This window comes from Chryseobacterium gwangjuense (genome assembly GCF_021311115.1).
GTDB lineage: Bacteria > Bacteroidota > Bacteroidia > Flavobacteriales > Weeksellaceae > Chryseobacterium > Chryseobacterium gwangjuense.
The window spans coordinates 461371-576713 of the sequence record NZ_JAJTNP010000001.1; the positions used below are offsets into that span (position 1 = coordinate 461371).

Genomic DNA, 115343 nt, shown 5'->3' on the forward strand with positions numbered 1-115343 from the left:
CCAATTTTATCTAATGCTCCTTTTACAGCCACAGATCCTAATTTTGTAGCCGGAACTGTTGATAAACTTCCCATAAAACTTCCCATAGGAGTTCTTACTGCGGAAACAATGAATACCTCTTTCATGTGTATATTTTTATTTTTTATTAATTGTTAAAACCTTTCGGTTACATTATGTTTTAATTCTTTGTATTGTCTTTAACAAATATCATCAGGAAAGTTCCTAAAAATTCTATCAGCCAGCCCCATTTTAGCTTAACGACCCCTGCAAATGTCTCTCTCCAAGATTTAAATGGTAAAAAACTAAAATATTCTTTAGTTTGAAACTTAATTGCAAATAAGGTAAAGCAAAATAACAGCAATAACAGAATTCCAAAGATTCTTCCTATTTTAATATTATTATTCACAATACCAAAAACAGCACAAGCGGATAAAATCCAGCATGCAATGGCTAAATAATGATCCAGCTTCCAATAATTCCAATTTCCAATAACAGGAACGTGAACTAAAGGTAAAAAGCTACCGATAACCACTAAAATTAACCCTACTAATTGAATATTTTTCATATTTCTTAAAGTGCCAAAATACGAAAAAAAAAACACTTAAAATAAGCGTGTTTTAAAAACAGGTTATTTGCAGACAATCAATTATTAATAATAAAATTTTTAAAATAAATTTAAATAATTCATAAAAAACAGCAAATATTATTATTAATTTAAAAATCAACACTTACAATTTCCACTCCAATTTGTAATGCATATTTCTTCTTCAGGTCCGCATTATTGTTGAATGTGGGCGTAAAATCTTTTTGAATAAATAAATTGAACCCTCCGTAACCTATTCCCAATTTTGCACCACAAACAAAACCGTTGACTCCCTGCATCACTTTTTCTCTCTCTACAATTTTTTTAGAATATTCGGTTGAATATTTATTATAAATCGTACTTCCTGCTCTCACTCCACCATAAATTCCCGTAACAAGACTTAATTGGCTCTTTCTGTTATCTAAATAGGTTCCCCTTTGATATTCTGTATATTTAGGATTCAAAACAAATCTAAATTCCAACGGAACGTAAACGTATGTATTATAGAGCCCGGTCTTTTTCAGATCCCCTTTAGTAAACTCATTTACAACAAGTTGATGATCTTCCTGATTGAATGCTTTACCGTATTTTGGCGTATAATAATCATTTCGCATTCCCAATCCTACACGATAAAAAAACGGACTTTTAAAGCCTCCTATCTGATCTTCATATCGTAAAGAAAAATTCACCGAATTATAAACCGTGTTTTTAACATCAGAATCTTTACTGTAGAACCTAAACGGTTCGTCTTTTGAAGTAAGATTTGCCCCTACGAAGCTTATAGACAATCTTACAGAATGTAAATAATCTTTAGGCGTCTTTACCTTTTTTCCAAAAAACCTCAATTTTCCATTGTAGGTATCCAGACTGATTTTATATTTGGGATCGTGGGAGTTAACCACCGTATTTTTAACCAATTCTTTGGTCGCCTCTTCCAAATTTCCCTTTTCGCCGTCTACTTTTTCATTGATAATCTGCTCATACTTTGTGGCAATTTCTGTTCTTTGTTTTTGTTTTTCTTCTGAAGATATTTTCTTTTCTTTAAAGCTTTTATCTACTTCATTCAGTTCAACATTCATTTTTGATTTTTCCGAAACTAAAATGCTGTCGATTTTATTAGAATAGATTTTCATATGAGAATCCATTGTAGGGTTTTCTTGTGAATATCCGTACATAAATGCAAAAGCAGCAACAAATGTGGTAATTTTGGTTTTCATAGGTAAGACATTATTTTACTTCCTGCTCTTTTTCAGGAACAGTATTTTAGGTTATAAAATTAAATTTGATTATTTCAGAGAATCCGAAAATATAGTAAATCCTAATATTTTCAGGGAATTTGGGCTCTTCACCTTAATTTTAGAGGCATCTAAGACTCCAAACTGTTTATGAACATTTTGGTTTTCTTCCCGGGTTTTATCAAATTCTCTTCCCAAAAGAAGTTCATCTGCATTGATGTATTTTGTTTTTTCTTTCTTTACTTCTGCAAGTACAGGAAGATTTAGAGTTTGATTTTCAATTTTTACAGGTTGAACATCTACATTTGCAAACTGTTGTGATTTATCTTCTGAAATTTGGGACTGAATTATTTTATTTTCTTTTTTCAGATGAGAAACTTCTTCAGTAGTTGTTGTATGATTTTCAGCGACAATTTTTCCTTCATTTTTATCTGCTTTTTCTTCATTTGAAACAGCATCTTGATTTTCAAACTCCGAATGCATGGGATTCATTGTTTTTTCTACATTCTTTTTAGCGACATAATCTATTTGCTGATCATCAAATCCGGTTTTATGACGGTTAAAATAATACAAGCTTCCAAAAGAGAGTAAAAGAATAATAACAGCCGCATATTTCCACCATTGAAAAACAGGTTTTAAGACCATTTCAGGTTCTTCTCCCAACTTTCCTTCCAGTTGACTCCAAAGATCGGAAGAAGGCTTTATTTCAAGCTCTTCGTAGTCAGATTTCAATTTATTTAGCATACTGTTTTTCATCTTTCTTTTGTTTTAAAAAATCTGCAATCCATTTTTTAGATTTACTGAGCTGGCTTTTGCTCGTCCCTTCTGAAATATTGAGCATTTCTGCAATTTCATGGTGTTTCTTTTCTTCAAAGACATATAAATTGAAAATCAGTCTGTATCCATCCGGCATTTTAGAAAAAATTTCATCCATATTGATCTCCTCTATTTCTTCTTCCCAGTCTTCATCAATATTTCCTATTTCATTGATTTCAACATCTGTGTAAAGTATATTTTTACTTTTCCTGATGAAGTTTATCGAATTATTAATTACGATTTTCCTCAGCCAAAACGGAAAGCTTTTCCATTCTCTACATTCATCAATTTTGGAAAAACAGATCAAAAAAGAATGCATTAAGATATCTTCTGCATCATGGAGGTTATTAACGTAGGAATTCGAAATAGCAAGCATTTTTGCCGAAAACATTTCGTAAAGCGCTTTCTGCCCTCTCCGATCTTGTTTTTTTGCTAATTTAAAATTCTCCTCTATGTTCTTCATGTATCTGTTTCTATCTATAAGACGAAAAGTTTGTCAAATGGTTGCCTGAAAGACAAAAAAAATTGCACTTTTTCTGAAAGTGCAATTTAATATATTAATGATCAACGAAATAAAATTAATGATTTACATTCGCTACATCTTTAGGATCATGCTTATGTTTAAACAAAAATGCAAAAAGAAGGGCAAGAACCAAAGCATATGCTGCAAAGGCTAACCAGATATTTGGCCAGTCTCTTAGCATTACTGCAGATGATAAAGTACCATCCGTATTTACTGCAGAATTGAATGTATTTTTAAGAATATCTAAAAAACTCTGATTATCGGGTGTTGTATCCAGATAAGACGATAATTTTGCAGCATCCGTAAATTTGTGGGTGAAGAATTTATCAATGGCCCAACCTGCAATATTACTTCCGAAATAAGCTCCGAAACCATTGGTCATCATCATGAATAATCCTTGTGCAGAAGAACGGATCTTTTTATCGGTAGTTGTTTCCACGAAAAGCGATCCCGAAATATTAAAGAAATCGAAAGCCATTCCGTAAACGATACACGATAAAATAATCAATGAAACTCCATATCCATCCGGAGTTCCGTAAGCAAAGAACCCGAATCTCAATACCCATGCAAACATCGAAATCAGCATTACTTTTTTAATTCCGTATCGTTTTAAAAAGAAAGGAATCGCCAAAATAAATAAGGTTTCAGAAACCTGAGAAATTGACATAACAATCGTCGATCTCTGAACTACAAATGAATCTGCATATTTAGGGAAATGAGAAAATTCACTCAAAAAAACATCTCCATACGCATTGGTAAGCTGCAACGCCGCTCCTAAAAGCATCGAAAACCCAAAGAACAATGCCATTTTATAGTTCCCGAATAATTTGAACGCGTTCAGTCCTAATTGTTCAACCAAAGGGGCACTTTTATCTATTAATTTCTGTGGCGGACATTTCGGCAAGGTTAAAGCATAAATTCCCAAAATAATAGCTGCCGCTCCTCCAATATAGAACTGACCTTCTGTAGCTTTATTTCCTGTAAGATTGGTCACCCACATTGCGACAATGAAACCTATAGTTCCCCAAACACGAATCGGGGGAAAATCTTTAACAACATCTAAATTGCTGTTCTTTAAGACCGTATAAGAAATAGAGTTGGCAAGGGCAATTGTCGGCATATAAAAGCACATTGCGACTAGCATTACATAATAAAAAGAATCAGGATTTTCTGTATGAGGTAAAAAGAAAAGAACCAAACCATACAAAATTTGTAAAGCTGAAAAAATTCTTTCTGCATTTACCCAACGGTCGGCAATAATTCCGGTAATAGTCGGCATAAAAATGGAAGCAATTCCCATTGTTCCGAAAACAGCTCCAAATTGCGCTCCGTCCCAATGTTTAGTACCAAACCAGAAGTTAGCCATCGTAATCAGCCAGGCTCCCCAAACGAAGAACTGCAAGAAACTGAGGATGGTCAGACGTAGTTTTAAATTCATAAGTCAGTATAAAATATCTCTTTTAATCAATTTTCTTTTTTCTCCTTTTGATTTCTTCCTGAATCTCTAAAGCGGTGTCATAATCTTCTTCTTTTACCGCTTCTTCGAGTAATTTTTGAAGTTCTTCCATAGAAACAGATCTCAAATTATCTTCTGTCTGAACCGTTTCAGAGAAGGATTGATCTTCTTTAGCTACCTCTTCCAGTTCAAGAAGAATTCCTGCTTCATTTAATACTTGTTGAGTGGTAAAAATAGGAGCATCAAATCTTACTGCCATTGCTACTGCGTCAGAAGTTCTTGCATCCAAAACCAGTTCTTCATTATCAGCTTTATTTTTAAAGTTGATATTTGAGAAGAAAACTCCGTCTACAATCTGATAAATGATTACAGAAACCAGTTCATAATTAGCAGAAACTATAAATTTTGTGAATAAATCATGTGTAAGAGGTCGCGGCGGATGAATATCTTTCTCCAGACCAAGAGAAATGGATTGTGCCTCGAAATTTCCTATAACAACAGGTAACTTTATATGTGTTTCTTCATGTTCCAATAACAATGCGTACGCTCCTGATTGGGTCTGGCTGTACGATATTCCGCGAATAATTAGCTGTTTATAATCCATAACTACAAATATAATCTAATTTTTCATAGTTGTTTTTACTTTTTAAGACAAAAATAAAAGCCCGGAAGCCGAGCTTTTATCTATGTTATGTGCATTAATGAATAGTGAATTTTATTTCATAAGTCAATTTTGCTTCGCAAGTGAATTAATTTACTAAAAAATTGACAAGCGCAGCGAATTGACCATTGACAATTCACTTTTTTATCCTTTTAATGCTTTAATTTTCTCTGTTAATGCAGGAATAATCTGGAAAGCATCTCCTACTACACCGTAATCAGCTGATTTGAAGAACGGAGCTTCAGCATCACTATTGATTACTACGATCGTTTTAGAAGAGTTAACTCCAGCCAAATGCTGAATAGCTCCAGAGATACCCACTGCGATATAAAGATTTGGAGAAATCGCTTTACCAGTCTGCCCTACGTGTTCTGTATGAGGTCTCCATCCAATGTCAGAAACAGGTTTAGAACAAGCTGTAGCAGCTCCTAAAACATTTGCCAATTCTTCGATCATTCCCCAGTTTTCAGGCCCTTTCAATCCTCTACCTGCAGAAACTACGATTTCAGCTTCTTTTAAGTCTAATTTCCCTGAACTTTGCTCGTGAGAGATTACTTTAGTATCTTCATTCGCAACAGAAAGGTTTTTAACTTCTTCTGAACCAGAAACTGCATTTTCTTTAACACCGAAAGCGTTTTGAGAAACCGTAATGATTACTCCTGCACCTTCAGATTTTGCATGCATGAAACCTTTTCCAGAGAAAGATTTTCTTTTCACCTGAAACGGAGAAAGGCTTTCCGGAGCTGCAATAGCGTTAGTGATTAAAGAATGTCCGTTCATGATCGCCAACATAGGAGCGATAGAAGAAGCATCTGTTGTATGAGGGAAAACGATGATATTTCCGTTTGCCACTTCACTTACAGCCTGAGCATAAGCTTTAGCTGAGAAGCTTTTAAGACCTTCGTCTTTGATATTGATAACATTTGATGCTCCATATTTGTATAATAAATCTGAAGAATCTGTAGGGTTTACAGAAATTGCCGTAACTGTTTCACCAGCCTGGTCTGCTACTGCTTTAGCATAAGCTACTGCTTCGAAAGCCGCTTTTTTGTAAACTCCGTTTATATTTTCTGCGTATACGAATACTGCCATTTTTTTGAATTTTAAAAATTAAAGGTTTAGGTTTAGGCTAAGATTTAGAAATTTAAACCTCAAACTCAGCCTTGAGCCTCAATATTAGATAACTTTCGCTTCTTCGTGAAGTAATCTTACCAATTCATCCAAATTATCCGGAGAAACCAATTTTACAGCAGCTCTTGGAGGAACACTGTCATAAGAAACTCCCTGAACTTTCACCTCAGAAGAAGTCGGCTCAACCACCTGTAAAGGTTTTGTTCTTGCAGACATAATTCCTCTCATGTTTGGAATAATCAAATCTTTTTCATCCACTAATCCTTTCTGACCAGCAATTACTGCAGGTAATTTTACAGAAATAGTTTCTTTTCCTCCTTCAATTTCTCTTACCGCAGTAGCTTCACTTCCGTTTACATCAAGACCTACAGATGCATTTACGAAAGGCTGATTCAACAACTGAGCTACCATTCCTGGAACAGAACCTCCATTATAATCAATTGATTCTTTACCGCAAAGGATTAAGTCATAACCACCATTTTGAGCAACAGCAGCGATTTCTTTTGCTGTAGAATAGCTGTCTTTAGGGTCTAAATTTACTCTTACTGCATCGTTTGCTCCGATTGCCAAAGCTTTTCTTACAACAGGTTCTGTAGCAGCATCACCTACGTTGATTACCGTTACAGTAGCTCCCTGAGATTCCTGAAGTTTAACTGCTTTTGTTAACGCAAACTCATCTAACGGGTTGATTACCCACTGAATTCCGTTTTTGTCGAAAGCAGATTTGTCTGCTGTGAAGTTAATTTTGGAAGTAGTATCCGGAACACTACTAATACAAACTAATATTTTCATGTGTACTATTTTATTGTTTCTCTTTTTGTATAAAAAATTAAGGAATTTTATACCGAGATTTTGTTTGAATTAATTTTTGCTAATATAATTAAAATATATATTATGCATGCATAATACTTATTATTTTACTATTCAGCGCATTAGATGTTTTTAATTGGCTGGCTTTGTTGCCCTAAACTCAATCTTACTGGGTAAAACTCTCGGATTCATTTTTAAAATATCTAAAACCAGGTTTCCCATATCTTCCGGCTGAATCTTCCAGGCATCTTTTTCCGACGGGATATTTCCGTTAAAATGAGTGGCTACAGAACCCGGCATAATGACAGTTGATTTAATATTATATTTTCTCAAATCAATCATCGCTGCTTGGGTAAAGCCCACTACTCCAAATTTTGAAGCATTGTAACCCGTTCCGTTTTCAAAGAAATTTGTTCCGGCAAGGCTTGAAACCGTGATATAATATCCTTCCGTCTTTTTTAATTCTTCCACTGAAGCTTTTAAAGTGTAAAAAACACCCGTTAAGTTGGTTTCAATCATATCATTCCATTCTTCTGCAGAAAGCTCATCTACGGGCTTAAAAATTCCTAAACCAGCATTAGCAATCACAAAATCCAATCTTCCGAACTTTTCTCTGATAGAATTTATGGCTTCATTTTCGTTTTCAAGACTCCTAACATCAGAAACAATTCCTAAAACATTCTGAGAAACTTGTTTTAAATCTTGTTCAGCTTTTTCAACATCCTCTCTTTTTCTCCCCGAAAATGCCACCGAAACACCATTTTCCAGTAAAATCTTTGCAATTCCAAAACCTATTCCTTTTGTTCCCCCTGTTATATAAGCGACTTTGTTTTCCAACATACCCGTATTATTTTAAGTTCTTAAAAATAACAAAAACGCTCCAAACGGAGCGTTTTAATATAACTAAAGATTTATTATCTTATTTTTTGACAATTTTTTCAGTTGAAACCCCATTATCTGTTTCTATATTGAGGATATATGTTCCAGCCGGAAGACTTCTAACATTAACTCTATTGCCCTCAAATTTTACATCTAATTTTCTTCCTGTAAGATCAATCACAGAAACTGCATTAATTTTAGAATCTGTTTTAATATTAACAAAATCACTTGTAGGATTAGGGAATATAGATAAAGAAGTTTTTTTACTTGCAACATCACTTACCGCTAAAGTAGATCTATCAACAGAGAAAGTATCTATACCAATCAAATCTGAATTACTTCCACTAGGTCCACCATCTGTTACATAGTATCTAAAACCAAATTTAACAGGGATGGGTGTTCCACCAATACCTGAGATAGTAAAGCTATATTTAGTCCAAGTTTTGGGATAAACAAAGCCTGCTACTAAAGTAGGATTCACAGTAACACCAACATTGGTAAAAGATCCAACATCAGCAGCTCCCGATGAAGGATTAACTGTAGTTCCCGCTACACTATATCGCAGTTCTAGACGATCAGGATAATCTGTAGTTCCATCTGTTCCTTTTCTGGTATAGAAACTGACTACATCTCCATCCTTAACACTTACAGCAGGTGTTATCAACCAATTACTAATTGTACCTGCACCTGTAGTACTGTTAAAGTTCACCAAAGCAAATGAATTATTTCCTCCTGCTTGTCCAACAGGAACTGTAGTTGTGTTTCCACTTCCAAAAATAGCACTTGACAGAGGGGTTGTATAAGTTGCTTTGCTCCATATTGATGCTCCAGCAGGGCTACTCTGATTAGTCAGTACCCAATCTACAGCAAAAGCAGTATCAAATCCATAATTATACACATTTGTTGTTTGTGCGTTAGTAAAAGCTAAGCTTAAAAACGAACCAATTAATAAAATCTTTCTCATAGTATTATTTTTTAATTAAAAATAATAATAAATATTTAAAAATCAAACATTTAAATAAAAAAGAGTGATTTTTTTTTCAAAAACAAAAAACCGCCCCAATGGAAGCGGTTTTAATATGGTAAGATTTATAATTTTTACTTCTTGATAAATTTCTCAGTAAAAATTCCATCTTTTGTTTCAATATTCATTAAATAAGTTCCAGCAGGTAATTTTTTTACATCTACTTTATCACCATCTAATTTTACATTTAATTTTCTTCCTGTAAGGTCTACAACAGAAATAGTATTGATTTTAGAATCTGTTTTGATATTTACTACATCTGATGCTGGGTTAGGATAAAGAGTAATACTATTTTTAACGCCAGCAATTGTATCTACCTCATTTGTTGATAATGTTGCAGAAGTTCCAAACTGTGCTGTAATATTATCAAATGAAACCTGATTACTAACAGTATTACCTGTTGATGTGATATTATAGAAATAATAATCTTGTGCTACCATCCCAGGTATTAAAGAGTAACTTGTACTTGTAGTAGAGGTAGAGCCGCTTCCTGTAGGATAACGCCAAGTGGAAACCCCTGTAGTTTTATTATATTCATATATTAAAGTATACCAAGTATTAGCAGTTAAAGTTAATCCTGGTGCAGCGATTAAGTTAAATGAATAAGTTGTTGGCCCTAATGGTGTTGTAGTTGTGGGAGGATTAGGAGGTACAAGGTTATTAGCTGTTGCAAGTCCCGTAAGTACTTTAGTTGCATAATTATAAGCAAAACCTCCAAGAGTTCTACTTACAGTGCCATCCATACCCCAAACTCTCATCTGAACTGTACCGGCACCCGTCGATAGCCCTGTATAAAAATCAAATTTAACCTGCAAAATATTGTTTGCTGTTGTTGCTGTTGCTGTTGTTAATTTAGCTGCAATTCTTGTATTCAGTGTTGAATTTGCTGTGGCATCATAACTGCTATAACTAGCAACTGTTAATGATTTACCATGTGTAGCATCAACAGTACCTATCTGATAATCAGAATTTGCCCCATAAAGAGTGTACCAACTATTTTGCCCAGCAGTAGCTCCAGTTACATCTGTACCAACATTTCCATTAGTTAATGTTTCAAAATTTTCAGTAAAAACTACCTGACCAAACATCATTACTGTCGAAGAAGTTAATAACAAAGAAGATAAAAATCTTTTCATAGTTTAATTTTTTATAAAAGTAAAAATATATATTTAAAAACCAAAGTCTTATGAAGAAAATCCTCAAGAAAATTTTCTTGAGGATCAAATATTTTTTTTAAAATTCAAAAATTATTTCGAATAATTCTCAAAAAACAAAGGAATACTTTCAATTCCTTTATAGAAATTGAATAGACCATAATGTTCATTTGGAGAGTGAATCGCATCAGAATCTAACCCGAATCCCATTAATACAGATTTAGCACCTAAAACCTGCTCAAACATTGCGGTAATAGGAATACTTCCTCCTCCTCTGTACGGAAGAACTTCTTTCCCGAATGAAGATTCCATTGCCTGTTTTGCAGCTAAGAATTCTTTTGTATCCGTTGGCAAAACGTAAGGCATACCTCCGTGATGTGGAGTAACTTTTACTTTCACATTATCCGGAGCGATTTTCTCAAAGTATTTTGTAAATTTTTCTGTAATTTCTTCCGGAGTCTGATAAGGAACCAAACGCATTGAAATTTTAGCAGAAGCTTTAGAAGGAATAACTGTTTTAGCACCTTCTCCTGTGTAACCGCCCCAAATTCCGTTGCAATCTAAAGTCGGACGAATAGATGTTCTTTCCAATGTAGTATACCCTTTCTCACCTTCTACTCCATTTAATCCGATAGACTTCTTAAATTCTTCAGGATTATCTTTCAATTTATTCATATCCGCTCTATCAGCATCAGAAACAGTCTCTACATTATCATAGAACCCGTCGATTGTAATATGACCATCTTCATCAATCAATTTAGCAATCATTCTTGAAAGCACGTGAATCGGGTTTGGAACCGCTCCTCCATAAAGTCCTGAATGCAGATCTCTGTTTGGGCCTTCGATTTCTACCTCTACGTAACTCAACCCTCTCAAACCTGTTGTAACAGTTGGCTGCTCGTTGCTATAAATATGGGTATCAGAAATTAAAATACAATCACAAGATAATTTTTCTTTATTTTCATTAACGAAATCTCCTAAACTCACTGATCCAACTTCTTCCTCACCTTCTAAAATAAATTTAACATTACAAGGAAGAGCATTGGTTTTCATCATCGCTTCAAAAGCTTTCAAATGCATGAAAAACTGTCCTTTATCATCTGCAGAACCTCTTGCAAAAATCGCTCCTTCCGGGTGAAGCTCAGTTTTCTCAATATAAGGCTCAAAAGGTGGTTTTGTCCACAATTCTAATGGATCTGCCGGCTGAACATCATAATGCCCATAAACCAAAACCGTTGGTAAGTTTTTATCTAAGAACTTTTCACCAAAAACGATAGGATATCCCTTTGTCTGGCAAATTTCTACATTATCTGCTCCCGCATTTTTAAGGTGTGTTGCCACTACCTCTGCACATTTTAAAACGTCATCTTTATACGCCGGGTCCGCAGAAATAGAAGGAATTCTCAATAACTCAAATAATTCATCCACGAAACGTTGCTTGTTTTCGTTGATGTAATTTAATGTCTCTTGCATTGTAAAAATATATTTCGTTAAAAGTAAAAAAATTGCCCCGCAGGAGCAAACAAAAACATATAATTTTCCTCAGGTTTATTATCAACTGATAATTACAATACTTATCCGTTTTTAATCTACAAAAAATGTCCCGCAAACTGCAGGACATTCTTTATATTGTACTTATAATTAGTGTTCAGCTTTTGGAGCTTTTTCAGCTTCAGCAGGCTTTGCAGCAGCTGTGCTATCCATTTTTGGAGCTTCAGCTTCGTGCTTTTCTGCAGTTGTCTCTTCTGTATGCGCAGCAGCAGCTTCATGACCGTGACCATGACCTCCACCTTGAGGATCATCAGAATATCTTTCAACACCTTCTTCAAGTTTTAAAGTATTCTTATTTCCTCCAGCCTGAATTTTTTTACAGCTTACAGCAACAGTTGCAAGAGCTAAACATATAACTAATTTTTTCATATGTAAAATTTATTTTTTTAAAGATCATATAAAATCGTATTATTTCAGCCGTTTATAATTGTTTTAACAGCAAACGATTTCATACTTAAATTTTTAATTGCCCAAAATTAAGAAATCCTACATTTTTCGGCAACATTTTTATACTGATTTTAGTATTATTTTTCCTTTTTTGGATTGTGTAAAAATAAGATAACTTTCTCCACCATCTTTTACACCGTATTTCTTCTTAATTTCTTCGGGTTTTAAAGGATAATTTTTTGAAATAATATTAAACTGACTTTTCTTTTTAATCTGCTTAGCATCAATCATTTCCATTTCTAGTATTCTTCCCGGAAAATCATTGAGCTTTTCACTTGAAGTATAAAGATGGGTATTCGGATACAACTTTTTCAGACCAAATTTTCCTGAAATTAAATTAAAAACTCCCGCTTTTAAAATCGAATGATTCGGAATATAGATCCATTTTTCAGGTTCACCATATTCTGTATGAGCATTTTCTTCTTCACCGAATGTAAATGTAAAGGTTGATTCCCCGCTTTCAAGGTTCACACAATTACAGATTATTTCTCCTGAACTTTTGTTAGATAAAAAGACAACAATCTCTTTTACATCATTTTTTAAAGCAATAATATCAATTCTAACAATGTTCTGTAAAACGGAAACAAGATATTTCAAATCGATTAAAGGAGATAATTTTATCACTACTTCATCAGAAATTGACAATAATTTTTCCTGAATTTCAAGAATATTTGGAGATAAATCCTCCAATAGAAAAACTTTATTTTTATTAAGGTCTCTTCGGGCAGGATCCAGATAAATTACATCAAAAGTTTCTTTGTTTTGATTGAGAAAATCTTCCAGTTTTTGATTGATAAACCGTGCTTTTCTTTCTAAAATCTTCCAGTTATTTTCAACAATTTCTAGAAGATCAGCATTCTGTTCAATTAACGTAATGTCATCAAAATTTTTAGATAAATAATAAGCATCAATCCCGAAACCACTCGTTAAATCAATAAACTTTTTACCTTTTAAAATTTCAGATTTGTAATGGGCTGTTTTCTCTGAGGACGATTGTTCTAAATTTAATTGCGGAGGAAAAATAACTCCCTCTTTCAATAAAAAAGGAAACTTTTTCTGTGCGACCTGCTTTCCTTTGATCTGCTGAACAATTTCCTGCATAGAAACTTCAGGAAACGGAGACTTTTTCAACAACAAAGAATGCAAATCTGTGTTTAGATTTGCATTGATGTATTTTTGAACGTCTTGATTTAATATCTTGTTTATCACAGATTTTATACAACTTTTTTATGATCTAAAGTATTCCATCTTAAAAAACCGATCCGTTTTTTATTTCATGAATAAAATATTATAAATCAGATTCTTTTTTAAGTAAAATTGTATCAGGAGAAAGTGGGTCTATTTTTTCTGGATTTTTCCTTTCATTATCCGCATAAAAAAGGATTTCTTTATCTTTTGTAAATTCAATAAGTCCTGACATAAATTCATTTTCAACCACCCCTGTTCCGTCATTACAAACAAAAATCACCTTTATTTTAAACGGCTTTACAGAATCGTCTACAAAATATTTTATTTGTGCAAATTTACCTTTATAGGGACCTTCAGGAATCTCGAATTTTTTCCCGTCCATTATCATATCATCGAAACTGAAAGAAATAATTCCATCAGAAAAAAAAGTAATATACCCTTTTTTACCCTGATCTATTCCCATCCATTTTCCATGAAGATCTTTTGCAGTCTGAGAAAAGCACATTCCGAAAAAGATCAAAAAAAGAAATAGTAAGTTTTTCTTCATCATAACAAAGTATTATTCAAACATTTCAGCCCAACGAACGGCTTTTATTTCATTTTGGTTATACAATTCCTCAATAGATTTTTTAACCTCTAATTTTGGATATAAATTGACTCCTATCAGTTTTATTTTCCCTTCTTCAACCCATTTTTGCTCTTCTACTGCATGATCGTAGATTTTCTTCTGAACAATACCTTGTTTCAAAAGCTCAAGATAACCTCCCGCTTCTTCAATTTCAACAAACAAAGCCCATGCTTTTTCAGCAATTTGCTGGGTAATGCCTTCTACATAATAACTTCCATTAGAAGCATCCTCAAACACATTAATGATACTTTCGTAAGCCAAAACAATCTGTTGCTTGAAAGAAATTTCTTCAGAATTTTCTGTACTTCTGTCAACCAAATAATTATTGGTAAAAACCGCATCAGCACCTCCAATCATTGCAGAAGCCAATTCCAGCGTAGAACGGATCAAATTATTTTCATTATCCAAAACTGCTTTATTTCTCAAAGAAGTTTCAGCAAAAATGTATGGAATTTCATCCAAACCATATTCTTTGGAAAGTTGATTCAAAACTATTTTAAATGCTCTCAGTTTTGCCATTTCAAAGAAATAATTTCCTCCAATCGCAATTCTGAAAATCAGTTTATTTAGTATTTCAGCACCATATACTTCCGCCAATTCTTTCGTTTTAGCCAAAGCAATCCCCAATTGCTGATAGATTGCAGCACCTGCATTTTGGTGAAGAGAAATATCTACGCAAATGTTTCTTTTAAATTCTTTTGCCAACAATTCTTTTACCAGTTGATCATTAATTGTAGCTTCTTTTTCATCAAAAACATCAATTAAAGAGAAATACTGATCTTCCTCTTTCGGACTGATGTGTCCAGCCAAGTCCACATTGTTTACGAAAATTGTTTTCTCCTCTAAGTTTTCAACATTTTGATCCAGAATAAATGCAAATACATCATCCTCTAAACTTTCATGATATTTCGCCACCAAATGGGTACTTTCCTCTATTTTTGGCAGATTTACCAATGGTTTCTGCACCGAATCATAGAATGGCTTCACCTGAATTCCTTCCAAATTTTCTTTGGTAAGAATCGGATAAATATCTTCTGTTTTAAGCTGTTTCTTTACTAAATTTTCCCAGGCTGTATTTGACATAGTTTTATTTTGAATGTGAATTGTGAATAGTCAATTCGCTTTGCTCGTCAATTTTAAAATTCACTTGCGAAGCAAAATTCACCATTTCGATTTCACTTTTAGAATTATTTTTTCGCAATATTCGCACTATCTACTACCAAAATAAAGATCTCTTCATTCGGTTTTTTCATGAAATAGTTTTCTCTTGCGTATTTTTCTTTTTCAGATTTATTGTTCATCAATTTTTTATAAAACGCATCATTTTTTTCATATTCAGTTTTATAATATTGAAGTTGGTCTTCGTATTTGCTAATTTCTCCATTCAGTTCATTAATTACCAAAAACGAAGTTTTATCAAAGAAAATCATCCATACCAGAAACAGGCAAATGGTAAGCGTATATTTATTCAAAACATATTTTTGAATCAGCTTGAACGTTTCAGACTTGGGCTGGATGTCTTTAATAAGGTTGTTTTCTTTCATTTTAATGTTTTCTCAACGAATTTTTAATAACAGTAGTTAAAAAATCAATCGCTACGGAATTCTGCTTCATATTCGGGATAATCAAATCGGCTTCGTTTTTTGAAGGCTCAATAAATTCCTGATGCATCGGTTTTAAGGTCGTTTGATAACGGTGCAGTACTTCGTTCAGATCTCTTCCTCTTTCTTGTGTATCTCTCCTGATCCTCCTGATCAATCTCTCATCAGAATCGGCATGAACGAAGACTTTTAAATCAAATTCTTTCAGCAATTCTTTGTTGGTAAGTACTAAAATTCCTTCTACGACCAATACATTTTTAGGTTCTACAGTAACATGATCTCCGGTTCTGGAATGAGTAACAAAGCTATAAATCGGCTGCTCAATCGGCTCATTATTTTTTAAAGCTTTTACATGTTTCAACATCAATTCAAAATCTATAGACTTAGGGTGATCATAGTTTAAAGCTTCTCTTTCTGTAAGCGTAAGATTTTGATTATCATGATAATAATTATCCTGAGAAAGGATATTCATTCCCTCAACATCAAGTTGCTGAAGGATCTTATCAACAACTGTAGTTTTGCCGGATCCTGTACCTCCTGCAATTCCTATTACAAGCATTCTTTTTTTGTTTCTTTATAGTTTTTACAAATATACTATTTTAGATGAATGCAAATAAAATAATTGAAGATGTAAAATTTTGAACAAAGGAAAACAAATTTTTAATTCATTAATAAGTAAATAGATACAAGAATTATATATTAACCCCGTGAATATTCTTCACCTCCGCCATCACAAAAGTGCTATGTGTACTTCCTATAGAATCTACGGAACCTAGTTTATTAAAAACAAAATCCTGATAGTGTTTCATATCTCTTACCTGAACTTTTAATAAGAAATCAAAGTCTCCGGAAATATTGTAACATTCAGCCACTTCATCAATTTTTAAAATATCTTCCACAAACTGGTTTCCTACAGAACGATCATGAATTTTTAATTTTACCTGACAAAAAACCGTAAAACCCCGGTTTAGTTTTTCTGCTTCCAGAACGGCAGCATAATGCTTGATATATCCTTCCTGTTCCAGTCTTTTCATCCGTTCAAAAACAGGTGAAGCAGAGAGATTAACTTCTTTCGCCAGTTCTTTTACCGTTAGTTTTGCATTTTTTTGGAGGATTCTTAGCAGTTGAAGATCCTTTTCATCCAGTCTTTCCACAGAATAATATTCTTTTTTCGATTTCAATTTTCAAATTTACAGAATATTAATCTTTTAAAAATAAATAAATCAAAACAATATTCTTATTTTAATCATTAAATTAAATCAATATACTTTAATTGATATATTTGAATCCTATTTTGTTCTTTAACATACTTCATCAAACGGAAAAGGTTTTACTTAAGGTAAATTAATAGGGAATCGTGTGAAAATCACGAACTGTCGCGCAACTGTAAGTAACACACAAAGGTTTTTGTCTGCGTATATCCACTGTGCAAACGGGAAGGATGACAACAACTGTTACAAGTCAGGAGACCTGCCTGTTCCGAATTGACAATGCTCTCGCGGGTTGGAGTTTTTTGGTCAGACAGATGATACTTTTGAATGTATTGGGTTTAAAATTTTAATTACTTTTAAACGCAAAGATTTTTTATGATGGCATCTTAATTTTTTAAGGAGCAAAGAATTACGATAAATCGTTGATGAAGCTAATGGATAAATGAGTGCTTCTTACAATCAATGAAATTGATTCCTCTTTGTCTCTTAAATATTTTGAAATTTAAATTAAAGCTTTGCGTTAAAAAAATACGTCCTCATTGTATCTCCTCTATTCCATTAAACTTCTTTCTACAACAGCATTACGAAGCATCCGAAGAACTTTTACAATCATTGTCTAATTTAAAAGTTGTAAGAAAATGCAAACACACATCCTTGGCTATCCGCGTATTGGTAGCAACAGAGAACTCAAAAAAGCCTGCGAGCAATATTGGACAGGCAAAATCGCCTTAAACGACCTTTTGAAAGTCGGAAAAACCATTACTCACAACAATTGGAAACTTCAGCAGAAAGCGGGAATTGATCTTATTCCCTGCAACGATTTTTCGTATTATGATCAGGTTTTAGATATGACCTTAACGGTTGGAGCCATCCCTGAACGTTATCAGGAAATTGCTTCAAAAAAGCCTGAACTGGATGTTTATTTTGCTATGGCAAGAGGCTTCCAGCAAGATGGTTTGGATATTACCGCCATGGAAATGACAAAATGGTTTGACACCAATTACCATTACATCGTTCCTGAATTTCAAAAAAACCAGGAGTTTACATTATTTTCCAATAAAATCATTGAAGAATTCATCAGTGCAAAACAAGCAGGAATCAATGCAAAACCAGTGATTATCGGTTTGCTGACGTATTTATTGTTAGGAAAAGAGAAAGAAGAAGGTTTTGACAAATTGGATTTAGCGCAAAACTTGATTCCGGTTTATATTCAGATTTTAAAGGAACTTGAAAATCATGGTGCGGAATATATTCAGTTTGATGAACCGTTTTTAGCCTTAGATTTAAATGAAAAAGCAAAAGAAGTCTATCAATTGGTTTATACCGAAATCAGAAAACAATTTCCAAAACTCAAATTCATTATTGCGACTTATTTTGAAGGATTAAAAGACAATCTTTCACTAGCCACTTCCCTACCTGTCAATATTTTACATATTGATCTAGTTCGTAGCCCTGAACAGTTGGATGATGTTTTGAATAGTATTCCTAATACTTTAAGTCTTTCACTAGGAGTTGTAGACGGTAGAAATATCTGGAAAAATGATTTCCAACATTCACTACAATTCATTACAAAAGCCACTCAGAAAATTGGATCTGAAAGAATTTTTATTGCTCCGTCTTGTTCGTTATTACACGCTCCTTTCGACCTTGATTCGGAGAAGAATGAAGAAATTTTATCTCCTGAGATCAAACAATGGTTAGCTTTTGCCAAACAAAAAGTATATGAGATTGTTAATTTAAAAAAATTAGCTTCGGAAAACCCTGATTACAATGCTTTACAGGAATTGGCTGAAAATAAGAAAGCGATTGAAAACCGTAAAACATCTCCATTAATTCACAATCAAAAAGTAAAAGATCGTATTGAGGTGACGACTGAAGACGACGCCCAAAGAAACAATTCATTTACCATCAGAAAAGAAGTACAACAGGAAGTACTACAACTCCCTTTATTCCCGACAACAACAATCGGTTCGTTTCCACAAACGAAAGAAGTGAGAAACTGGCGTGCTAAATTCAAAAAAGGGGAATTGACCGCAGAAGAATATGCCACTTTGCTAAAACAGGAAACCGAAAGAACCATCCGTTGGCAGGAAGAAATCGGAATTGATGTTTTGGTTCATGGAGAGTTCGAAAGAAATGATATGGTGGAATATTTTGGAGAACAGTTAGCAGGATTTGCCTTTACTCAAAACGGTTGGGTTCAAAGCTACGGAAGCCGTTGTGTAAAACCTCCTGTAATTTTTGGAGATGTTTACAGACCGAATCCAATGACGGTTTATTGGTCAGAATATGCGCAATCTTTAACTCAAAAATGGGTAAAAGGAATGCTGACGGGACCTGTAACGATTCTTCAATGGTCTTTTGTACGTGATGATCAGCCGCGTTCATTGACCTGCAAACAGATTGCATTAGCGATTCGTGATGAAGTAAATGATTTAGAAAAAGCGGGAATCAGAATCATCCAGATTGACGAACCTGCTATTCGTGAAGGGCTTCCATTAAGAAAAACCAATTGGCAGAATTATCTGAAATGGGCGGTTGAAGCTTTCAGAATTTCAGCAAGCGGTGTGGAAGATGCAACACAGATTCATACGCATATGTGCTACTCTGAATTTAATGATATTATCCAGAATATTGCCGATATGGATGCCGATGTTATTACGATTGAATGCTCCAGAAGCCAAATGGAATTGTTGAATGCTTTTGCAGATTTCAAATATCCAAACGAGATTGGACCGGGAGTTTATGATATTCATTCACCTAGAGTTCCTTCCAAAGAGGAAATGGTAGAATTGCTGAAAAAAGCACAAGCCGTTATTCCTGCACAGCAACTTTGGGTAAATCCTGATTGTGGGTTGAAAACCCGTCATTGGGATGAAACGGAAAAGGCACTGATTGCGATGGTGGAGGCTTCTAGGGAAGCGAGTAAGGAGTTTACTTTGCAGGCGCTTTGATTTTTTGATTTTATTTTTCAGGAGCCTTTTGGCTCCTGTTTTGTTAAAAAAACGAGATTAAATATTAGTATTTATTATTGTTTAATTATTACTTTTGTTCCATGACAAATAAAAGTAGTAAGAAAAATAAAATCGGAATTTTTTCCTTTTTTGCAGGTGCAGGTTTCCTTGATTTGGGCTTTGAGAAAGCTCAAGGATATGATGTTTTATTTGTTAATGAATTTCATAAACCTTTTATGGATATTTATAAATCATCAAGAAAAAATTTAAATATTGAAACTCCTATTTTTGGTCATGACACAGATGATATATGTTCCTTTCTAAATGATGAAAAATCTAAATCTTTAAAAATTAATATTGAATTTTCTAAAAATAATTATGATCTAATTGGTTTTATTGGGGGACCTCCATGCCCTGATTTTTCTGTAGGAGGAAAAAATAAAGGTATTAATGGCGAAAATGGAAAATTATCTGCAACTTATTTTGAATTAATCTCCCAAAATGAGCCTGATTTCTTTTTGTTTGAAAATGTCAAAGGCTTATATCGAACAAAAAAGCACAGAGAATTTTTCGAAGAAATGAAATTAAAGATGATTTCAAACGGCTATTATTTAACTGAAAAATTAATTAATTCTCTTGAATATGGTGTTCCACAAAATCGAGAAAGAATTATTTTATTAGGTTTTAAAAGAAATGCTTTAACTAAATTAGGTATGAAATTAAATGGCTCTCCTTTTTTAAAATCTTTTAATTGGAATAGTAAAACAATTTATAATATTGAAGAGATTTTTTCTAAGAAATGGCCCTCTTTAGAACCTTTCGAAGAAAACAGCATAAAACCTATGCCAAAGGAAATTTTTAAAAAATTAAGTGTTCAATATTGGTTTGAAAAAAATGATGTTAATAATCATCCGAATTCTAAACACTTTTTTAAACCTAGAACAGGATTAGTAAAATTTTTATCTATTCAAGAAGGTGATGATTTAAAAAAATCTTATAAAAGACTTCATCGTTGGAGATATTCTCCAACAGCTGCATATGGTAATAATGAAGTTCATTTACATCCTTATAGACCTAGAAGAATTTCTGTAGCAGAAGCTTTAGCTATACAATCCTTACCAAAAGAATACATTATTCCTGATGACATTTCATTATCAAATATGTTTAAAACTATTGGAAATGGTGTTCCTTATCTTGCGGCAAAAGGACTTGCAGAATCTATTTTAGAATTCATACAAAAAATTAAAACCGAAGAACTCAAATATGCGGAAATTAACAGCAAGTAATCTTGTAGCTTTTATTAATCAACTTGATAAGAATCAAACATATAACTATATTAATCCTAAAACGAAAGGACTTATCAAAATTGAAAGTGTAGAGTTTCCAGAAGGACCAATCAGAATAAAAAGATGGGATTCTTCCAAAGGACAAATAGAATCTCTACAAAAAACAGAAACTATATCTAGTGAAATGATTTGGAGAATTGCAAATGCATTTAATCCTAATCAGCCTATTAATATTGATCGAGTATTGGGAGCAAGCTATAATACTAGAAGTGTTTTTGAATCTTTATTGGCATATACCCCCGAGTTTTATTTTTGTTATCCAGGAAGAATAGAAAACAAATCAGGGATTTCAACTGTTAAACATGGACATAAACATTTAATATGGAAACCTGAAACTCCACATAAATCTGGTATATTAGCCAAAGCTGAAACGGATATTGTTATTTCAGAAATCCCTGCTTTAGATGCTTTTTACGATTCACTTGTTTTACCCAATGACTTTCCCACTCCTGAAATAAATATTGATATACAAAGGAGACATGCACAAATACAAATAGCATTATATTTTATCGGAAAACAGTTAAATTTTAGGACTTGGATTGCTCAAAATGATAAAGGAATTTTATACCAAAATAAAAGAATTGGTGAATATGAAGGTGTCATTTCATCCTTGAAAGATGAAAAACTTATGCTTGCACATGAAGAAGCTGTACAAGCTGCATTATTAATAGACTGTATTTGGTTTAAAAATGGAAGACTTATGCCTGCTGTTATGGAAATTGAGCACTCAACTGGTGTTACAAGTGGGCTAAGTAGAATGAAAAATTTTCAAGATAAATTCCCTCCATTTCCAACTAGATATGTTATTGTTGCCCCAGATGAAGATAGAGACAAAGTAATAAAAGAAGCTAATAAACCTCAGTTTCGTGATTTAAATACTAAATATTTTACATATTCAGCAGTTGAAGAATTATACGCATTATGTCAAAAAAGAAAAATAAAAGGTGTAACTGAAGAATTCTTAGATTGCTTTATGGAATCCACATTAAATTAAATTATCACAAATAAATTAATAATCAAAAACTTACATTTTTCTAAATAAATTTCCTTAATTTTGCACCCCGAAAATAAGGGATAGAAAATATGAAAAAAATTGGTGAACACAGAAAACTTTTGGGAGTTGAGCAGAATGTGACTTTAAAAGAGTTGAAGACTATTTACAGAAATGCGATGAAAGATACGCATCCTGATAAATTTGTCAATGATGAAGCCGGACAACTGGAAGCTGAAGAAAAAAGCAAATCTGTGATTGAAGCTTACCACTTTTTAGTAAGTATCAATCCGGAAACTCAGGAAAAATACAAAGAAGAATATACGGAAACGATTACTAAATCAAATATTCAAGATTTTTATTTGGAGAAATCAATTCTGACTGTTCAGCATTTGAATGGAGTTTCATACGAATATATGGGTGTTCCGAGAAACACGTACATCAAGATGATTAATTCCGATTCTCCTAGCCGTTTTGCAAGAAGACATATCTATGGAAATTTTGTTTACAGAAAAGCTGGTGAAGTGCTGCAGGACTAATTCTGAAACAACAATAGTATACAATAAATAAACCGTACCTCAATGAGATACGGTTTTTATTTATCGTTTTTTGAACATCTAAATTCCGTTCAAATAGGTTTTTATGGTTTCCAACACTCCAAATCGATCATTAGAACAGGCTTCAAACTTTGCCACTTCTTTTACTGAAGGATGAGCATTCTCCATTGCATAGGAATAATGAGCATTTTTAAGCATTTCAATATCATTCAGATAATCTCCGAAAGCCATCGTCTGCTCCGGAAGAATATTTAAGGATTTCTGTAGTTTTTCAATAGCATTTCCTTTATTGGTATGCTTATTCATAATGTCCAGCCAGTTTTTTCCGGAAACTACGAGTACCAAATCTTCATTTTCAAACTTTTTCAATGCAGGATACAAAAATTCTTCCGCACTTACCGGATGATAGACTGCTATTTTGAAAACCGAATCATCAATTTCCTGTGTAAGATCTTCCCGCTTCTGATTCTGGATATAATATTTGGAAAAATAATCTACAAATGTATGATCACCGCTTTCATAATACGAACTTTCTTTCGCACTTAAAACCGCTCTTGCTCCCTGAATTTCCCTTACCGTCCGAACAATATTAGCAATAGAGTTCTGACTGAGTTTATCTGCAAAAATCTCTTTATTTTTATATACAATATATCCTCCGTTTTCAGCGATGAAACCAATTTCGTTTTTAATTTCTCCGAAATATTTAGTAATTCCCGACATCTGTCTTCCACTCGCAGGAACAAACAGAATGTCTCGTTTTTTCAGTTCTTCATATACCTTTGGAAAGTCCGGACTTACTTCGTATTTTGAATTCAGAAAAGTACCGTCCATATCGGTTACAATCAGCTTAATATCCTTCATAAAATTCTTTTGTCTTCTTCTTATGGTTATACCTTACACAAATATAAACTTTAAAATCTGAAAAGTTGCTGTAGTCTTTATTATGAATGTGGTATTTAATTTTAATTTCTTTTAATATCCAATAAAAAAGCACATCATTTCTGATGCGCTTTTCCGGTTAATTAAAGGTTGTTATATTAATCTACGTGTTTTGGAGTAAATCCGTCTTCACTTAGTTCTCTGTGTTCATAATCAGCTTTCATTTCAGCTTCATAATCCACTTTCTCGTGTTGACCCATTCTTCTTAAAATAGAATCAAACAATGAATATACTACCGGTACGATAATCAAAGTAAGGAATAACGATGAGGTCAAACCACCGATGATTACCCAAGCTAATCCGTTGTTCATCTCAGCTCCTGCTCCTTTTGCAATCGCAATCGGAATCATACCGAAGATCATCGCAATCGTTGTCATCAAGATCGGACGAAGACGTGCATGGTTTGCCTGAATCAAAGCATCATGAGTACTGAATCCTGCTGCTTTTCTCATATTAGCAAAGTCGACAATCATAATCGCGTTCTTCGCTACCAAACCAATCAACATGATCATCCCTAACATTGTAAAGATATTCAAGGAATTTCCGGTAATGGCCAAAATTACCATTACTCCAATCAATGCCAATGGAATTGAGAATAATACCACAAATGGATATACGAAAGAGTCATACAAGGATACCATTACTAAATAAACCAATACGATAGCCGCTAATAAAGCGATTCCCAACGTACCGAAACCTTCAGTCTGGTTTTCCATATCCCCACTCCAGATATAAGTTACACCAGCAGGTTTAGTTTTTTCGTTATCCATAAACTGAGCAGCCCATTCGTTGGCAACATCTCCTACAGGACGACCTACTACTTTAGATTTTACCTTTACAGAAGGCGCTTTATCTCTACGTTCCAATAAACTTGGTCCTGAACCCATTTTCACCTCAGCAAATTGGCTTAGTCTGATTTGTTCACCATTATTGTTCGTAAACATCAAGTTTCTTACATCTTCAATAGATTGTCTGTTTGCATCACCGAAACGGATGTTGATATCATATTCATATTCTCCGGCTCTGAATTTCCCATCTGTATTTCCACTGAATGCAGTCTGCATCGTTTGTCCTACACTAGAAAGATTTAAGCCTAAAGAAGCCATTTTATCTCTGTCAATATTCACCTGAACTTCCGGGTTACCAGAGTCCGTTGATAATTCAGCATCTACTGATCCTGGAACTTTTTTAAGCAATTCAAGAATTCTGTTTGCTTCCTTGTTTGCTGTTTCGTTGTCCTGAGCAGTTACTACCATCTCAATTGGTGCATTATCTGCTCCCATTAATCCAATTGGTGCTGTTTTAAATTCAACTCCGGTAAATTTCTCTTCTAAAGCTCTTTTAATCCTTGCAGACTTGATATCTGTACTCTCATTACGTAGAGATTTATCTACCAAGATCACCTGAATTTCTGATTGATACAATGTAGCCTGCGCCCCACCAAAACCTGATGACTGCTGCCCAACTGTAGTAATCATATCTACAACATCTTTGTCTGCTCTCAGATACTTTTCAACTGCAAGAGTAACCTGGTTTGTTTTTTCTACTGAAGCATCTTTTGGTAATTCCATCTGAACAAGGAACTGACCTCTGTCCATTTTAGGGAAGAATTCACCTCCGATAAATCCGAATGCCACCAACATGAATGAAGAGATCAAAATAATAAATGTTACGATAACAGTCATTATTCTTCTCAAAGTTGTTTTCAGACACCATTCCAAAATCCCTGTAATCCAGTGTGTGAATTTTTCCAGTTGTTTTTCGAACCAAAGAATGAATTTCTCAAAAGGATTTTTACCCGAAAGATGAACTAGTTTTCCAAATCTTGATGAAAGCCAAGGAATAATGGTAAATGAAGCCAATAACGACAACATTGTCGCAATAACTACCGTTACACAGAACTGCGTCAGGATATCAGATACCAACCCGGAACTCATCGCAATCGGTAAGAATACCACCACGATTACCAAAGTAATTGCCGTTACGGTAAATCCAATCTCCGAAGCACCGTCGTATGCTGCACGAATTCTGCTTTTCCCCATCTCCATGTGACGGTAAACGTTTTCCAGAACCACAATTGCATCATCCACAAGAATACCTACCACAAGGGAAAGTCCTAATAAACTCATCAAGTTCAAAGTATAACCCATCAGATACATTCCGATTACCGTAGCAATCAAAGACATCGGAATTGAAACCATTACAATGAATGCATTTCTGATGTTATGAAGGAATAACAACATTACAATGGCTACCAAGATAATCGCCAAGAACAAGTCGAAAATTACGTGATCGGCAGCTTCAAGGGTAAAGTCTGTTGTATCATCTACAATGTTTATTTTAATCGCCTGGGTTTTGTAGTTATCCTGAACCTGAGCAATCGTTTTCTTTACTAATTCAGAAACTGTTACCGCATTGGCATCAGATTGTTTTTTAACCTGAAGTAAAATCGTTGGACTCTGATTAAATCTTGCTACTTTCTCAACATCTTTTTGAGTATCGAAAACGGTTGCAATATCAGACAAACGAACCTGAGCTCCATTTTTATTGGAAACTACAAGATTGTTCATTTCAGCAACGCTTTTATACTTTCCTGAAAGTCTGATCGTAGATCTTGAAGTTCTTGTCTTCAATGCTCCTGTCGGGAAGTCTAAGTTTGAAGAAAGAATTGCCTGCTGTACATCTCCGATCGAAAGACCGTAACCCTGCAATTTCTTTTCATCCAGATTTACCTGAATCTCTCTTTCTTGTCCACCTACAAGGTCAACCTGAGCTACTCCGTTTACACGTGAGAAGATCGGCTCTATTTTCTTATCTAAAAGATCGTAAAGTTCTTTATTATTCAACTTATCACTGGAAATACTCAACGTCATGATCGGTAGATCATCTAATGAGAATTTTTGTAGTGACGGCGGATCTGCATCATCAGGAAGGTCTGCTAAAATAGCATTTACCTTTCTTTGTGCATCATTCAAAGCATAGTTTACATCGGCACCTGTATTCAACTGAACCATGATCACCGATAAACTTTCGTAAGATGAAGATTCTACTTTTTTTACGTTTTCCAAAGAACCAACGGCATCTTCAATTTTTCTGGTTACCGATGTTTCCACCTCACTAGGTGAAGCTCCCGGATATACCGTAGAAATGGTTACCATATTGGTTTCAAACTTCGGAATCAACTCGTACCCCATCATGGAGTAACTTAGTAAACCACCCAGCGTAAGTATCGTAAATAATACGATAACCAGCGATGGCCTTTTAATGGATATTTCTGCTAACTTCATCTTCTGCTTACTTTACGATATTGATTTTTGAACCGTTATCCAGGTTGATTTGTCCGCTGGTAACAACTTGTTCACCACCATTCAATCCGCCTAGGATCTGAACTTTATCTCCGTATACTTTTCCGGTCTGAACTTTAATTAATTTAGCAGTACCGTTGCTCACTACAAACAATTGTCCTGAACTTACTCCGTTTACGAAAGCTTCTGCAGGAACCGTTAACATATTTTGAGTTTCAGCACCGTGATTAGTTTTAAATAAAGCCGTTGCATACATACCCGCTTTAAGGTTTCCTCTGTTCTGAACTTCAATTTCAACAGGGAAATTTAAAGAAGCATCACTTTTAGGAGCGATGAAAGTAATTCTACCGCTGAAAGATTCTCCCGGCAAAACATTTACATTAATAGCCACTTCCTGACCTAAAGCGATTTTTCCTACCTGGCTTTCATCTACTAAAACAGACAATTTAAGCGAATTAATGTTTACAATTTCAAACATTGCAGTTCCTACTGATACAACAGTTCCCGGTTCTACCATTTTTTTGTTGATCGTTCCACTGATTCCTGCTCGAATATTGGTATCATTTACTTTAACACTCTGAGCTCTCACTGCGGCCTGAGCATTTTTTAGCTGTAATCTTGAATTATCAAGCTGCTGTTTGGTAACACCACCTGTTTTGTATGCGTTTTCGTAACGTTGATTATCGATAATCGCATTTTGTAAATTATTTTGAGCCTGAGTAACATCTACTTCAATAGCATCTCTTTTAATGGTTGCTAAGGTTTGCCCCGCTGAAACTCTTGATCCTTCTTTCACCAAAACACTTACAATACGTCCTGAGATCTCAGAAGATTGGTTCATTTCCTGCTTAGGAATAAAAGTTCCGTTAGCAGAATAATCAGTATTAATATTTTCTCTACTTACTGTGATCACATTAACATTGATTTTATCAACCTGCTTCCCTACTTCTTTTACTTCCTGCGTTTGTTTCTCTTTGTTGCTGGCAATTTTATAAGCCCCCAAACCAACTAATACCGCTGCTACGATAATATATATTAAAGTTTTTTTCATTTTCGTTTATTATAAGTTTTGTAGTGTGTTTAATTCTCCTTTTGCTTTAATAAGCTTAATTTCTGCCTGCTTGTAGTCCAATAAAGCGTTTGCATAGTTTTGCTTAGCCTGAGTCAGTGCATTTTCCGCATCCAACAATTCTGTAAGTGTTGCTAAACCATTTTGATAGTTAGATTGAGTATTTTTTTGAACTCTTTCTGCCAATCCTACATTATCTTTCATGCTGTCGATATTAATCAACGCATTTTCCATATTCGTAATGGCATTTTTATAATCTAAACTTAAGCTCAACTGGGTATTCTGAATATCCTGATCTAAATCCTGGATATCGATCTCTGTTTGATTGATTTTGGCTTTAGTGGCTCCTCCTGTAAAAATTGGGATATTCACATTTAAACCAATCGCTGAATAATCACTCCAAAGCACTCCATTTTTAAGACCGTTTGCCAGAGGAAATTTTGCTCCATTTGCTCCCCATCCGTAATTGGCTGTTAAACTCACTGTAGGATAAAGGTAAGCCTCTGTTGCTTTTTTGTTGAAAACCAGAAGTTCTTTGTTTTTATTCAAAACTTTTAACTCCATACGTTCATCAAGATTTACAGTACTTGCAATCAGTTCAGGTTTTGGCTCGATTGTTTTTTGTTCCAATTCGATATCTGTACTGATCGGAATTCCCATGTAAAATTTCAGAGCATTTTTTGAAAGTTCTACTGAATTGATCAATTGCTGCTTGTTGGAACCGATATTTGTTAATTGTACATTGGTACGATCCAAATCAATTGATTTTGCCAAGCCATTCTTTACCAAGCTTTGTATTACATTTCTCACTTTTTCCGTATTGGCATAGCTTGCCTCAATCGTTTTAAGATTTTCTTCCTGTACAAACACCTGATAATAAGCTGTTGCCACGTTTTCAATCAACTGTTCATTAGTTAACTGAGCATTCAGAACATAGAATTCTCTTGTTGATTTTGCTGCTTTTAGACCTGTAAATACTCTTTGGTCAAAAATCGCCTGCTGAAGTTGTACAGAAGCTGTAGAATTCCACGGCTGACCGAATTGCGCTCTAATTTTCTCTCCTCCGAATTCCAGCAAAGATTCCTGGATAATAGGATTATAAGTTACACCAGCTGTCGCACTTATCTGTGGTAAAGCACCGGCTTTGGCTTCATCAATCTTATACTCGGCTTTTTTGATCTGTAAGGCAGCTTTTTTTGCCTCTGTTTTGTTCTGAAGTGCCTGTTTTATGGCCTCCTGCAGAGAAATCTGCTGTTGTGCAGATACTGATGAAAAACCGAAAATCATACATGCAGCCGCTATCCCTATTTTTAGCTTTTTTGCAGTTATACACTTTCTTTTCATAATTTTATACTCGTTTATTTTTTTAATGTAATGGTTACTTTGAATGTTTTTATTTCTAAGAGACGAATCATTTCTTAAAATACTTTAACATTTTTTTATTTTTTAAACAGCATATTCACAATGATCTCTTTTCTTACAGAGATAATCTTATCGAATTCTTCACTGCTAATCATTAAATTTTCCATTAATAGTGGTCTTATCGCACTCGGAAAGACTAATAATGAAATCATGTTTAAAACAAACTGAATAGGTTCCATTTTTTCAATAGTTCCCTTCTCCATTTCTAATTCTATATCTTTATACAGTTTGTTTAATTCATCTTCTTCGATGTCTTTTTTATGACAATTTCCTTTATTAATCTGTGATACTATATAAGTTTCTAAATAAGGGTATTGAAGACTTGTTGATAAACTTCCTTCTATAAACTGACCTATTTTTTCTTTAAAAGGCAGATCAGAATTCATTATTATTTCAGATTTTTCCTTTTCTACTTTTTGCGCTTCATCAAAAATGATCTGAATCAGATTATCCCTGGAACGGAAATAATAATTAATAAGCGTTCTATTAACACCTGCTGCATCAGCTATTTCCTGAGTAGTGGCATCAAACTTCCCTTTCACAAAGAATAAATTCTTCGTTGTCTCTTTGATCAATTCTTGTGTTTGGTCTTTTTTGGCTTGATTTGACATTTTTGTTAAACAAATTTGTGCAAATATAATTCAATCGATCGTTTTGACAAAATTGTTAAACAAAATAATTAAACAAAATTGTATGATATGCATCATATTTTGAAGAACAAATCATCGATTAATGATTTATTAACTAGTAAAAATGCACTGTTTCATTATATTTGCCGAAAATTAACAATGATGAAAAAAATTTTATTTCTTTTTTCAATAATCAGCTGTGCTTTTTTGTTTGGGCAGAACATTATTTGGGATTTCCAAACCACAAGTACAATTAATCAATCTCAGCATTATATCACTTTAAGTGATACTGATTCTCAGGGTAATATCTATTTAGCCGGGAGATATGGAAGATTAGCCTACCCTAGTGTAAATAGTATAACATTTGGTAATATAACTAAAACTACATCAGCAACAGAATTATCCAGAGCTGTTATTGCAAAACTAGATAAAAATAAAAATGTTATTTGGGTAAAAGAAATCAGCTCAAGCTATGGATCTTCTATCACTTCTTTAGTTATTGATAAGCAAGATAATGTAGTTGTTGCAGGTCATACGGATGGACAAAATTTAAAATTAGATCCAAATTCTAATACTATTTTTAATACTGGAATTCCCTCTTCAAGTTCTTTTCTAGTAAAACTTGATTCAACAGGTAATTTTGTATTTGGTAATATCTATAACTATGTAGGAAATATGACCTGCACTATCGATGAAAACAACAATATAATCTCCACAGGAAATTATGCTAATTACCAACCATTATTCATTACTGATTTTAATCCAGATCCTACAATTACTTATAACTTACCTGCTCCTGACGGAATATTTATTATGAAAAATAATCCTAATGGTTCTTTCGTTTGGGCGCGACCATTACATGCTCATAATACGCCATACATTAACACAGTCAAAACTGATAAAAACAACAATATTATTATTATAGGTAATTATGAAGCCTATTTAAAAATTGATAATATCATATTTCCTGGTAATACTCCTTCATCAAACAGAAGTTTCATTGCCAAATTTAACAATGATGGTAATTTCTTGTGGCAACAAAATCTCACTTACTACAGTAACTTAGGTTTTGCATCAAATTCAAAGATCGATATAGATGATAATAATAATATATACACAGCAAGCACATATTATGATGCGCAAACGATAACCTTCCCAAACATGACGATAAATGCTCCATTCGAAGGAAGAACAATAATTTATAAAATAAACAGCAATGGTCATTTAGTTTGGAACTCTTTAATTAAAGGTATTGATGCTTATGACTTTCTCTCTATAAAACATAATGCAGACAATACTATCAATTTCTTTGTCCGCTATATGGATAACACAATTAAAGTAGTTAATGGAAATAATAATACAGAAGAAACCATAAAAAAAATAGATCTAGGTCTCAATTACAGTTACTTAAGTCGTAATGCCGATACTTATTATTTAAAATTTAGAAATGACGGAAAGCTAATTTTTAACAAGAGTGATTTTTCATCTTTCTCATACAGCCAAAATATTGATTATGAGGGAAATATAATTCTAGCAGGATATTATGATGACTATCAAGATTTTAACCCAGATCAGGACATTAAGAATATAAAATATACAAGTGGTGATATTAGTGGATTTATACAAAAATTTGGCAAATGTTATAATGGGACTCCTGATGGAGATAAAACGCAGACTTTTTGTTCTTCAACCAGTCCTACAATTCATGATTTATATCCAAACACATCTTATACAACTTGGCATGACTCACCAATATCATTAAATCCATTGGCTCCAAATACACCTTTGCAAAATAATGTTACATATTATGCATCAGTGCAGGATGAGTCTTGTCCTTATAATCCCAAAAGACTTGCAGTAAAAGTAATTATTAATACATCCCCTCCTGCATTATCTGTTAATGACTTTTATTTTTGTGCCAATGTTAACCAGATGACGTTAAATCAATTAAACATTAATAACAATCAAAATATTCGATTTTACAATGCTACAGGAAATATTGTTAGCAACTACGCCAATATAGTGGCAGGAGCACAATATTATGTTACACAATATAATGGGGTATGTGAAAGTGTAAAGGTTCCGTTTAAAGTGTTCTCAATACAAGGTCTAATACCTACAATCAATACCCAACAAACATTCTGCAAAACCAACAATCCAAAAATCTCAGACATCCAGATTACAGGGCAAAATATAAAATGGTATGATGCAGCCGGAAATATTTTAACTTCAACTACAGCCTTAATAAATGGCCAAACTTATTATGCTACCCAAACCATCAATGGATGCGAAAGTGATAAAACATCAATTCAAGTCACCGTAAACGAAACTCCAAAACCAACAGGAAATATAGCTCAGGATTTTTGTGCTTCGGCAGGTCCTACATTAGCAAATTTAGTAGTTACAGGAACAGCGTTAAAATTCTATGATGCAGTAGGAAATGTATTACCATTGACTACTCCTCTTGTTCACGGAACCACTTATTTTATAACGCAGACATTGAATAATTGTGAATCGGATAAACTAGCAATATCTGTTACGCTTTCAAACAATAATGTTCCGGCAAATGAATATTCTGCAACTTTATGTAATAACACTACAGGGAATTCAATGGTTGTGGATCTTACTTCTTATCAAAGTAATATCATTGCCAATCCTGCAGGGTATATATTTACCTACACAGATACTTCAGGAAACGTAATTCCGAATCCGCCAAACTATACTTTATATATGGGTTTGAATGCAATTTTTGTAAAAGTTTCTACTCCAGACGGATGTTTTAAAATTGTAAGATTAAGTTTAACACTTAATCCTAAACCACAATTAGACCTTCCTGAAAAAATAGATTTCTGTAAAGGAAAAAGTATCATTTTAGATGCAGGAAGCAATTATGAATCCTACTTATGGAATACAGGAGCAACAACTCAAACCATTACAGTTTCAACTCCCGGAAATTATTCTGTAACAGTAACTAATATTTGGGGATGTCAGGATACAGACAACACATTAGTAAGCTATACAATTTTACCGGTGATTGTTTCTGTTAATATCACTAATAATACGGCAACAATCATTCTTTCGGCAACAGGAAATGTTGAATATTCATTAAACAATTCCACTTGGCAGGATTCCAATATTTTCACAAACCTGAATATAGGTGAATACATTGTGTATGTAAGAACAAAAGAAGGATGTATTATTGGTCAAAAGCCTTTTTCAATCTTCAACATTCCAAATACATTTACACCAAATGGAGACGGATATAATGACAAATGGAAAATTGCAGGATTAGAAAACTATTCAGGAACAGAAGTCAATGTTTATGACCGAACAGGACTTCCGATCTTCCAGCAAGTAATTACAAAAAAACCGTTATTATGGGATGGAAAGCTAAATGGAAACCAAATTCCTACGGGAACCTACTGGTATGTCATTAAAGTTTCTGACGGTAGAGTTTATACAGGTTGGGTACTTATTAAGAATAGAGATTAATAAAAAGCGAGCAGAAATTTCTGCTCGCTTTTTATTTTATAGTAATTTAATTTTGTCCTCTTCTATATCGATAATTTTATCTTTATACAGTCCTCCGATTGCTTTCTTAAAATTCTTTTTACTCATCTGAATTTCATCTTTAATCTCTTCTGGAGAAGATTTGTCTGACAGATAAAGTAAACCGTAATTTTCCTCCAATTTATTTAAGATTTTTTGCTTAAACTCATCAATATTCTCAAAACCTTGAGGCTGTAAAGAAACATCTATTTTTCCATCTTCTCTGATCTCTTTAATGTAACCTGATTCCTCAGATAAAGGATAAAGTTTTTTGAAAACATCAGATGCATAAATTAATCCGATATATTGTTTATTGATAACCACATTCCAACCCAACTCGCTTTCGTTCATCATGATCAGGTCTACTTTATCACCTTTTTTGAAAGGCAGATCCTGATATTGTGGATTTCTTTTAAATTTGGTTGTTCCGGTAATTAAATCTAAATCTTCATCAACATAGATATAAACCAAGTATCTTTTTCCTTCAATAATTTTGGTTTTTTGCTGCTTGTATGGAATAAATAAATCTTTAATAATTCCCCAATCCATAAAAGCGCCACTTGGAAGACTCTGAACACAACTCATCACCGCAAACTCTCCTACTTCAGCTAAAGGAATCTCTGTCGTAGCTTTCAGTTTATGATCATCCTGATAGACGAAAACTTCTATTTCATCACCAATTTCTTTTTCATCCTGTGTGAAGATTTTAGGTAAAAAAGCCTTTTCAGTATCATCCGTTAAGATCCATCCTGAATTGTTTTTATCTGAAATTTTTAAAGTCTGAGTTTTTCCGGGTTGCATTAATGTAAAATTAGCTGACAAAGGTACGGAAATTTGACTGTTTTAACCTATTTATACTCTTTTAAATCTTCTCTGAGAGTTTTAACTTCATCCAAATAATTATTATTTTCTTCAAAATTACCCGCTTTCTTTAATGTTTTTATAAGTTTCCCATTTTCATAATAACAACCGGATTCAGATAGTAATTCGGGTTGTTTGGTATAGCCATTTTCACCTAAAATCCGATATTTCTTTGCATGTACAAAAATTAACTGATCACGATCAAAAAAATATTCTGTCCAATATTGCACGGATGATACCCCAACAGTATGTTCAATTTTTTTAAGCTTACCATTTTTATAAAATCCTTTCACCTCAATTCCATTATCCGTCGTTATATTTTTATCTATAAAATATTCATTAGGGATAGTTTTAATGACATAATTTTTTGTCTGATTAATCTGTTCAACTAACTTTTTTATATTTTTCAGATTCTGGCTAAAAACCAAACCGGAAAATAATACAGCTATGAGTAAGAATATCTTTTGCATTTTTTTATTCAATATACAAAGAAAAATGAGAAACAATATACTTCCTCTCTATTTCAAGAATTCCGGGATTATTCATTAGATTTCCAAACCAGTCTGCAGGATTAAGTTTTATACTAATATTAAATTATCATTCATAGACACTGCAGATTTGCTTTAATCATTAACCCATTTTTAAAGTTAAATTTCAAAAAAATTATAGGTATAAAGAAAAATAACCCTAGTTTTATAAAAACATCAATATGACAATACCAAAATCAATTATTTCTACTCTTTTTATAGCACTCGTAGGTGTTTCTTGCTCAAAAACTCCCAAAGCCAATGATGAGTTCCGAAATACCGTAATTTCAAAAATGAATCTTCATCAGGATACTTTGCTAGTTTTCAATCAGTTTTTGGATCAGTTAGATTCGAAAAACAAGAACTTTGGGGATTATTACATCAAAACGCATCAGGAAATTCAAGATTCCTGTGACAAAGTGTTAGCTGCAAAATACGAACCTGAACATTTCGTTTATAACAATCATACTCCCGAAGATTTCGATTTTTTGCATAAAATTACCGTACAGTCGCTTGATAACTATTATAAAAAAATGGATATTGATACCAGTAAAGTTTATATGATCGAATGGGTTACCAATTCCAGTCCTGATATTAAAAAGTATTTAAATCAAAAATACAGTTTAGGTCTTTTTATTCCGGAAGATCAACCTCAGGATGCCGCAAAATAAAGTAAATCTTAGATTTATATATGATTTTTTCAAACAAAAAAAGAGAAGCTTAAAACTTCTCTTTTTTATTGATATCAATATGTTAAGATTTGGCTATAAAATCCATCAACTCCCGTTTACTGCTCTCAAAGTCAAAAGCATCATACACTAAAAAATACCGGCTTTTATCAGTACATTTAAAATACATAGATTTTGCTAAAGACAATCTATTTTTATCAAAACTCATTTCTTTTACCAAAACAGTAATCTGCTGAGAAGTAAACATTGTAGAACTCGCCTGCTGATTAATCATAGCAAGTCTGTTGTCATCGAATCTTGCATTTTTCTGAAGCATTTTAAGGAACTGATCAAAAGTGCCATTATCCATTACATTGGTATAATTTCCCGAATTATTCCAGTTATTCCCTTGATTTCCGTACGGATTATTCCAGACATCATTCCAGTTATTAAAACCATAAGATTGATTTCTAACCGGATAAGAATCCAATAGAAATAATCCTTGATCTGTAAAGAAATCCAACACCATCCTGCTATTATTACGAACATTCAACGTTGTTCTGTACAGCAAATATCCATTATCGTAAATAGAAATTGGAATTCTTCCTGAAGGCAAATCAAAAAAACGAAATTTACCTGAATTATTTGAGATCATCTGATCCCCTAATTCTATACTGAAATATCCCTGCTCCGGAATTCGAAGAAAAACCTCCGAATATCCAGAATTTTGGTTCCATTGATAATTAGGATTTTTAATTCTTGATTCTGAACTGTTTTGATTTCTGAATCCTGAATTATTGCTATTTCTTGAACCCCTTGTTTTAGAAACCGAAGTTTCTATTTCATTTTTAGAAGCTTCATTTTTTAGCAATTCACCTACTTTTCCCGCTTCTTGTGCAAATGAATGAATTCCTGTAAGAAACATCAAACCGATAAAAATATTCTTCATAAGTAATTTTTTAATTTATGATCTCCATTTTTATGCCAAAAAAAAGAGAAACCATAATTATGGTTTCTCTTTTTGTATATATGATTATTTTTCAATTACATATGAATCGGTCTCTTTGCCGTAGCATCCAATGCAGCTTCTTTAATAGCTTCTGCATACGTCGGGTGAGCGTGAGAACTTCTTGCGATATCTTCTGCACTTGCACGGAATTCCATAGCAATTACTCCTTCAGCAATAAGGTCAGCAGCTCTTGCTCCTACGATATGCATTCCTAACACTTCGTCAGTTTTTTCGTCAGCGATAATTTTAACTAATCCATCAACATCACCACTTGCACGGCTTCTTCCTAGAGCTCTCATTGGGAAAGAACCTACTTTGTAAGCTACACCTTCTTCTTTCAATTGCTCTTCAGTTTTACCAACTCCAGCAACTTCCGGCCAAGTGTAAACAACTCCTGGAATCAGATTATAATTAACGTGAGGTTTTTGTCCAGCTAGTGTTTCAGCAACAAAAACTCCTTCTTCTTCAGCTTTGTGAGCCAACATCGCTCCTTTGATAACATCTCCGATTGCGTAAATGTTAGCAACGTTAGTCTGTAAGTGATCGTTTGTTTTTACTCTTCCTCTTTCGTCAAGTTCAACACCCGCTTTCTCTAATCCAAGACCTTCTGTGTAAGGTTTTCTACCTACAGAAACTAAACAATAATCTCCTTCTACAACTACTTCTTCTCCTTTTTTATCTTTAGCAGTAATTTTTACCGTATCTCCATTTCTTTCAACAGCAGAAACAGCTGTAGAAAGCATAAACTTCATTCCTTGCTTTTTAAGAACTTTAGTTAATTCTTTACTTAAAGCTCCATCCATTGTAGGGATGATTTTATCCATAAATTCAACAACAGTTACCTGAGCTCCTAGTCTTAAATAAACAGAACCTAATTCAAGACCTATAACACCACCACCGATAACTACCAAATGCTTAGGAATTTCCTTAAGATTTAAAGCTTCCGTAGAAGTAATTACTCTTTCTTTATCTAAAGTGATGAAAGGTAAAGAAGATGGTTTAGAACCTGTTGCAATGATTGTATATTTCGATTCGATCATTTCTGTAGAACCGTCGTTTTTCGTTACTTTGATCTGAGTCGCAGATTCGAAGCTTCCAACTCCTTCAAAAACAGTGATTTTGTTTTTGTTCATCAGATAGCTGATCCCGTCTGTGTTTTGCTTGATCACCTCATTTTTACGCTCGATCATTCTTGCGATATCAGCTTGAGGCTCGTTGATAATGATTCCGTGACCTGCAAAATTGTGCTTTGCATTCTCAAAATGTTCAGAACTATCCAAAAGCGCTTTTGACGGAATACATCCCACGTTAAGACAAGTTCCTCCTAAAGTTGGATATTTTTCAATAATTGCTGTAGTGAAACCTAATTGTGCAGCACGAATTGCAGCAACATAACCACCAGGACCAGAACCGATTACGGTAACATCGAATTGACTCATGTTATTTTATGAATTTGTTTATTATTAACTTTCTTAATTCTTACAAATTTAATGATTAATTACCACGTGAGAAAGTGAGATTTGTCAATTTTTCTTTTAAAAATTTAAACTTCTAACTATAAATTAAGACTTTGAATTTCTTCTCCTGTATCTTTATTAATCCCTTTTATTTCAACAGGCTTTTCAATATTAAGATCTCCTTTTACTTTTATCAGAAGATCCTTACTCTTTGTCTCAGGATCATAAAGCCAAATTGTGTCCTTATTATATTTTGTTACTTTTATTTTTGAATTATAATTCATTAAAGTAAATATTGAATCATCTGCAACTCCCCATCTGTAAATTGATTCTTCATAAGGATAATCATTCCAGATTGTTCTTCTATTTTTAACTTTATTAAAAGATAATTTTTGAAGCTTATTCTTTTTCATAAATTTAAAGGTGAAACCGTAGTATTCTGCTCTTTCTCTTGGCCATTCATAATTCCAGTATCCAATACTATCCTGGTAAAGTATAAGATCTTCCATCTTTTCTTTAGGGCTTTTACAGCTCATTGTTAAAAGAGCGATAACTAAAGAAATAATAATTTTACTGGACATTTTTATTGGACTTAAACTCATAATCGGATTTTTTTTAATACTGAATCACCATAAAAAGAAAACGATTCTCCCTTTACAGTCTGCTTTCAACATCTCTATATCTTCTTTAAAAGTACTTTTAAAACTAAAATGATCTTCACTTATAAAAGTATAAGAAAAATAAATATTAGAGAATGAAAATAAAGTAATAATAATTTTTAGAGCAAAATAAGATTTTAACAATATTTTCCTTTTAATTAAAGCTTTTTGAATGAGAAAATCTAAATATAAAAAAAGTAATGTCAGAATTATTGAATTTAATAAAATACCTAATATATAATAATCCGTCGCCATAGAACTGGCTAAAGAGTCTGATTTATAAATAAAAGGCATCGCAGCATAATATTCAGGAAATATTTCTTTCTCAACATGACAATTGTGAACATATTTTACAATATCTAAATGCGACCAAAAGAATCCGATTGAAACAATAAAATACAATACTATTTTAGCAAAAGCTTTCATCTAAGTATTACAAATCCACCTTCAGTTTTCCTTGCCCAAACTCTCCCATACTCTCAAAATAAGAACCTCCATACACATACCATTCTAGGCTTTCCAGAAACTCTACTGCATTTTCCAGTGTTATTTGTGAACGGTCTTTTTTCGAAACGATTCCTTTGTACCATCTTCCGGATTGAGAAACACTCACAAATTCAACGAAATAATGAATCCAAATTCTTTGACACAATTTACACTGCTGAATACTTACTTCTGCATTTCTTCCATTCGTCTGATCTATACTCAATTCAGAACTTCTGTATTCTGTATAGTCCGATGTAGGTTTTTCACAAGCGCATCCTAGTTTCTGAATTTTATTCATTGATAAAAAAGTTGATTTAATAGAGGTCAAATGTAAGAAAATAAGCCTCCACAAGACAAATATGGAAATTAGAATTTCATCAAATCCAGTAAAACCTTCTCATATTTATCCAGAATAATTTCTTTAGAAAACCTTGATTTTATAGAGTTCTTAATGGAACTGCTGTCATAACTTCCATGTAAAATTTGAATAATTTTTTGGGAGAAATCTTCATGATTTTCAATATCAGAAATTTCCCCATTGATGCGATTTTGAATAATCTCGGTAATTCCTCCCGGACAATTATTCACTAAAGAGTAGGTTCCGCAAGCACCTGCTTCCAGTAAAACATTTGGGAAACCTTCATATCTTGAGGAGAGAATAAACAGATCCGCATATTTCAGAAACTGATAAGGATTATCTTGTCTTCCATGAAAAATAACCTTTTTTAAGTCTAAAAAATCCTTCATCTGATGAAGGATCTCCCGATCTTTTCCATCTCCCAAAATATGCAATAAAATATTTTCGTTCTTAAGTCTGGAAAATACTTTTAACAGATTATCAAAGCCTTTTCTTGCAGATAAGTTACCAATAGCTACAACATTTTTGTAATTGTATTTAAAGCATTCAGGTTTACTTGAAAAAGCTAGTTTTTCATTAATAAATTCAAAATCGACAGGATTATTTATTTTAATAATTTTCCTTTCTTTAACGTTGAAATTATCAATTAAATCCATTCTCATATCATCACTTTGAGCAATGATTGTCTGATAGTTATTATAAAAACTATAGAAAAATTTGATCTCTTTCCGGGTAACATGCTGAGAAACCACATTCGTTTCTCTTGCAATAAACTTCGTTCTTGGAAAAAGCTTGATAAACAGGGATAAATATGCATTAACTTCTCCAAAACCAGAGAATACAATATCAGGTTTTCTCCTGTAAATTTCCCGTAAAATAGGCTTTAATGAATGTCGAATTCGTTCCGTATCTACATCAATGATTTCAATATCTTTTCTAAGAAAATTAAGATAACCGCCTTGTTTACGTAAAAGCAATATTTTAGGTTCAAACCGATCCCGGGAAAGATGGTTCGCAATGGTGGTAATGATTCTTTCTGCACCTCCGGTTTCCAAATCCGGCAGAATAAATATGACAGAAATCTTTTTCATTCATGTAAAGTTAGTAAAAAGTTTTGGCAACCTTTTATTTCAGATTGTAATTGTTGATTTTTAACCTTAATTTGAATATGATTAAATTTTCCACATTTTGTAAGATCCTGAAAATATTCAACTTAAATGCTATCCATGTTCCATATAGCCTGTCATTCCGTAGGAATCTAGGCAAGAAAATTCTTAGCTATTTTCGAATACTATATTTAGATTCCTACGGAATGACAAATTGAGCACCAAATTTCATAAAAAAAGAAACTCTTCTGTTGAGGAGTTTCTTTTTAATTATTTTCTTCCCTGGAGAAACCAGTCTATAAATACTCCAAAAAGGAGCAAAAGCAGATAACATCCTATCAAGAAAATTATTATATATAAAAGATATTTTAAAACATCTTTCATTGTTAATTGGCAACGTCGCTAATGAATTTTATTCTCAACATTCTCACTTCTTCATCAGAAAGTTCGTCTCCAAATTCGTCCAGCAAAACTTTCATGCTATCGCTTTCAGATTCGTTCATGAACTCCATGAAACCATCTACGATATCTTCATCAAAATTGTCTTCGATATAATAATCAATATTCAATTTAGTACCTTGATAAACAATACGTTCCATCTCCTTCAACAATTCATCCATTGAAAGATTTTTGGCTCTTGCAATGTCTTCAAGGTCAATTTTTTTATCTGTACTCTGGATAATGAAAACTTTATGGCTGGATTTATTTGCCACTTGTTTCAATACCATATCCTGAGTACGTTCGATATTGTTTTCTTCTACATATTTGTTAATAAAATCAGCGAATTCTTTACCATATTTTTTGGCTTTTCCTTCACCAACTCCATAAATTTTGGCAATTTCTTCAACGGTAATTGGGTACTGAACCGTCATATCTTCCAAACTCGGATCCATAAACACAGTATAAGGTGGAATTCCGTGTTTTTTGGCAACTTTTTTCCTTAGATCCTTTAATAATGTGAATAAGTTTTGGTCTAATCCACCTCCGGATTGCTGTTGAATCTGATCACTTTCTGCTTTAGTCTGAGTTAAATCGAATTCTCTGTCTTCTGCAATCAAGAATGAATGTTCCAGTTTACCTCCTAATACCAATTTCCCTTTTTCTTCAATCTTTAAAACACCATAGGTTTCAATATCTTTCTGCAGGAAATTCTGAACAGTTGCCTGTCTTAAAATAGTTTTCCAGTGATTATCCGTTTCCTCTTTTCCAAAACCAAAATAAGAGGTTTGCTCCAGCTTATAAGACTTTGTCACCGCAGTTTCCTTTCCTGCAATGATAGAAATCAAATCTTTTGCTTTGAATTTTTCTCCGGTATCTTTGATGAGTTCCAAGACTTTCTTCAAATCGGCGGTAGCGTCCTTCAGTTTTGGCGGATTGGATGAATTATCGCACATTTTGGCTCCGTCACCATGAATCGGATCAAAGTTTTCACCAAAATAATACAAAATATATTGTCTTCTGCTCATTGAAGTTTCGGCATAACCTACCACTTCATTTAAAAGCTGCAACCCGATTTCTCTTTCAGAAACAGGTTTTTGAGCCAGAAATTTTTCTAATTTTTCAATGTCTTTAGGATCATAAAACGCTAAACAATGCCCTTCTCCACCATCTCTTCCCGCACGTCCGGTTTCCTGATAATAACTTTCCAAAGACTTTGGAATATCGTAGTGAATTACAAAGCGAACATCAGGTTTATCAATACCCATTCCGAATGCAATGGTAGCAACAATTACATCTACTTCTTCCATCAGGAATTTATCCTGATTGGCCACTCTTATCTTTTGATCAAGACCAGCATGATAAGGTAATGCATTGATACCGTTTACCTGTAAAAGCTGAGCAAATTCTTCAACCTTTCTACGGCTTAAACAGTAAACAATTCCGGATTTTCCTTTATGCTGACTAATAAATTTAACGATTTCTTTATCTACATTTACTTTAGGCTGTACTTCGTAATAAAGATTTGGTCTGTTAAAACTTTCTTTAAAAACCAAAGCATTGCTCATTCCTAAAGTTTTTTGGATATCATCCTGAACTTTAGGTGTTGCTGTTGCTGTGAGAGCAATTACAGGTACATCTGCAATTTTATCGATAATTGATTTCAAGTTCCTGTATTCAGGTCTGAAATCATGTCCCCATTCTGAAATACAGTGTGCTTCGTCAATAGCAAAGAAAGAAATTTTCACTTCTTTCAAAAATTCTAAGTAATCATCTTTAATTAAAGATTCCGGAGCTACATACAAAAGTTTGGTCTTACCACTTTTAATGTCGTCAAAAACCTGTTTGGTCTGTGTTTTATTTAAAGATGAATTTAAAACATGTGCTACTCCATCATCGGATGACAGACCATTTACTGCATCTACTTGGTTTTTCATTAACGCTATTAAAGGCGAAACTACTATGGCAGTACCTTCGGAAATAAGAGCCGGTAACTGATAACATAAGGATTTTCCTCCTCCTGTAGGCATCAAAACAAATATATCCTTTCCATCTAACAGGTTTTCTATAATGTGTTCTTGTTGACCTTTAAAAGTAGAAAACCCGAAATATTTTTTCAATTCGCCTGATAAATTGGCTTTTTTTGCGCTCATCTAATTTTCTATTGCTAAATTTGCATCTAACCCAAAGTTATAAATTTTTTGCTTAAAATAAAAGCAAACGAATTTATGAAAAATAAAATTCATATTAAATATTCTTTTTTAAATATAACGTTTTTTAAAAGATTTTTTGTAGACCTTATAAAAGTAAAATGGAAAAAGCCAATATCATTTCGATAGCAAAAAGTACTTTAGAGATAGAAATTTCAGAGCTTGAAAAACTAAAAAACAGACTTGACGAAGATTTTGTAAAAGCAGTAGAAATTATTCATTCTGCACAAGGAAAATTAATTGTAGTAGGAATTGGAAAATCTGCACACGTTGGAAACAAAATTGTTGCTACCCTGAACTCTACAGGAACTCCTTCTCAGTTTCTTCATGCTTCAGAAGCCATTCACGGAGATTTAGGCGTGATTCAGAAGCAGGATGTTGTTTTATGTATTTCACAATCCGGAAATTCACCGGAAATTGTGAATCTTGTTCCTTACCTGAAAGATTATTCTTCTGCATTAATCGGAATGACTGGAAATAAAAACAGTAAACTGGCAGAATTCTCTGAAATTATCTTAAATACTCATGTAGATCTGGAAGCTTGCCCCAATAAACTGGCCCCCACAAGTTCTACTACGTTGCAAATGGCTCTTGGAGACGCTTTAGCTGTTTCTTTAATGGAAATTAATGATTTCAAAGCGAACGATTTTGCAAAATTCCATCCGGGAGGAAGCCTTGGTAAAAACCTGATTTCAAAAGTTAACGACTTCCTATCATCACAAAAACCACAGGTTACGGAAAATGATACAATTAAAGATGTGATCATCTCCATCAGCAGTTCAAGACACGGAATCACTGTTGTAACCAACGAAAATAAAATTATAGGAGTGATTACAGACGGAGATTTGAGAAGAATGCTGATGAAAGGTGACGATATTTCTAAAGTATTGGCCAAAGATATTATGTCTGCTCATCCAAAAACGATTGAAAAAACTGCTTTGGCAAAAGATGCCATGAAAATTTTAAAAGATAATAATATCGGACAGCTTATCGTAACAGAAAACGGAAAGTATTTCGGAATTATAGATTTGCATAAATTGTTGGACGAAGGAATTAACTAAATTGGAAGTTTGAAGCTGGAGGCTGGAAAATTATTCCCGAACCGCTCTTTACTTTTTAATAAAAGATTAAAGAATGGGAAACAAAAATAACCGGAATATTTTAAACTTCCATCTCCCCTCTTCCAACTTCCCCACTTTACTGAAACTTTTTTCATAAATTTGAAGCCTTAAAAATATTATTCTGTGAGTGATGCTAATGACATGTCCTTTCTTGGACATATTGGAGAATTAAGAGGTCACCTAATCCGCTCAATTATTGCTATTATAATTGCGGCTTTTGCTGTCGGCTTTAATATCAATTGGATTATGGATCATATCTTTTTTGGTCCTACCAGAAATGATTTCCCGACTTTTGAACTTGTTAATCACTTTTCCAGAATGCTTTTGGGTGAAAACAGCATTCACCTTCCGAAAGACTTCCCTGTTCGTGCCAGTAAACTTTACCAGCAGTTTAATGTCATGATGGCGGTTTCCGTTTTTGGGGGAATTGTCGCTGCATTTCCTTATATTGTATGGGAACTTTGGAGATTTATCAGTCCGGCTTTACATCCAAAAGAAAGAAAGAATTCAATTTTCATCATCAATTCTGTTTGGATTCTCTTTATGACAGGAGTTTTATGCGGATACTTTTTAATTCTTCCTTTTGCAGTTAATTTCGGAGTTATTTTCAAAATCTCAGACATAATCGTTCCGCTCTATGATTTGAGTGATTATACAACATTATTTTTACAGGTTGTGTTGGGAATGGGTGTGATTTTCCTGTTTCCGATCCTTATTTATTTCCTTACGTCGATTGGGATTTTAACGCCTATGTTTATGAAGACCTATCGCCGTCATGCTATTGTTTTAATTATGGTGGTAGCAGCAATTATTACTCCGGCTGATGTATTAAGTATGTTAATGGCCGCTTTACCATTATTATTATTATACGAGTTCAGTATCGTGATGTGTTCTTACACTTACAAAAAAGTTCAGAAACGAGAAGGTAATCTTCCGGCAGTTCAGCAATAATTCAAAGTGTACACTTTCAAAATATATTCCCGCAGATATTCTGCGGGATTTTTTATTATTATCATCAGAATTAACGATCTACAAACTTTATAACAATTTTTAGACTCCAAAAAGTAACAAACTTTTATTTTTATCGTCTAATTAAAAGAAACCTGATAATTCATACTTTCTAAATTTAGAAACAATTAATTATTTATTTTTGATCGATTAATTTAATTTCAAATGAAAAAGCTGACATATACACTTTTATTTGCTTCAGGACTTGTTTTTGGGCAATTCTTCGAAAAAGGTAAAACTTTCACGAAACAAGATACTTTAAAAGGTTCCAACACTCAATTCCGAAACTTTTGGGATGTAAAAAAATACGACTTATCCGTAGAACCTGACTTTGCACAAAAAAGCATTAAAGGAAACAATACCATCAGTTTTGAAATCATTAAAGACGTTACCAATCCGACTTTTCAGATTGATTTACAACAGCCCATGAAAGCTGATAAAGTAACTGGAAGTTTTCCGATTTCAGAATACAAACAAGAGGGTGATTTTATCTGGGTTAAAGCTAAAAAAAGCTTTAAAAAAGGTGAAAAATATACGATTGATGTAACCTATTCGGGGAATCCTACTATTGCTAAACGTGCACCTTGGGACGGAGGCTGGGTTTTTGCGAAAGATGAAAAGGGAAATCCATGGATGAGTGTTGCTGATGAAGGAATCGGTGCTTCAATCTGGCTGCCTACAAAAGACATCTGGAGTGATGAGCCGGATAATGGTGTTGTTATGAAAATTATTACTCCGAAAGACTTAGTAGGGGTCGGAAACGGAAGACTGATTGATCAAAAGACGAGCGGAAATAAAACCACGTATACCTGGGAAATAAAAAATCCGATTAATGCCTATTCTATTATTCCGAATATTGGTAAATATGTGAATTTTAAAGATACTTATAATGGAGAAAAAGGGAAACTTGATCTTGATTACTGGGTTATAGATTATAATTTAGATAAAGCTAAAAAACAGTTCCAACAGGTAAAACCGATGCTTTCTGCTTTTGAATACTGGTTCGGAGCGTATCCTTTTTATGAAGATTCTTACAAACTGGTAGATTCTCCTTATTTAGGAATGGAACACCAAAGTAATGTAGCCTATGGAAATCAATATCTGAACGGATATTTAGGACAGGATCTTTCCGGAACGGGAGTCGGGCTCAACTGGGATTATATCATCATTCATGAAAGCGGTCACGAATGGTTTGCTAACAATATTACTGCAAAAGATCAGGCAGATATGTGGGTTCATGAAGGTTTCACGATGTATTCCGAGGTTCTTTTTACCGAAAAATATATGGATAAAAAATCAGCGGATCTATATGCTGTCGGCATACGACACGGCATAGAAAATGACATTCCGATTATCGGAAAATATGGAGTAAGAAACGAAGGTAGCGGTGATATGTATTATAAAGGAGCAAGTATGCTTCATACCATTCGCCAGGTAATTGATAACGATGAAAAATTCAGACAGATTTTAAGAGGTTTAAATAAAGACTTTTATCATAAAACAGTAACTACCGAAGAAATTGAAAACTACATTTCAAAAAAAGCAGGAATTGATTTTTCAAGTATATTTAATCAATATTTAAGAACAACTAAAATCCCAACTCTGGAATATTCCCAAAATGGAAATGTTTTGAAATTCCGCTATACGAATGTTATTAAAAACTTAAAACTTCCTATTAAAATTGAAGGAGAACAAACCATCAATCCAACAGAAGAGTGGCAGACCGTAAAACTAAAGGGTGGCGATTCTGTAAAGTTCAATGATGCGTATTATATTAACTATACAAAAATTTAATCATACTTATCTAAGAGCAAAATTTCGGTTTTGCTCTTATTCTTTTGAAAAATTTAAATTTTGTTATTGATTTTTAAGAAAACTTTAATAATTCTTTCGTAACAAAATCATTAAAAAAACAACTATTTAACTATAATGTAAACTCAATGAAAAAAATTGCACTCAGTTTAGGGATTTTATCCACTTTTTTGGTGAATGCCCAATCTATTAAGACGACCATTGATCTTGTCAATGTAAAAAATGATAAAATTGCTGTAACGATGGAATTCCCGAAAATGAAATCGGGAGATGTAAAATTCCATTTTCCTAAAACAGTTCCGGGAACCTATTCTGTGGATGATTACGGAAGATTTGTAGAGGGCATCAAGTTTTTTGATAATAAAGGAAAAGAAATAGCTTTTACGAAAGTAAATGACAACACCTATGCTCTTAAAAACGCTCAGAATTTAAGCAAAGTTACTTATCTTGTGAATGACAGTTTTGATGATGAAATGGATACTTCAAAACATAAAGCGGTATTCTCTCCTTCCGGAACAGATATTGAAGAAGGAAAAATTTACCTAATTAACACTCACGGTTTTGTTGGATACATTGATAATATGCAAGATGTACCTTATCAACTGATCGTTCAGAAACCAACAGATTTCTACGGAACAACCGCTTTGGTTGACCAGGATAAGTCTGAATCTACAGATACTTTTACACTGGCAAATTATGCGAAAGTAACCGACTCTCCATTAATGTATACCAAACCGGATTACATCACCTTCAATGCAGGAGGAATGGATCTTGTTTTGGGAGTTTACTCACCGACAGGAAAATATAAAGCGGCAGATTTTAAAGAGAATTTAGAAAAAATGGTCGTTGCTCAAAAGAAATTTTTGGGTGACATGAATACCAATAAAAAATATGCGATCATGCTTTACCTTTCCGGAGGAGACGGCCCGCAAATCAAAGGTTTTGGAGCATTGGAACATCATGAATCTACCAGTGTTGTTTTGCCGGAAATGATGCCTAAAGAAGCGATTGACAAAACGATTACCGATGTTGTGTCTCACGAGTTCTTCCATACGGTAAATCCACTAAAAACACATTCTGAAGAAATTCATTATTTTGATTATGCAGATCCTAAAATGTCTCAGCATTTATGGATGTATGAAGGAGGAACGGAGTATTTTGCCAACTTATTCCAGATTCAGGAAGGTTTGATTACTAAAAATGAATTCCTTCAAAGAATCGGTGAAAAAATCACGAATTCTAAGAGCTATAATGACACGATGCCTTTTACGGTAATGAGTAAAAACGTTCTTCTGGATGAATACAAAGATCAATACAGAAATGTTTACGAAAAAGGAGCGCTTCTTACGATGTGTCTAGATATTGAGCTAAGAAAATTATCCAACGGTGAAATGGGATATCGTGATATGATCCGCAAGCTTTCTCAAAGATTTGGTGAAAACAAACCGTTTAAAGATGATCAATTAATCGATGAATTGGTAACAGTTACAGGTTTTCCTCAAGTAAAAGATTTCTACAACAAATATATTGCAGGAAGCCAGCCTACTCCATACGAACAATACCTGAATATGGTAGGTGTAGAGATCAAAAAACAGGAAACACCTCCTATGTTCTGGATGATTAAGGACCCGAACCAAACAGGTTATAATGATAAGAACAATACATTTGTATTTGATGAAAGTTCGGCATTATCACCATTTGCAAAAAGTATAGGTTTTAAAATCACGGACGAAGTTGTCGCATTAGATGGAAAAACGATCAATATCCAGAATGTACAGGCATTTATTGATTATTCTAAAACCATCAAGGAAGGACAAAACGTTACGGTTACCATTTTAAGAAACAATAATAAAATGGATCTGAAAGGAAAAGCAATTCTTGATAAAATGACAATGGAAAGCCTCCAGTTTAAAACCAACCCAACTGCAGAAGAGCAAAAACTGCAAACTCAGTGGTTGACTGGTAAAAAATAGTAATTATTTAAAAACCCTTTACTGAATTTGGTAAAGGGTTTCTTTTTAATTTTGACATTTCTTACTTCCAGAAAAACCATTCGTTTCCGTTATAAGCACACATTAGCTTTGTACTGGGATCATAACATATCATTCCCGCTTCCGGTGATTTCACATTGTTTACAGGATCAGTGATTTTAGGAAGAATAAGGGCTTTAGAAGCTGATTCCAACACCAATACTCCTGTAGCATCTGAGGAAGTAGCTCCTATAATGACTCCTGTGGAACTAATATCTGTCCCGGAAATCAGTGTCGGGTTTGTTCCAGTTTTATCCGAAAGATCAACCCATGCACCATTGAAAAATTTTATTCTAGATGTTGTTAAATCAAAAACCAATGTTCCAGGTTGAGTGAGTGTCATATTTTCAGTGTTTAAAACACGAGGTAAAATAATACCGTTGGTAGTACCTCCCTGAAAATCCAGAATTCCACTACCATCTACCTGCCCCTTACCAATAGCAACTTGTGCGCTCAACGCTATAGGAAGAAATAATAAGATTAACTTTTTCATAATATTATTAATTACAAGTTTGTTGTATACAGTTCCAAGAAGTTCCATTATAAAGCTTAATACAGTTATCATCTGTATCATAAACGATCATTCCTTCCACAGGTTGTGTAATTGCTGTTTCAGGATCGCTGAGTCTTGTTATCACAAAACCTTTATCATTGCTTTCAAGAGCTAAAAAACCATTATTGACATCATGAGGCCAGTTATTGGAACTCCTTACGTCTCTTATTGTAATTCCTAATTTTGTGCCTGAATTTGGCGTACCTATTGCCCCTGGTTTGGAACATGGACAGATATCACTTACAACAAAATCAGAGTGGATCTCGCATCCACCCGGAGTAATAACTATAACACTATATTCTGCTGAAGTAGTATCTGTAGCAGGCAATACATATACATTATTGGTTGCAGCAGAAATAATGGTTCCGTTTTTATACCATTGATAGGTTCCTAATCCTGCGGGTACAGATAATGTTGATTGCCCTATGCAAGGTTGCTCATAAGGTGTACTCAAGCTGATTGTTACAATAGGTAAGGTTCCAAAACCTGAAAAATACCCTCCGAAGCCGGCATTGGTATCAGCACCTAATAAATCTGCCTGAATAGGAGCGGTCGAAGTTACTTTTACATTTTTTACATCGTTCACTGCATCACCTATTGCATATCTATAACTTACCCAATTTACATTTCCATCAACACTGCCTGCAGATTGAGAAGGAATAACCGGTGTTCCATTGATTGTCACAACAGGAGTAGCACCCGAAGCTGATAAAACAGAAAGCACTGTATTGGCATATCCTGTGTTTCCAATTTTATGGGCATCAGAAATAAGATTGATTTCATTTTGACCAAAACAAGATAAGGGTGCCACCAAAACAATATTATTAGTTGCACCTCCCGAGCTTCCATATATTTTATGATAAACATAGGAGGGTTTATTGGTTTTCAGATAAAGGTTTTGGTTAGCATTAAAATTTCCAGATGCATTAATAACAGTATAATCTCCTGCATTCACCAGTGTTGCAATAGGCGTAAGAGAACCATTTAAATAAACCATTGTATTGTCATCTGTAGCTACCACAATTACCCTTTCATTATTTCCACCGGCACCCTGCATTACAATGTATTCAACACCAATCTGGCTGACAGGAACAAGCTGATCCAACCCAAAGTCCCTTGCAGTTCCTGAAGCGCCCAACATCATTAATCCTCCTACAACTACACTTACATCTTTATTGGACACAATTTTTGCTCCAAGCCATCCCGTATCCTGAATGCTTACCCCATTGGTTTTTACAGGAGCATAGAGTATGAAGGTTTCTCCTTTTTGTAATGTTCTGTAGAGTGAAGTTCCTATCAACGGTGTAGGATTACTTCCATTTAGAAACTCCATCCCGGGATCAAGATCGGAAATATTAATATTGGTATCATCATCAGTCGCCATGATGGATAAAACATTTCCTACATCCGTAGAAGCTGTCGAATTTTGGATTGGCGTTCCTCCCCATCTGAACTCTTTTCCAAGAGCAGCTTTTCCCTTTGTAAGCACAGTCCCGGCATGATTAAGTTGCCTCCCTCTGTAGTTTACATAAAAATTTGATGCTGAATTAAAAACGAGCCCTGCGCTATTTCCTGAAATAATAGTTCCGGCTGCTGTAGAAGATAATGTGACGGGTGATTGACCAGGTAAAAGAATTACATCTGCAGAATTTACAAAGCTAATTCTTTTGGGTTGAGAGCTGTTTAATATGACAGAGCCATTCGTGATGATGGAAGAAGTGTTACTTGAAAGATCTAGAACCGATATTCTTGGAGATCCGTTTCCGGATGCAAAGTTTATGGTAACATTAATGTCTGAGACGGAAGGAGTGGATAAATAAACAAATTCTTGAGTGATATCCAAAGGATAATTAGTAAAAACAACAGGATTTAAGTAATGGAGATTATCCAATTGGAGATTTCCTTTATAAACAGGTTTCAGTGTATTTGGACTATTACCGTACTCCAATATCCAGTTTCCATCCTTACCTGTAATATCTGTGGAAGCTGAAACCTTGACTTTCAATTTTTTTTCAAGGTATTTGACGACCTCAATTCCTTTCTTTCCTTTTGCAAATTCACAGCCATAGATAAGAAGTTCATTCTTGTTCTTCACTTTATCTATCAGAAACCTATAAATCCCTTCTTGATCTAGCCAATGTCCATTAATATAGAGTTTTCCCGGTTTCCCATGAGACAAGAGATGAAAGGCTTTTGTATGATCTCTTGATTTTATTTTTAAATCTATTAATGCAAGGTCTAGAAAAATGGAAGCCCGCATTTTGCCCATGTACAATAACAATATGAGCAAAAAGGCAATAAAAATCCTTTTTTTCATGATAATATTTTAATGTTTGATACAATAAAATTATGAAATATTATCTATGAATATCAATATTTAAATAATAATTAATGAAAAATAAAAATATTTATAGTTATTTTTTCACTATAAATCAAAAAGGCAAAAAAAATTATAAATAAGGCTAAAGAACTTAAATAATAAAAGGGTACTAAAAATACCCTTCTTATGCTTCCGTTTTTTTAATCGCTATCCTAAAAGTAGTTCCTTTTCCTACATCTGTCTGAACGATTTTAATATCTCCGTTATGATATTCCTGAACCACTCTTTTCGCTAATGACAATCCCAATCCCCAACCTCGTTTTTTAGTAGAATAACCAGGTTTAAAAGCATTTCTCGCCTGTTGTTTCGTCATACCGCTTCCATCATCTTTTACTTCTACAAAAAGATTTTTATTCCTTTCAAAGACTGTCATGAGTAAATTACCCTGCCCTTTCATGGCATCTACTGCATTTTTCACTAAATTTTCAATCACCCAGCTCATCAGTATTTTATTATGCGGAACCAAAATGGTATAAGTAGGCTGATGTAACGTAAAATTAATTTTCTTTGAAATCCTTGTTTTCAGATAATCATAATTTTCCTGAATGGTTTCATTGAAATTTTTATCATTCAGTTCCGGAACTGAACCTATTTTAGAGAATCGTTCTGAGATTGTTCTTAAACGTTCAATATCTTTTTCAATTTCGTGTATCCCTTCAGATTCAGGATTATCAAGTTTCATGATTTCTATCCACCCGATCATAGAGGAAAGAGGCGTCCCGATCTGATGTGCTGTCTCTTTTGCCAGGCCTGCCCAAAGATACCCTTCATCCGTTTTCTTGATTGTTCTCAAAAACCAAAAAGAAAATAAGAAATATGACAACACAAATAACCCTAATAAAAAAGGAAAATACTGGAGATTATTAAGAATTCTTGAATTATCATAATAAACAAACTGATTATTTCCGTTCAAAATTTTTATTTCAATAGCCGGATATTTTTTCTCCATTCTTTTTGCCAGGGCAATAATTTCTTTCGGATCATGTATTTCCTTTGGCAAATTCTTATATTCCATAAGCTGATCATTCTTATCTAAAATAATAAGCGGAATGGTCGTATTGGAGCTGTAAATGGTTAAAAGTAATTCCTGAACCTCCAGACTGGGAGTAACTTCCTGTTGAAATTTTATAGCATTCACCAAGATATCAACCCTTTTTACCTCTTCTTTTTTTAAATAATTAACGACCAGCGTCGAAGCAATAACGATAGATACAACGACCAACGTCATGAGAGAAAAAATAAACCAGTTGTTGAATCTGGAAAATATGGATTTCTTTTTCACAGCAAGTTATTTTAAAACATTCAGGATTTTCTGAAGTTCTGTACTCCCGCTTCCCTGATAATTGTTGATGATAATCGAAAATACATATTTTTTTCCATCTTTAGCCGTATGAAAGCCGGCAAATGATTTTGTATCTCTCATCGTTCCGCTTTTCATTTTAAGACCATTATCCTGAACCGGGAAACCATCATAATAAGTATCGAACCATGATTGTTTTTTGGCATACAGCAAAGCCTGAACTTCAGCCTTTGCAGAAACATAATTTTGAGGAGAAAGTCCGCTTCCATCAGCAAAATTGATCATATTTCCATTGATGCCTTTTGACTTCCAAAATTCTTTCAGATAAGCCACTCCACTTTTAAAGCTCGAATCTCCTTTTTTCTCTTTACCTAATGTTTTAATCAAAGTTTCCCCATACATATTCACACTTTTTCTCAAAAACCAATACACAATTTTATCTAATGTTGGCGATTGATAGGTAAGAATAATATTGTTTTTAGGAGCAATCTGTATTGATTTCCCTTCAATTTCAAGCTGGGAATTGGTGATCACTTTTCCTGAAAAATCAATCCCTGATTCTTTTAACCATTGCTTTACTTCTACTCCTAACTGCAAAGGAGGATTAGGCACTGAACCCGAAACAGTGGTTGTTTTTCCTGCAGGCAAAGTTCCGTTAATTAAAGCTACATCTGAATAAGGCGCTGTAAAAACCAAACTTTGATCTGAGCTTCCTCCTGTTTTTAAATCATTCAGCCATTTTATTCCGGCTAAAGGATAGGAAAAACTTTTAAAATCCGTTCCGTTGATATTAACATCGAATTGATTTTCTCTCCAGTTCACACTCCAGACTCCGGCTCCGTAATAGTTTCCTAAATCGTCCCAAGGCCAGCCTCCGGGAATCGTTTGATGATCAAAATAGGAATCGTCAATAATCAAATCACCGGAAATTTTTGTAATTCCAGCATTTTTTATGGCTTCAACGAGCTTCTTTTTAAAGTTTTCAGGCTTATAAGATTCATATCTCCAGCTTCCTAATGTAGGATCTCCGTTTGAACTGATAAAAAGGTTTCCATTCAGATTTCCTCCTGAAATATTTCCTGAGTAACTGGATGTCGTTGTATACGTATAGTTTTTTCCTAAAGTTTCTAAAGCTGCTGCTGCTGTAAATATTTTCTGCGTAGAAGCCGTAGAAAATCCTTTATTTCCCTGATATTCATAAATAAGTTTACCTTCTTCATCCGATACATAGAATGATAAGTTGGAAGCGATCGCTCCTGAAGAATTCATCAGATCTTTTGTAACGGCATCCAGTTTTTGGGGAATATCTTGAGCAAAAATAACTTGCGTTGAAAGTATAAGAACCGCGAATGTTTTCTTCATTGACTTATTTATTTTCTTCTTGTATAAAATGCTTCGACTCCGCTCAGCATGACCTCTCTACTACTAAAAAGTCATTTTGTAACATAGGAATCGAAGCACCTTTTAATCTTTAATATGATCCTAAACCCACATTCTTTAATTCAAATATAATTAAAATAAAGTTACAGTTCAGAACCCACTTTTATCTCGTAAGGTTCTTTATCTTTTTCAAAAATTCTCGTTAATTCATTTCCTTCAACCATAATTTTATCTCCAATTCTTCTGATCCAGTTTCCTTCACGAAGTCCTACAACTTTTACGTCATTTTGCGTTAAAAATTCTTTGATTCTGGTTTCTCTGGTCTCTCCATTGTGTTTCAAATCCGGATTCGGATCTAAATAATGTGGATTTAAATTAAAAGGAACCAATCCCATACAATCAAAACTTGACGGATAAACAATCGGCATATCATTCGTTGTTTTCATGTTCAATCCTCCGATGTTACTTCCGGCGCTGCATCCTAAATAAGGCTTTCCATTTTCAACATTTTGTTTTAGAACAGACATTATCCCTTCTTCATGTAATGTTTTTACCAGCAAAAAAGTATTCCCGCCTCCTGTAAAATATCCTTTTGCGTTATGTAATGCTTCCGTCTTGTTTTCAAATTCGTGAAGACCTTTTACTTTTATATTGATGGTTTCAAAGAAAGAACGAGCTTTTGCAGTGTACTCGTCATGAGAAATTCCGCCTGGTCTTGCAAAAGGAACGAATACGATTTCATCTATCCCTTTGTATAACTGAATTAATTCTTCTCTTAAATATTCCAGATATTCTCCGCCAAAAAGCGTAGAAGTTGAAGCCAATATGATGTTCATATAAAATATATTGATTAAAAAAGTTCAAATACAAAGATAACCGAAACCGCATCGAATCAAAAATTTCAATAAAAAAACATTCAATCCTCTTAATATTTTCTAAAAAAACTTAAGGGTTCTAAAATTTAATTTTTTATGGAATTATTATTGAATTTCACTTATCACAACTCGAAAATATAAGATTATGAAAATGATTAAAATGAACACAAAAAGCTTATTCTTAGGTTTATTATTCGCAGGAGGTTTAAGTTTTGTAAGCGCTCAGACAACGCAAACTGATAAGACAAACGCTACAGCAAAAACATCTCAAACCGGTAATAACGCCACAATTGATGGTCTTAAAAAACAAATTGAGGCCAATCCAAAGGATGTGAATGTCTTAGCGCAATTGGCAACAGCTTATCAGGAAGCTTCAGATTGGACCAATGCAGTAGATACCTGGAAAAAAATATCGGTTTTGTTACCTGATTGGGCTCCGTCATATTATAGTCAGGCGTATGCTTATCAGTCTGCCAAAGACGATGTAAATGCAAAAATTGCCTATGAAAAATATGTTGCCACTGTGAAACCGGAAGAAGTAGAACAGAATAAGAAAAACTTAGCGTATGCTTATTTTTATCTTGCTTTTTCGGAACAGAAAAATGATCCCAACAAAGCAAAAGAGCATATTGCCAAATCCATACAGTATGACCCTACCAATCAGGATGCTGTAAAACTTAGCAAAGCTTTAAATTCATAGTGAAAAAGGTTCGGAAAATTTTCCGAACCTTTTTAATTTATTTTCTTACCGAAGAAATCGGTTTCACCATGTAGATGCCGAATGATTTTCTCAATATTTCTTTGAATACTTGCTTCAGTTTTAAGATTATTGATATAACGAATAAGTTCTAATCTCCTCGAGGGAATTAAACTTTCAAAATTTTCTAAAGCAACGGGACTTTCTTGTATGGCTTTATCCAGTTGAGGATGAATGGAAATTGTTCTGTCCGAATTATCATATTCAACACAGATTTCTATAGTTTCTCCAATTCTTTTGGGAGAGTCTTTTAACATGATCATATTGATATACAATCGCCATTCTCCCAAATATTTCATGAGGTTTTGGGTGTATTCTTTTCCATTCACCGTACCTTTCACAGGAATTGGGCTTTTATTTCTTCCCGATGTTTCAAAAATGTCTTTTAAAATTTCTTCAGGAATAAAAACGAAAGGATTGATTCCGATGATTTCTAATTTTGCTGTGAATTGGTTTTTCATTGGAATAAATTTAATGATTTTTTTGTATTTCATAGAGTTGTTTTTTTTAACCACCCCGTCAAAAATTTATTGAATTTTTGCCACCCCTCCGGAGGAGGGGAATTGCTTCTTGCTAATACTAACTTTATATTTGATTGTAAAAACTTTAACTTAAAACCTTGGAACACGAATCCCAAATCTCGCTTTAAATTAATTTTCCACTCACAAAGGAATGATTATCTTTGCACAAATAAATCTATACAACAAATGAAATTTTTTATTGACACAGCCAATTTAGAGCAAATTAAGGAAGCGAAAGATCTTGGAATTTTAGATGGTGTTACTACCAATCCTTCATTAATGGCAAAAGAAGGAATCCAGGGAGCTGAAGCAATCAAAAATCATTACAAAGCAATTTGCGAAATCGTAGACGGAGATATTTCTGCAGAGGTTCTTTCTACTACTTACGAAGAAATGATTAAAGAAGGGGAAGAATTGGCGGCAATCCACCCAAATATTGTGGTAAAAATCCCAATGATTAAGGATGGTATCAAAGCATTAAAATATTTTTCTGATAAAGGAATCAAAACCAACTGTACATTGATTTTCTCTCCGGGACAAGCTCTTTTAGCAGCTAAAGCAGGTGCTACTTATGTTTCTCCTTTCTTGGGAAGATTAGATGATATTACAACGGACGGATTAAATTTAATTCAGGAGATCAGATTGATTTTTGATAATTATATGTATGAAACTGAAATCTTAGCAGCTTCTATCCGTCACTCAATGCACATTATTGATTGTGCTAAGATTGGTGCAGATGTTATCACTTCTCCACTTCCTCCGATCTTGAGTTTGTTGAAACACCCATTAACAGACAGCGGATTGGCTCAGTTTATTGCAGACTCTCAGAAATTAGCTTAATAGAATCTTTCTTTTAAGTTTAAATAAACAAAAAAGGCGCGAAACTGAAAGTTTCACGCCTTTTTTTATTTGAGTAAATACAGCTCAAGAACATTATTGTTTTTTGCATTTTCTTCTTTCGCTTTCATTTCCCGTTCTCTGAATAATTTTTCAGGATCCAGAGGTTTTCCGCTTTCGTCTACGATATTTACTTTTGTATTTCCGGACATCATCTGGCGCATCCCTTTGTTTGGATTCTTTCGGTGATCAACAAACTGTTTTTTATATTGATCGGGGTCTACTTCAACCATACTTCCGACGATTTTCTTTTCTGAATCACTTTTCCATTCCCGGTCATTGGGAGTTTTTGCAATCCCCTTCAGTACAAAAGAATGAGATTGGGTTTTATCTTCTATTTTAATAATCATTCCCGGAAGACCGTGAAATTTATAGGGACCATCCTGAATAGGAAGATCAGAAACAAACCAGGCAGTCCATTGTCTCCCTGCAAAGTCTGTTTTTGCTTTCTGAGCATTAAATTCACCGATTTTTTCTTTTTCGGGAAGGATTTTCCAATCCATTTTTCTCTGGTCAGCCACCTTATAATAATCCACCTCTAATGGGTTAAAAAATAAAACTTTATACTCCGGATATGATTTTTCAACGACAAAAGATATCTTGCCATAATCTATTCCACTGAAATCTCGCATGCCTTTTGCCACTCTGTCTTCTCTTATTGAATCTGCAGCGAAGATTTTTTTGCTGTAAAACTTCGATCCTTTTTTAGCGATATCCAAATACATGATTTCCTGCTCCGCTTTTCTATCCGTAGAATCTGTCACAAACTTATATTCATAAATAAAGCGTTGGTTCTGAGCCAGCATAAAAACACTGAAAAATGAAAAAATTCCAAAAATAATTCTCTTCATATTGATTTTTTTCAAAGATAATTTTTTAAATTAAAAACTGGGTTGATTTGTAATAAAAAAAGCAGAATAAACTTAACATTTATCCTGCTTTACTAGAAAATATATATATTTTAATTTACTAAATCCGGTTCAATAGGATTATTGTTTTTAGCAAGAGATTCTTTGGTTCTTTTTTCCATTTCCCGGAACACCTGATTAGGATCTGAAATCTCTTTTCCATCAGCTGTTCTTGTTTTGAAAACCATTCTGTTATTTGAATCTCCTCCATTTTTCATCATCATTTCTCTCATGTTTTTGGTAGGATCATTTACATAGGCTTTCCAGACTTTCCTGAACTGATCTTTTGTCACTTCAATTTCTTTTCCTCCCATCCCAAATACTTTAACGTTTTCAGGTAAAGATGTCTCATTTTCTTCCGTTTTATTCTGGATCACCTTATTTCCGACCAAAGTCATACTGTGGGAACCTGTAGTATCTTCAATTTTAACAATTAATCCCGGTAATCCGTAAAATTTGTAAGGTCCATCCTGGAAAGGCAGATCACTTGCAAACCAAGCTACCCATTCTCTTCCGCCAAAATTTGTTGTCGCTTTTTGAGCATTATATTCTCCAATTTTTTGCTTATCGGAAAGTATTTTCCATTCAGGCTTTTGATCTTCTTTTATTTTATACTGATCCGTAGAAATACTTCTGAAAAGGTAGGTTTTAAAATCAGGATAATCTTTTGTTACTTTAAATGCAACCTGTCCCGGTTTTTCTCTTCTGCTAATACTGATATTTCCGGAACCCGATCTAATCTGCTTTTCCAAATCTGCCCTTTGAGTAGAATCAGCAATATATTTGTCACGGCTATAATAAGAAGACCCTGTCTTATCTATATCCAGAAACATCATTTCTGTTTTTACATCTGCTTTATCATTAGAATCAGGAATAAATTTATATTCATAAAAGAATCTGTTGATCTGAGCATTCAGCGCAATTCCCAATATAATGTAGTTTAAAACTAAAATTTTCTTCATTTCTTATGAGTTAATTCGTGATAATCTCCATCCTTTTGGCGTACGATCTGTTATTGTCGCCTGCTACACGATCTACTTTAAAAACTTTGATATTCGCTGGTAAATTGATGTCTTTCGGATCACTTTGATACGCCATAAATTCTTCTCTGCTCACTTTCTTTCCATTAACGTATAATTCAGGCACATCAACATTAATCATAAATAAAGCGGTTTTTCCTACAGGTGATTTCTTATTATCTTCAACTTGAACACCGTTTACACCACCAATTCTATTTAAAGAATTATCTATTCTAAAGATCGCAAAATTACTTTTGTTGCTTGCTTTTTGATGCAAATTCTGTATTTCTTTAGCCTGATTGAAAGCATCCTGTCTGTTCTTTGCAGCATCATTATAGAATGTTTCAAGATCTTTTTGTGCTGCTTCTCCTATTTTTCTTGCCTTTTTCTCTGCTTTTTTTGCTTCCTTTTCAGCCTGTCTTATTTTTCTCTTAAATTCAGGAGAGTTCACCATAGCTTCTGCTTTTTTCGCTGCTTTTTCTGCTTCTGCTATCTTTCTTTTAAATTCGGGAGAATTTACCATAGCTTCCGCTTCTTTTGCTTGCTTTTCTGCCTCGTCAATCTTCATTTTAAACTCAGGAGAATTATAGTATTTTTCAACGTTACTATAATGATCTTCAATAGCTTTCAGATTGTTCTTATATTTCTCTGAATTTACAATTTCATCAATCTGATCAGATAACGCTTCCATTTCGTTTTGTTTAGCTTCAAATTCCGGTGTATCCGTTTTTTTAGATTTTACCATTTTTTGAATTTCTGCACTCTTTTCACTGATTTTTTGGCTGATTTTGTTAATTCTCTCATTGTCTTCTCTCAAAGCATCGTTATAAAAATCCCCTTTTTTTAATTGTTCTTCGATAAGATCTTCTTCAGCATTTGGTCGTATCGTATCTTTTTTGATCTGAGAAACGGCTTTCTCTATTTCAAGGTTTGTTTTTGCTATTTCTTTATTCTTCGCATTGACCATATAAGCAAACGCTACTGTGAATACTACCGGTAAGGCTAAAATTCTTCGCGCATACCCGAACTTTGTTTGTGATTGTTGTAACATTGTTAATCGTTTTTTAAGATTAGAACTTAGAAACGGACTCGTCGCAGGTAACTCTACTCCGGAAAAGTGACTTGCTAAAAGCATCTGCGCAAATGCTTTGGTATCCGATTGTTTTACGGCTTTTTTATCAGCCAGATATTCGTGGATTAAATTAATTTCTTTTTTTATCAAATGATAGAACGGATTGAACCAGAATACCGAAGTGATGATCTCCAAAATGATTTTATCAAACGTGTGTTTTTGCTCGATATGAACCATTTCATGTTTTAAAATTTGCTTTCCTATTTCTGAATTCAACGTAATGGAATTCTTCCAAAACAAGTTTTTAAAATAAGAAAAAGGAGCATCAGTAAGATCGGTACGGTAAAAATTGATCCCTTCTATATTTTCTCTTTCAAACTGGCTTTTCAGTTCATGGATTTTAAAGGTTCCGTAGATGAACTTTCCTAAAAAATATACGGAAACGATTCCTAAAACTGAAAAGGCAAGTGTATAATATAAGTTTTCATGGGTATTTGTATTTTCTGCTGTGCTAAAGTTCTGTACTTTATCAATCAGCATATAGATGTTCTGATTCACCTCAATGGTAAAATCTTCAAGCTTTATCATCGGAAGCAGTAGAGAAATCAGTATCGAAAACAACAGGTAAAACCTATTGTAATGGTGAAAGGTCTTGTCCTTGAGCGAGAGATAATAGTATCCCAGTAAAACACCCGAACAAATAATCACTTTTAGGATATAGAACATTACTTCCATGATTGCTTGATATACTATAAGTCGTCTTTCTTATTTTTCATACTCTTCGTATTGATAGAAATTTCTCCGCCTGTCATTTTCCCGTCTTGTGAATTCTTTTTGATACTGATAGATTCTATCTGATCTCCTTTCAATAATTTCATATCGTCTCTTGAAGCTTCTTTTCCGTCGATAATAACTTTCACGTTCTCTTCTAAAGCATCTTTTCCATTGATATAAATTTTGGAAATCCCTATATCTCCATCTATTTTAGAAATTCCGGAAGCCGAAAAATTACTTCCATCAAGGCTTTTCATCATTGAATTTGCCGTAATTTTCATTACTCTAGGCTGAGTGTAATTAAAATTATAAGAAATAGATTTTCTGATTTTATCAGCTTCTACTCTGGCATTCTCATCTCCCCATCTTGCTTTTTCATTTTCAAATCTGGCTTTCTCCCCCTGAATTCTTGCTTTTTCACCGGCTTCTCTCGCTTTTTCAGCAAGTTTTCTAGCCTTTTTCATTTCTCTTTCAGCTTTTTTACTGTAAGCAGGATATTTCAGATCATTGCTTTTAAACACTCGTATTTGCGGAGCATCTGGAGGACTTGGAGGATTGGGAACACGTGGAACTCTTGGAGCTCTGGGTGCATTTGGCGGCGTAGGAACAATAAATACAGATCTTTCAAATTCAGGAAAATCAGACATTTCAAATTTGAAATCTTTCAGGTCTTTCATTTGATTTTTCCATTGATCCGAATTGAAAAATTCATCCATATTCATTTCTTTACCATTCACCTTTATTCTGGTTAATGATTTATGAAAATCGTCCGAATTAGTGATTTTTGCGATCTCTCCGGAAAGCTGTGCGATTTCTTCTACATTTTTATCGAACTCTTGAGTTTCAGGCTTTAATTTTTTAAGCGCTTTACTTTTTTCTTCGATTTTTTTCCCCAGTTCTGCTATTTTTTTCTCATCATTTGTTTTTCTGTAAATCCTAACCTGTTCATTTTTAGAACGATCAGGTCGTATGGTGTCTTTTTTGATCTGAGAAACTGCCTTCTCTATTTCAAGGTTTGTTTTTGCTATTTCTTTATTCTTCGCATTGACCATATAAGCAAACGCTACTGTGAATACTACCGGTAAGGCTAAAATTCTTCGCGCATACCCGAACTTTGTCTGTGATTGTTGTAACATTGTTAATCGTTTTTTAAGATTGGAACTTAGAAACGGACTCGTCGCAGGTAACTCTACTCCGGAAAAGTGACTTGCTAAAAGCATCTGCGCAAATGCTTTGGTATCCGATTGTTTTACGGCTTTTTTATCAGCCAGATATTCGTGGATTAAATTAATTTCTTTTTTTATCAAATGATAGAACGGATTGAACCAGAATACCGAGGTTATGATCTCTAAAATGATTTTATCAAACGTATGTTTTTGCTCGATATGAACCATTTCATGTTTTAAAATCTGCTTTCCTATTTCTGAATTCAACGTAATGGAATTCTTCCAGAAAAGGTTTTTAAAATAGGAAAAAGGAGCATCAGTAAGATCGGTACGGTAAAAATTGATCCCTTCTATGTTTTCTCTTTCAAACTGGCTTTTCAGTTCATGGATTTTAAAGGTTCCGTAAATAAATTTTCCTAAGAAATACATGGAAACGACTCCTAAAACTGAAAAAGCAAGTGTATAATATAAGTTTTCATGGGTATTTGTATTTTCTGCTGTGCTAAAGTTCTGCACTTTATCGATCAGCATATAGATATTCTGATTTACCTCAATGGTAAAATCTTCAAGCCTAATCATCGGAAGCAGTAGAGAAATCAGTATCGAAAACAACAGATAAAACCTATTGTAATGGTGAAAGGTCTTGTCCTTGAGCGAGAGATAGTAATATCCCAGTAAAACACCCGAACAAATAATCACTTTTATAATATAGAGTAATGCTTCCATGATTTGGATAATTGCTTTAATCAAATAATACTATTTCTGCTTCACAGCTTCCTCATGGATCGTTTTTCCCTAAAACAGAGAAAGAAACCAATCCCATAGCTGAAAAAATAATTCTAAAATAAATGCCGTCATTGTGTATGTTTTTAAGGAGGTTAAAATTCTGTACCTTTTATGTTATTTATTTTGCCTACGCTTTGTCTTTTAAAGACAACTGAACCCATCAAAATGTTACAGAGCAACCTCATTTAAATATTAGCTTTTCTTTTTAAGCTCATTTAATAACATTTCCAAATCCTCAACACTCATTTCATTCTTTTCCACTAAAAAAGAAACCGCACTTTTATAAGAGCCTTTAAAATAATTTTTCACAAGGCTTTTCATTGTCTTTCCCGAATATTGCTCTTTAGAAACCAAAGAATAATATTCGTGCTGTCTTCCGATCACATTATAATCAACAAATTCTTTCTCTTTCAATACTTTTAGTATGGTGGAAACTGTATTGGTATGAGGTTTAGGATCAGGAAATAGATCAAGAATGTCTTTTAAAAATCCTTTTTCTATTTTCCATACATATTGCATTACCTGTTCTTCAGCTTTTGTAAGAGTTTGAATTTTCATATCCCGATGTTTAATTCTGCTATACTATGAAACAGCTATTATTTCATATCACTAATAAATTAGTTATACAAATATAGAATTAAATTGTTTTCGAACAACTATTTTTTTAGTGATAAAGAGAGCGAAAATCATATTTGATTGAAAATCAATACAATAAATTTACATTCAAGTCATTATTTTTATTAATTAGAAGGATTATGATATATTTAATCTTCACAAAAAATGCTTTATTACACTAAAAATCCTTAAAACATGTTAAATTTTATTAAATAAAATTAAAATGAAGTTGTCAAAACTGAGAAAATATATTTATTTTAGTGGCTTAAAAATTTCTCATGAAAAGATATAATTTATTGATTGTACTATTACTACTTGCTTTTAATGTAGCGACTGCACAAAAAAATTCTCCTGCAGCTGACTTCAGCGCGATAGGAGAAGCTAAAACAAAAATAGAAAACACGGTTCCTTTGGTTCTGGAACATCTTAAGGCCATTGCAGACAAAGAAGGAGATAACAGCATTTATACCAACGGAAAAACTGCATTAGGAAAAGAGTATGCCATTTTACAATCTGAATTTTGGTTATATAATGGGAATATGTCTAACTGTATTCTTAACAATTCTTCAAAAAAAGCAAAGAAATGTATGCAGTACCACACTCAGTATTTAAGAAACACATTCATCAACTATAACAACTACATCAGTTTTATCACAAAGAAAAACGGATATATCGGAGTTGACAGTGATATTAAAAAAGATTTCACACCGTCTGAAATTACTAAAAAGCTAGGTGACGCTTATTATGTAGCAAGCGAGGCTTCACAAAGAATGAAAGGGGCTCAGAAAAAAGAATTCTTAGAGCAACCAAAATCTGATGATTATAAACTTAGACCTTATAGCGAGGTAGCACAATAATATAAAATCCCACTTTAAACGGTGGGATTTTTTTATGGCAAATTTTTAAAATTCGGAGGTAATAAAAAACAAAAAGAGAACTACAAATTGTAATTCTCTTTTTTTAGTAGCGGGAACCGGACTCGAACCGATGACCTTCGGGTTATGAGCCCGACGAGCTACCTACTGCTCCATCCCGCGATATTGTGATGCAAATATACAACAATATTTTTAAAATCCTAATTTTTCTTTTAAATAAAGGATTTTTATGGAAACTATTATATAATTAGTATCTTTGTTTTATGGCAAAAATACTAAGAATCTACCCTGAAAACCCACAGGAAAACCTTATTAATGAGGTCATTAAAACTTTAAATAATGGCGGGCTCATTATTTATCCTTCCGATACAATTTATGCATTGGGCTGTAATATTTTTGATGTTAAAGCCATGGAAAAACTGGCTCAACTGAAAAAGATTAAATTAGAAAAGTCCAAATTTTCTATCATTTGTAATGATCTAAGCCATCTTTCAGACTTTACAAGACCTATAGATACTTCTGTTTTCAGATATTTAAAAAGTCGCCTTCCCGGTCCGTTTACCTTTATCCTGGAAGCCAATAAAAGCTTACCTTTAGCTTACAAAGGTCATAAAACCATCGGGATTCGTGTTCCCGATCATCCTATTCCACAGCTTATTGTTGAAAAGCTGGGACACCCTATTGCATCCACCTCCATCAGAGATGATGATGAAATCATTGAATATTCTACCGATCCTGAACTGATTGCAGAAAAATATGATCATTTGGTAGATATCGTGATTGATTCCGGATATGGAGATAATGTAGCTTCTACTATTGTGGATCTTACTTCCGGTGAGCCAGAACTTATTCGTCAGGGAAAAGGAATACTGTAAACTCCGGACCCAAAGTTCAATACTTGTATTTGAACTTCAATATTAACTTAGAATTTTTATGAAAATAATTACCTCTCCTGCAAAATTAATGAATGTAGAAAACTCAACGGATCTGTTGAGAGCAACCACTCCAAAATTCATTGAAGAAGCAGCATTTATACACTCCTATTTAAAAGAAAAATCTCCGAAATATCTTTCCGAACTGATGGAAATATCACCCAAATTGGCAGATGAAAACTGGGAAAGAAACCAAAAATGGAAGGCAAAACCAACTGCAAAAGAATCTGCTCCCGCCATGTTTGCATTTACCGGTGAGGTTTACAGAGGATTAGACGCAAAAACATTAGACAAAAATGCTGTAGATTATTTACAAAAAAACTACAGGATGCTTTCGGGTTTATATGGACTTCTAAAACCTTCCGATAGAGTAATGCTTTACAGACTGGAAATGGGAAGACATTTTGAGTTTGACCAATACAAAAATCTGTATAAATTCTGGAGAGAAAAAGTAACAGAACAGCTGAATTCTGAGATGAAAAAGAACGAGGTTCTGCTTCACTTATGCAGTAACGAGTACGGAAAAGTAATCGACAGAAAGAAACTAAACCATAAAGTCATCGATTTTGATTTTTACGAATTAAAAGACGGGAAACTAAAAACTATCGTAGTATATACAAAACATGCAAGAGGATTGGTCGTAAGATTCTGTGCAGAAACCAATGCCAAAACATTGAATGATGTAAAAGCATTTAACTATGAAGGTTACAGAATTGATGAAGAAAAATCGACGGATACAAATCTGGTTTTCACAAGATAAATGACAATTTTAGAATTTAAGAGGTATTTTAAAACCCAGCTTTCCGAACTCTATACAGAGTCTGAAAGTGCTTTTTTGTGTTCCGTTTTTGTGGAAAAAGTGGTAGGTTTTGACAGTTTTCATCAAAGAAGATTTTCTAATCAGGAATTATTGATTCAGGATGAACAAGATCTTTTACAGGTCATTTCAGAATTAAAAACCAACAAACCTTATCAGCATATTTTGGGTGAAACCGAGTTCTATAGAATGAAGTTTTTCGTGAATGAACATGTATTGATTCCAAGACCTGAAACTGAAGAATTACTGGAATTGGCCATACACAAGATTCAAAATTCCGAATTGTCTCTTCAAAGTTTAAAGATTCTGGACATTGGAACCGGAAGCGGAATTATTCCTTTGGTGCTGAAAAAGTATTTTCCAGAAGCGGAAGTTACTTCTATTGATTTCTCAGAAAAAGCGTTGGAAACGGCTAAAAAGAACGCCGATTTTCATCAGCTGGACATCAATTTTATTCATGCTGATTATCTAAATTTCGATTTGAAGCAGGATTTTGATGTGATTATTTCAAATCCGCCTTATATCGGAATTGAAGAAGAATATGAAATTGCTGATTCCGTTAAAGAATTTGAACCTACAGTGGCCTTGTTCTCTCCTACTTCTGATGCTTTGATCTTTTATCGAAAAATTGCAGAAGATGCAGAAAAACATCTTAATGAAAATGGATTGCTATTTCTTGAAATTAATCAGAAACTAGGTCCTGAAACATTAGAACTTTATACTAGAAATTTTTCTGAAGCTCAATTAATAAAAGATTTATCTGATAACGATCGTTTTATTTTCGGAAAGAAATAAGATATGGAAATCAAAACTCACCAAATCAACAATACAAAAATTGCAGAAGTCATTTCTGAAGAAATCATTGTCAATTCCGCTCAGGATGGGTTGGATCTTTTAGGAAATATTTATTATCAGGATTTTGATAAAGTGGTTATCTATGAGAAAAATATTACTTCGGAGTTCTTTGATTTAAAAACAAAGATTGCGGGTGACATTCTTCAAAAGTTTTCGAATTACCGGGTAAGACTAGCAATCATAGGTGATTTTAGCAAATATGAAAGCAAAAGTTTTAAGGATTTTGTTTTCGAAAGTAATAAAACCCGGCATATTCATTTTGTAGAAAACCTGGAAGAAGCCTTAGATCAACTTTCCAATTAAAATAAAAAGTCAGCAAAATTGCTGACTTTTCTTTTATCTTACTATTTAAATTCTATCTAATTTTCTTATTGATAAAGATCTCATAACTTAAATAAATTAAAGGAAGAGCCATAATTCCAAGATATAATGAATTGGCTATTGCTGCTTGCGGTTGATTAGCAACGGCATAAAGCAGTCCGAAAAAAGCCCCTCCTAAATGCGCTGCATGTCCAATATTATCGTGTTGATTGGGGTTCAGCATCATATAAACAGAATAACTAAAATAAATAAGACCAAATATATATCCTGGAATACCTATCGGAATAAAAAACATATAAATTTCCAGATGGGGAATCATTGCGATCGATGCAAACAAAATCCCTGAAACTCCTCCACTCGCTCCGATTGCGGAGTACCATGGCTGTCTTTGATACACAAATAATGAAAATATATTTCCTAATAAAATAGACCCAAAATAAATAATTATAAAGCCTAAATTTCCAAATCCCTGAATAACAACAGGGCCAAAGAAATATAGCGTCAACATATTAAACACCAGATGCATAAGATCTGCGTGTAAAAATCCTGAGGATAATAAACGAATATATTCTTTTCGGTTCATAATAGAACCGACACTGAATTTATATTTTTCAAAATTACTGCTTCCATTAGGTGCTACAAAGCTTATAATAGCTGTAATCGCTATAACTAATATCAGAATGTTCATAATTTTTTCAGCATTTAATCTTCTGTATTCTCGTCACCACTTTGGAACAAATCTCCGATGGTACCCCCATCATCATCTCCTTCAAAACGTTCCGGCTCTTCGTACACTTCAGGTTCCTCTTCTTCCGGTTCCGGAATTGTAATATTAATCGATTTTACCTTGAATTTTGTAAACTGGTTTCCGATAGCTTTAATTCCTTTTACAGCAATAAATTCATCAATATTTATCGTTTCAGGATCACGCTCCTTACCTTTATCTTTCGCAAAAATAATTTCAGCAGTCGCATTATTCGCTACAATAATACTTTCTATAAAAGATTTCGAGTGTTCTGAAGGCATGAAAGTCTGAGGATTGGTATTATTTTCCAGCAAGAATCTTTTGATAAAATAAATTTCTTTCTCACCGTCATAATAGATACACGTCACAGCTTGTTGTGGCTTCCATTTTTCAAGGATTAAGTATTCATCATCAAAGCGGTTCCCGAGATCAAAACTCACTAATTTTGCTTCTCCGTTGGTGTTGACGGTTAATATTTTATCATCTCCTTTAAAGCTTCCTAATAATGTACCTCTTACATCTGCATTCAGTCTTCTTACCGTCTCATCAAACCAAATTCTTCTCGGAGCTAAAGTAGAAACGCCTTCTTCCTTCATATCCACTTTTTTCACCGAATATTTGGTAACCAGATTTCCTTTTGAATCTCTTCCTTTAATAGCCAATTCAGAGAAATCGATGTCCATTTTGTTCTTTCTGATTCTCGGATTGGGTTTTAAAAGCACGCTTACCGTTTCCGCTTCACCATTTGGATTGGCTGAGAAATAAAGGGTTTCTGAACCTTTTTTATCAGAAGCTAACGGATAATCCGTATTTCTAGTTACTCCGGTTACGGAAAAACGCTTCATATAATAAGGACCTTCTCTTCCCTCACGATAAATCATGTTGTAAACCGTTCTTTTATCGTTTTTCTTCCAAATTGCAACATGGAGAATGTCTTTTCCGATAAACGTTTTCGCTTCCACTTTTACCACCTTCATGCTTCCGTCTTTTCGGAAAGTGATAATATCATCGATATCTGAACAGTCGAATAAATACTGATCTTTTTTCAAGGAAGTTCCAATGAATCCTTCTTCGAAATTGGCATAGAATTTCTCGTTGGCAACCGCCACTTTTGTAGCATCAATCGTATCAAAGATTCTAAGCTCTGTTTTTCTCTGTCTGTCTTTCCCGTATTTCTTTTGAATATTTAAATAATAATCAATGGCATACTGGGTAAGATTTGCTAGATGGTATTTTACCTGCTCGATTTTACCTTCAAGAGCAGCAATATTTTCTTTAAATTTATCTAAATCGAATCTCGAAATTCTCTTAATTCTGATTTCCGTTAATTTTAAAATATCCTCTTCCGTTACGGCTCTTAAGAGGTGCTTTGTATGAGGTTTTAATCCTGCATCAATAGTTGTTAAAACTTCTTCCCAGCTTTTAACCTCTTCAATATCGTGATAGATCCTGTTTTCAATAAAGATTCTTTCTAATGAAGAGAAATGCCAGCTTTCCTGTAATTCATGAAGCTCAATTTCAAGCTCTTTATTCAGTAATTCTTTGGTGTGTTCTGTATTTCGTCTTAAGATTTCAGAAACATTAAGGAACATGGGTTTGTCCCCTACAATTACACAGGCATTCGGAGAAATCGTAACCTGACAATCTGTAAATGCGTACAATGCATCAATTGTTTTATCAGGAGACATATCGTTATGAAGATGAATCAGAATTTCTACTTTATCTGAAGTATTATCTTCAATTTTTTTAATCTTGATTTTCCCTTTTTCGTTCGCTTTTAACACAGAATCGATAAGATCGCTCGTCGTTTTTGAAAACGGAAGCTCGGTAATCATCAAAGTGTGTTTATCCACCTGATTGATTCTTGCTCTGGCTCTTACTTTTCCACCTCTGTGACCGTCATTGTATTCGGAAACATCTAGGAAACCTGCCGTAAGGAAATCAGGATACAGTTCAAACTTTTTACCTTTTAAATGAGCAACAGAAGCATTAATTAATTCATTAAAGTTATGAGGAAGAATTTTTGTAGAAAGCCCTACTCCGATTCCTTCAACTCCCTGCGCCAAAAGCAACGGGAATTTAACCGGCAAATCTATCGGTTCATTATTTCTTCCATCGTAAGATTTTGTCCATTCCGTCGTTTTAGGATTAAAAACAACTTCTAAAGCAAAAGGGGTTAATCTGGCTTCAATATATCTCGCCGCTGCTGCTGAGTCACCCGTATAGATATTTCCCCAGTTTCCCTGAGTGTCTATCAAAAGCTCTCTCTGCCCGATTCCTACCATAGCATCCGTAATAGAAGCATCACCATGAGGGTGATATTTCATGGTGTTTCCTACGATATTGGCTACTTTATTATATCGCCCGTCTTCCAGCTCACGCATGGAATGCATAATCCTTCTCTGTACAGGTTTAAAACCATCAAAAACTGAAGGAATTGCCCTGTCCAAAATTACATAAGAAGCATAATCCAGAAACCAATCTTTATAAAGTCCGGAGACTTTTTTCAGGCTCTCACCTTCATGCGAGTTTTCTTCTGTCATCATTTAGTTAACTCTTTTTTCTCGTTATTAGTTTTTACTACTTTATTTAGAGAGAATTTTAAATCTTTTATTTCTTTTTTAGACAGATATGATATTTCATATTTCAGCATCGTAGAACCCATATTCTTGCTGGATACTTTTACATACAGCCTCTTGATCAGAAATATATCTATAATTTCGTAGCTAATCAGTTTATATTTGGGAAACTCATCACTTAATGGTTTGTTGATAAAAGGAACAATATTCCTGTTTTTAAAATTCAATGCCTCTCCATCACTATCGTACTCAAAAATCTGCCTTCCAATAAGATAAAACGCTCCCAACATAATCGTTGGAATTACTATAAAAAGATAACTGAAATCACCCAAAATATTAAGTCTTTCTTCTAAAAAGAAAGCAATTATACCCCCTGCCAGAGTCAACAACAGCATCATATTAATGAAATTATACATTGAAATTTTACTGCGGTTACTTATTCTCATATTCTCTCTCCTATTTTTACTACTATTTTAATCCAAAATTTCTTTATTTTGAATATCCTGATCTTCTACTACCAGATTTTCTAGAATAAAAGTCTGTCTGTCCGGAGTATTTTTACCCATATAAAATTCTAAAAGCTGATCTATCGTCTGATCTTTTCCTAACACAACAGGTTCCAATCTTATATCCTTGCCTATAAAATGTTTAAACTCATCAGGAGAGATTTCTCCCAACCCCTTAAATCGGGTAATTTCAGGATTTTTGCCCAATTCATTCAAAGCTTTCACTCTTTCCAGTTCACTATAACAATATCTTGTTTCTTTTTTATTCCTTACCCTGAATAAAGGCGTTTGCAGAATATAAAGATGTCCGTTTTTAATAATATCCGGAAAGAACTGCAGGAAGAATGTGATCATCAGCAATCTGATGTGCATCCCGTCGACATCGGCATCGGTAGCAATAATTACCTGATTATATCTTAAATCTTCCAGACTTTCTTCAATATTTAAAGCCGCCTGAAGCAAATTGAACTCTTCGTTTTCGTAAACGACCTTTTTGGTAAGACCATAGCAGTTCAGCGGTTTCCCTTTTAACGAAAATACAGCCTGAGTTTCCACGTCTCTCGACTTTGTGATAGATCCTGATGCAGAATCTCCCTCGGTAATAAATATCTGCGTTTCAGCTTTTCTTTCTGCTTTCTGATCGTTATAATGTTGTCTGCAGTCACGAAGCTTTTTATTGTGAAGAGATACTTTTTTCGCTCTTTCTCTTGCCAGCTTCTGAATTCCTGAAAGCTCTTTTCTTTCTCTTTCTGAAATTAAGATTTTTCTTTGAATCGCTTCAGCAACCTCTGGATTTTTATGTAAAAAATTATCCAGTTTACTTTTTAAGAAATCGATGATAAAAGTTCTTACCGTCGGTCCGTTGGGTCCGATATCATTTGAACCTAATTTTGTTTTGGTTTGAGATTCGAAAACGGGTTCTTCCACATTAATGGAAACGGCAGCTACAATCGATTTTCTAACATCCGATGCATCGAAATTTTTATTAAAAAACTCACGAATTGTTTTCACATAGGCTTCACGAAAAGCATTTAAATGCGTTCCTCCCTGTGTCGTATTTTGTCCGTTTACGAATGAAAAATACGTTTCCGTCTGCGATTTATCCGTATGGGTGATCGCAACTTCTATATCGTTGTCTTTCAAATGAACAATTGGATATAATGTCTCATTTTCCAATTCTTCGTCCAATAAGTCTTTAAGACCATTTTCAGAATAAAATTTTTCTCCGTTGAAAAGAATGGTAAGTCCCGGATTCAGATAGGCATAATTGCGGAGCATTCTTTCGATATACTCTTTTCTGAATTTAAAATGTAGGAAAATTTCAGCATCCGGAATAAAAGAAATCTCAGTCCCGTTTCGGTCTGAAGTATCTTTTTCATCAAAGTTCTCGGTAATTAACCCCCTTGAAAATTCTGCCACTTTCATTTTCCCGTCTCGGAAAGATCGTACACGGAAAAAATCTGACAAAGCATTTACCGCTTTTGTACCCACCCCGTTCAAACCTACGGATTTTTTGAAGGCTTTGCTGTCGTACTTCCCTCCCGTATTCATTTTGGAAACAGCATCTACTACTTTTCCCAACGGAATACCACGGCCAAAATCACGAATGGTAACTTTACCATCGTCCAATTTTATTTCAATTCTTTTACCGGATTTCATTCTGAACTCATCGATCGAGTTATCCAGAATTTCTTTAAGTAAAATATAAATACCGTCATCAGCAGAAGATCCGTCTCCCAGTTTCCCGATGTACATTCCGGGACGTAAACGTATGTGTTCCTGCCAATCGAGGGTTCTGATATTATCTTCGGAATAGATTGGGTTTATTTCTTGTGACATATGTAATTTCAGCAAACATACAAAAATACGAAATTGGATAAAATTACACAGGCTTTAATCATTTATTTTTTCTTAATTTGAGTCTCTAAAAAATAAATTATCACCACGAAAACCAATTTTTATTCATGAATACATCAAAGAAAGAGAAGATTTCAAATAATATATATATTCTACTATTTATTCTGCTCTTTTCTCCACTTTATGTTTGCCAGATTCCTGGTTTAATCAACTATAGTGAAAATGACGGATTAAACTGTTCTTACACGTATCGTATGAACCAGGATTACAATGGTTTTATGTGGATTGGTACAGATAACGGTTTATTCCGTTTTGATGGAAAAGAGTTTAAACAATATGGAAGAAAAGAAGGGTTAAAGAACATTGATGTCATTACCTGCGCGCCTTTACCCAACGGTGAAATTTTTATAGTTCCATTCCTGAATGATTTTACGTACCTAAAAAATGGTAAAATCATGAATTCTAATCTTAATAAATATCTTGCCAACCCATTTTCCAATTATGTTCCAGTTATAACACAAAACGGCAATACCCTCTATTTACATAATCTCCGTGATCCTAAAGATATTTTTATTTATGAAAATGAACAGCTCAAAAGACATCCTATATCCATCGATTACAAAGATCGATATCTACAGGCTTTCAAATTTGATTACCAGACCAATACTTTGTATTTAAAAAGTGACCTGGAAAACTATATTGTTGCCTATAATACCATTAGTAAAAAGCAGGAAATAATACCCAACATTCAAGGTGGTCCTATTTATGATAAGAATAATATCCTGGTATTCTATGATGGAAAAAAACTTGATATTTATAAATTCCAGGACGCGAATCATTTAAAAAAGACTTTCACTTCTCCATTGACTGGAAGAATTGTCAATTCAATTATTGATAAGAATAATAAATTATGGCTTAGTATGGCCAATGGTGGTGTCTTATATTTCAACCAATCACTACTTGATGAAAGCAAGTCTTTAGCTTTAGCTCCCCCTCTCACCTTACTAAAAGACCAGGTCATACATTATGTTTTCGTTGATAAAGATGACAATGTTTGGTTCAGTTTAAGGAATAAAGGCATTTCTTTTATCAGCAAAGCTTTTTTTGCCAACTACATCAACCTGCCTTTAAAGAATAATTCAGAATACATAAAAACAATCAGTCAAAATGATAATCACATTGTTGTAGGATACGACAGAGCTGCCGGTGCTATTTATAAAAACGGAAAACTAAGAGAGATTGAGCTTGATCCATCAGATAAAACGGAGAATAGAGCTTTGTATACCAATAAAAACATATTGCTTTTCGGGCTTTCTTCTAAATTTATTCTTTACGACATCTCCAGTAACAAAAGTACTATAAGCTATATAAGTTATATAATAGGAGGAGGTCCTAAAAACATAGTTCCTTATACTCATAATTCTATACTAATATGCAATTCTGCCGGGTTGCTTATTTATAATACTGATAGTAAAAAAACAGATTATGTTTTCACAAAAAGAACCTATAATGCTCTTCCGTACACTAAGGACAGCATATTTGTCGGTGATTTTAGTAATTTGTACAAATTAAACGTAAAAACAAAGAAGAGCACCCTATTCCTAAAAGGATATTATTTCACCGATCTTAAAAAGCTTAAAGACAATCTTTATATAGGAGCCACCAATAGCAATGGAATTGTCATTTTTAACAACAAAAAAGTGTTACAAAAGATTTCCGAAAACAACGGATTATTGAGTAATCAGATAAAGAGAATAGATATTGAAACACCTACCACATTTTGGGCAAGTACCAACTATGGAATTTCAAGAATTGACCTCACTGGAAAAAAATTAAAAATCAATAATTTCACCCAAATAGATGGTCTTCCTTCCAATGTTGTAGCCGGTTCTGTGATAAAAAACGACTCTATTTTTATAGGCACTTCTAAAGGCCTAGGTATTCTTTCTATTAAAAAACTTCTTGCACAGAAAAAATTCATCAACAAAAAAGTAATCATCAATTCTGTAAAGATTGGAAACAATGAGTATTTTGATCTTACCAAAACACCGGAAGGATCTACTCCCGACGATGTGGTTTTCAACCTCAGCTTTCTTGATTATGCTTCTCAGGGGAAAATTAGTTACAGATATAAGGTAACGGGACTTAGCGATGAATGGCAAGTCAGTAATTCCCCGAAAATCATTCTGAATTCTATACCTCCCGGTAAATATGTCTTGAAAGTTTTCGGATTAGGGTATAATGGAAAACAATCTCAGACTTCCACAGATCTTGCTTTTGAAATCAAACCTCATTTTTGGCAGACATGGTGGTTTAAATTATTATTAATGCTTGTAATACTGAGCATTCTTTTTACAATTATCAATTTTTATTTCCAAAAAAAACGTAATAAAAAACTGGAAACCCTCAACTACGAAAAAAAGATTGCGGAATTGGAATTACAAGCCATTAAAGCGCAAATCAATCCCCATTTTATTTATAATTGCCTGAACTCCATTCAGTTTTTATTGTACAAAAAGGATTATCAGGAAACTGAGAATTATCTAGATATTTTCTCACAAATGATCAGAAAAACACTGCATTATTCAGAGAAAACCTTCATGCCGATACATGAGGAAATAGAGTATCTTTCTTTGTATTTAGATATGGAGAAACTCCGTTTGAAAGATCTGTTCGATTATAAAATATCCGCATCTGAGAAAGTAAACAGGAATTGGGTTATTCCATCTTTACTGATACAGCCTTTTGTGGAAAATGCTATAAAACATGGCATCTCCAATCTTAAGGATAGAAAAGGGTATATTGAAATTTATTTTGATCATTCCGATTCAGCATTAAGTATTACTATTGAAGATAATGGTGTGGGAATCGGAAACCTACCGGAATCTATGGCTAAAGCAAACTCTTTCGGAGTAAAGCTTTCCCAAAAAAGAATCGAAACATTCAAACAGCTTTTTGAAACCCATATTATTTTAGAAATCAAAGATCTTTCAGAATATCAAAAAACAGGAACACAAATAAAACTCTATCTAACACCCTATGAAAACAAAAATACAGGCTTGCATCATTGATGACGAAAAAGACGGCAGAGAATATATTGCTTTGCTGCTGGAAAATGAATTTCCCGAGATTGAAATTGATTTTCAGGCATCAAGCGTTGAGGAAGCATTCGTTTATCTTACCAAAAACTCTCCGGATATTTTATTTTTAGACATCCAGCTGAATGATGGTACCGCCTTCGATCTGCTGTCCAACTTCAAAGAACTTTCCTCACAGATCATTTTTATTACCGCTTATGAGAATTTTGCCATTCAGGCGATTAAAAACGGAGCGACGGATTACCTGTTAAAGCCTATTAAAAAGATGGATTTCATCATTGCCGTGAATAAAGCACTGGAAAACCTGAAGAAAAGTAAAGCAATTGCCAATGCTCATTCTCTTCAAAATAATAAAATCAGTTTACCTACGCTTCAGGGTTTTAAAAGATTCAACCTTTCCGATATCGTCCGTTGTGAGGCAGATTCAAGCTACACGATCTTTTACTTAACGGATAAAAGCAAAATAATGGTCTCAAAAACGCTGCATGATTTTGAAGAGACTCTTATTGAGCATAATTTTTTCAGAATCCATCATAAGCATCTTATCAATCTTGATCATCTTCAGGAATATATTAAAGGTAAAGGCGGACAGGTCGTAATGAGCGACTGCTCTGTTTTGGATGTATCTGTTCGTAAAAAGAATGATTTCTTACAAAAAATCGATACTATGGACTAAGATTTATTTTTTCTACTACAGATTTTAAGAAGTTTATGATTAGTAAACTTCTTATTTTTTCTTCAACCAGTTATTAGGAAATCTCTGACATTTACTTGCTTAACGGCTACACTTATTAGATTTGATAATTTTTTTATACCGATCCTCTTTACTTTAGTTTTATCAATAAACATTATTAACATTAACTGATATTACTATGAAAAAAATCTTATCTATGATTTTAGCCATCGCTCTTTCTCTTACTTCATGTATGTCTGATGACTCTATTCAAAATACAGAAATGAAAAATGAAATAATAGCAAAAAGTGCTATGGATCAATCATTCACCGGAGTTTCCGTATCAAGTCAAGGTTTCTTAAAATTTGAATCCGTAGAAGCGTATGAAGAAGTTCTTAATCAACTTTCAGGAATGTCTAATGAAGAACTTAATGACTGGGAAGAAAGCATAGGATTTATTTCGTCTTATTCTTATTATGAAGTCGAGAATTTTGAAAATAATATTCCTTATACAGAGGATATTAATGCCAATCCCGAAATTACAATCGAAGGATTTAAAAATTCCAGTTATGTTGATCCTTTACTACTAAGAATTATAGACCGTCATGGAATGATTCAGATAGATCATTTTGTTTTTAATTCCAGAATTGATGATGGCTATGTTTTGGAAATGAACAGCAGCTACCTTCCAACCAACTATGATGATCTGAAAAATGGAAATTTCAAATCTGACAGAATGAATATGCTTACTAATGAATGGGATCTGGATGTTGTAGGCGATATTGACATATTTGATTATTTGAAAACCGGTGTTACAGGTCTTACTTTAATGTCTGCAAAAAGTATGTTTCATAAAAAGGATGCACCGGACATGGGACCAACCCACGTAATAGATAATGCCGGAACAACTTATAGAGCAGATGCCAAAGTTTCTTATCAAAAAGCCGTATTTTTCTTCAGCCTTATTGCCAAATTGAAATATCAAAGAAAGGGAACGGGTAATCTGAGTCCTTGGGTGGCAGTCACTACACAATTATGCTTTCTTACCAACTATGATTTAAATATGGTTACTTCATGTAAATTCAAACCCAAAAAACATGACGAAGAATCTCCTGCGCCTCCTCATCAAAATTACCCGGGACTAATCACAGATAATAAAATTGACTGGCGCCCTTATGGCGGAGGACGAAAACTTGAAAAATACGAACTGAATGCTTGGTTTTCCTATGCCGATTTATATACGGTCAATAATGTAGAAATATATGCACATATTGCTTCGGGATACTAATAATAGAATTATACAATACTTTGCCCTGTTTCAGTTTTGAGACAGGGGATTTTTATATTAGCATTTATTGGGTAAACAATTTCATCCACCTTACTCCACTTCATATTGATTTTCGGTATCTGATTAACTTTTGATTGTTACAATTAACCCATCTTCCATTCCACTTATCAAAAAAAGGACAACACATACTAAATCACTTTATCGTGATAACAAATATTATAATACTTTTAATAAACATTAAAACTATTAATCCTTAAAGTTTTTGTTGGCTTTTGATCTATAAAACCAACATAGATTATGGTAAGAATATATTTTTTAGCAGTTTATATGCTATTAGGAAATTTAATGTTTAATGCACAAGCTCCGTGTAATGATTTCAATGCTCCTACAAATCCAGCAGGAAATTGGGCTCCAGCTCCGGCTCCGAATGGCAATGTGTACACCTCATTTTCCTCTTCCAATCCTATAGATGGTACTCAGTACTTAATATTAGGGGATGATTCAGGTTCTTCCTGGTACCTCAATAAAACAGACTTTAAATATATCGGAGAGCTGTATCAGGGAAAATGCCTTTCTTTTGATTTTTATCTCGAAGATGATGGCGGCTACGGCAGTCCTGTTTACCCCACCATACATCTTTCTGATGGCACCAATACGATTACCTTCGTTTCCAATGTTTCCGTTACTCCAGGAAGCGGATGGATCACTGTAAAAGCACCCATTCAGCTTGCTGCCGGATCACTTACTCCCCCAAGCAACGCCTATGGCAGCTGGCAAATGACAAGCTATAACCCGGCAGCATTTGATAATGCAATGATGAATTCTTCTATATTAAGTCTTTCACCTGATTATTACCCAAGCCCAACCGAAGTAGTATACTATGATAATATCTGTATTACTGATTGTGGGGATTGCAGTGCAGATTTCAAACTCACTACATCTTTCAGCACTTTAAACAGTTCAGCTACAGCCAATCTTTCCATTATCAATCCTTCAATGTCTTCTACTCCTGGTAACCCCGGAAGCAGCTATACAATAGACTGGGGAGACGGATCTACTACATTCCCATACATTCTGCCTTCCGTATCACATACTTACAGCAACCCGGGAAGTTATACCATTTGTGTTACTGAAATGAAAGAGAAAGAAGTCATCTGTAGAAAATGCTTCACATTCTGCTTTACCGAAACCGAAGGAAAGAAAATGATACAAAATTTCAATACCACTCTACCGGATTTGAAAAATATTGCAAAAGCTGAGCTTGAAAATAGGAATGAGCAGCAAAGAGAATACTCTCTGATACCGAATCCGGCAAAAAATAATGTGGATATACAAACTCACCTTTCAAAAAAAGGAACAGTTTCCATCAGAGTACTTGATATTTCAGGAAAAAAAGTTCTTGAGAAATCAGAAACCATTGAAAGCGGACGTCAGAATATTAAGCTTACTACTGAAAAATTAATTCAGGGAACTTATATTGTGGAAGTAACATCCAACGGGAAAACAACTTCACAAAAATTACTTATTTCTAAATAAAATCCATAAAATTTAAAAAAGCAAGGGGTTGTCTTTGTGACAACCTCTTGATTTTTTCTTATCATAAAATTACTTACTGTTTCTCACACATATCCTGTAAATAAACACATTTATTATTTAAAAAAGCGCACTTGCTAAATAAACATTCCTTTCTCCCTCAATCCTTTCTACATTCGCAGTATTAATCAAAACTTTATCATGAAAAACAAGTTAAAACTATCTGCAGCAGGAATTTTATTTCTTCTTACACTTTCCTGTAATCAGGGAGAAAATGTGAACATTGAAGAATTTTCACATCCTAAAACAGAGAGCTCTTCTATAGGCTCTAAACAATATAGTAATGTAGGTAATCCTTACGAATACGTGGGAGAAAACCATAATCTTTTTTTAGAATACTGGTCCTCTCAAAATTCTCCTGACTGTAGCGGTACAATAAATCTGGTCATGGATTTTTCGAATCAGGTCTATAGTGATGTGGATGCTTCTGATGATATGAGTTATGATGAAGTACTCAACGCTGTAAACTACTCCCTCGGTCAAACCTTTACAGATCAAATTGAGCAATCCCATAATCAGGGAAGAATATCTGATGTAGTCTACAATGAGGTAATAAAACTAGCCAATATCTATCATAATGCCAGCGAAACGGAAGGAATAGATGTTCTGATTCAGAAAATAGAAAATTTAGAAAAATCTATTCTTTTATTGAGTCTCAATGAAGATGATGAGCCCATTCTTTTATCCGTTATTTCTATTGCAAAATATAGTGCCAATTACTGGAGAGAAGTCTACTATGAACGTCCATCCCAATGGAACCATTCTGTAACCAGCTTTGCAAGTGTAATGACTGCCGGTGCTGCAGGAGCGTTGGAAGGAGCCGCTATAGGAGCTTCTACTCAAGCTTCTGCACCTAACAAAAAAAAGAAAAAAATTGTAGTTAAGGCCTCTAAAGTATCCTGGGGAGCTTCAGGATGTCGTGTAGGTAGCTTTCCCAATTAATGATAGATAATTTAGTATAAACAGAAAGATGGTTTCAAAAATTCTAGGATTTCTTGTCCGAGAATTTTTGAAACCATCATTTTTATATTTAGATTTCTGTTAGGTTCTTAAAACCCATCACCATCCAACAGATTTCCTATCCCTCCTAAAATACTTCCCTGCTCTTTATTTTTAGTCGTTCCGTACTGCAGAATTCTGCTGGCCAATCTTGAAATAGGCAAGGTCTGGATCCAGACTTTTCCGGGACCTCTTAACTGAGCAAAAAACAATCCTTCGCCTCCGAAAATGGTATTTTTAATTCCTCCCACAAACTGAATATCATAGTCTACAGTATGGGTAAAACCAACGATACATCCTGTGTCAATTTTCAGGATCTCTCCCGGCTGCAGGTCTTTTTCGATAACATGTCCTCCACTGTGTACAAACGTCATTCCGTCACCTTCCAGTTTTTGCATAATGAATCCTTCCCCACCAAAAAGTCCGGTTCCCAGTTTCTTCTGAAATTCAATTCCAACCGTAACTCCTTTCGCAGCACAAAGAAAACTGTCTTTCTGGCAGATTACTTTACCGCCCAGTTTACTTAGATCAAAAGGAATAATTTTCCCTGCATAAGGCGCTGCAAAAGTCACCTGTCTTTTATCTGAAGAAGTATTGGTAAATACCGTCATAAAAAGATTTTCTCCGGTAAGCATTCTTTTTCCGGCAGAAAACAGTTTCCCCATCAATCCTTTTTCGGTTCCGTCTCCAAACAGGGTTTCCATTTGTATTCCCTCTTTCATCATCATAAAACTTCCCGGCTCTGCAATTACGCTTTCTCTAGGATCCAGTTCGATCTCTACGCATTGCATCTCTTCTCCGTAAATTTTATAATCAATTTCATGATTAATCATAGTGTTCAAAGTAATTTAAAGTTATTCGCTACAATATTAGCATTTTTTACATTCCGTTTTGAAAAAATAAATTAAATTCGGTGTGATTAAAAATTTCAGTTCATGATTCAACTTCCTTTATCCAAACTTTCCAATATCGGAACTACCATATTCAGCCAAATGACGCAGCTTGCCAATGAGAACGAAGCGATCAATTTATCTCAGGGATTTCCTGATTTTATGCCTGATACTGAACTTTTGAATTACGTAGACCAGTTTATCAAAAAAGGATTTAACCAATACGCTCCAATGGGAGGAATGATCGGTTTAAAGGAAGAAATAGCGAGAAAAATAGAAAACTCTCATCAGGCGATTTACCATCCGGATACGGAAATAACCGTCACTTCCGGTGGAACACAGGCGATTTTCACTACCATTGCCACCTTTGTAAAAAAAGATGATGAAGTCATTATTTTCGAACCGGCTTATGACTGTTACGAACCTACCGTAGAGCTTTTCGGAGGCGTTGTAAAACGTTTTGAAATGAAAGCTCCCGATTATGAAATCGACTGGAATGCAGTAAAGAATCTGGTTTCAGACAAGACCAAGATGATCATCCTGAACAATCCCAACAATCCTTCCGGAAAGATCTTAAAAGAAAACGATATTCAGGAATTAATCAACATTGTAAAAGGAACTTCCATTTTAATACTGAGTGATGAAGTCTATGAAAACATTGTTTTTGACGGAAAACAGCATCTAAGCATCTGTAAATATCCTGAATTAAAAGAAAGAAGCCTTTTGGTAGCCTCGTTCGGGAAGTTATTTCATGTTACAGGATGGAAGGTCGGTTATTGTGCAGCTCCTAAAAACCTGACCGATGAATTTAGAAAAATTCACCAGTTCAATGTTTTCTCTGTCAATACGCCTATTCAGATGGCGTTGGCAGAGTATATGAAAAATGACGAGCATTATACTCAGCTTAACCAGTTTTTCCAGGAGAAAAGAGACTTTTTAAGACAAGGTTTGGCCACGACCTCTTTTGAGCTGTTAGACTGTGAAGGAACTTACTTCCAGGCTTTGAAATACGATAAGATCTCAGACAAAAATGATTTTGACTTTGCCAGTGAACTGACGATCAACCATAAAGTAGCAAGCGTTCCGTTCTCTTCTTTCTATAAAAACAAACTGAATGAACACGTGATCCGTTTATGTTTTGCCAAAAAACAGGAAACCCTGGAAAAGGCTATTGAAAACCTCTCCAAACTTTAACCACACTACATGAGTGGAGAAAGAAGCCTTGCCAGATGTTCAAAAAAGACTTTATATTTCGGCCTTTTTCTCCATTCATTTAATGAGAGTTCTCTAGAGTCTTTCATATCTTCAAGAAAAATGGTTTCCAGTTTCTGATTGATTTCCTGATCAAAAATCAGGGTGTTGACTTCAAAATTCAGTTCCTGGCTCCGGACATCCATATTGGCTGTTCCCACACTGGAAAAATCATCATCCACGATCATCGTCTTGGAATGGATAAATCCTTTTTTATAAAAGAATATCCGAACTTTATTCTCTAAAAGCCCTTCATAATAAGAATAAGCAGCCGAGTTCACGACCACAGAATCTCCTTTTTCAGGAACCATCAATCTTACATCCAAACCAGCCTGTGCAACCTGTTTTATTGCATTTAAAATGGTTTCCATAGGAATAAAATAAGGCGTAACAATATACACTCGCTTTTTCGCCGATAAAATGACAGAGCTTGTACTCAGCATAATCACCGGACTTGTATCCGGTCCGCTTGCACCGACCTGAACTAGCTTATTCCCTTTATATTCATCCTCATAATCGAAATAATCTTTTGATAACTCAGGAATGGATTCCGTAGCAAATACCCAGTTGGTAAGAAACAGAAACTGGAAATAAAAAGCTGAATTCCCTTTGAGATAGACATGCATATCGCGCCAGTATTGCTGGGAATTAGGATTGATATATTTGTCTGAAACATTGATTCCTCCTGTAAAAACTTCTTTTCCGTCGATGATGATTATTTTACGGTGATCCCTGTAATTGACCCTGTTCGCCAGAAGCCTGAAGGTAATCTTGTTCACCGGAGAAACCTGAATTCCCGCCTCCTGAAGCTTTGCAATCATCTTTTTACCGATCTTCCCGCTTCCCATCGCATCATATAAAAAACGGATAACAAGTCCTTCTTTTGCCTTAAGGATCAACAATTCCGCTAACTGATTCCCGATAGTATCATTTTCATAAATATAATATTCCAGATGGATGTGATGCTTTGCCTTTCGAATGCATTTAAAAACCTTGGCAAACTTCTCTTCGCCGTTCACCAGTATTTCCACTTCATTTTTCGAAGATAAGGGGGAATGCGCTGCGTTGTACAGGAAATTGATCGTTGTAATATATTCCCTTAGCTGCTCTTTACTTCTGTCTAAAGATTCCGAATGGGTCTTTTCAATATAATTCTGAATATCCCTGTAGATCTTCTCATTGATCTCAAACTTAAAATTATAGAATTTGTTTTTCCGGTAATTCACTCCGAACACAAAGTAGATAATGATTCCCACCACCGGAATAAAGATAATCAGCAATAAATACGCTAAGGTTTTACTGGTCGTTTTAGTGTCCATAATGATCTTCCCCGCAAGAAGAATAACGGCGGCAAAATAGATTACTTCCAGAATAAGTAAAATATAGGGGAACTGATCTAAAAAGTCTTTCATCATAAGAGTATGATAATGATGCTTTTAGTTTAGCCTAATAAAGATATAAAAAAAGCGGTAGAAAACTACCGCCTGATTTTTAAAAGAACATTCCTCCCGAAACTTCTATTCGTTGGGCGTTGATCCACCCTGCTTCTTCCGTACACAGGAAGGCTACCACTCCGCCAATATCATCCGGCAAACCGGCTCTTCCTAAAGCTGTATTCCCTGCTACCATTGCATTCATGTGTTCATCATCCCTTGTTCTTCCGCCTCCGAAGTCTGTTTCTATGGCTCCCGGAGCTACCACATTCGCTTTAATTCTTCTTGCTCCCAATTCTTTCGCCATATATTTCGTCAGCATTTCAACGCCTGCTTTCATCGATCCGTACACCGAAGAACCCGGAAGTGCAAATCTTGCCAGTCCTGAAGAAACATTTACAATTCCTCCGTTGTCATTCATGAATGGTAAAAACTTTTGGGTTAAGAAAAACACGCCTTTGAAGTGAATATCCACCATATCATCCAATTGCTCTTCAGTCACCTCCATTATCGGTGAATACAAAGCGGTTCCTGCATTATTGATAAGATAATCTATATTTCTGCTGCCTGTATTTTCTTCCAGATGATCTCCCACCTGCTTTATGAACGCATCAAAGCTTTTGATATCTTTGGTATTGAGTTGATAGGCAATCGCTTTTCTTCCCAAAGCCTGAATTTCTTCAACCACCTTATCCGCTTCTTCTTTGTTGCTTCTGTAGGTAATAATAACATCCAGTCCTTTCTGAGCGATTTTAACAGCTGAATTTTTTCCTAATCCACGACTTCCTCCGGTTACTAATGCGATCTTTGTTCTTGTTTCCATTTTTTGTTTGTTTTTGATGGGACAAAGTTCTGACAATTCAGCATCGAAGTGTTTGCTTAAATCAAACTGAAATTTGCAAAATTCAAATCACGAACGGAATTCCAACGGAGCTAAAGACGTTTTCTTTTTAAAGAAGTTGGAGAAATGGGCGATTTCTTCGAAGCCTAATGCATAAGCAATTTCGGAAACGTTCCATTGGGTTTGTTTTAAAAGGATTTTAGCTTCCTGAATGATTCTTTCCGCAATGATCTCCGTCGTGGTTTTCCCTGTACTTTCCTTTAATTTTTTGTTGAGATAATTCACATGCACCGACAACCGGTCTGCATAATCTTTGGCACTTTTCAGTTGCAGTCGCTGATCTGAATTTTCAATAGGAAACTGCCTTTCCAATAGCTCTATAAACAATGAAACTACTCTCAACGAAGCATCATTAGACGTCGATAGTTTAGAAGCCGGCTGTAATTTCTGACCATAATGAATCAGCTCCAACACATAGTTTCTGATCAGGTCATATTTAAAGATATAATCGGAATCGATCTCTTTTTTTATTTTGGCAAACAGCTGTTCTATTTCATCGGCCAGTTCATCATCGATTTCAAATAAAGGAATATTTCCCGGCTGAAAGATCGGAAGGTCTTCCAATGTACTGTGAGACTTATCCTTGATGAAAAAATCTTCGGTAAACACACAAAAGCTTCCCGACTGCTGCGGATCTTCAGGAACCCAATGGTAAGGCACTTTGGGCGTGGCAAACAACAAAGCATTGTTTTGAATGCGGATGATCTTATCGGCATATTCCGCACGGTTGCGTCCTCTGATCAGGCTGATCTTATAATATTTCCTCCTATTATAAGGCATTTCAGCCGTTGTTTTTACTCTTTCAATGGTTTGGGCAATATCAAATACATTAAAATGACCAATATCTTTATGAAGCCCTTTTGGAAAGATGGTTTCAATATCCGTTCCTAATTTCGCGGTCATTTCTTTATAAAAATCGTCGAGAGAAGTATATGAAGTATGAGTAGTCTTTTCCATAACACTGATTTGTAAAAATCAAATGTACAAAATAAATACAACTAAGGTTTTACTTCTGTTTTTGTATCTATATCACAATACCTCCGATCATTTCCAGCACCCACTTTCCGTCTTTATATTCGGCCGCATAATCACTCTGGTGACTGCTTCCCGATTCTGAAATATAAAATCTATTGGCATTATTCGGGTCTTTTTTCATTCTTGAAATGCCGTTCCTCGTCACATCGGTTATTCTTGTATAGTTTGTTTTTTCCTTATCATTTTCCGGGATAAAGAGAACCCTCATTTCGGGATTAATCTGATGAAAATAATCGCAATCACTCTGAAATATTTCAAAGGTATAATGGCTCTTTTTAAAATCCATATCGCCGGCATAAGAAGGAAGCAATAAGGTATACAGTTCTGAAAATTTGTTCTTTTCAGATTTAAATAACGGGTTCATGTCCTCAAAATCATTGATTCCGTCACCATCCGTATCTTTATTATCAGGATCTAATGCAAAATTCCGTTCAAAAATATCATTATAGCCATCCTGATCGGAGTCTTTCATGAGATCTTCCAGTTTTATTTTGAACAGCTTTCCGTCTTCCATGGCGGAATAATCATCATATCCGGGCAGACCGGGAACTTTAATAATTTTCACCAGACTTCCTTCAAACTGCAAAAACCCATCTTTAATAATCGGTTTTTCCTGAATATCATTGATGTAATAATGACTAAAGCTCAATCCTAAAAAGTAAGCAGACGGTTGATCATTTTCTATTTTCATCAGCCAGAATCCTAATTCGCTACTTCCCAATGCATACAAAACATTTCCATCCTGATACTTCCCTGAATAAGAAAAATTGTCCGGAAACTTTTCATTAAAGAGTTTATATTTTTCTTTGTTCGCCTTCCACTTTTCTTCAGAAAAATGATCTCTGAATTCTATACTGTCTTTTTTAAAACTTCTGTATTCTTTAAGATCTACAATCTGCAGATAATCCGGTTTTTCATTAAGAATTTCTTTCACCGTATAAGGCTTTTCCTCAACGTATACAGGCTTTTTTTCCTGTGCACTAAAACAATGGTCTTCAACCGTATTTTTCGAACAGGAAACGAAAACCGCCAACACAACAAAATATAAAATCTTCATTTATTACAAGTTTCCCGTAGGAATGCAAAAAGCGCTCCCAAAATACATCGGCAGCGCTTTTCAATTATAACTAACTTTAATATTTTCTTATACGTTGAATCTAAAGTGCATGATGTCACCATCTTTCACAATATATTCTTTACCTTCTACAGAAAGTTTTCCGGCTTCTTTTACTTTTGATTCAGAACCGTACTGCATATAATCATCATATTTGATTACTTCTGCACGGATGAACCCTTTTTCGAAGTCTGTGTGGATCACACCAGCCGCCTGAGGAGCCGTCCAACCTTGTCCGATCGTCCAAGCTCTTACTTCTTTCACTCCAGCTGTAAAATACGTCTGAAGCTTTAATAAATCATAAGCTTTTCTGATCAAACGGTTTACTCCCGGTTCTGTAAGCCCTAATTCGTCAAGGAAAATTTCTCTTTCTTCATACGTTTCCAATTCATTGATATCTGCTTCGATCTGAGCTGCCAATACGACTGTTTCAGCACCTTCACCTTTCGCCATTTCTTCAATTTTAGCAATCCATTCGTTTCCGTTCTTAATAGAGTTTTCATCTACATTACAAACGTAAAGAACAGGCTTATTGGTCAGCAACTGAACTTCTCCGATCACTGATGCTGTGAAGTCATCCGTTGCAAACTCTCTTGCATTTCTACCGTCCTCAAGGTGTTTCTGAAGATTCTGAAGTGTTTCGTACGTCAAAAGATCTTCTTTCTTTCCTGATTTGATGAACTTTTTAGCTTTTTCAACCGCTTTTCCAACAGTTTCCAAATCTTTCAACTGAAGTTCGATATCGATAATTTCTTTATCTCTTAACGGATCTACCGAACCTTCAACGTGAACGATATTTCCGTTATCAAAACATCTTAAAACGTGGATAATCGCTTCACACTCGCGGATATTTGCCAAAAACTGGTTTCCTAATCCTTCTCCTTTGCTTGCCCCTTTTACAAGACCCGCAATATCTACGATTTCTACAACAGCAGGCAAAACTCTCTCAGGTTTTACTATTTTTTCCAGTTCAAACAATCGCTGATCCGGTACAGAAACCGTTCCTAAGTTCGGTTCAATAGTACAGAAAGGATAGTTTGCCGACTGTGCTTTTGCGTTGCTCAGACAGTTAAAAAGAGTTGATTTACCTACATTCGGTAAGCCTACGATTCCACATTTCATAACGAAATTTTATTTTTTAATTATAGTGTTATGCAACCTTTCGGTTTCATATCGTAATATTCTAAGTTTAAGGTTGAAAACCTAAGGTTTGTTAACCTTCTGCTTTCAGCGTGCAAAGATAGTGAAGTTTACCGGGATTTGAAAATGAATTATTTATAATTAGATTTTTGAATAAACTCATATAAGGATTCAATAATGGATACAATCTTAGGATTTTCCTTAAAATCTTCCCAAGTGATTTCTCCTTTTTCCGTTAATTCCAATACTTTGTAGCTAACTTCTGCTTTATTCATTAAAGTACCTTCGGCTTTATCCCATATTTTATTTAATTCAGAAACATCAATTTTGACTTCATTTAATAGTTTTCCAATATAATCATCTTTATAAATTTCTTCCTTTTTTTCCTTCAAAGAATCTGAAATTTGCTTTTGTACTCTTTCTATATCTTCTTCTGTTTTAACTTTTCTTTTATCACAGAAATGTATTAGAATCTTGTCCCATACTTTAAATGGTAGAATATTCTCTACTTCTTTATAATCTTTGGTTGTATAATATTCAAAATTTTCATTTGCTATTGCTATTGCTTCATAAATCAGATGCTTCTTATTTTTGTATTCACCGTCATAATCGGAAATTAGAAATATCTTGTTGTTAACAGAAAAAGCATTAATCTTTTCTTTCAGTTCTTCCTCATCAAAGTTATAGTGATCAATATTACTTCCTGCATACTCAATAAATGCGAAATCAATATCTTCTTTAGGATAAAATTTATCAGTAACATATCTAAAATATGCTTTCAAAAAAGCTTTCAAATAATTCCGATCTGAAATTCCTTCAACCCAAATTGAACAATTTGCAAGAAATACGGAAGAATTCGTAACCCCTAAATATTGAAGTGCCGAATTATCACCATGATTAACATTTTTAACAACAAATTTATCCTTATCAACTTTATTAAAAAGGAAAATGGAAATATTCTCTTTTTCAATCGTTAAATCTAAAAAGTGATTAGAGTGTGTAGAAATAAAATAAATCAGCTTTTTTTCTTTTAAAAATTCATTAGTGGTAATCTGTTCCAAAAATAAACGTTGCATCCCTGGATGTAGGTTAATTTCCGGTTCATCAATAAAAATTAAACTTTCATTCTCACACATATAAATTTTATACATTAAAATAAATAGTGCCTGAATTCCATCACCTAATTCATGGAGGTCTTTACTTTCTCCATTTATGTAAACATTAATTATTTCAGAATCATCCTTTCCATTATGCTTATCATAAATATTGAATTTAGCGACAATTTCCACTTTTTTACCATGAAAAAAATATGTAGATAGAAACTCTTCGAATTTCTCAAAGGCTTCTCTCTTTTCTTTCACATCATTTCTTGCATTTACAATTTGATAATATAAATCTAAACCAGTAAAAATTTCAACCGCTTCAGTTGATTTTAATTTATGAGTATGAGATATTGTCTGTTTAAATATGTCTTTTGATATTTTTGAATAATGTCCATTATCCTTACTTTCAAAAAGAGAATGAGCTGTTCTTAAAGTTGGAATAAAGATATTCTTTATTCCTCCAATATTTTTTACCAATATATCATTTAGTAACTTAAGAAAATCATTTATTTTAAAATTATCCACAGGAGACAATTTAGTGTTGAAAATAAAAAACTGCTTCATAAGTGGTTGACTATCAAAATAATTCAAAAAATTAAGAACTTCTATATTATGATTTACAATTCCTTTAACATAAGATAGAGATATTCTTTGATTGAGATTAAACAATTTAAAATTTATAACACCTTTATCTAAGATACTTTTATAATTACTTGTATAAGGATTATTTTGTTTACTAACATAGCCACTAAAACTTAAAGATTCTATATAATTATTTATATCATTAATGATTACCAACGCATTAGAAATTTCAAAAATATTATATTGAGATATTAATAATAAGTTTCGAATAAACCTGCTTTTCCCACTATTGTTTGCTCCTATAAGAATATTAATATTAGATGCATCTTGCAGTAAATGCATTTTTTTATTATTTTCATCATAATATGATCCAAACGAATCTAAATTCTTTAAAATTATATCGAATTTCATTATTAGTTTTTTCTCAAAAATACCAAAACTAAATCACAAAAAAAATCCACCGGTATTCCGGCAGATTTTCAAAAATGGTAATCGTTGATTTTTATTTCTACGGATTATCTCCTGTAGCATCCTGAGCCAGAGGAACGTCATTCGGGGCTTCCTGCAATGCTTTATCTAAAGTAAATAAAGATTCATCGGTAGCTCTATCGCCTCCTGCGATTTTCAATTTATCGATCAGGTTCTGAGCTAAGGTTTCTTCTTCTATCTGTTCCTGAACAAACCACTGCATAAAATTCCAGGTTGCCCAGTCTTTTTCTTCCAGTGACAAATCTACAATCTTGTAGATCGCCGTCGTATTGTCTACTTCATGTTTAAATACTCCGTCAAAACAGGCAGATAAACTTTTCGGATCAGCCGGAGGAGCGGGAATAGCATCTACTTGTGGTTTTCCTCCCCTGTTCAGAATGTATTCCATGAATTTTATAGAATGGTTTCTTTCTTCCTGGGCATGTCGGTAAAGGAAGTTGGCAATTCCCTGATAGCCTTTGTCATCGGCCCAGATTCCGTACGATAAGAAAGTGTGTGATGCATGAATTTCTTTATTCATCTGACCACTCAATGCTTTTTCCACCATGGGGGAAAGTCTGTTGGTATTCATAACTCATATTTTTTGTGATTACGGATAATGATGCAAAAATGATTCCGATACCGTTTTTGAGGTGAATTAAAACTTAAGAAACACACACATAATCAATTGAAATACATGATTTTAAATCTTTAATCTATAGTGATTCTAAAATAACAAGACCGGTCCACTTATGAACCGGTCTTGTTGTATTTTTTCTCTTTATATAAGCCGTCAGTTCGAGTGATTTTTCGAAATGGAATGTAGAAAAATTGTATCGAGAACAGACTTTTATACATTACAAGTTCTCGATACAAAATTCTTTCAGAATTTCACTCGAACTGACGATATTTTTCTTGTCCAGAACTTACTTTATTTTCTTCGCCAGATATTCACTTTCGTTTCCTAATCGGTCAATCGCTTTAATTGCAATGGCGTTTAATGTTTTTCCGTCTTTATATTTAGGGATTTCTTTAGAAAGCTGCTCAACCGTCAGAATTTCGGTCTCCCAAATTCCATTGTATTGGGTGAAAAGTACCCATTGGAAAACCTCCCCGATGTTTTTAACACTCCAGTTGGTCTGTACGGAAGTTCCGTTATCCGTAGTAAACAATGTCGGAGCCTGTAATGGAACCGCTTTCAGCCAAGGCGTTTTCGGAACCAGTGCTTTTTCTTTGTAAGGTCCGTTTCTCAAGGTAGGAAGCATATTCGCGTTTTTCGTTAACCCAGCAATGCTCCAATGGATTTCTCCGGCATCATTTTTCAGCACCTGCCGTGAAATCTCAATCTGATTTTTAATCTCCGTCGGGCGGTCGGGAGATCTTACTTCTACGGTATTTAATCCCGGCCAAAGATGGCGTTTCATTGTATTTTCAGACTGCCACCAGTTCAGTAAAGCTTCAAAACCCTGACCTTTAGAATCAATCGTCCAGTACAATTGCGGCGAGAAATAATCAACCCAGCCGTTGTTTAACCATAGTTTAGCATCGGCATACAGCTCGTCATATTGTGAAGAACCTGTAATTCCTTCAGGATAACCGGGTTTCCAGATTCCAAACGGGCTGATCCCGAATCTTACGTAGCTTTTCTCCGCGTGAACTTCCTTATAAATTCTTTCCACAAATTTGTTGACATTATCTCTTCTCCAGTCAGCTCTCGATAAGGTTCCGCCACTGCTTACATAAGCACTCCACGAGGCATTATCCGGAAAATCCGCTCCCTTATTGTAGGTGGCATACGGATAGAAATAATCATCAAAATGGATGGCATCAATATCATATCGCTTCACAATATCTTTCACCACATTGGAAACATGACCCTGCGTTTTCGGATTCGCCGGATCAAACCAGTACATTCCGTTCTTTAATCTCACCACTATATCCGAAAGCTTATTCACCATCGACAAGCTGTTGGGTGTTCCTCCGTTTGCGTGGTGCGCACGATAAGGATTGAGCCAGACATGAAGTTCCAAGCCTCTTTTATGCGCTTCTTCAATCCAGAATTGCAAAGGATCATAGTTCGGATCGGGAGCTTTTCCCGTCTCCCCTGTCAAAAAATAAGACCATGGTTCAATATTGCTTGTATACAAAGCATCTGCCGAAGGTCTTACCTGAAAAATTACCGCATTAAAGTTATTCTCTTTCAGCATATCCAGCATACTGATGGCTTCCGCTTTCTGCTGATCTACCGACAGATTGGTTTTTGACGGCCAGTTGATATTCGCCACACTGGCAACCCATGCTCCTCTGAATTCTCTTTTGATCTCAGGAAGATTTGTTTTGAAAACCTCTTCTGAAAGTATCTTTACTGTTTTAGCTACAATTACAGAATCTTTCTGCACTGAAGCGACAGGTTTTGTTGTATTTTTATTTTTTATCGGCTTTGTACTGTCTGCTAACGTTTTAGAACTACTGCATGAAGCAAAAATACCCAGTAAGAATAGTAATTTTAATTGATTCCCTTTCATCGTAAAAAACTGCCTTAAATTATATTTCAATTATCAGGATGGAAAATAAACATTTTCTTTTGTTTCCGCAATAAAAAAGCCCCGAAAAATCGAGGCTTTAGTATATTATAAGAGTCTTGTATTAAGCTTTCGCTGATCTTTCAACTCTTTTTCTTTCTTCTTCAGAAAGTAATTTCTTTCTCATACGGATGAAGTTCGGAGTTACCTCGATCGCTTCATCACCCTGGATGTATTCCATACATTCTTCAAGAGAGAATAAGATTTTTGGTGCAACCCCTGTATCTTTATCTTTACCAGAAGCTCTCATGTTGTTCAGCTGTTTTGCTTCTACGATGTTTACCACCAAGTCTCCCGGCTTGTTTTGTTCACCGATGATCATCCCTGCATAGATCTCCTCACCCGGATCAACGAAGAACTTCCCTCTATCCTGTAGTTTAGCAATAGAATATTCTGTTGCAGGACCCTGCGTTTTGCTGATCAATACTCCATTGTTTCTTCCCGGAATAGCACCTTTGAAAGGCTTATATTCTGTGAAACGGTGTGCCATAATAGCTTCACCAGCAGTAGCTGTCAACATCTGAGAACGCAATCCGATCAAACCTCTTGAAGGAATTTCGAATTCCATGTGCTGCATTTCTCCTTTCGTTTCCATGATGTGAAGGTCACCTTTTCTCTGAGTTGCCAAGTCGATTACTCTTGAAGCATATTCTTCAGGAACGTCAACTACCAAAGATTCGTAAGGCTCACAGTTTTCTCCGTCGATTTCTCTCAAGATAACCTGTGGCTGACCGATCGTCATTTCATACCCTTCTCTTCTCATCGTTTCGATCAACACTGACAAGTGAAGAATACCTCTACCGAATACCAAGAACGTGTTCGCATCATCAGTCTGCTGAACTCTTAATGCCAGGTTTTTCTCTAATTCTTTAGTTAATCTTTCTTTCAGGTGATTAGAAGTTACATATTTACCATCTTTACCGAAGAAAGGTGAGTTGTTGATCGAGAACGTCATGTTCAACGTAGGCTCATCAATCGCCGTTCTTTCCAATGGCTCAGGGTTTTCAAGATCTACGAAAGAATCTCCGATCTGGAAAGCATCAAAACCTACTACCGCACAGATATCTCCGGCTTTTACTTCAGTTACTTTTTTCTTTCCTAATCCTTCGAAAACGTAAAGCTCTTTTACTTTTCCTTTCACCACTTTTCCGTCTGCCTGAGCAAGACCGATCCATTGAGATTCCTTAAGCTCCCCTCTTGTTACTTTTCCGATCGCAATTCTTCCTAAGAAAGAAGAGAAATCTAGAGAAGTAATCTGCATCTGAAGATTACCTTCAGATACTTTCGGTGCAGGAACATATTGTAAAATACCATCCAATAATGGTAAAATATCTTCAGTTTGTTCTAATGAAGTGTTGAACCAACCTTGCTTAGAAGAACCGTAGAACGTAGGGAAATCCAATTGCTCTTCAGTCGCTTCAAGGTTGAAGAACAGGTCAAATACCTGATCGTGAACCTCATCCGGACGACAGTTTGGCTTATCTACTTTGTTGATTACCACCAATGGTCTCAATCCTAGTTCCAACGCCTTCTGAAGTACGAATCTTGTCTGTGGCATCGGTCCTTCGAACGCATCCACCAACAAAATAACCCCGTCAGCCATTTTCAATACTCTTTCTACTTCCCCACCAAAATCGGCGTGACCAGGAGTATCGATTACGTTAATTTTCGTGTCTTTATAAGTAACAGAAATATTCTTGGATAAAATGGTGATCCCTCTTTCTCTTTCAAGATCGTTGTTATCCATAATTAATTCTCCACTCTCCTGATTTTCTCTGAAAATATTGGTAGCGTGGATGATTTTGTCAACCAAAGTCGTCTTACCGTGGTCAACGTGTGCGATAATCGCAATATTTCTAATGTTTTGCATAAAAGATTTTTACGGGTGCAAAAATAGTGATTTTTAATGAAAAACTTACTAATAAGTTTTGTTAATTAACAAATTCATAATGAGAAGGTTAAAAGAAAAGCCATTCTTAAGCCTCTATCATTGAGTTCATTATCTGCTTATTTCCATTAAAAATTAGGAATCCGAGATTAAGTTTTTATGAGTAATCTCAGTAATATTTTTCAAAAAAGTAAATCAAAGCCGCCTGAATTAAAACAATGAATCCGAATTTCAGTAAAAATGAAGGCTTGGAAATCTTATGCCTGAAGATCAGCATGGCTGCAATCGCTCCTATAGTCCCACCCACCGAAGAAATCCCCAATAATGTACTTTCAGAGATCCTTCTACGATGTAAAATCGACTTTCTTTTGTCTAAACCGAACGTAATGAAACTAAAGATATTGATAAATACTAAATACAACATTGCGGCAAATCTAAAATAAAATAGCATACTAAAAAACAGTCGTCAGGATTTTTTACATTTGCGACCTCAAGCAAAAGACAATGACAGTACAGGATCTAGCAGGAAGTTATTCGGTTCAGGGCAGCAATCAGGAAGAAACAGGTCATATCTCCTATCACGGTTTCCTGACCTTAAGCCTTGATGCCAACAACCGCATCATCGCACAATGGATCATCGGTGATCATATTCAGAACGGCACCGGATTTTATAAAGACCAGATTTTAGTCATCAATTTTAATTATGAAGGGGATGATCAGAAAGTTTATAAAGGAGTGGCTGTTTACCGTTGTCTTAATAAAGATACGTTGGATGGGTTCTGGTCTGAAAAGCATGGTAATCCTTTGTATCTTGGGAGTGAGTATTGTGTGAGGGTAAAGGGTTCGGAGGTTTTGAATTGAATTTTATGAATATCTAATAATCATTATGAACTTAGTAAAATAATCTTATAATAGAAACATCTGAGAGTCATTCTCAGATGTTTTATTATTCTTGAAATAATTCTAATATTTTATGTCCTAAATCTCCATGAAGCCTTCCCTCTTCATCTAACACTGAGATTTTCCCTAAACCGCACCTATGATGATCTTCCTTATTTTTAAGAGGTTGAAACTGATCAAACTGCGTTTTCTCATCTTTACCGGAAGGATATAACAAAAGTGACTTTTTACTTTCCCAGTATTCATTATAAACATACATCTGTCTTAAATCATGCGTACTTGGTTGAGACTGATCAATATTTTTCCATTTAGTATCAATAATAAATACGTCTGTGATTGTATTCTCTGATTTTCTCTTTAAAACAATATCCGGTCTAATACTGATGGTATTCCAAAAAGATGTAGAATTTTGTCCATATATTTCAATATCTTTATCCTGACACGCCTGCTTAAGTTTTATTAAAACATATTCTTCCCATAAACGATTCATATCAAATAATAAAGCCAGCATCTTTTCGGAACCATTTGAAATATTAGGAGCATAATTCAAGATAATTAATCTAGCAATAGAAAGAGCGGTTTTATAAGGAGCCGTTTTTCTTGACGTTGAAATCTTGGTAAATGTACTCTCATTAGCTTTAATGGACTGTACTTCCGGAAAACCCAGCTGCACCGTTTTACATTTGCTGTAGAGATAAGTTCCTTTTGAAAGGCTCGCAATAATATCTAAGGCCTGACCTAAAACTTGATGTACCAAATGATCTTTTTCATACACCTGATGTGTTGTATAAAAACGTTCTTTATGAACCAAATTCTTCTGAATATGCCCTGCGAATTCTAGCTTCCCCTTTAAAGCCTTTACATTATCTGTTTTTTTGTAATATTGTTTAATTAATCCTTGATGAATTAATAATTGAACTTCATTTAAAAACCATTCAAAATAAATATCCAACAGATGGATGGACTGCCTGGAAATATTTGCCTGACCAACCTGTTGGATTTTTAACTTTTTGGTCACCTTCAACATCTCGATCAGCACTTTCTGCCACTTCATTTTATTTTGCTTATCTTCAGATTCGTAACGATCGATCTTTGGAAGAATTTCTATTACTAATCCATTCACCTGAATGACACCAACAAACTGTTTGAATTTTATCCCATTATGACGAATTTCAAAATATTTATCATTATGTAGAATATTCAACTTGGATAATGCAATATAATGGCTATTTTCAAACTTTATATTATTATAAAGTTCGTCTACATAAAGACTACCGTATTCAAAAACCTGTATTAGTTTAGTTTTCAATGTACTCTAATTCTTTTTCTTCTTTAAATATTCCTAATAATTTTTGAACTGCAATCTTCATATCAATTTTATCAACATCTACTAATTGGTATTTAAGTTCAAACTCTGGCTTTGATTGTCTGAAAAACTTGGTAAAAAGTAATTTTTTATCCAATTCTTTTTCAATAAAAAAACCTTCTCCAAGAATCCATCCTATTTTTTCATAATCACCGTAAAAATACTCTTGTAATAGAGGGATAATATTATTTTTAAAAACTTTTTTCAAATCATCAAATGAATACACATCAATAAAATAAGAATGTCCAATAGTATGGTCTCTATCCAAAAGCACCTCTATTCTTTTATTTATTGTTTCTAATAGATTTTTCAAATTAACGCCAGAATAATTGAAACCTTTAAAATAGTCACTTTTATTTTTGTCCATTGTTACTTTCATTTCACTCCAAATATCCTTTCTTTTATCTATCCATTCTGTCGATACATTCAATAAATTAAATAAATCCTCCTCTTTCTCTACAAACTCACGATCACTCCAATCTACACTTTCGTATTTCCACAGAAGCCTGCAATACATCGCAGATGGAGTTAACAAATCAGTAATTGGTAACATTTCTTCAAAGCAAAAACGTCGTCTAAGCGCAGTATCTAATGCTTCAATACTACGGTCTGCAGTATTCATAGTACCAATAATATACAAATTAGAGGGTACACCGAATTTTTCTTTACTGTAAGGCAAGGTAACTTGTAATTCTTCAGAATTTCCGATTCGCTTGCTTTCTTCAATAAGAGTTATTAACTCTCCGAAAATGTTTGACACATTACCACGATTGATTTCATCTATTATAAGAACATAGTTTAAAACCTCACTTTTAGCATTAACATCATTTGGATAGTCATATAGTTTCTCTAAAATTGCAGGATAATATATCCCTACACCAGACTTTTTAACTTCTCTCTTATTATAATAGTATTCTTTTAAAGTATTTATGCTTAAAGTATGACTAGTACTTCCACTGGATTTTTTAAATTGAATTGACTTTTTTGTAAAGCCTATAATTGTATAATCTTTTCCTTTTGTCTTTAAAGGAAATTTCATACTGTCATCTTCTTCCCATTCATCTTTAAATTTAGAAAAAGCTGACTCAAATGGAAGATGAAAAACGTCTTTATCTTTTGAAGAATCTAAATTATCTTTAGCTTTACTACACAATTCAACAAAAATTCCAGGAATAATATCATAAATTACATTATCTTTCTTCACATCTGGTTTTATTCCTTCAATAAAATCCTCATAAGACATACTTTGATGAAAAGTAGTAAAAACTATTTGCTCATTGTCAACTAATCGTTCATATTCTTTTTTTATGCGCTCTCTATCTGTAAAATGAAAATTCGGGTTAGCAATTTTTACAGCTTTTACAATGGTATTATATGTTTTCCCAGTACCAGGAGGCCCATATAAGATTTGATTGATAGGAATTATATCTTTTTTATTTTCGGAATTCATCATTTTAATAGTTGTTTTATTTTTTTGTATCAAAATTTCTTTCAATGAGTAAAATAGGGGCTCAAAATTCATTATATCTCTCACTGTTATATTTACAAGATCATCCCAACCTGAAAAATCCTTTAAATAATATTCTTTGACAATTATATTATCCTTTCTAAACCTATAGTATTCTTTTCTCAATAGACTATTTTCGGATAGTCCAACACTATCAATTTTAATTACAAGCTTCTCATTTTTTTCAACACTCACTGTATATGCCAGAATTTTATTCTTCAAATCTTCTTTTGAAGGATAAATTTTTGCCCATTGATAAAATTCAAAAATATTAGCTTGATTAGTAGGCTTTTTAATAATTTTTATTTCCCCTTCTTTAAAAACTTTTTCTTTAACTAATGAAGCCCAATATTCAACTTTTTTATATGTCGTTTTTAAATTATCATATACAGATTGTAAATCATTAGTTTTTAATTTACTAGAATACTGAGTTAAAATATCTATTTCTTGTTTTTCAAAAAAATTCATCACTTTAGTTATTTGTTGGTATGACAAACATCCTTTGAATACTTAGGAGTTTAAATCTTTCCATAGGTATATTTTTCTTATTTATTAAAGCTTTTAATGTCTTCTATTATAGAAATAATCAAGGAAGGAAATTTACCATCTAAAACCATTTGGTAATCAACAATTTCATGCGTCATAACATCAATAACCTTCATAAAAGAAGGACTTATAATATATTTTTCTGAATAATTATTCTCTAAAAACATAAAAATAGCCTCCGCAAAAACTCCTAATTCATATGGTTTGTATCCATCTTTTTGTGCTGCAAACAAAAGAGCTCCCAAATAATTTTTATCTTCAATATTAAAAGTATAAATATGATGTGTCTCTACTTTTAAACTAAAGCCTTTTATATCAATAACTCCACTTTTTCTTACTTTTGAAAGTATTTCAATATCTTCTGAGGGTGTTACACTTCTAAAATCAAAATCCTCATAATTATATAAAATTTGCAGATTCCTATCGTATTTTAGTTTAGTACCTTTATCTAATTTAGGGGTATAATCATTTAAAATATCCGTAATTTTTTCTGATATAAAACTATTATCATTTTCTTTAAAAGCATTATTTAGTGCACTTATGCTCCTTACCCAATAATCCCCCCCCGTACTATCATCCTTTTCTTTCTCAATTTTCTCTTTTTGCAGGTTAGTAATAAAAGTACTTTGACGTCTTTCACTGAGACCTCTAAACTTTATTAAATCCTTAACTCTAATATCTTTCATCGCAAATAAATTATATTAAAAGTAAAAATACTTTTAGATTAGAAATTACCTTTTTCATACACCTCATCCTGCATAATCGCTAGATATTGGACCAGCAAAAAATCACTCAAATCCTACCGAATCTGTATGTCCTGATGCAAGCCGAAATAAATCTTTCCCATTAACATATTCTTCCTGCTTTAGTAGATGAATGATTTTTCTAATCGGATTCGGAGTATTTTATTCTGTTATTATTATTCAAAATAAACTTTTAAATCACTCATCTTTTCATTTTCAAAAATAGTTTTTCTAATATCGTGTATAGAAAATTTATTAGGTAAATTACCCGCAATCATTTCTAAAAAAGGATTAGCTCTTTGATATGGAATTCCATATTCGAAAAGTTTATTCATAATAACTAAAGTTTCATGAGTGGGATTATCTATGCCTATAAATTTAGAATAAAATTGTGCCTTTTTCCTCTTTGCTTCAACAATGACTGGAGTCGGAAGTAAATTTTTATTAGTATGTTTTCTATATAAATCATCCACATCAATTATAAAATTAATTAACGGTATAATTTTGAAAGGCAAAAAGCTATAAATCATGTCAATTAAAGTGGATATAGCTTGAGATTTAAATTTTTGTTTGTTTTTTGAATGTAACTCATCAACCATTGCACCGAACGTGCTAAATCGAGAACTTAAAATTATATTCAGACTATTTACATCTGTTCCACCAATAAGCTTTCCTATTATACCAAGAAGAAGAACATTTTTAGTAGAGGCTATATACTCGAGTAAAACTGTAAATTTATTAACTGTAAAACCATGATTATTTAAGAGATTAATAATTTCTTTTGAAGGGACATTAGAATAACTTGAATTTTCTAAATGTTTTTGTAATCTATCTTCATGTGAAGTCTTATTTTCAGATACTAATTCTTTATTAAAGTTTTCGTCACGATTTATTTCAATAATTTCAGCTTTATTTTCTAATTGAAACTGTATGTTAATATCTTTATACGAAACATTTGCATTTTCGAATTGTGATTGATGCTTCTCAAAATAATATATATTGCCGACTTTATGCTCACCTAATCTACCTGCACGTCCAATTAAATTCTTATATTTAACTAAATTTTTATCTCCTAATATATCTTTTGAACTATATATATAAATGTTTTTTGTTGGTGTGTTCACTCCTTCAATAATAGAGTTTGTAGCTAATACATTTTTTATTTGACTTGATTTAAAAAGGTCAATCACTTTTTTTTGAACAAATTTTGGCATGGGACCATAGTGTATTCCAATACCTGACTTTAAAGCTTGAATAGGTAACCATTCTGAATGAAAATCTTCTTCAACTCTTTGTATCCAATTATCATTTAGTTCAATTGAATTTTTAATTGATTTTAACTTTGTAAGATAAATTCTTTCTAATTCTCTTGGAGAATTAAAATATATGAGGTTAGTTATTTCGTTTTTTGATACTTCCCTACTTACTGCTTGTTCTAATTTTTTTACACTATGAAAGCTTTTAGCTACGGGCGCATAATCAGACTTGAGAATTTGAAAATTAAAGTTTTCTAACCCTATAATAGAGTTAACTAGTGGCATGAGTAGTACCATTTTATTTGAATTTTCTAAAGTATCAACAAATGAGCGATTTAAGATCACCTCTCTACTTCCTTTAATTGAATCTGTAAGTTTATAGGCTTCATCAATAACAAATAAATCAATCTTATTTTGATATAATACTTTTAAATTATAATATTTCTCCTGAGTTCCTATAAAAATACTTTTTTCGGAAATCACTTCTAAATTTTTAATCGAATCAAAAATAACATATCCTAAATCTGTAAAATGTAATTTAAAATCATCTAATAATTCATCGGCTAATGAATTTGTAGGAACTATAAAAACAACTTTATTTGGTTGATTATTAAAAATGTATTCTTTAATCAACATTGTTTTACCAAAGCTAGTGGGTGCTGACACAATACTGCGTTGATTTTCAACTATTCCATTGTAAATTTTAAGCTGTTCAGAAGTAAATGAAATATCCGAATTATAACTCAACTGATTCTTTTCCTGGATAAATTCAAGCTGCTTGGAAAAAAATGACTGATTTTTTTTCTCTTCATAATATGGAGATAAGTCGTAAAGAAATAAATCTTCCAATAATACTTTCTCTTCAGAAATATCAAGCAGTTTAATGATTTCTTCTCTGTTTGTCTGATTTATCATGAGCTTTAAAGTGCAGTTATTAAGTCCAAAGCCATCCTTTGAGCCTTAAATATTAATTCATTTTTTGATTCAATAGGTAAATGATATAAATGAATTTTGTAATGCGTCGGAAAGTTATCTATTTCTATTTTATCTATCAAATCATAAGTTTTATTATACATATTCTTTTTATTTTTTGTATGCAACACAAAACCCGATAATGTCAACGGTAATTTTTTTATTTCATCCACTGTCATTTCACATATATCTCCAGTAATACCTTTTAATACTATTTCTGTGTCTGAGCTTGTAATATTTTTTATGTAGTCTGATAATTTACTTTTAAAACTAGCATCTTTTATTATAGAGTGAATTCCTTGGTTTAAAGAGCTATAAAATTTTGCTTCACCTAGAACTAAATTTGTCTCAGAAAACATGCACACATCTGCACCTGTTGAAACCTTTGTTAAGTTCTCATTTATATTGATTACACCTGTAATTAAATCATCATCAATATAATCAATATTTAATCTTGCTAAAAGAGCTTCTGCAAAAAAAGAATAATACGTTTCATTTTCATTAGATAAAATGGCATCTCTAATATCGTCATCAACCACATCTGCTTCTCTATTAATAAAAGCATCCTCAAGAAATTTTTGTAATTGTAGTTTTCTTTGTTTTTTAGAAATTGGATTTTTTTTTTGAAATAAATAATTTAATTTATTTTCTTCATATAACACTTCAAGAATATATTGATTTAAACCACTCATCGTAAGAGAATGATTATAAATTGAAAAATTGTATTTACCACAAGTACTACTCTTCTTGAGTAAAATGTTTAATGACATTATAGTTTTAGTTTTTTATTTTTTTTTCTCATTAGAATCCTTTATTTCACCCTAACCAACTAACAAACTTTGCAGGTGAGGAGTTTTTGCGCGTGGTTTTTATAGTTATCTCTATAGCACTCTATTTCTTTATATTTTAAATAATCTTCATTTATTATAAGCTTATCAGGCAATATGTTTTTAAAATTTAAATATATAAATAAAAACAATTTTCAAATTACGGGAAACCATAAACCAACCACTAGCTCATCTATAATCAAATTTAATATCAACTTATGATCAAAAAAAATCCCCACCCATTCGAGTGGAGATTACCGTTACAATACCGTCAGATTACCGAGGTAAGCACTGTTGCACGCCAGGGTCTCTTTAGCATTATGAAAGAACGCCCAGACCTGTACTTCTTTTCCTGCATAAGAAGGTGGAAGGGTGACATTGGCTGTCATCATGCTGCGGTCGGTTACCGATTCGAAGATATCATAGGTTCCGAGCTCCTCACAGTAGCAGATGATATTGGCTTTGTCTGTGGCAGTCGCATTACCCTGTTGGGAATTGTCTTCCCAGTTCAGGCTGATGACCTGTCCGCTTTGAGGCGTTGCGGTTGCATTCTGAAACCCTGCCAGATCGCCTTTGGTCATCAGTACTTTGCTGTAAACCAGTTCGGGAACATCCCCCGTCATTTGTATAGCCTCATTGATGGTGTACGAAACCGCTATATTCACTCTGGATTTTGAACCGCTTCCGGACCCGAAATATTTCGTCTGAATATTTTTAACGGGCTGCAGAAAGCCAATGACCAGTTTGAACTTGGTCTGTTGTAGCAATTGCTTGTCACTCGGCGGTCTGCTGCTGGGTTTCGGGGTACTTCTGATGATGTCTTGTCCGCGCCAGTTGGCCCCAACGATCGTTCCTACTTTTCCTGAAAATCCTCCCAGGATTCCTTTTGTTATTCTTGCCATTTGTTTGTTTTTTATGGGTTAACAGAACGAAGGTATAACAGACATTTTCATTTTCAATCGCCTGCGAAAATAATGACCAGGTTTGACGTATTTTGACCGGTTTTGACCGGTTTTGACCGGTATTCTACTCTATTTCTTCGGGTTAGCTTCGGGACTTCTTCGAGTCGGCTTCGGAAAAAGGAGGTTTTTTCCGAAGGATTCCCGAAGAATGCTCGAAGAAATATAAAAAGTAAAGATGGGTTTGTTGGAAATTCGCAAAGACGCAATTTTTTTATTGTATCTGCTTTTAAGGCGCTAGAAAATCAAAGATTTTCGAAAGATTTCAAGTAGTCTGCAAAAATAAAACCACCGCTTCATTGCAGTGGTTTTGTTAATTCAGATTAATTATTCGGCTATATATTGTTTTAGTATATTTTGCATCGCTTCCTTTAAATTATTACTGTCAATTCTTAACATTGGTCTTTTTCCATTGGAAAAACTAATCAACAACGTATAAGGATTATTATCCCTTTTTCCATCAAACTTAATAATAGCAACATCCCCATTCTCTTTTATTGTTTCGAAACACATTAGTAAATCTTCTAAAGCAAAATCCTCATTAAGTACTTGTTCAATATAATTCATTTTATGATATTTATTTGATAATCTTGTAATTATTAATTAATTTCACAGTAATTGTAACTCTGAAACATTACCTAATTAGTTAGCACTAAAGAATATTTCATCATGTTTTAAACCAGCATTATAATCACAAATTCTATCTTGGTTTCCCCATTTATTTTTACCTATTAATAAACCTCCAGCAATTATATAATATTTAAATCCTTTTGACTCTATTTCAAATATCCTCATATCATGCATCAGTAATTCTACATCCATTCTGTCTGGTAATTCAATGCTCGTAATTTCTTTAATAGTCAATCCATTGATGATTGATGGTAAATCAATATACTGTATTTCCCAAAATTCAAAATCTATATTGTATGAAGTATATTCATTAAAATCATCCTGATCAGGGTATTTCATTTCACTTCTTAAAATTAACGAAGAATGACTGACAGTGTATCCCCACAATTTAAAGCATCGATTTGAGCTAAAAAAGTTTTCCATATTCAAAATATTGATATTCAAATATCTTATTATTTTTCTAAATTACTCCATCATTAACTCTGGTACACGAGGAATGATCTTCTGTCATTTGTATCTGTTTTTCTTCAAAATTAGCAAGAGTAGTGAATCCCTACTCTTGTTTTTAAGATTGTCTTTTATAATGGATGTTTAAAGTCAATGGCTTTATTTTTTGCAAAGCATTCATCACTAATTTTGAAGCATTACCAAAATCTGTTAAATTAATAGTAAGACTATTAAAAAATACAGAAAATATATCAATATTACTATGAGAGGTATTAATGTAATTATTTTAATAAATAAATTATTATAATTTTTATTTATTAAAAAATTATATCCAGAGGCGATACTAAAAAAAAGTAAACCTGGAATAAAATAAACTATTACAATAAGAATATTGAGGATTTTATGTGAATACATATAATCCATGAAGTTAATTAAAATAATTATACTAGAAACGAATAAAATGAATAGAATAAGTAAAGGTATTGGTTTAGGAATTTTTTGTAATATACTTTTCATATTATTTTTTGTTTAACATATTAAGGAAATAAAATATTGCTCTTTGATCTGCTGGGGAGTCACCTTCAGACCCAAAACTTCTTAAGTATTCATATGCATTTGACGCTTTCCTTATTGCAAAATCCCCCCGCTGTCGCGCGAATCCTTTCGTGTGGCTAAGAAAACTATAAATCAAACATTCTAAAAACTATAATATCATCCAAAAGTCCTTTTTCATCAGAATAATCAACCGCACTGCTATATTTATAATCTTCTGCACGAAAAACTAAACCTGCTTCAACAGGGTTTTGATGGATATAGTTAATTTTCTGACTGATAACTTTATTACTCCATAATTCAATAGGTTTATTATCATGTCGCCAAAATTGATATTTGTTAACATTTGAGCTTTTTGCACCTTCTTTTAAAAAGTAATCCAATAAGATTTCTCTTCTGCTTTCCTTAGGATTTTCTTTAATAGCCATTACAATTGAATTACTTGTAAACCTTTTCAAATCTCCAATCAATAACTCTGGTTTCTGTTTGTTTATACTTCTAAAAACCAAATGCACATGACTGGACATGATACACCAAGCATGAATTTCTAAACCTTTTGTTTTTTGGCAAAATCTTATACTTTCCAACAAAAGTTCTTTATATTCATTTCGGATAAATACATCAAGCCAACCTACTACAGCAAAACTTATAAAATATAGTCCTTCTGGATTATGGAATTTATAATTTCTACTCATCACAATATGTTTTAGATAAAGATATAAAAATGCTAGTCTACAAAAAGTAATTATTAATAAAATGCCACACGAAAGAATTCGCGCGGCAGCGGGGGGATTCTAATCTTAATAGGAATCCTTCTACTTTCTTCTTGTGAAAGTGATGAATTGGACATTCAGCAGAATTTTCCGTTTGAAGTTAAAGTACTACCTGTCAACAAAGCTATTGCACTTGGTCAAACCGATGCCATTAGCATGAAAATCCAAAACACAGGTAAGTATTCAGGAGTACAGTACTACTTTCGCTATTTTCAATATGATGGAAATGGAAACCTAAACTATCAAATTGGTGGTAGCATTGAAAAGAAACCATTTATGCCCAACAAAGTCTATTTTCTTTCAGATGCAAAGAGTTCAGAAATTACCTTTTATTATACCTCCCAATCTACTATTTCGCAATCGTTTGACATCTGGATATTGGATAATTTTGGTAATGAAAGGCAATTGAGTTTTCAGTTTAATAATGCCAAGTAAGCCAAATGTCAAAAAAGATAAGTAAAAGGAACCGTAATTAAAATCAATAAAAAAGACGGTTCCTTTTTTGTGATTATTTGCAGCAATTTATATATTTAACATTAGCTTTTAGGTAATTCACAAATCATAAAGGATAGATAAGAGGTAATTTTAGATTATTCAAAACTTTCCTAAAAAACAAATACCGCCTCACCTTAACGAGGCGATATTAGATTATTGAAACTAAATTTAGCTTCAAAGATTACTATTCTCACTATTTCAGTTCTCCCCCATTTTCAATCCAATCATCAATTTTTTTTTGTTCTCTGATCAGGCTTTTATTGTCTCTGCCGTAATCAATTTTAAAGTAATCATATAATTCAACCTTATAATTTTTACGAATATAGCTATAGGGAATAGCAGAGTATTTGATATTAAATTCTTTTACATTGGCATTATATAAATATAAATAATCATTTAATTTTTGATTAATCACCCGTATACTCTTAATTCTTGTTAAGCTATCATTTAAAACATACTCATTAGATAATAATTCTTCTTTCTTATGCCTGGTTTTAATAAGTTCTTCAGTTTTATTGATCAATGGAGTAATATTCTTTAGATTTTTATTGTTGAATAAGTTCTCATTTCTTTTATGTAGAAGTTTTATGTAATTATTCCAAGAAGTGTCTACTTTTGATTTATCTGACAAAAAAGTATTTTCAACATTTTTTATTATAAAAAAAGCGCTCATAAATACTATTAAAATTGTTGCGATTGCCAAAAAAAGGCATCCATTTACAGTTTTATTCATAAAGTTCTATTATCAAAAAATTTATATCTACCATTTTCCTTTTGCGCCACCACCACCAAATCTTGTATGACTATCTGGAAAAATCATTTTATAAACATCAATATCTAACCGTTCTATTTGATATAGGAGATATTTGTTTTTAATTTCAAGACTTAGTGTATTTGCACCAAGTGATGTAACAATACCTGCAACAATTGCTGAATATGCAGGATTATCTGCTTTAACTAGCCCTTTTTTATATACATCAAGCTTACCTACTATAATGTCATATACATTATTCAAAGATTTATAATCATCACTTCCATATATTTTCACTAAAGCTTTTCTTGAATATTGAAGAACTTGTCCATATTGGGTAGTTTCTAACAAAGCTTCAGACAATACAGTTTCTGCTATTTGAATATTTTTATTTAACTCATATTGCTTTTTATATTTAAGAGCTTTTTTAGTATCATCACCTGGCCCTTCCACAGCAGATTGCGAAAAATCAAACTGAGAGAAATCAACACCTCCTGGTGTAAGACCAAGAAGAGCCAGTGCTTGGTTATATGTAATGGACACTCCGGTAACTCCGCTACCTCCTTCAGTAGCGTACATTTTAAAACCAAGCATTTGATTCATTAATGCTTGAAAAGTTCCAGACCCGTTATTTTCAGCAATAAAATTTTTGAGATCCTCTGGAGTTGAACCGCCACTTGCATAAAACATTAACATAGTAGTAGGAGCCATTGTTCCTTTAATTTCATCACCTGGAGCTTGTGGTTTTCTCCCATCAGGGGTCAATAAAGCTTATAGGATTATTAAAAGCATAGTTATAAGGAGAATATCTTCTCATCATTTCTGCTAAGGGATCGATTATGCCCCATCTTCCGATGTCGCTCATATACATTCCTGTCCCATAGTCGTCCCATCCGGTTTCTTTTTGTATTTCTTTGCTGTTGTATTATAGGCAGGATTTTCTTCGATTGGGTCATAGCCAGTATGTTTCAATCTCAAAAACTTTAAGATGCACATAAAAACCATTGTAAGAAGAATGGTTTTTATGTACATTTTGAAATACAGATTTCTTAGAGTGAACTCTATAACTATAGATTTTAAATTTAATTATAATAATAATTATAATCTTCTAAACACCAATAACCATCTTCTTCTCTTGTAGCTTTTATTAAATCATGAGAAGGATGAGGTAATAATTTATTTATTGTGACAACAAAAATAAAAGCTTCTGTATTGGTCTTAAAATAAATGGGACTGCAGTATATTTCTTCTTTATAGTTTTTAACAGGATCAGGAAAATTTTCTCTATCCAAGTTCTTATCCTTCCTATATTTTAAGAGTACTCCTTCTAAAATAGATGCATTAAATTTTTTCTTTGACTTTATTTTTGCAATTTTAGATTTGCTTGTATTCTTAGGACCATTTAGCAATCCTTCATACTTTATTGGAATTCCTAATTCAAATTTATTGAATGAGTAATTATAATGGTCTAATATCTGTGCGTAAAGGATATATTCATCTCTAGATATTTCTTGTGAGTGTAAGAAACTAAAACTTAATGTGAATAAAAATAATAATCTTTTCATTATAAACTTAAAAAATCAATGGGTTGTATTCCTGTAACGATCCAAATATAATTACCATATTTGGTTCTATAATCTTTTTTATCGGGATTTATATTTTTAGGGACATATTGTAGTTCAAAATCATATTTAAGAAAGATTTCCTGCTTGTGTATTATAGCCTTAATGCTTTAATCCAAAAGGATAATAATTAAATATTTCATATTAGGATTTATTCCTATTGTATTCAAAATTTTCTGAAATTTAAGTTTAATCTATTTAAATCTGTTTATTTATAACAAGTATTGGGTACATAGAATTTGAACATTTTATAATATATCAAAAGAGCTTAAAACAAAAACGAATAATCTATTAAATTATTCGTTTTTTATAAATCAAAGTAAACAATCTTTTAAAAATAAAATGTATAATTCTCTAAACACCAATAGCCATCTTTTTCTTTTATAGCTCTAAATAAAAATTGCATAGGCTTAATAACCTTCCATTCGGTAATAATATAAATATAAGCTTCATTATCATTCTTAAAAAAAACATTACTACAAATTATTTTAATTTTAGAATCTTTTGAAGGATCTTTTATTTGCTCTCTACTTAAAGACTTATCTAAACGGAATTTAGAAATAGCCTGATCAAGCTTATCCAAATTAATTTTTTTTTCTGAATTCAGCTTAGAAATTTCACTTTCAATTGGATCCTTTCTAACCAAAAGACTTGCTTTCTCATTAGGAGTAAGCCCCAAGGTAAACTTATTAACAGGAAAAGCTAATCTATCTAGTACTTGTGCATAGATTATATATTCATCTTTTGAAATTTCTTGTGAGAATAAATAATTACTCATCACAAAGAATATAATTATAAAATATTTCATATTACCATTTTTTTAAAAAATAATCAGGATTCATATTTGTTCTATTTATTACTTCGTCAAAATAAGCGTTCCTAAAAATTACTCCTTTTCTATTTATACTAGAGGGTGCATAATTTAATTCGAAATCATATGCTCTATACTCAATAATTAACTTATGTATCTCATCTGCTTTAGAAGGATTAGAGTCTATTTCTTCAGCAAAATTAAATATTTTTGAATAGATTAGATTTTTAATATCCCATGCATGCCATGTTTCGTGGATAATATCAATTCCTAACTTCAAATAACTTTCAAAAGAACTTGCTCCAAAAGTCATTGTTCCGGTATTAGAGCCAGCATCATATGGGGCTGTTACAGGTTTTTCTTTTAATAAGTCAACAATTATTTTAAAACTCCCACTCGTTTTATAAAGAGATTCTAGTTCAGGCACTTTTCTTATAAACTTCATAATTGACTTTTCATTAGTACCAGGTTTGCCATTTAGTTTAACATTTGCCTTTGTCAACCAATCAGTAATAATCCCAGTTAAAGACATCATTGGATTAGATCCATCCACTCCAAACTGAGAAAAATCCACCCCACCTGGTGTAAGACCAAGAAGAGCCAATGCTTGGTTATATGTAATAGACACTCCAGTAATTCCACTGCCACCACCTTCGTTTTCTTCAAGACTAAGTTTGTCCATTGCAGCAAAAAAATCTCCAATATTGTCTGATTGCCCAACAAACTCTATTAAAGCTCTATTATTTTTACTTCCACCGCTTGCATAAAACATTAGCATGGTAGTGGGCATCATTGTTGCTTCAAGTTTCTCTCCCGGAGCTTGTGGTTTTCTTCCATCAGGATCGATATAACTTATCGGATTGTTATAAGCATAGTTATAAGGAGAATATCTTCTCATCATTTCTGCCAAGGGATCGATTACGCCCCATCTTCCGATGTCGCTCATATACATCCTAGCTCCGTAGTCATTCCATCCGGTTTCCTGCTGTAATTCTTTACCGTTGTATTGGTAGTTGTAGGAAGGATTTCCTTGAGCTTGGTTATACCCTTGGTACTTTAACCCAAATGGATAATAATTATTTTCTTCAATGATCTCTGTTCCCGAACCATTTTGGGTATAGCTCAACCGTACTGAACCACGTTCGTAGTCTTCGTAAAAGTTCTTCTTTTACTTGTCTATCTAAATGGTCTGTATAGCTGTAAATATACTTGTTTTTTGAAGAAAAATTATTAACATAAATAAAACAGGTAACCATTTAGATTACCCGTTTTTAATTTTATATAAAATTTTATTTGTCAATATTGATTAATACAGAAAACCAACACTGCTGGAACATTACCCCAGAATTTTACCGTTCCATAATCCCTACATCATTATACCAATTTTGCTTATTTGTATTTTTAGTTTTTAATTGTAGATCAGAAAGATCAGCATCTAATCGATCGTTATTGTAATGTGAAGTTATTTTTTTTATTTTATCTAAAATCTCAACACCATCTTTCTTATTGAAAAAATATCTTTGAATCTTGTTATCTTTATTTATTTGAACTAAAACTAACAATCCCTCATTGTATTTTTTTATTTTTGAGTAAGAAATTTCTTCGATTTTCATCAAATCTTCTTTTTCTAATTGATAATTAACTACTGGGAAAATCTTCTCATTCCGCTTCCTATTTGTAAGAATAATTCGTCTCGATGGAGAGTTTTCATGCCCTGTATATCTTACAGTTATTTGATAAACATTAATATTTTCAGTTTCTTTTTTAGAACAACCTAAAAATAATATAACTAAAACAATAAGTAAATTTTTCATATTTTATTTTTTTAACCACCAATAATGATTTCTATATGGAATACTATAAATAGGCATTCTGAGATCATGTCCTGATGGATATAAATTAAATCCATAATATAGTGTATGTACGGCGTGAGCTCCACTACTGTTAAAGCCGACTAATGACAATTCAGCTCTCCAACCTATAGTATGAGCAGTTTTACCTCTGGTTGGACTATCTGTAAATACATATTTATTTCCGTTTCTTATTCGAGAACCATAGTCAGGATTAGTATAATCACTCTTAGCATAATAAAATGGACCGTTATTTCCATCTACTCTATGGGGATCATTATACATAGTAAATTTACTACCCCCTCCATCAGGATCATTTGTACCTACGGTTTGAACCCATTGATAGTCAGAGTATTTTTCTGAAGCACTGGTAAATTTTACTTCTATATGAATTCCTTGTTCGTCAGTCACTGGATCAGTATATAAATCGTATGCTTCAACTTTCATTTTCCCCACATAATCTCCATCACTATCATAAACTTTAAAAGGAGTTTTAGGTTGATGCCCCGTGTCATTTGATCCGGCAACTATAAAACCTCCTCCCGAATTTACATAATCATCAAAAGAAATTGCCCCATTCTGACTTACTTTTACAGCAACTTCATAAGAAACACCATTTCTGACAAATGACTGAATATTATTATCGGCACTAGCACTACCAGCACCACCGCCAGCTTGATTCATTTGTGTAAAGAAATCACCCATTCCATCTCCACCTCCTGTACCATAACCTCCATTGGCATAAGCAAACCAAAGAGAGTTTTCCGGAGCGTTCAATTTGAATACATTCGTCTCTATCTGATCCGGTGTTTGTACCTTTCTTCCATCCGGATCAATAAAACTTATCGGATTGTTATAAGCATAATTATATGGTGTAAATCTTCTGCTTGTTTCTGATAGAGGATCAATTACGCCCCAACGTCCAATGTCGCTCATATACATCCTTGCCCCATAGTCATTCCAGCCTGTTTCTTCCTGCAACTCTTTACCGTTGTATTGGTAATTGTAGGATGGATTTCCTTGGGTTTGGTTATAACCTTGGTGCTTTAACCCAAAAGGATAATAATTGTTTTTCTTCAAGAGCTTCTGCGCTGCCATTGGTGTTTTAAAGTAGCTCAAACGAACATTACCCAAATGGTCGGTATAGATGTAAATATACTTATTTTTTGAAAAAAGATTATTAACATAAAATAAAACGGGTAACCACTTAGATTACCCGTTTTTAATTATTTTATTTAAAATTTTCTTTGTTAATATCAATCAATAAAGGAAGCCAATATGTTTGAAACATTACCAATCAATTTGATTATGAGTGGCTTTTAATAATAGTATGTATAATGTTCAAAACACCAATAGCCATCTGACTCTTTTGTTGCTCTAAATAAAAACTGCATAGGCTTAATAACCTTCCATTCAGTAATAATATAAATATAAGCTTCAGTATCATTCTTAAAAAAAATATTACTACAAATTATTTTAATTTTAGAATCTTTTAATGGACCTTTTCTATGTTCTTTATCTAAAGATTTATCTAAGCGGAATTTAGAAATAACCTGATCAAGTTTACCTAAATCAATTTTTTTCTCTGAATTCAACTTAGAAATTTCACTTTCAATTGGATCATTTCCGATTAAAAGACTTGCTCTCTTATTAGGAGTTAGCCCCATACTAAACTGATTAGTAGAGAAATAGAACCTATCCAATATCTGACCGTAGATTATATATTCATCTTTTGAAATCTCTTGTGAGAAAAAACTATTGCTAATCACAAGACATATAATAATTAAATATTTCATATTACCATTTTTTTATAAAATAATCAGGATTCATATTTGTTCTATATATTATTTCGTCAAAATAAGCGTTCCTAAAATCTAATCCTTTTTTATTTATACTAGAGGGTGCATAATTTAATTCGAAATCATATGCTCTATACTCACTAATTAACTTATGAACATAATCTGCTGTAGAAGGATTAGGATACCTTTGTTCAGCAAATCTAATAATTTCTACATGAGTTAGGTTTTTAATATCCCAAGCATGCCAAGTTTCATGAATAATATCAATACCTAACTGCAAATAACTTTTAAAAGAACTTGCCCCAAAAGTCATTGTTCCGGTATTAGAATTAGCACTATAGGGTTTAGTTATCGAGCTTTCTTCTAATAATTTGACAATTATTTTAAAACTCCCACTGGTCTCATAAAGTTTCTTTAATTGAGGTACTTTCTCTATAAAATCCATGATTGATTCTTCATCAGTTCCAGGTTTTCCACCTTTGTCAATATTAGCATCTTTCAACCAATCTGTAATAATTCCTGTTAAAGACATCATAGGATTACCAAACTGTTTTGGCTTCAGGAGATTCTGTAGCATATTATACGCTTCCAAACCAAAAT

Annotated in this window: 102 protein-coding genes, 1 tRNA gene, 2 pseudogenes and 1 riboswitch (2 of these 106 only partly in view); of the genes and pseudogenes, 25 read left to right on the top strand and 80 right to left on the bottom strand. The window is 33.5% G+C overall.

All coding sequences use genetic code 11. The annotated features are described in order from the left end of the window. The 20 genes from LV842_RS02080 to LV842_RS02175 form a co-directional block, all read right to left on the bottom strand. Window positions 1–125: the 5' portion of an acetyl-CoA C-acyltransferase gene (locus tag LV842_RS02080; protein WP_233109802.1), read on the bottom strand. It extends 1054 nt beyond the left edge of the window; 125 of the gene's 1179 nt are visible here — the first part of the coding sequence; it begins with the start codon at window positions 123–125; its stop codon lies beyond the left edge, outside the window. A 53-nt stretch (window positions 126–178) separates the two neighbouring features. Next, complete coding sequence (locus LV842_RS02085; protein ID WP_233109803.1) at window positions 179–565, bottom strand: hypothetical protein; 387 nt, start codon at window positions 563–565, stop codon at window positions 179–181. Window positions 566–714: 149 nt separating this feature from the next. After that, entirely contained in the window at window positions 715–1800 is a 1086-nt protein-coding gene (locus LV842_RS02090) for a hypothetical protein (protein WP_233109804.1), read from the bottom strand. A 69-nt stretch (window positions 1801–1869) separates the two neighbouring features. Beyond that, entirely contained in the window at window positions 1870–2574 is a 705-nt protein-coding gene (locus LV842_RS02095; protein WP_233109805.1) for a hypothetical protein, read from the bottom strand. Continuing rightward, window positions 2552–3097 (bottom strand): RNA polymerase sigma factor, encoded by a 546-nt coding sequence (locus LV842_RS02100; RefSeq protein WP_233109806.1) that lies wholly within the window; start codon window positions 3095–3097, stop codon window positions 2552–2554. The genes LV842_RS02095 and LV842_RS02100 overlap by 23 nt, the downstream gene beginning before the upstream one ends. Before the next feature lie 115 nt (window positions 3098–3212). Further along, window positions 3213–4595 carry a nucleoside permease gene (locus LV842_RS02105; protein ID WP_233109807.1) on the bottom strand — a complete coding sequence of 461 codons (1383 nt, stop codon included), beginning with the start codon at window positions 4593–4595 and terminating at the stop codon, window positions 3213–3215. A gap of 22 nt (window positions 4596–4617) precedes the next feature. Further along, window positions 4618–5217, bottom strand: coding sequence for a bifunctional nuclease family protein (locus LV842_RS02110; protein ID WP_233109808.1), 600 nt, complete (start codon window positions 5215–5217; stop codon window positions 4618–4620). Between the two features lie 201 nt (window positions 5218–5418). Next, window positions 5419–6366 carry an electron transfer flavoprotein subunit alpha/FixB family protein gene (locus LV842_RS02115; protein ID WP_233109809.1) on the bottom strand — a complete coding sequence of 316 codons (948 nt, stop codon included), beginning with the start codon at window positions 6364–6366 and terminating at the stop codon, window positions 5419–5421. Between the two features lie 84 nt (window positions 6367–6450). Next, on the bottom strand, window positions 6451–7197 hold the full coding sequence (locus tag LV842_RS02120; protein ID WP_039372382.1) for an electron transfer flavoprotein subunit beta/FixA family protein: 747 nt from the start codon (window positions 7195–7197) through the stop codon (window positions 6451–6453). Between the two features lie 150 nt (window positions 7198–7347). Next, complete coding sequence (locus tag LV842_RS02125; RefSeq protein WP_233109810.1) at window positions 7348–8055, bottom strand: SDR family oxidoreductase; 708 nt, start codon at window positions 8053–8055, stop codon at window positions 7348–7350. Between the two features lie 79 nt (window positions 8056–8134). Then, window positions 8135–8992, bottom strand: coding sequence for a T9SS-dependent choice-of-anchor J family protein (locus LV842_RS02130; protein ID WP_233109811.1), 858 nt, complete (start codon window positions 8990–8992; stop codon window positions 8135–8137). A gap of 200 nt (window positions 8993–9192) precedes the next feature. After that, window positions 9193–10254 carry a T9SS type A sorting domain-containing protein gene (locus LV842_RS02135; RefSeq protein WP_233109812.1) on the bottom strand — a complete coding sequence of 354 codons (1062 nt, stop codon included), beginning with the start codon at window positions 10252–10254 and terminating at the stop codon, window positions 9193–9195. Window positions 10255–10365: 111 nt separating this feature from the next. After that, complete coding sequence (locus LV842_RS02140; protein ID WP_233109813.1) at window positions 10366–11745, bottom strand: dipeptidase; 1380 nt, start codon at window positions 11743–11745, stop codon at window positions 10366–10368. 168 nt (window positions 11746–11913) lie between these two features. Next, window positions 11914–12192 (bottom strand): hypothetical protein, encoded by a 279-nt coding sequence (locus tag LV842_RS02145; RefSeq protein ID WP_233109814.1) that lies wholly within the window; start codon window positions 12190–12192, stop codon window positions 11914–11916. Window positions 12193–12330: 138 nt separating this feature from the next. Next, the gene (locus LV842_RS02150; protein ID WP_233109815.1) at window positions 12331–13479 is read right to left on the bottom strand and encodes a class I SAM-dependent methyltransferase; all 1149 of its coding nucleotides are present in this window, start codon (window positions 13477–13479) and stop codon (window positions 12331–12333) included. Window positions 13480–13558: 79 nt separating this feature from the next. Further along, a complete protein-coding gene (locus tag LV842_RS02155; RefSeq protein WP_233109816.1) occupies window positions 13559–14008 on the bottom strand; it encodes a hypothetical protein in 450 nt (149 codons plus the stop codon). Between the two features lie 9 nt (window positions 14009–14017). Continuing rightward, window positions 14018–15169 carry a methylmalonyl-CoA mutase family protein gene (locus tag LV842_RS02160; protein WP_233109817.1) on the bottom strand — a complete coding sequence of 384 codons (1152 nt, stop codon included), beginning with the start codon at window positions 15167–15169 and terminating at the stop codon, window positions 14018–14020. A gap of 104 nt (window positions 15170–15273) precedes the next feature. Beyond that, window positions 15274–15630 carry an FtsB family cell division protein gene (locus tag LV842_RS02165; RefSeq protein ID WP_233109818.1) on the bottom strand — a complete coding sequence of 119 codons (357 nt, stop codon included), beginning with the start codon at window positions 15628–15630 and terminating at the stop codon, window positions 15274–15276. Window position 15631: 1 nt separating this feature from the next. Next, the gene (gene udk / locus LV842_RS02170; protein ID WP_233109819.1) at window positions 15632–16246 is read right to left on the bottom strand and encodes a uridine kinase; all 615 of its coding nucleotides are present in this window, start codon (window positions 16244–16246) and stop codon (window positions 15632–15634) included. Window positions 16247–16379: 133 nt separating this feature from the next. After that, window positions 16380–16841, bottom strand: coding sequence for an Lrp/AsnC family transcriptional regulator (locus LV842_RS02175; RefSeq protein ID WP_233110057.1), 462 nt, complete (start codon window positions 16839–16841; stop codon window positions 16380–16382). A 154-nt stretch (window positions 16842–16995) separates the two neighbouring features. Beyond that, window positions 16996–17179, top strand: a riboswitch (cobalamin riboswitch). A 357-nt stretch (window positions 17180–17536) separates the two neighbouring features. Here LV842_RS02175 and metE point away from each other — a divergent pair. The 4 genes from metE (at window position 17537) to LV842_RS02195 (ending at window position 22728) form a co-directional block, all read left to right on the top strand. Next, window positions 17537–19852, top strand: coding sequence for a 5-methyltetrahydropteroyltriglutamate--homocysteine S-methyltransferase (gene metE / locus LV842_RS02180; RefSeq protein ID WP_233109820.1), 2316 nt, complete (start codon window positions 17537–17539; stop codon window positions 19850–19852). A gap of 101 nt (window positions 19853–19953) precedes the next feature. After that, on the top strand, window positions 19954–21138 hold the full coding sequence (locus LV842_RS02185) for a DNA cytosine methyltransferase (RefSeq protein ID WP_233109821.1): 1185 nt from the start codon (window positions 19954–19956) through the stop codon (window positions 21136–21138). Beyond that, a complete protein-coding gene (locus LV842_RS02190; protein WP_233109822.1) occupies window positions 21116–22192 on the top strand; it encodes a hypothetical protein in 1077 nt (358 codons plus the stop codon). Before LV842_RS02185 ends, LV842_RS02190 begins: the two co-directional genes overlap by 23 nt. 89 nt (window positions 22193–22281) lie before the next feature. Then, window positions 22282–22728 (top strand): KTSC domain-containing protein, encoded by a 447-nt coding sequence (locus LV842_RS02195; protein ID WP_233109823.1) that lies wholly within the window; start codon window positions 22282–22284, stop codon window positions 22726–22728. A 78-nt stretch (window positions 22729–22806) separates the two neighbouring features. Here LV842_RS02195 and LV842_RS02200 read toward each other — a convergent pair whose 3' ends face one another. The 5 genes from LV842_RS02200 to LV842_RS02220 all read right to left on the bottom strand — a co-directional run bounded on the left by LV842_RS02200 (window position 22807) and on the right by LV842_RS02220 (window position 30092). Then, window positions 22807–23607: a Cof-type HAD-IIB family hydrolase gene (locus LV842_RS02200; RefSeq protein ID WP_233109824.1), complete on the bottom strand. Its 801-nt coding sequence runs from the start codon at window positions 23605–23607 to the stop codon at window positions 22807–22809. A 176-nt stretch (window positions 23608–23783) separates the two neighbouring features. Continuing rightward, complete coding sequence (locus LV842_RS02205; RefSeq protein ID WP_233109825.1) at window positions 23784–26972, bottom strand: efflux RND transporter permease subunit; 3189 nt, start codon at window positions 26970–26972, stop codon at window positions 23784–23786. A 7-nt stretch (window positions 26973–26979) separates the two neighbouring features. Further along, window positions 26980–28041 carry an efflux RND transporter periplasmic adaptor subunit gene (locus tag LV842_RS02210; RefSeq protein ID WP_233109826.1) on the bottom strand — a complete coding sequence of 354 codons (1062 nt, stop codon included), beginning with the start codon at window positions 28039–28041 and terminating at the stop codon, window positions 26980–26982. Between the two features lie 9 nt (window positions 28042–28050). After that, window positions 28051–29403, bottom strand: a complete 1353-nt coding sequence (locus LV842_RS02215; protein WP_233109827.1) for a TolC family protein — start codon at window positions 29401–29403, stop codon at window positions 28051–28053. Between the two features lie 95 nt (window positions 29404–29498). Then, entirely contained in the window at window positions 29499–30092 is a 594-nt protein-coding gene (locus tag LV842_RS02220; RefSeq protein WP_233109828.1) for a TetR/AcrR family transcriptional regulator, read from the bottom strand. Window positions 30093–30272: 180 nt separating this feature from the next. Between LV842_RS02220 and LV842_RS02225 the strand changes: the two genes are divergently transcribed. Continuing rightward, window positions 30273–33602, top strand: a complete 3330-nt coding sequence (locus LV842_RS02225) for a T9SS type B sorting domain-containing protein (RefSeq protein WP_233109829.1) — start codon at window positions 30273–30275, stop codon at window positions 33600–33602. A gap of 36 nt (window positions 33603–33638) precedes the next feature. Here the strand turns inward: LV842_RS02225 and LV842_RS02230 are convergent, their stop codons facing one another. Beyond that, window positions 33639–34460, bottom strand: a complete 822-nt coding sequence (locus LV842_RS02230; RefSeq protein WP_233109830.1) for a CvfB family protein — start codon at window positions 34458–34460, stop codon at window positions 33639–33641. Window positions 34461–34507: 47 nt separating this feature from the next. Further along, complete coding sequence (locus LV842_RS02235) at window positions 34508–34990, bottom strand: hypothetical protein (RefSeq protein WP_233109831.1); 483 nt, start codon at window positions 34988–34990, stop codon at window positions 34508–34510. 239 nt (window positions 34991–35229) lie between these two features. Between LV842_RS02235 and LV842_RS02240 the strand changes: the two genes are divergently transcribed. Continuing rightward, on the top strand, window positions 35230–35718 hold the full coding sequence (locus tag LV842_RS02240) for a hypothetical protein (RefSeq protein ID WP_233109832.1): 489 nt from the start codon (window positions 35230–35232) through the stop codon (window positions 35716–35718). An 82-nt stretch (window positions 35719–35800) separates the two neighbouring features. Here LV842_RS02240 and LV842_RS02245 read toward each other — a convergent pair whose 3' ends face one another. The 6 genes from LV842_RS02245 to recQ form a co-directional block, all read right to left on the bottom strand. Next, window positions 35801–36664 (bottom strand): DUF4476 domain-containing protein, encoded by an 864-nt coding sequence (locus tag LV842_RS02245; RefSeq protein ID WP_233109833.1) that lies wholly within the window; start codon window positions 36662–36664, stop codon window positions 35801–35803. A 95-nt stretch (window positions 36665–36759) separates the two neighbouring features. Continuing rightward, complete coding sequence (gene lpdA / locus LV842_RS02250; protein ID WP_233109834.1) at window positions 36760–38163, bottom strand: dihydrolipoyl dehydrogenase; 1404 nt, start codon at window positions 38161–38163, stop codon at window positions 36760–36762. Between the two features lie 116 nt (window positions 38164–38279). Next, on the bottom strand, window positions 38280–38783 hold the full coding sequence (locus LV842_RS02255; RefSeq protein ID WP_233109835.1) for a hypothetical protein: 504 nt from the start codon (window positions 38781–38783) through the stop codon (window positions 38280–38282). A 490-nt stretch (window positions 38784–39273) separates the two neighbouring features. Continuing rightward, a complete protein-coding gene (locus LV842_RS02260; protein ID WP_233109836.1) occupies window positions 39274–39624 on the bottom strand; it encodes a hypothetical protein in 351 nt (116 codons plus the stop codon). 68 nt (window positions 39625–39692) lie between these two features. Continuing rightward, window positions 39693–40775 (bottom strand): glycosyltransferase, encoded by a 1083-nt coding sequence (locus tag LV842_RS02265; RefSeq protein WP_233109837.1) that lies wholly within the window; start codon window positions 40773–40775, stop codon window positions 39693–39695. A gap of 401 nt (window positions 40776–41176) precedes the next feature. Continuing rightward, complete coding sequence (gene recQ, locus LV842_RS02270; RefSeq protein ID WP_233109838.1) at window positions 41177–43381, bottom strand: DNA helicase RecQ; 2205 nt, start codon at window positions 43379–43381, stop codon at window positions 41177–41179. A 158-nt stretch (window positions 43382–43539) separates the two neighbouring features. Here recQ and LV842_RS02275 point away from each other — a divergent pair, with 158 nt between their 5' ends. From LV842_RS02275 to LV842_RS02290, 4 genes are all read left to right on the top strand, one after another. Beyond that, the gene (locus LV842_RS02275) at window positions 43540–44499 is read left to right on the top strand and encodes a KpsF/GutQ family sugar-phosphate isomerase (RefSeq protein ID WP_233109839.1); all 960 of its coding nucleotides are present in this window, start codon (window positions 43540–43542) and stop codon (window positions 44497–44499) included. Between the two features lie 183 nt (window positions 44500–44682). Beyond that, the gene (gene tatC, locus LV842_RS02280) at window positions 44683–45510 is read left to right on the top strand and encodes a twin-arginine translocase subunit TatC (protein WP_233109840.1); all 828 of its coding nucleotides are present in this window, start codon (window positions 44683–44685) and stop codon (window positions 45508–45510) included. A gap of 222 nt (window positions 45511–45732) precedes the next feature. Continuing rightward, window positions 45733–47361 carry a M1 family metallopeptidase gene (locus LV842_RS02285; protein WP_233109841.1) on the top strand — a complete coding sequence of 543 codons (1629 nt, stop codon included), beginning with the start codon at window positions 45733–45735 and terminating at the stop codon, window positions 47359–47361. 146 nt (window positions 47362–47507) lie between these two features. Continuing rightward, window positions 47508–49352, top strand: coding sequence for a M61 family metallopeptidase (locus tag LV842_RS02290; RefSeq protein WP_233109842.1), 1845 nt, complete (start codon window positions 47508–47510; stop codon window positions 49350–49352). 61 nt (window positions 49353–49413) lie between these two features. Here the strand turns inward: LV842_RS02290 and LV842_RS02295 are convergent, their stop codons facing one another. From LV842_RS02295 to pepE, 5 genes are all read right to left on the bottom strand, one after another. Next, window positions 49414–49902 carry a hypothetical protein gene (locus tag LV842_RS02295; protein ID WP_233109843.1) on the bottom strand — a complete coding sequence of 163 codons (489 nt, stop codon included), beginning with the start codon at window positions 49900–49902 and terminating at the stop codon, window positions 49414–49416. Window positions 49903–49909: 7 nt separating this feature from the next. Beyond that, on the bottom strand, window positions 49910–52279 hold the full coding sequence (locus LV842_RS02300) for a DUF4347 domain-containing protein (protein WP_233109844.1): 2370 nt from the start codon (window positions 52277–52279) through the stop codon (window positions 49910–49912). A gap of 187 nt (window positions 52280–52466) precedes the next feature. Then, a complete protein-coding gene (locus LV842_RS02305; RefSeq protein WP_233109845.1) occupies window positions 52467–53624 on the bottom strand; it encodes a sensor histidine kinase in 1158 nt (385 codons plus the stop codon). Between the two features lie 6 nt (window positions 53625–53630). After that, complete coding sequence (gene dacB / locus LV842_RS02310; protein WP_233109846.1) at window positions 53631–55004, bottom strand: D-alanyl-D-alanine carboxypeptidase/D-alanyl-D-alanine endopeptidase; 1374 nt, start codon at window positions 55002–55004, stop codon at window positions 53631–53633. Between the two features lie 161 nt (window positions 55005–55165). After that, entirely contained in the window at window positions 55166–55858 is a 693-nt protein-coding gene (gene pepE, locus LV842_RS02315; RefSeq protein ID WP_233109847.1) for a dipeptidase PepE, read from the bottom strand. A gap of 184 nt (window positions 55859–56042) precedes the next feature. Between pepE and LV842_RS02320 the strand changes: the two genes are divergently transcribed. Next, the gene (locus LV842_RS02320; RefSeq protein WP_233109848.1) at window positions 56043–56597 is read left to right on the top strand and encodes a tetratricopeptide repeat protein; all 555 of its coding nucleotides are present in this window, start codon (window positions 56043–56045) and stop codon (window positions 56595–56597) included. 32 nt (window positions 56598–56629) lie between these two features. Here LV842_RS02320 and LV842_RS02325 read toward each other — a convergent pair whose 3' ends face one another. After that, on the bottom strand, window positions 56630–57115 hold the full coding sequence (locus LV842_RS02325; RefSeq protein ID WP_233109849.1) for a YdeI/OmpD-associated family protein: 486 nt from the start codon (window positions 57113–57115) through the stop codon (window positions 56630–56632). A gap of 246 nt (window positions 57116–57361) precedes the next feature. Between LV842_RS02325 and fsa the strand changes: the two genes are divergently transcribed. After that, a complete protein-coding gene (gene fsa, locus LV842_RS02330) occupies window positions 57362–58015 on the top strand; it encodes a fructose-6-phosphate aldolase (protein WP_233109850.1) in 654 nt (217 codons plus the stop codon). Between the two features lie 65 nt (window positions 58016–58080). Here the strand turns inward: fsa and LV842_RS02335 are convergent, their stop codons facing one another. The 5 genes from LV842_RS02335 to LV842_RS02355 all read right to left on the bottom strand — a co-directional run bounded on the left by LV842_RS02335 (window position 58081) and on the right by LV842_RS02355 (window position 64355). After that, on the bottom strand, window positions 58081–58923 hold the full coding sequence (locus LV842_RS02335) for a GLPGLI family protein (RefSeq protein ID WP_233109851.1): 843 nt from the start codon (window positions 58921–58923) through the stop codon (window positions 58081–58083). A gap of 110 nt (window positions 58924–59033) precedes the next feature. Then, complete coding sequence (locus tag LV842_RS02340; protein WP_233109852.1) at window positions 59034–59942, bottom strand: GLPGLI family protein; 909 nt, start codon at window positions 59940–59942, stop codon at window positions 59034–59036. A 10-nt stretch (window positions 59943–59952) separates the two neighbouring features. Further along, on the bottom strand, window positions 59953–61659 hold the full coding sequence (locus LV842_RS02345; RefSeq protein ID WP_233109853.1) for a M56 family metallopeptidase: 1707 nt from the start codon (window positions 61657–61659) through the stop codon (window positions 59953–59955). 161 nt (window positions 61660–61820) lie between these two features. Next, window positions 61821–63737, bottom strand: a complete 1917-nt coding sequence (locus LV842_RS02350) for a M56 family metallopeptidase (RefSeq protein ID WP_233109854.1) — start codon at window positions 63735–63737, stop codon at window positions 61821–61823. A 252-nt stretch (window positions 63738–63989) separates the two neighbouring features. Further along, window positions 63990–64355, bottom strand: a complete 366-nt coding sequence (locus LV842_RS02355) for a BlaI/MecI/CopY family transcriptional regulator (RefSeq protein ID WP_233109855.1) — start codon at window positions 64353–64355, stop codon at window positions 63990–63992. Between the two features lie 335 nt (window positions 64356–64690). On the opposite strand from LV842_RS02355, the gene LV842_RS02360 reads away from it, so the two are divergent. Then, window positions 64691–65269 (top strand): hypothetical protein, encoded by a 579-nt coding sequence (locus LV842_RS02360; protein ID WP_233109856.1) that lies wholly within the window; start codon window positions 64691–64693, stop codon window positions 65267–65269. 107 nt (window positions 65270–65376) lie between these two features. Here the strand turns inward: LV842_RS02360 and LV842_RS02365 are convergent. Continuing rightward, a tRNA-Met gene (locus tag LV842_RS02365) sits at window positions 65377–65449 on the bottom strand. A 101-nt stretch (window positions 65450–65550) separates the two neighbouring features. Here LV842_RS02365 and LV842_RS02370 point away from each other — a divergent pair. From LV842_RS02370 to LV842_RS02385, 4 genes are read left to right on the top strand one after another with little or no spacing between them, the layout of a single operon-like run. After that, window positions 65551–66162, top strand: a complete 612-nt coding sequence (locus tag LV842_RS02370; protein ID WP_233109857.1) for an L-threonylcarbamoyladenylate synthase — start codon at window positions 65551–65553, stop codon at window positions 66160–66162. 58 nt (window positions 66163–66220) lie between these two features. After that, window positions 66221–66979, top strand: coding sequence for a peroxide stress protein YaaA (gene yaaA, locus LV842_RS02375; RefSeq protein WP_233109858.1), 759 nt, complete (start codon window positions 66221–66223; stop codon window positions 66977–66979). Continuing rightward, window positions 66980–67831, top strand: coding sequence for a peptide chain release factor N(5)-glutamine methyltransferase (gene prmC / locus LV842_RS02380; protein WP_233109859.1), 852 nt, complete (start codon window positions 66980–66982; stop codon window positions 67829–67831). Window positions 67832–67834: 3 nt separating this feature from the next. After that, entirely contained in the window at window positions 67835–68194 is a 360-nt protein-coding gene (locus tag LV842_RS02385; RefSeq protein WP_233109860.1) for a DUF4180 domain-containing protein, read from the top strand. A gap of 52 nt (window positions 68195–68246) precedes the next feature. Here LV842_RS02385 and LV842_RS02390 read toward each other — a convergent pair whose 3' ends face one another. The 4 genes from LV842_RS02390 to LV842_RS02405 are packed head-to-tail and all read right to left on the bottom strand — an operon-like array spanning window position 68247 to window position 73881. Next, window positions 68247–68900 (bottom strand): rhomboid family intramembrane serine protease, encoded by a 654-nt coding sequence (locus LV842_RS02390; RefSeq protein WP_233109861.1) that lies wholly within the window; start codon window positions 68898–68900, stop codon window positions 68247–68249. Window positions 68901–68914: 14 nt separating this feature from the next. Beyond that, on the bottom strand, window positions 68915–71503 hold the full coding sequence (locus LV842_RS02395) for a DNA gyrase/topoisomerase IV subunit A (protein WP_233109862.1): 2589 nt from the start codon (window positions 71501–71503) through the stop codon (window positions 68915–68917). Then, a complete protein-coding gene (locus LV842_RS02400) occupies window positions 71500–71952 on the bottom strand; it encodes a hypothetical protein (protein WP_233109863.1) in 453 nt (150 codons plus the stop codon). Before LV842_RS02400 ends, LV842_RS02395 begins: the two co-directional genes overlap by 4 nt. A 57-nt stretch (window positions 71953–72009) precedes the next feature. Further along, a complete protein-coding gene (locus tag LV842_RS02405) occupies window positions 72010–73881 on the bottom strand; it encodes a DNA topoisomerase IV subunit B (protein WP_233109864.1) in 1872 nt (623 codons plus the stop codon). A 125-nt stretch (window positions 73882–74006) separates the two neighbouring features. Between LV842_RS02405 and LV842_RS02410 the strand changes: the two genes are divergently transcribed. From LV842_RS02410 to LV842_RS02430, 5 genes are all read left to right on the top strand, one after another. Further along, entirely contained in the window at window positions 74007–76970 is a 2964-nt protein-coding gene (locus LV842_RS02410) for a sensor histidine kinase (RefSeq protein ID WP_233109865.1), read from the top strand. After that, window positions 76939–77673, top strand: coding sequence for a LytR/AlgR family response regulator transcription factor (locus LV842_RS02415; protein WP_233109866.1), 735 nt, complete (start codon window positions 76939–76941; stop codon window positions 77671–77673). The genes LV842_RS02410 and LV842_RS02415 overlap by 32 nt, the downstream gene beginning before the upstream one ends. 196 nt (window positions 77674–77869) lie before the next feature. Beyond that, window positions 77870–78958: a DUF4848 domain-containing protein gene (locus tag LV842_RS02420; RefSeq protein ID WP_233109867.1), complete on the top strand. Its 1089-nt coding sequence runs from the start codon at window positions 77870–77872 to the stop codon at window positions 78956–78958. Between the two features lie 297 nt (window positions 78959–79255). Next, the gene (locus LV842_RS02425) at window positions 79256–80494 is read left to right on the top strand and encodes a T9SS type A sorting domain-containing protein (RefSeq protein ID WP_233109868.1); all 1239 of its coding nucleotides are present in this window, start codon (window positions 79256–79258) and stop codon (window positions 80492–80494) included. Between the two features lie 198 nt (window positions 80495–80692). Continuing rightward, a complete protein-coding gene (locus LV842_RS02430; protein ID WP_233109869.1) occupies window positions 80693–81493 on the top strand; it encodes a hypothetical protein in 801 nt (266 codons plus the stop codon). A 107-nt stretch (window positions 81494–81600) separates the two neighbouring features. On the opposite strand, the gene LV842_RS02435 is transcribed toward LV842_RS02430, so the two are convergent. Continuing rightward, on the bottom strand, window positions 81601–82383 hold the full coding sequence (locus LV842_RS02435; RefSeq protein ID WP_233109870.1) for a TIGR00266 family protein: 783 nt from the start codon (window positions 82381–82383) through the stop codon (window positions 81601–81603). 102 nt (window positions 82384–82485) lie between these two features. Between LV842_RS02435 and LV842_RS02440 the strand changes: the two genes are divergently transcribed. After that, the gene (locus LV842_RS02440) at window positions 82486–83634 is read left to right on the top strand and encodes a methionine aminotransferase (protein WP_233109871.1); all 1149 of its coding nucleotides are present in this window, start codon (window positions 82486–82488) and stop codon (window positions 83632–83634) included. 5 nt (window positions 83635–83639) lie between these two features. Here LV842_RS02440 and cls read toward each other — a convergent pair whose 3' ends face one another. The 10 genes from cls to LV842_RS02490 form a co-directional block, all read right to left on the bottom strand. After that, a complete protein-coding gene (gene cls / locus LV842_RS02445; protein WP_233109872.1) occupies window positions 83640–85106 on the bottom strand; it encodes a cardiolipin synthase in 1467 nt (488 codons plus the stop codon). Window positions 85107–85182: 76 nt separating this feature from the next. Continuing rightward, window positions 85183–85947 (bottom strand): SDR family NAD(P)-dependent oxidoreductase, encoded by a 765-nt coding sequence (locus tag LV842_RS02450; protein ID WP_233109873.1) that lies wholly within the window; start codon window positions 85945–85947, stop codon window positions 85183–85185. A gap of 87 nt (window positions 85948–86034) precedes the next feature. Then, window positions 86035–86982, bottom strand: a complete 948-nt coding sequence (locus tag LV842_RS02455) for a helix-turn-helix domain-containing protein (RefSeq protein WP_233109874.1) — start codon at window positions 86980–86982, stop codon at window positions 86035–86037. A 67-nt stretch (window positions 86983–87049) separates the two neighbouring features. Next, window positions 87050–88117: a hypothetical protein gene (locus LV842_RS02460; protein ID WP_233109875.1), complete on the bottom strand. Its 1068-nt coding sequence runs from the start codon at window positions 88115–88117 to the stop codon at window positions 87050–87052. A gap of 87 nt (window positions 88118–88204) precedes the next feature. Next, window positions 88205–89296 carry a redox-regulated ATPase YchF gene (gene ychF / locus LV842_RS02465; RefSeq protein WP_233109876.1) on the bottom strand — a complete coding sequence of 364 codons (1092 nt, stop codon included), beginning with the start codon at window positions 89294–89296 and terminating at the stop codon, window positions 88205–88207. A gap of 149 nt (window positions 89297–89445) precedes the next feature. After that, window positions 89446–91410: an AAA family ATPase gene (locus LV842_RS02470; RefSeq protein ID WP_233109877.1), complete on the bottom strand. Its 1965-nt coding sequence runs from the start codon at window positions 91408–91410 to the stop codon at window positions 89446–89448. Between the two features lie 97 nt (window positions 91411–91507). Beyond that, on the bottom strand, window positions 91508–92059 hold the full coding sequence (locus tag LV842_RS02475) for a ferritin (protein ID WP_233109878.1): 552 nt from the start codon (window positions 92057–92059) through the stop codon (window positions 91508–91510). A gap of 334 nt (window positions 92060–92393) precedes the next feature. After that, the gene (locus tag LV842_RS02480) at window positions 92394–93992 is read right to left on the bottom strand and encodes a glycoside hydrolase family 10 protein (RefSeq protein ID WP_233109879.1); all 1599 of its coding nucleotides are present in this window, start codon (window positions 93990–93992) and stop codon (window positions 92394–92396) included. 121 nt (window positions 93993–94113) lie between these two features. Beyond that, window positions 94114–95919, bottom strand: coding sequence for a translational GTPase TypA (gene typA, locus LV842_RS02485; protein WP_233109880.1), 1806 nt, complete (start codon window positions 95917–95919; stop codon window positions 94114–94116). Between the two features lie 187 nt (window positions 95920–96106). Further along, entirely contained in the window at window positions 96107–96361 is a 255-nt protein-coding gene (locus LV842_RS02490) for a DUF1294 domain-containing protein (protein ID WP_233109881.1), read from the bottom strand. Window positions 96362–96441: 80 nt separating this feature from the next. On the opposite strand from LV842_RS02490, the gene LV842_RS02495 reads away from it, so the two are divergent. Beyond that, the gene (locus tag LV842_RS02495; protein ID WP_233109882.1) at window positions 96442–96798 is read left to right on the top strand and encodes a hypothetical protein; all 357 of its coding nucleotides are present in this window, start codon (window positions 96442–96444) and stop codon (window positions 96796–96798) included. 85 nt (window positions 96799–96883) lie between these two features. Here LV842_RS02495 and LV842_RS02500 read toward each other — a convergent pair whose 3' ends face one another. The 9 genes from LV842_RS02500 to LV842_RS02540 all read right to left on the bottom strand — a co-directional run bounded on the left by LV842_RS02500 (window position 96884) and on the right by LV842_RS02540 (window position 107337). Then, window positions 96884–98146: an McrC family protein gene (locus tag LV842_RS02500; RefSeq protein WP_233109883.1), complete on the bottom strand. Its 1263-nt coding sequence runs from the start codon at window positions 98144–98146 to the stop codon at window positions 96884–96886. Beyond that, complete coding sequence (locus tag LV842_RS02505; protein ID WP_233109884.1) at window positions 98136–100178, bottom strand: McrB family protein; 2043 nt, start codon at window positions 100176–100178, stop codon at window positions 98136–98138. Before LV842_RS02505 ends, LV842_RS02500 begins: the two co-directional genes overlap by 11 nt. 77 nt (window positions 100179–100255) lie before the next feature. Beyond that, a complete protein-coding gene (locus tag LV842_RS02510) occupies window positions 100256–100942 on the bottom strand; it encodes a hypothetical protein (protein WP_233109885.1) in 687 nt (228 codons plus the stop codon). Window positions 100943–101175: 233 nt separating this feature from the next. Beyond that, window positions 101176–103170 carry a DEAD/DEAH box helicase gene (locus tag LV842_RS02515; protein ID WP_233109886.1) on the bottom strand — a complete coding sequence of 665 codons (1995 nt, stop codon included), beginning with the start codon at window positions 103168–103170 and terminating at the stop codon, window positions 101176–101178. 5 nt (window positions 103171–103175) lie between these two features. Beyond that, window positions 103176–103997 carry a hypothetical protein gene (locus LV842_RS02520; RefSeq protein ID WP_233109887.1) on the bottom strand — a complete coding sequence of 274 codons (822 nt, stop codon included), beginning with the start codon at window positions 103995–103997 and terminating at the stop codon, window positions 103176–103178. A gap of 317 nt (window positions 103998–104314) precedes the next feature. Beyond that, a complete protein-coding gene (locus LV842_RS02525; protein ID WP_233109888.1) occupies window positions 104315–104956 on the bottom strand; it encodes a DUF6266 family protein in 642 nt (213 codons plus the stop codon). A gap of 384 nt (window positions 104957–105340) precedes the next feature. Then, the gene (locus LV842_RS02530; RefSeq protein WP_233109889.1) at window positions 105341–105580 is read right to left on the bottom strand and encodes a hypothetical protein; all 240 of its coding nucleotides are present in this window, start codon (window positions 105578–105580) and stop codon (window positions 105341–105343) included. A gap of 75 nt (window positions 105581–105655) precedes the next feature. After that, window positions 105656–105982 carry a hypothetical protein gene (locus LV842_RS02535; protein ID WP_233109890.1) on the bottom strand — a complete coding sequence of 109 codons (327 nt, stop codon included), beginning with the start codon at window positions 105980–105982 and terminating at the stop codon, window positions 105656–105658. Window positions 105983–106770: 788 nt separating this feature from the next. Continuing rightward, window positions 106771–107337 (bottom strand): REP-associated tyrosine transposase, encoded by a 567-nt coding sequence (locus LV842_RS02540; protein WP_233109891.1) that lies wholly within the window; start codon window positions 107335–107337, stop codon window positions 106771–106773. Between the two features lie 108 nt (window positions 107338–107445). Here LV842_RS02540 and LV842_RS02545 point away from each other — a divergent pair, with 108 nt between their 5' ends. Then, entirely contained in the window at window positions 107446–107850 is a 405-nt protein-coding gene (locus LV842_RS02545; protein WP_317207292.1) for a TraQ conjugal transfer family protein, read from the top strand. Between the two features lie 253 nt (window positions 107851–108103). Here LV842_RS02545 and LV842_RS02550 read toward each other — a convergent pair whose 3' ends face one another. From LV842_RS02550 to LV842_RS16125, 11 genes and pseudogenes are all read right to left on the bottom strand, one after another. Next, window positions 108104–108643: a hypothetical protein gene (locus tag LV842_RS02550; RefSeq protein ID WP_233109893.1), complete on the bottom strand. Its 540-nt coding sequence runs from the start codon at window positions 108641–108643 to the stop codon at window positions 108104–108106. 27 nt (window positions 108644–108670) lie between these two features. Further along, on the bottom strand, window positions 108671–109372 hold the full coding sequence (locus LV842_RS02555; RefSeq protein WP_233109894.1) for a hypothetical protein: 702 nt from the start codon (window positions 109370–109372) through the stop codon (window positions 108671–108673). Between the two features lie 43 nt (window positions 109373–109415). Then, window positions 109416–109532, bottom strand: coding sequence for a hypothetical protein (locus LV842_RS16120; protein WP_394801192.1), 117 nt, complete (start codon window positions 109530–109532; stop codon window positions 109416–109418). Then, window positions 109523–109693 carry a hypothetical protein gene (locus LV842_RS02560; RefSeq protein ID WP_233109895.1) on the bottom strand — a complete coding sequence of 57 codons (171 nt, stop codon included), beginning with the start codon at window positions 109691–109693 and terminating at the stop codon, window positions 109523–109525. Before LV842_RS02560 ends, LV842_RS16120 begins: the two co-directional genes overlap by 10 nt. Window positions 109694–109743: 50 nt before the next feature. Next, the gene (locus tag LV842_RS02565) at window positions 109744–110226 is read right to left on the bottom strand and encodes a hypothetical protein (RefSeq protein WP_233109896.1); all 483 of its coding nucleotides are present in this window, start codon (window positions 110224–110226) and stop codon (window positions 109744–109746) included. 388 nt (window positions 110227–110614) lie between these two features. Next, window positions 110615–111091: a hypothetical protein gene (locus LV842_RS02570; protein WP_233109897.1), complete on the bottom strand. Its 477-nt coding sequence runs from the start codon at window positions 111089–111091 to the stop codon at window positions 110615–110617. Window positions 111092–111923: 832 nt separating this feature from the next. Further along, window positions 111924–112314 (bottom strand): annotated as a pseudogene (locus LV842_RS02575) (RHS repeat-associated core domain-containing protein); the annotation flags it as partial. A 129-nt stretch (window positions 112315–112443) separates the two neighbouring features. Next, window positions 112444–112908 carry a hypothetical protein gene (locus LV842_RS02580; RefSeq protein ID WP_233109898.1) on the bottom strand — a complete coding sequence of 155 codons (465 nt, stop codon included), beginning with the start codon at window positions 112906–112908 and terminating at the stop codon, window positions 112444–112446. 3 nt (window positions 112909–112911) lie between these two features. Next, entirely contained in the window at window positions 112912–114042 is a 1131-nt protein-coding gene (locus LV842_RS16105) for an RHS repeat-associated core domain-containing protein (protein ID WP_317207290.1), read from the bottom strand. A gap of 221 nt (window positions 114043–114263) precedes the next feature. After that, complete coding sequence (locus tag LV842_RS02590; protein WP_233109899.1) at window positions 114264–114740, bottom strand: hypothetical protein; 477 nt, start codon at window positions 114738–114740, stop codon at window positions 114264–114266. Window position 114741: 1 nt separating this feature from the next. After that, window positions 114742–115343 (bottom strand): annotated as a pseudogene (locus LV842_RS16125) (RHS repeat domain-containing protein); its annotated part runs 397 nt beyond the window's last position; the annotation flags it as partial.

Coding starts and splice junctions, on each gene's coding strand:
- LV842_RS02085 (WP_233109803.1), bottom strand. CDS start 565: ATGAAAAATATTCAATTAGTAGGGTTAATTTTAGTGGTTATCGGTAGC.
- LV842_RS02090 (WP_233109804.1), bottom strand. CDS start 1,800: ATGAAAACCAAAATTACCACATTTGTTGCTGCTTTTGCATTTATGTAC.
- LV842_RS02095 (WP_233109805.1), bottom strand. CDS start 2,574: ATGAAAAACAGTATGCTAAATAAATTGAAATCTGACTACGAAGAGCTT.
- LV842_RS02100 (WP_233109806.1), bottom strand. CDS start 3,097: ATGAAGAACATAGAGGAGAATTTTAAATTAGCAAAAAAACAAGATCGG.
- LV842_RS02105 (WP_233109807.1), bottom strand. CDS start 4,595: ATGAATTTAAAACTACGTCTGACCATCCTCAGTTTCTTGCAGTTCTTC.
- LV842_RS02110 (WP_233109808.1), bottom strand. CDS start 5,217: ATGGATTATAAACAGCTAATTATTCGCGGAATATCGTACAGCCAGACC.
- LV842_RS02115 (WP_233109809.1), bottom strand. CDS start 6,366: ATGGCAGTATTCGTATACGCAGAAAATATAAACGGAGTTTACAAAAAA.
- LV842_RS02120 (WP_039372382.1), bottom strand. CDS start 7,197: ATGAAAATATTAGTTTGTATTAGTAGTGTTCCGGATACTACTTCCAAA.
- LV842_RS02125 (WP_233109810.1), bottom strand. CDS start 8,055: ATGTTGGAAAACAAAGTCGCTTATATAACAGGGGGAACAAAAGGAATA.
- LV842_RS02135 (WP_233109812.1), bottom strand. CDS start 10,254: ATGAAAAGATTTTTATCTTCTTTGTTATTAACTTCTTCGACAGTAATG.
- LV842_RS02140 (WP_233109813.1), bottom strand. CDS start 11,745: ATGCAAGAGACATTAAATTACATCAACGAAAACAAGCAACGTTTCGTG.
- LV842_RS02145 (WP_233109814.1), bottom strand. CDS start 12,192: ATGAAAAAATTAGTTATATGTTTAGCTCTTGCAACTGTTGCTGTAAGC.
- LV842_RS02155 (WP_233109816.1), bottom strand. CDS start 14,008: ATGATGAAGAAAAACTTACTATTTCTTTTTTTGATCTTTTTCGGAATG.
- LV842_RS02160 (WP_233109817.1), bottom strand. CDS start 15,169: ATGTCAAATACAGCCTGGGAAAATTTAGTAAAGAAACAGCTTAAAACA.
- LV842_RS02165 (WP_233109818.1), bottom strand. CDS start 15,630: ATGAAAGAAAACAACCTTATTAAAGACATCCAGCCCAAGTCTGAAACG.
- udk (WP_233109819.1), bottom strand. CDS start 16,246: ATGCTTGTAATAGGAATTGCAGGAGGTACAGGATCCGGCAAAACTACA.
- metE (WP_233109820.1), top strand. CDS start 17,537: ATGCAAACACACATCCTTGGCTATCCGCGTATTGGTAGCAACAGAGAA.
- LV842_RS02185 (WP_233109821.1), top strand. CDS start 19,954: ATGACAAATAAAAGTAGTAAGAAAAATAAAATCGGAATTTTTTCCTTT.
- LV842_RS02190 (WP_233109822.1), top strand. CDS start 21,116: ATGCGGAAATTAACAGCAAGTAATCTTGTAGCTTTTATTAATCAACTT.
- LV842_RS02195 (WP_233109823.1), top strand. CDS start 22,282: ATGAAAAAAATTGGTGAACACAGAAAACTTTTGGGAGTTGAGCAGAAT.
- LV842_RS02200 (WP_233109824.1), bottom strand. CDS start 23,607: ATGAAGGATATTAAGCTGATTGTAACCGATATGGACGGTACTTTTCTG.
- LV842_RS02205 (WP_233109825.1), bottom strand. CDS start 26,972: ATGAAGTTAGCAGAAATATCCATTAAAAGGCCATCGCTGGTTATCGTA.
- LV842_RS02210 (WP_233109826.1), bottom strand. CDS start 28,041: ATGAAAAAAACTTTAATATATATTATCGTAGCAGCGGTATTAGTTGGT.
- LV842_RS02215 (WP_233109827.1), bottom strand. CDS start 29,403: ATGAAAAGAAAGTGTATAACTGCAAAAAAGCTAAAAATAGGGATAGCG.
- LV842_RS02220 (WP_233109828.1), bottom strand. CDS start 30,092: ATGTCAAATCAAGCCAAAAAAGACCAAACACAAGAATTGATCAAAGAG.
- LV842_RS02225 (WP_233109829.1), top strand. CDS start 30,273: ATGAAAAAAATTTTATTTCTTTTTTCAATAATCAGCTGTGCTTTTTTG.
- LV842_RS02230 (WP_233109830.1), bottom strand. CDS start 34,460: ATGCAACCCGGAAAAACTCAGACTTTAAAAATTTCAGATAAAAACAAT.
- LV842_RS02235 (WP_233109831.1), bottom strand. CDS start 34,990: ATGCAAAAGATATTCTTACTCATAGCTGTATTATTTTCCGGTTTGGTT.
- LV842_RS02240 (WP_233109832.1), top strand. CDS start 35,230: ATGACAATACCAAAATCAATTATTTCTACTCTTTTTATAGCACTCGTA.
- LV842_RS02245 (WP_233109833.1), bottom strand. CDS start 36,664: ATGAAGAATATTTTTATCGGTTTGATGTTTCTTACAGGAATTCATTCA.
- lpdA (WP_233109834.1), bottom strand. CDS start 38,163: ATGAGTCAATTCGATGTTACCGTAATCGGTTCTGGTCCTGGTGGTTAT.
- LV842_RS02255 (WP_233109835.1), bottom strand. CDS start 38,783: ATGAGTTTAAGTCCAATAAAAATGTCCAGTAAAATTATTATTTCTTTA.
- LV842_RS02260 (WP_233109836.1), bottom strand. CDS start 39,624: ATGAATAAAATTCAGAAACTAGGATGCGCTTGTGAAAAACCTACATCG.
- LV842_RS02265 (WP_233109837.1), bottom strand. CDS start 40,775: ATGAAAAAGATTTCTGTCATATTTATTCTGCCGGATTTGGAAACCGGA.
- recQ (WP_233109838.1), bottom strand. CDS start 43,381: ATGAGCGCAAAAAAAGCCAATTTATCAGGCGAATTGAAAAAATATTTC.
- LV842_RS02275 (WP_233109839.1), top strand. CDS start 43,540: ATGGAAAAAGCCAATATCATTTCGATAGCAAAAAGTACTTTAGAGATA.
- LV842_RS02285 (WP_233109841.1), top strand. CDS start 45,733: ATGAAAAAGCTGACATATACACTTTTATTTGCTTCAGGACTTGTTTTT.
- LV842_RS02290 (WP_233109842.1), top strand. CDS start 47,508: ATGAAAAAAATTGCACTCAGTTTAGGGATTTTATCCACTTTTTTGGTG.
- LV842_RS02295 (WP_233109843.1), bottom strand. CDS start 49,902: ATGAAAAAGTTAATCTTATTATTTCTTCCTATAGCGTTGAGCGCACAA.
- LV842_RS02300 (WP_233109844.1), bottom strand. CDS start 52,279: ATGAAAAAAAGGATTTTTATTGCCTTTTTGCTCATATTGTTATTGTAC.
- dacB (WP_233109846.1), bottom strand. CDS start 55,004: ATGAAGAAAACATTCGCGGTTCTTATACTTTCAACGCAAGTTATTTTT.
- pepE (WP_233109847.1), bottom strand. CDS start 55,858: ATGAACATCATATTGGCTTCAACTTCTACGCTTTTTGGCGGAGAATAT.
- LV842_RS02320 (WP_233109848.1), top strand. CDS start 56,043: ATGAAAATGATTAAAATGAACACAAAAAGCTTATTCTTAGGTTTATTA.
- LV842_RS02325 (WP_233109849.1), bottom strand. CDS start 57,115: ATGAAAAACCAATTCACAGCAAAATTAGAAATCATCGGAATCAATCCT.
- fsa (WP_233109850.1), top strand. CDS start 57,362: ATGAAATTTTTTATTGACACAGCCAATTTAGAGCAAATTAAGGAAGCG.
- LV842_RS02335 (WP_233109851.1), bottom strand. CDS start 58,923: ATGAAGAGAATTATTTTTGGAATTTTTTCATTTTTCAGTGTTTTTATG.
- LV842_RS02340 (WP_233109852.1), bottom strand. CDS start 59,942: ATGAAGAAAATTTTAGTTTTAAACTACATTATATTGGGAATTGCGCTG.
- LV842_RS02345 (WP_233109853.1), bottom strand. CDS start 61,659: ATGATAAAGCTTGAAGATTTTACCATTGAGGTGAATCAGAACATCTAT.
- LV842_RS02350 (WP_233109854.1), bottom strand. CDS start 63,737: ATGGAAGCATTACTCTATATTATAAAAGTGATTATTTGTTCGGGTGTT.
- LV842_RS02355 (WP_233109855.1), bottom strand. CDS start 64,355: ATGAAAATTCAAACTCTTACAAAAGCTGAAGAACAGGTAATGCAATAT.
- LV842_RS02360 (WP_233109856.1), top strand. CDS start 64,691: ATGAAAAGATATAATTTATTGATTGTACTATTACTACTTGCTTTTAAT.
- LV842_RS02370 (WP_233109857.1), top strand. CDS start 65,551: ATGGCAAAAATACTAAGAATCTACCCTGAAAACCCACAGGAAAACCTT.
- yaaA (WP_233109858.1), top strand. CDS start 66,221: ATGAAAATAATTACCTCTCCTGCAAAATTAATGAATGTAGAAAACTCA.
- prmC (WP_233109859.1), top strand. CDS start 66,980: ATGACAATTTTAGAATTTAAGAGGTATTTTAAAACCCAGCTTTCCGAA.
- LV842_RS02385 (WP_233109860.1), top strand. CDS start 67,835: ATGGAAATCAAAACTCACCAAATCAACAATACAAAAATTGCAGAAGTC.
- LV842_RS02390 (WP_233109861.1), bottom strand. CDS start 68,900: ATGAACATTCTGATATTAGTTATAGCGATTACAGCTATTATAAGCTTT.
- LV842_RS02395 (WP_233109862.1), bottom strand. CDS start 71,503: ATGATGACAGAAGAAAACTCGCATGAAGGTGAGAGCCTGAAAAAAGTC.
- LV842_RS02400 (WP_233109863.1), bottom strand. CDS start 71,952: ATGTATAATTTCATTAATATGATGCTGTTGTTGACTCTGGCAGGGGGT.
- LV842_RS02405 (WP_233109864.1), bottom strand. CDS start 73,881: ATGTCACAAGAAATAAACCCAATCTATTCCGAAGATAATATCAGAACC.
- LV842_RS02410 (WP_233109865.1), top strand. CDS start 74,007: ATGAATACATCAAAGAAAGAGAAGATTTCAAATAATATATATATTCTA.
- LV842_RS02415 (WP_233109866.1), top strand. CDS start 76,939: ATGAAAACAAAAATACAGGCTTGCATCATTGATGACGAAAAAGACGGC.
- LV842_RS02420 (WP_233109867.1), top strand. CDS start 77,870: ATGAAAAAAATCTTATCTATGATTTTAGCCATCGCTCTTTCTCTTACT.
- LV842_RS02425 (WP_233109868.1), top strand. CDS start 79,256: ATGGTAAGAATATATTTTTTAGCAGTTTATATGCTATTAGGAAATTTA.
- LV842_RS02430 (WP_233109869.1), top strand. CDS start 80,693: ATGAAAAACAAGTTAAAACTATCTGCAGCAGGAATTTTATTTCTTCTT.
- LV842_RS02435 (WP_233109870.1), bottom strand. CDS start 82,383: ATGATTAATCATGAAATTGATTATAAAATTTACGGAGAAGAGATGCAA.
- LV842_RS02440 (WP_233109871.1), top strand. CDS start 82,486: ATGATTCAACTTCCTTTATCCAAACTTTCCAATATCGGAACTACCATA.
- cls (WP_233109872.1), bottom strand. CDS start 85,106: ATGATGAAAGACTTTTTAGATCAGTTCCCCTATATTTTACTTATTCTG.
- LV842_RS02450 (WP_233109873.1), bottom strand. CDS start 85,947: ATGGAAACAAGAACAAAGATCGCATTAGTAACCGGAGGAAGTCGTGGA.
- LV842_RS02455 (WP_233109874.1), bottom strand. CDS start 86,982: ATGGAAAAGACTACTCATACTTCATATACTTCTCTCGACGATTTTTAT.
- LV842_RS02460 (WP_233109875.1), bottom strand. CDS start 88,117: ATGAAGATTTTATATTTTGTTGTGTTGGCGGTTTTCGTTTCCTGTTCG.
- ychF (WP_233109876.1), bottom strand. CDS start 89,296: ATGAAATGTGGAATCGTAGGCTTACCGAATGTAGGTAAATCAACTCTT.
- LV842_RS02470 (WP_233109877.1), bottom strand. CDS start 91,410: ATGAAATTCGATATAATTTTAAAGAATTTAGATTCGTTTGGATCATAT.
- LV842_RS02475 (WP_233109878.1), bottom strand. CDS start 92,059: ATGAATACCAACAGACTTTCCCCCATGGTGGAAAAAGCATTGAGTGGT.
- LV842_RS02480 (WP_233109879.1), bottom strand. CDS start 93,992: ATGAAAGGGAATCAATTAAAATTACTATTCTTACTGGGTATTTTTGCT.
- typA (WP_233109880.1), bottom strand. CDS start 95,919: ATGCAAAACATTAGAAATATTGCGATTATCGCACACGTTGACCACGGT.
- LV842_RS02490 (WP_233109881.1), bottom strand. CDS start 96,361: ATGTTGTATTTAGTATTTATCAATATCTTTAGTTTCATTACGTTCGGT.
- LV842_RS02495 (WP_233109882.1), top strand. CDS start 96,442: ATGACAGTACAGGATCTAGCAGGAAGTTATTCGGTTCAGGGCAGCAAT.
- LV842_RS02505 (WP_233109884.1), bottom strand. CDS start 100,178: ATGAATTTTTTTGAAAAACAAGAAATAGATATTTTAACTCAGTATTCT.
- LV842_RS02510 (WP_233109885.1), bottom strand. CDS start 100,942: ATGAAAGATATTAGAGTTAAGGATTTAATAAAGTTTAGAGGTCTCAGT.
- LV842_RS02515 (WP_233109886.1), bottom strand. CDS start 103,170: ATGATAAATCAGACAAACAGAGAAGAAATCATTAAACTGCTTGATATT.
- LV842_RS02520 (WP_233109887.1), bottom strand. CDS start 103,997: ATGTCATTAAACATTTTACTCAAGAAGAGTAGTACTTGTGGTAAATAC.
- LV842_RS02525 (WP_233109888.1), bottom strand. CDS start 104,956: ATGGCAAGAATAACAAAAGGAATCCTGGGAGGATTTTCAGGAAAAGTA.
- LV842_RS02530 (WP_233109889.1), bottom strand. CDS start 105,580: ATGAATTATATTGAACAAGTACTTAATGAGGATTTTGCTTTAGAAGAT.
- LV842_RS02535 (WP_233109890.1), bottom strand. CDS start 105,982: ATGAAATACCCTGATCAGGATGATTTTAATGAATATACTTCATACAAT.
- LV842_RS02540 (WP_233109891.1), bottom strand. CDS start 107,337: ATGAGTAGAAATTATAAATTCCATAATCCAGAAGGACTATATTTTATA.
- LV842_RS02550 (WP_233109893.1), bottom strand. CDS start 108,643: ATGAATAAAACTGTAAATGGATGCCTTTTTTTGGCAATCGCAACAATT.
- LV842_RS02555 (WP_233109894.1), bottom strand. CDS start 109,372: ATGGCTCCTACTACTATGTTAATGTTTTATGCAAGTGGCGGTTCAACT.
- LV842_RS16120 (WP_394801192.1), bottom strand. CDS start 109,532: ATGTATATGAGCGACATCGGAAGATGGGGCATAATCGATCCCTTAGCA.
- LV842_RS02560 (WP_233109895.1), bottom strand. CDS start 109,693: ATGTACATAAAAACCATTCTTCTTACAATGGTTTTTATGTGCATCTTA.
- LV842_RS02565 (WP_233109896.1), bottom strand. CDS start 110,226: ATGAAAAGATTATTATTTTTATTCACATTAAGTTTTAGTTTCTTACAC.
- LV842_RS02570 (WP_233109897.1), bottom strand. CDS start 111,091: ATGAAATATTTTATAATTATATTCTTTGTGATGAGTAATTATTTATTC.
- LV842_RS02580 (WP_233109898.1), bottom strand. CDS start 112,908: ATGAAAAATTTACTTATTGTTTTAGTTATATTATTTTTAGGTTGTTCT.
- LV842_RS16105 (WP_317207290.1), bottom strand. CDS start 114,042: ATGGCAGCGCAGAAGCTCTTGAAGAAAAACAATTATTATCCTTTTGGG.
- LV842_RS02590 (WP_233109899.1), bottom strand. CDS start 114,740: ATGAAATATTTAATTATTATATGTCTTGTGATTAGCAATAGTTTTTTC.